The 91,964-nt window shown below is 70.4% G+C and carries 73 protein-coding genes and 5 pseudogenes; 28 read left to right on the forward strand and 50 right to left on the reverse strand.

The genetic code is table 11. The annotated features are described in order from the left end of the window. Positions 1-200 precede the first annotated feature (200 nt). A pseudogene (locus tag ACFYR3_RS36100) lies at positions 201-1,076 on the reverse strand (IS701 family transposase); the annotation flags it as partial. A gap of 93 nt (positions 1,077-1,169) precedes the next feature. Then, on the reverse strand, positions 1,170-2,933 hold the full coding sequence (gene ltrA, locus ACFYR3_RS36105) for a group II intron reverse transcriptase/maturase (protein WP_389286186.1): 1,764 nt from the start codon (positions 2,931-2,933) through the stop codon (positions 1,170-1,172). Between ltrA and ACFYR3_RS36110 the strand changes: the two genes are divergently transcribed. After that, complete coding sequence (locus tag ACFYR3_RS36110; RefSeq protein ID WP_355851408.1) at positions 2,926-3,135, forward strand: hypothetical protein; 210 nt, start codon at positions 2,926-2,928, stop codon at positions 3,133-3,135. The two genes, ltrA and ACFYR3_RS36110, sit on opposite strands and share 8 nt — an antisense overlap. Before the next feature lie 156 nt (positions 3,136-3,291). On the opposite strand, the gene ACFYR3_RS36115 is transcribed toward ACFYR3_RS36110, so the two are convergent. Then, complete coding sequence (locus ACFYR3_RS36115; RefSeq protein WP_389286188.1) at positions 3,292-3,741, reverse strand: DUF6299 family protein; 450 nt, start codon at positions 3,739-3,741, stop codon at positions 3,292-3,294. 252 nt (positions 3,742-3,993) lie between these two features. On the opposite strand from ACFYR3_RS36115, the gene ACFYR3_RS36120 reads away from it, so the two are divergent. Next, positions 3,994-4,188, forward strand: a complete 195-nt coding sequence (locus ACFYR3_RS36120) for a DUF5999 family protein (protein WP_355851414.1) — start codon at positions 3,994-3,996, stop codon at positions 4,186-4,188. A gap of 21 nt (positions 4,189-4,209) precedes the next feature. On the opposite strand, the gene ACFYR3_RS36125 is transcribed toward ACFYR3_RS36120, so the two are convergent. Both ACFYR3_RS36125 and ACFYR3_RS36130 read right to left on the reverse strand, forming a co-directional pair. Beyond that, a complete protein-coding gene (locus ACFYR3_RS36125) occupies positions 4,210-4,608 on the reverse strand; it encodes a RidA family protein (protein ID WP_389286190.1) in 399 nt (132 codons plus the stop codon). A gap of 31 nt (positions 4,609-4,639) precedes the next feature. Further along, complete coding sequence (locus tag ACFYR3_RS36130) at positions 4,640-5,842, reverse strand: acyl-CoA dehydrogenase family protein (protein WP_389286192.1); 1,203 nt, start codon at positions 5,840-5,842, stop codon at positions 4,640-4,642. A gap of 127 nt (positions 5,843-5,969) precedes the next feature. On the opposite strand from ACFYR3_RS36130, the gene ACFYR3_RS36135 reads away from it, so the two are divergent. Continuing rightward, positions 5,970-7,700, forward strand: a complete 1,731-nt coding sequence (locus tag ACFYR3_RS36135) for an AMP-binding protein (RefSeq protein WP_389286194.1) — start codon at positions 5,970-5,972, stop codon at positions 7,698-7,700. A 15-nt stretch (positions 7,701-7,715) separates the two neighbouring features. After that, positions 7,716-8,558 (forward strand): PaaX family transcriptional regulator C-terminal domain-containing protein, encoded by an 843-nt coding sequence (locus ACFYR3_RS36140; RefSeq protein WP_355851426.1) that lies wholly within the window; start codon positions 7,716-7,718, stop codon positions 8,556-8,558. 119 nt (positions 8,559-8,677) lie between these two features. Here ACFYR3_RS36140 and ACFYR3_RS36145 read toward each other — a convergent pair whose 3' ends face one another. Together ACFYR3_RS36145 and ACFYR3_RS36150 are read right to left on the reverse strand one after the other, a co-directional pair. After that, the gene (locus ACFYR3_RS36145; RefSeq protein WP_356782677.1) at positions 8,678-10,945 is read right to left on the reverse strand and encodes a bifunctional salicylyl-CoA 5-hydroxylase/oxidoreductase; all 2,268 of its coding nucleotides are present in this window, start codon (positions 10,943-10,945) and stop codon (positions 8,678-8,680) included. Positions 10,946-11,087: 142 nt separating this feature from the next. Continuing rightward, complete coding sequence (locus ACFYR3_RS36150) at positions 11,088-11,915, reverse strand: enoyl-CoA hydratase family protein (protein ID WP_261707765.1); 828 nt, start codon at positions 11,913-11,915, stop codon at positions 11,088-11,090. 514 nt (positions 11,916-12,429) lie between these two features. On the opposite strand from ACFYR3_RS36150, the gene ACFYR3_RS36155 reads away from it, so the two are divergent. Beyond that, the gene (locus tag ACFYR3_RS36155; protein ID WP_355851433.1) at positions 12,430-12,885 is read left to right on the forward strand and encodes an ATP-binding protein; all 456 of its coding nucleotides are present in this window, start codon (positions 12,430-12,432) and stop codon (positions 12,883-12,885) included. A 40-nt stretch (positions 12,886-12,925) separates the two neighbouring features. Here ACFYR3_RS36155 and argF read toward each other — a convergent pair whose 3' ends face one another. Together argF and ACFYR3_RS36165 are read right to left on the reverse strand one after the other, a co-directional pair. Then, complete coding sequence (gene argF, locus ACFYR3_RS36160) at positions 12,926-13,933, reverse strand: ornithine carbamoyltransferase (protein ID WP_355851436.1); 1,008 nt, start codon at positions 13,931-13,933, stop codon at positions 12,926-12,928. A gap of 154 nt (positions 13,934-14,087) precedes the next feature. After that, positions 14,088-15,311: an arginine deiminase gene (locus ACFYR3_RS36165; RefSeq protein ID WP_389286197.1), complete on the reverse strand. Its 1,224-nt coding sequence runs from the start codon at positions 15,309-15,311 to the stop codon at positions 14,088-14,090. Between the two features lie 175 nt (positions 15,312-15,486). Between ACFYR3_RS36165 and ACFYR3_RS36170 the strand changes: the two genes are divergently transcribed. Both ACFYR3_RS36170 and ACFYR3_RS36175 read left to right on the forward strand, forming a co-directional pair. Next, positions 15,487-16,566 carry an SPFH domain-containing protein gene (locus tag ACFYR3_RS36170; protein ID WP_355851442.1) on the forward strand — a complete coding sequence of 360 codons (1,080 nt, stop codon included), beginning with the start codon at positions 15,487-15,489 and terminating at the stop codon, positions 16,564-16,566. Further along, entirely contained in the window at positions 16,563-17,456 is an 894-nt protein-coding gene (locus ACFYR3_RS36175; RefSeq protein ID WP_355851444.1) for a hypothetical protein, read from the forward strand. Before ACFYR3_RS36170 ends, ACFYR3_RS36175 begins: the two co-directional genes overlap by 4 nt. Before the next feature lie 790 nt (positions 17,457-18,246). Here the strand turns inward: ACFYR3_RS36175 and ACFYR3_RS36180 are convergent. The 3 genes from ACFYR3_RS36180 to ACFYR3_RS36190 all read right to left on the reverse strand — a co-directional run bounded on the left by ACFYR3_RS36180 (position 18,247) and on the right by ACFYR3_RS36190 (position 23,228). Next, positions 18,247-20,790 (reverse strand): polynucleotide kinase-phosphatase, encoded by a 2,544-nt coding sequence (locus tag ACFYR3_RS36180; protein ID WP_389286200.1) that lies wholly within the window; start codon positions 20,788-20,790, stop codon positions 18,247-18,249. Further along, entirely contained in the window at positions 20,787-22,268 is a 1,482-nt protein-coding gene (locus tag ACFYR3_RS36185; protein WP_389286202.1) for a 3' terminal RNA ribose 2'-O-methyltransferase Hen1, read from the reverse strand. Before ACFYR3_RS36185 ends, ACFYR3_RS36180 begins: the two co-directional genes overlap by 4 nt. A gap of 336 nt (positions 22,269-22,604) precedes the next feature. Next, positions 22,605-23,228, reverse strand: coding sequence for a TetR/AcrR family transcriptional regulator (locus tag ACFYR3_RS36190; RefSeq protein WP_355851452.1), 624 nt, complete (start codon positions 23,226-23,228; stop codon positions 22,605-22,607). Between the two features lie 108 nt (positions 23,229-23,336). Between ACFYR3_RS36190 and ACFYR3_RS36195 the strand changes: the two genes are divergently transcribed. Both ACFYR3_RS36195 and ACFYR3_RS36200 read left to right on the forward strand, forming a co-directional pair. Further along, entirely contained in the window at positions 23,337-24,050 is a 714-nt protein-coding gene (locus ACFYR3_RS36195; protein WP_355851455.1) for an SDR family oxidoreductase, read from the forward strand. Positions 24,051-24,271: 221 nt separating this feature from the next. Further along, on the forward strand, positions 24,272-25,195 hold the full coding sequence (locus tag ACFYR3_RS36200; protein WP_356782683.1) for an LLM class F420-dependent oxidoreductase: 924 nt from the start codon (positions 24,272-24,274) through the stop codon (positions 25,193-25,195). A gap of 421 nt (positions 25,196-25,616) precedes the next feature. On the opposite strand, the gene ACFYR3_RS36205 is transcribed toward ACFYR3_RS36200, so the two are convergent. From ACFYR3_RS36205 to ACFYR3_RS36220, 4 genes are all read right to left on the reverse strand, one after another. Further along, entirely contained in the window at positions 25,617-26,096 is a 480-nt protein-coding gene (locus tag ACFYR3_RS36205) for a DUF6099 family protein (protein ID WP_355851461.1), read from the reverse strand. A gap of 415 nt (positions 26,097-26,511) precedes the next feature. Then, on the reverse strand, positions 26,512-26,844 hold the full coding sequence (locus tag ACFYR3_RS36210; RefSeq protein WP_355851464.1) for a nucleotide pyrophosphohydrolase: 333 nt from the start codon (positions 26,842-26,844) through the stop codon (positions 26,512-26,514). Further along, positions 26,841-27,998, reverse strand: coding sequence for an ATP-binding protein (locus ACFYR3_RS36215; protein WP_355851467.1), 1,158 nt, complete (start codon positions 27,996-27,998; stop codon positions 26,841-26,843). Before ACFYR3_RS36215 ends, ACFYR3_RS36210 begins: the two co-directional genes overlap by 4 nt. 228 nt (positions 27,999-28,226) lie before the next feature. Further along, entirely contained in the window at positions 28,227-28,616 is a 390-nt protein-coding gene (locus ACFYR3_RS36220) for a cell division protein SepF (protein ID WP_355851470.1), read from the reverse strand. 175 nt (positions 28,617-28,791) lie between these two features. Between ACFYR3_RS36220 and ACFYR3_RS36225 the strand changes: the two genes are divergently transcribed. The 4 genes and pseudogenes from ACFYR3_RS36225 to ACFYR3_RS36240 all read left to right on the forward strand — a co-directional run bounded on the left by ACFYR3_RS36225 (position 28,792) and on the right by ACFYR3_RS36240 (position 32,066). Further along, entirely contained in the window at positions 28,792-29,211 is a 420-nt protein-coding gene (locus tag ACFYR3_RS36225; RefSeq protein WP_355851473.1) for a TOBE domain-containing protein, read from the forward strand. Positions 29,212-29,308: 97 nt separating this feature from the next. Beyond that, entirely contained in the window at positions 29,309-31,051 is a 1,743-nt protein-coding gene (locus tag ACFYR3_RS36230; RefSeq protein WP_389286206.1) for a hypothetical protein, read from the forward strand. A 95-nt stretch (positions 31,052-31,146) separates the two neighbouring features. Then, positions 31,147-31,269 (forward strand): annotated as a pseudogene (locus ACFYR3_RS36235) (acyl-CoA dehydrogenase family protein); the annotation flags it as partial. 5 nt (positions 31,270-31,274) lie between these two features. Continuing rightward, entirely contained in the window at positions 31,275-32,066 is a 792-nt protein-coding gene (locus ACFYR3_RS36240) for an SDR family NAD(P)-dependent oxidoreductase (protein WP_389286208.1), read from the forward strand. 279 nt (positions 32,067-32,345) lie between these two features. Here ACFYR3_RS36240 and ACFYR3_RS36245 read toward each other — a convergent pair. Then, positions 32,346-32,543: pseudogene (locus ACFYR3_RS36245) on the reverse strand (hypothetical protein); the annotation flags it as partial. A gap of 75 nt (positions 32,544-32,618) precedes the next feature. After that, the gene (locus tag ACFYR3_RS36250) at positions 32,619-33,956 is read right to left on the reverse strand and encodes a hypothetical protein (RefSeq protein WP_389286210.1); all 1,338 of its coding nucleotides are present in this window, start codon (positions 33,954-33,956) and stop codon (positions 32,619-32,621) included. Between the two features lie 109 nt (positions 33,957-34,065). Here ACFYR3_RS36250 and ACFYR3_RS36255 point away from each other — a divergent pair, with 109 nt between their 5' ends. Next, on the forward strand, positions 34,066-34,239 hold the full coding sequence (locus ACFYR3_RS36255) for a hypothetical protein (protein ID WP_389286212.1): 174 nt from the start codon (positions 34,066-34,068) through the stop codon (positions 34,237-34,239). Here ACFYR3_RS36255 and ACFYR3_RS36260 read toward each other — a convergent pair. The 8 genes from ACFYR3_RS36260 to ACFYR3_RS36295 form a co-directional block, all read right to left on the reverse strand. Next, a complete protein-coding gene (locus ACFYR3_RS36260; RefSeq protein WP_389286214.1) occupies positions 34,227-34,760 on the reverse strand; it encodes a hypothetical protein in 534 nt (177 codons plus the stop codon). The genes ACFYR3_RS36255 and ACFYR3_RS36260 overlap by 13 nt on opposite strands. Positions 34,761-35,120: 360 nt before the next feature. Continuing rightward, positions 35,121-36,227 carry an LLM class flavin-dependent oxidoreductase gene (locus tag ACFYR3_RS36265; protein ID WP_389286216.1) on the reverse strand — a complete coding sequence of 369 codons (1,107 nt, stop codon included), beginning with the start codon at positions 36,225-36,227 and terminating at the stop codon, positions 35,121-35,123. Next, entirely contained in the window at positions 36,227-36,751 is a 525-nt protein-coding gene (locus ACFYR3_RS36270) for an SRPBCC family protein (protein ID WP_355852618.1), read from the reverse strand. The genes ACFYR3_RS36265 and ACFYR3_RS36270 overlap by 1 nt, the downstream gene beginning before the upstream one ends. Positions 36,752-36,956: 205 nt before the next feature. Next, positions 36,957-37,454: a helix-turn-helix domain-containing protein gene (locus ACFYR3_RS36275; RefSeq protein WP_351121400.1), complete on the reverse strand. Its 498-nt coding sequence runs from the start codon at positions 37,452-37,454 to the stop codon at positions 36,957-36,959. A gap of 159 nt (positions 37,455-37,613) precedes the next feature. Continuing rightward, the gene (locus ACFYR3_RS36280; protein ID WP_389286218.1) at positions 37,614-38,885 is read right to left on the reverse strand and encodes a TIGR02679 family protein; all 1,272 of its coding nucleotides are present in this window, start codon (positions 38,883-38,885) and stop codon (positions 37,614-37,616) included. Between the two features lie 479 nt (positions 38,886-39,364). Next, positions 39,365-43,705, reverse strand: coding sequence for a TIGR02680 family protein (locus tag ACFYR3_RS36285; protein WP_389286220.1), 4,341 nt, complete (start codon positions 43,703-43,705; stop codon positions 39,365-39,367). Further along, entirely contained in the window at positions 43,702-44,949 is a 1,248-nt protein-coding gene (locus ACFYR3_RS36290; RefSeq protein ID WP_389286222.1) for a TIGR02678 family protein, read from the reverse strand. The genes ACFYR3_RS36285 and ACFYR3_RS36290 overlap by 4 nt, the downstream gene beginning before the upstream one ends. After that, entirely contained in the window at positions 44,946-46,694 is a 1,749-nt protein-coding gene (locus ACFYR3_RS36295) for a TIGR02677 family protein (protein ID WP_389286224.1), read from the reverse strand. Before ACFYR3_RS36295 ends, ACFYR3_RS36290 begins: the two co-directional genes overlap by 4 nt. 158 nt (positions 46,695-46,852) lie before the next feature. On the opposite strand from ACFYR3_RS36295, the gene ACFYR3_RS36300 reads away from it, so the two are divergent. Next, entirely contained in the window at positions 46,853-47,428 is a 576-nt protein-coding gene (locus ACFYR3_RS36300; RefSeq protein WP_389286226.1) for a hypothetical protein, read from the forward strand. Positions 47,429-47,468: 40 nt separating this feature from the next. Here the strand turns inward: ACFYR3_RS36300 and ACFYR3_RS36305 are convergent, their stop codons facing one another. From ACFYR3_RS36305 to ACFYR3_RS36350, 10 genes are all read right to left on the reverse strand, one after another. Then, positions 47,469-50,129 carry a glycosyl hydrolase gene (locus ACFYR3_RS36305; protein WP_389286229.1) on the reverse strand — a complete coding sequence of 887 codons (2,661 nt, stop codon included), beginning with the start codon at positions 50,127-50,129 and terminating at the stop codon, positions 47,469-47,471. Positions 50,130-50,372: 243 nt separating this feature from the next. Continuing rightward, positions 50,373-51,323: an LLM class flavin-dependent oxidoreductase gene (locus ACFYR3_RS36310; protein WP_389286231.1), complete on the reverse strand. Its 951-nt coding sequence runs from the start codon at positions 51,321-51,323 to the stop codon at positions 50,373-50,375. Positions 51,324-51,325: 2 nt separating this feature from the next. Next, positions 51,326-52,198, reverse strand: a complete 873-nt coding sequence (locus ACFYR3_RS36315; protein ID WP_389286232.1) for an LLM class F420-dependent oxidoreductase — start codon at positions 52,196-52,198, stop codon at positions 51,326-51,328. Between the two features lie 24 nt (positions 52,199-52,222). After that, positions 52,223-53,206 (reverse strand): aldose epimerase family protein, encoded by a 984-nt coding sequence (locus ACFYR3_RS36320; RefSeq protein ID WP_389286234.1) that lies wholly within the window; start codon positions 53,204-53,206, stop codon positions 52,223-52,225. Position 53,207: 1 nt separating this feature from the next. Continuing rightward, entirely contained in the window at positions 53,208-53,999 is a 792-nt protein-coding gene (locus ACFYR3_RS36325) for a phytanoyl-CoA dioxygenase family protein (RefSeq protein WP_389286236.1), read from the reverse strand. Positions 54,000-54,016: 17 nt separating this feature from the next. Next, positions 54,017-55,441, reverse strand: coding sequence for a hypothetical protein (locus ACFYR3_RS36330; RefSeq protein ID WP_389286238.1), 1,425 nt, complete (start codon positions 55,439-55,441; stop codon positions 54,017-54,019). After that, a complete protein-coding gene (locus ACFYR3_RS36335; protein WP_389286240.1) occupies positions 55,438-57,372 on the reverse strand; it encodes a hypothetical protein in 1,935 nt (644 codons plus the stop codon). Before ACFYR3_RS36335 ends, ACFYR3_RS36330 begins: the two co-directional genes overlap by 4 nt. Positions 57,373-57,528: 156 nt before the next feature. Beyond that, entirely contained in the window at positions 57,529-57,708 is a 180-nt protein-coding gene (locus ACFYR3_RS36340; RefSeq protein ID WP_355852583.1) for a hypothetical protein, read from the reverse strand. Positions 57,709-57,956: 248 nt separating this feature from the next. Next, on the reverse strand, positions 57,957-59,228 hold the full coding sequence (locus ACFYR3_RS36345; protein WP_389286242.1) for a hypothetical protein: 1,272 nt from the start codon (positions 59,226-59,228) through the stop codon (positions 57,957-57,959). A gap of 26 nt (positions 59,229-59,254) precedes the next feature. Then, positions 59,255-60,067 carry a TauD/TfdA family dioxygenase gene (locus ACFYR3_RS36350; RefSeq protein WP_389286244.1) on the reverse strand — a complete coding sequence of 271 codons (813 nt, stop codon included), beginning with the start codon at positions 60,065-60,067 and terminating at the stop codon, positions 59,255-59,257. Positions 60,068-60,207: 140 nt separating this feature from the next. Between ACFYR3_RS36350 and ACFYR3_RS36355 the strand changes: the two genes are divergently transcribed. Then, a complete protein-coding gene (locus ACFYR3_RS36355) occupies positions 60,208-60,843 on the forward strand; it encodes an HAD hydrolase-like protein (RefSeq protein ID WP_355852574.1) in 636 nt (211 codons plus the stop codon). Positions 60,844-60,888: 45 nt separating this feature from the next. Beyond that, positions 60,889-61,509, forward strand: a complete 621-nt coding sequence (locus tag ACFYR3_RS36360; protein WP_389286246.1) for a Type 1 glutamine amidotransferase-like domain-containing protein — start codon at positions 60,889-60,891, stop codon at positions 61,507-61,509. Positions 61,510-61,601: 92 nt separating this feature from the next. On the opposite strand, the gene ACFYR3_RS36365 is transcribed toward ACFYR3_RS36360, so the two are convergent. The 5 genes from ACFYR3_RS36365 to ACFYR3_RS36385 form a co-directional block, all read right to left on the reverse strand. Next, positions 61,602-63,182 carry a class I adenylate-forming enzyme family protein gene (locus tag ACFYR3_RS36365; protein WP_389286248.1) on the reverse strand — a complete coding sequence of 527 codons (1,581 nt, stop codon included), beginning with the start codon at positions 63,180-63,182 and terminating at the stop codon, positions 61,602-61,604. Beyond that, positions 63,179-63,439: a phosphopantetheine-binding protein gene (locus tag ACFYR3_RS36370; protein WP_355852565.1), complete on the reverse strand. Its 261-nt coding sequence runs from the start codon at positions 63,437-63,439 to the stop codon at positions 63,179-63,181. Before ACFYR3_RS36370 ends, ACFYR3_RS36365 begins: the two co-directional genes overlap by 4 nt. Before the next feature lie 164 nt (positions 63,440-63,603). Further along, entirely contained in the window at positions 63,604-64,113 is a 510-nt protein-coding gene (locus tag ACFYR3_RS36375) for a hypothetical protein (RefSeq protein ID WP_355852562.1), read from the reverse strand. After that, complete coding sequence (locus ACFYR3_RS36380) at positions 64,110-65,579, reverse strand: pyridoxal phosphate-dependent aminotransferase (RefSeq protein ID WP_355852559.1); 1,470 nt, start codon at positions 65,577-65,579, stop codon at positions 64,110-64,112. Before ACFYR3_RS36380 ends, ACFYR3_RS36375 begins: the two co-directional genes overlap by 4 nt. A gap of 202 nt (positions 65,580-65,781) precedes the next feature. Further along, positions 65,782-66,642: a ParB/RepB/Spo0J family partition protein gene (locus ACFYR3_RS36385; RefSeq protein ID WP_355852557.1), complete on the reverse strand. Its 861-nt coding sequence runs from the start codon at positions 66,640-66,642 to the stop codon at positions 65,782-65,784. A 564-nt stretch (positions 66,643-67,206) separates the two neighbouring features. Here ACFYR3_RS36385 and ACFYR3_RS36390 point away from each other — a divergent pair. Both ACFYR3_RS36390 and ACFYR3_RS36395 read left to right on the forward strand, forming a co-directional pair. Beyond that, entirely contained in the window at positions 67,207-68,241 is a 1,035-nt protein-coding gene (locus ACFYR3_RS36390) for a LuxR C-terminal-related transcriptional regulator (protein WP_355852554.1), read from the forward strand. A 371-nt stretch (positions 68,242-68,612) separates the two neighbouring features. Next, positions 68,613-69,110, forward strand: coding sequence for a hypothetical protein (locus tag ACFYR3_RS36395; RefSeq protein ID WP_389286251.1), 498 nt, complete (start codon positions 68,613-68,615; stop codon positions 69,108-69,110). Between the two features lie 163 nt (positions 69,111-69,273). On the opposite strand, the gene ACFYR3_RS36400 is transcribed toward ACFYR3_RS36395, so the two are convergent. From ACFYR3_RS36400 to tyrS, 4 genes are all read right to left on the reverse strand, one after another. Beyond that, positions 69,274-69,456 (reverse strand): hypothetical protein, encoded by a 183-nt coding sequence (locus tag ACFYR3_RS36400; protein ID WP_389286253.1) that lies wholly within the window; start codon positions 69,454-69,456, stop codon positions 69,274-69,276. 451 nt (positions 69,457-69,907) lie between these two features. After that, entirely contained in the window at positions 69,908-70,417 is a 510-nt protein-coding gene (locus ACFYR3_RS36405; RefSeq protein ID WP_389286255.1) for a MaoC family dehydratase, read from the reverse strand. A 348-nt stretch (positions 70,418-70,765) separates the two neighbouring features. Continuing rightward, positions 70,766-72,007, reverse strand: coding sequence for an ATP-grasp domain-containing protein (locus ACFYR3_RS36410; RefSeq protein ID WP_355852542.1), 1,242 nt, complete (start codon positions 72,005-72,007; stop codon positions 70,766-70,768). Between the two features lie 19 nt (positions 72,008-72,026). Beyond that, on the reverse strand, positions 72,027-73,058 hold the full coding sequence (tyrS, locus tag ACFYR3_RS36415; protein WP_355852539.1) for a tyrosine--tRNA ligase: 1,032 nt from the start codon (positions 73,056-73,058) through the stop codon (positions 72,027-72,029). A 216-nt stretch (positions 73,059-73,274) separates the two neighbouring features. On the opposite strand from tyrS, the gene ACFYR3_RS36420 reads away from it, so the two are divergent. From ACFYR3_RS36420 to ACFYR3_RS36430, 3 genes are all read left to right on the forward strand, one after another. Next, positions 73,275-75,419, forward strand: coding sequence for an AMP-binding protein (locus ACFYR3_RS36420; protein ID WP_389286257.1), 2,145 nt, complete (start codon positions 73,275-73,277; stop codon positions 75,417-75,419). After that, complete coding sequence (locus ACFYR3_RS36425; RefSeq protein WP_355852533.1) at positions 75,416-76,195, forward strand: hypothetical protein; 780 nt, start codon at positions 75,416-75,418, stop codon at positions 76,193-76,195. The genes ACFYR3_RS36420 and ACFYR3_RS36425 overlap by 4 nt, the downstream gene beginning before the upstream one ends. Positions 76,196-76,381: 186 nt before the next feature. After that, complete coding sequence (locus ACFYR3_RS36430) at positions 76,382-79,081, forward strand: S8 family serine peptidase (protein WP_389286259.1); 2,700 nt, start codon at positions 76,382-76,384, stop codon at positions 79,079-79,081. 83 nt (positions 79,082-79,164) lie between these two features. Here ACFYR3_RS36430 and ACFYR3_RS36435 read toward each other — a convergent pair whose 3' ends face one another. Further along, positions 79,165-79,437, reverse strand: coding sequence for a helix-turn-helix transcriptional regulator (locus ACFYR3_RS36435; RefSeq protein WP_355852527.1), 273 nt, complete (start codon positions 79,435-79,437; stop codon positions 79,165-79,167). 1,650 nt (positions 79,438-81,087) lie between these two features. Here ACFYR3_RS36435 and ACFYR3_RS36440 point away from each other — a divergent pair. After that, positions 81,088-81,408, forward strand: a complete 321-nt coding sequence (locus ACFYR3_RS36440; protein ID WP_389286274.1) for a transcriptional regulator — start codon at positions 81,088-81,090, stop codon at positions 81,406-81,408. Positions 81,409-81,435: 27 nt separating this feature from the next. On the opposite strand, the gene ACFYR3_RS36445 is transcribed toward ACFYR3_RS36440, so the two are convergent. Together ACFYR3_RS36445 and ACFYR3_RS36450 are read right to left on the reverse strand one after the other, a co-directional pair. Further along, positions 81,436-82,461, reverse strand: coding sequence for a hypothetical protein (locus ACFYR3_RS36445; protein WP_389286262.1), 1,026 nt, complete (start codon positions 82,459-82,461; stop codon positions 81,436-81,438). Positions 82,462-82,472: 11 nt separating this feature from the next. Further along, positions 82,473-83,135 carry a hypothetical protein gene (locus tag ACFYR3_RS36450; protein WP_389286264.1) on the reverse strand — a complete coding sequence of 221 codons (663 nt, stop codon included), beginning with the start codon at positions 83,133-83,135 and terminating at the stop codon, positions 82,473-82,475. Between the two features lie 246 nt (positions 83,136-83,381). Between ACFYR3_RS36450 and ACFYR3_RS36455 the strand changes: the two are divergent. The 4 genes and pseudogenes from ACFYR3_RS36455 to ACFYR3_RS36470 form a co-directional block, all read left to right on the forward strand. Beyond that, positions 83,382-83,597, forward strand: a pseudogene (locus ACFYR3_RS36455) (ATP-binding protein); the annotation flags it as partial. A 225-nt stretch (positions 83,598-83,822) separates the two neighbouring features. Continuing rightward, positions 83,823-84,137, forward strand: a complete 315-nt coding sequence (locus ACFYR3_RS36460) for a hypothetical protein (RefSeq protein ID WP_389286266.1) — start codon at positions 83,823-83,825, stop codon at positions 84,135-84,137. A 5-nt stretch (positions 84,138-84,142) separates the two neighbouring features. Next, positions 84,143-88,531 (forward strand): polymorphic toxin type 28 domain-containing protein, encoded by a 4,389-nt coding sequence (locus tag ACFYR3_RS36465; RefSeq protein WP_389286268.1) that lies wholly within the window; start codon positions 84,143-84,145, stop codon positions 88,529-88,531. Between the two features lie 117 nt (positions 88,532-88,648). Further along, on the forward strand, positions 88,649-89,068 hold the full coding sequence (locus tag ACFYR3_RS36470) for a contact-dependent growth inhibition system immunity protein (protein ID WP_389286270.1): 420 nt from the start codon (positions 88,649-88,651) through the stop codon (positions 89,066-89,068). A gap of 106 nt (positions 89,069-89,174) precedes the next feature. Here ACFYR3_RS36470 and ACFYR3_RS36475 read toward each other — a convergent pair whose 3' ends face one another. Both ACFYR3_RS36475 and ACFYR3_RS36480 read right to left on the reverse strand, forming a co-directional pair. Further along, positions 89,175-90,167 (reverse strand): tyrosine-type recombinase/integrase, encoded by a 993-nt coding sequence (locus tag ACFYR3_RS36475; protein WP_389286272.1) that lies wholly within the window; start codon positions 90,165-90,167, stop codon positions 89,175-89,177. A gap of 161 nt (positions 90,168-90,328) precedes the next feature. Continuing rightward, positions 90,329-90,538, reverse strand: coding sequence for a helix-turn-helix domain-containing protein (locus ACFYR3_RS36480; RefSeq protein ID WP_355852492.1), 210 nt, complete (start codon positions 90,536-90,538; stop codon positions 90,329-90,331). An 878-nt stretch (positions 90,539-91,416) separates the two neighbouring features. Between ACFYR3_RS36480 and ACFYR3_RS36485 the strand changes: the two are divergent. Next, a pseudogene (locus tag ACFYR3_RS36485) lies at positions 91,417-91,964 on the forward strand (hypothetical protein); the annotation flags it as partial.

Here is a 91,964-nt window from a genome sequence, read left to right on the forward strand (position 1 = left end):
TGCCCATAAAACCATCGCCCAGCACCCGCCCCCGAGCACCCTCAACTACCCCGCCACCAGGACATATACCCAGCTAAAGAGGAATCCAGCACTAGTAGTGCCTGGTCAGGTCGGTATGGGTATGGCGTGGTGGCAGGTGGGGCAGGCGCCGGTCCAGAGGGCGAGGAGTGTCTGCAGCTCGCGGACGACTTGGTAGAGGCTCAGACCGGCGCCAGATCTTTTGGGGTGCGGGCCAGTCGTTGCAGGGTGCAGAAGGCGTGCGCGACGGAGACGAGGGTGACGTGGTGGTGCCATCCGTTCCAGGTCCGGCCCTCGAAGTGGGCAAGTCCCAGGGCCTGTTTCATCTCCCGGTAGTCGTGCTCGATGCGCCAGCGGAGCTTGGCGAGGCGGACCAGCGTGGCCAACGGCATGCCGGCGGGCAGGTCGGACAGCCAGAACTGCACCGGCTCGCTCTCACCGGCGGGCCATTCGGCCAGCAGCCAGCAGACGGGCAGTTCCGGGCCGTCGACGTGCTGGCGGACCTCGCGTCCGGCAGGCCGGATCCGCAGGGTCACGAACCGGGAGTACATCCGCTTCACGCCCGAGCGGCCGGTGCCGGGCCGGGAACCCTGGCGCCACTGCACCGGCATGGCCGCCTTTTGCCCCGCCGCGATGACCAGCTCCTTCACCGACCGCGGCTTGCCGGGATACTTCGCCACCGGCGGGCGTCCGGTCCCCGAGTACGGCTCGGCCACCGGGACCGCGTCAGCGCTCTGGGCCGACAGCGTGCTGGAGATCCCCACCACGTAGTTCAGGCCGCGGGTCTGCAGTCCGTGCCGGAACGCGGCGGCGTCGCCGTAGCCGGCGTCCGCGACGGCCAGCGGCACCTCCAGTCCCCAGGAACGGGTCTCATCCAGCATGTCCAGGGCCAGCTGCCACTTCTCCACATGCCCGACGTCCTCGGGGATGCCGCAGGCTGTGCGTCGGGCGACCTTGTCCGCATCGGCTTTCGCCGAGGCGGGATCCCAGGTCTGCGGCAGAAACAGTCGCCAGTTGACGGCCGTGGAAGCGTGGTCGGACGCGAGGTGCAGCGAGAGTCGGGTAGGACCGCCGCATTGCTGCGGCGGTCCCCCCTCAGAACCGGCCGTGCGGGCTTTCCCCGCAGCTCGGCTCAAGCAAGCCCGGAAGGCTCACAGGCGTGCAGTGCAGGACGAGTGAATGAGACGGAGCTGCACCCCGTCCGACGTGTCGATCCCGCGATAGGTGATCTTCCTGGTGGTGATCGCCTGGCGGGTGCCCCGCACCCATTGCTCCCACTCGGTGGGGCTGGACGGCGTGGCGTCGGCGTGCAGCAGCGGGCCCCGGCAGATCAGACATTGCCCGTTCTGCGCCTGGAGCAGGCGCAGGGTGGCGCGGTTGATCGGCGGTGGTGGACTGGTGCGTCGCCGTTCGGCCCAGTAGGTAGCCAGGGCGGGGTCGTCCGGGGACGCTGAGCCGTGGACCATCTGGTGTCGGACGATCTTCGTCCAGGCGAATTTCAGCAGGTAGGCGCCGCTGTCGCGGTCACCGAACACCCACTGGTCCTGCCGGGACTTGTTGAACGTGCCGTAGTACCGGGCGGTGACCCAGTGCCGGGGCTTGTTCGGGTGAGCGCGGGTCGCCCACTTGTAGGTGAGCTTCCACATGTAGTCGTCCAGCGCGGTGAAGACCTCGCTGGCGACCACGCTCCGGTAGTAGGCCGACCAGCCCCGGATGATCGGGTTGAGTCGTTGCAGCACCGCGGCGGCGTTGGCCCCGTGCAGGGACCGTATCTCGGTGCGCAGCCTGTTCCGGATCCGTCTGACGGCCTCGCGGCTGGGCTTGATCAGCAGCTTGCCGTGATAGCGGCGGATGGTGAAGCCGAGGAAGTCACAGCCCTCTTCGAGGTGGACGACGCGCGTCTTGTCCTCGTTGAAGACCAGTCCTCTCGGCCTCAGCCACTCGGCAAGCCGGGCCTTGACCTGTTCGGCCTGTTCCCGTGAATGACACAGGGCGACAAGATCGTCGGCGTATCTCACCAGCAGCGGGGAGCCCGGCATGGTGTCACCGGCACGGCGGCCGGTCTGCCGGTACTGGACTCCCGCAGCCATCTCCATCCCGTGCAGAGCGATGTTCAAGAGCACGGGGCTGATCACGCCGCCTTGGGGAGTTCCCTCCTCGGTTGGCGTGAACCGGCCTTCCTCGACCACACCTGCTCGCAGCCACTGCCCGATCTGTTCCCGCGCGGGGAACGTACCGAGCTGCTGGAGAAGGTAGTCGTGGTCGATTCGGTCGAACGCCGCTGCCAGATCCGCGTCCAGTACCCACCGGCGGCGGGCCTTGCTGCCCTTGGCCGTCCAGTAGATCGCTGCGATCGCGTCCTGACAGCCGCGGCCGGGCCGGAAGCCGTACGACTTCGGCTCGAACCGCGCTTCCCACTCCGGTTCCAGTGCCTGGGAGACCCGGGCTTGCTCAACCCGGTCCAGGATCACGGGAATGCCGAGCGGGCGTCTCTTGCCGCCTGGCTTGGGGATATACACCCGCTTGACGGGTCGGGCTCTGTCCGGGCTGATCCGGTGCTGAACCCGGTGGGCCAGTTCCGCTTTGCCCGAGGCGGTCAGGACCACCTGACCATCGATCCCGGCCGTCTTGCGTCCTGTATTGATCTCCGTCACCCGTCGCACGCTGACCAGCGTGCTGGACAGGGAACGGAGCATCAGTTTCTGCAAGTTGCGGACCCTTTTGAGGTCCCCTGCCTGCGATGCCGTGAAGATTCTCTGCCGCAGTCGCCGTACTGACTCCTCCTGGGCCTGCCAGTCGATGGCATCCCAGTCGAGCGGAGTGTCCTCCGGTCCGTTCACCGCAGCGGTGCTGGTCGCGGCCGGGGCGGCAGAGCACAGGCACCCGCGTACGACAGGAGCGATGACGATGGGCATGTATCCCATGCGGACCCCGGACCGCTGCCCCCACTGCGGCAGAACTCTCGTCGGCCCACCCGCCGAACGGGTCGCGGCCGACGGCTTCCCGGCGGAGGTGACCTACGAGACCGACCCCCTGTGCGGTGCGCGCTGGCATGTGTGGGACAAGACGTCTCCGCTGCGCAGCCGTGCCGGCCCCTACGTGGACGGCACGGATTGACGTCGCGGCGCTCGTGCATCCGAGGGACCGCGTCAGGCACCGGTCGGTGCCGGTCTCCGCCCGGCGCAGAGGGGCCGCCGACCCGCACGATCGGCGGCCCCTCTCGTACGCGCTCGCCCTGGCCACGTACACGCCCGGCCCTGGCGTCGTACGTGCTCAGCCCTGCGAAATGGTGATGTCCTGCTCCCGGGTCGCGTGGACCGAGGGCAGGGGGAGGCCGGTGGCGCTGATGTCGAACACCGTGGCCTCGACGTGCGCCGGTCCCGGGACGAGGGTTTTGGGCGCGCCCTTCTCCGAGTTGCTCCAGCGGTGCTCCGCGCCGTCGCAGACCGCCGAGGAGCCGCCGATGGGGTGGCTGGCCCAGGGATCGCCCTGGGACACCGTGGAGGACACGAACACGGGCCCGGCGGCGCCCGTGCAGCGGTAGGTGCCGGAGAGGGTGATGGTGCCGTCGGCGGCGACCGTGCCGGTGGGGTCGATGGTCACCTCGTCGGACGGGGCGGTCCGGGCGGTGTCGTACGGGGCGGACACGGCGACGGCGGACGGGGCGAGGAGCAGGAGCAGCGCGGCACCGGCGGCCGTGCCGATGGCGTGGCGAAATGACATGGAGTACCTCCTGGAGCGGGGGCCTGGAAAGGGCGCTCAAGAGGTACCTGTCCGGGGCCCCGAGGACGGTGATCATCACCCCTTTGGTGGCGAGTTGGCACCGTCCGTCTTGGGGACGTCCGAGAGTTGTCCTCGTGTTGTCACGCTTCACGACCGGCTGTTCCGATCAGTTCGCCGCGCGCGCATGGTCTATGGATGCGAGGGCGACGACAACGCCGCCGACACTCTTCGCATCCCACGTGGAGGTGCACCATGTGTTCACACCAGTCTTCGTGCCCGTCCGCGGACGTCACCGCCCCGCACGTCGTTTCGGCCCACCCCGAGCAGGGCTGGAACCTCCTGTGCAACGGCGCGATCGTCTTCGACGACAGCGGCGAACTGCTCCCCGACGGCAGCGTGATCGCTCCGCACCGGGTGTTCGCCGACCAGCTGGCCGTCGCGGCCTGATCTCCGCTTCCCCCGCGCGCCCTACGCCAGTACGGCGAAGCCGTCGAGTTCGACCAGCGCCTGTTCGTCCCACAGGCGCGTGGCGCCGATGACGGCCATCGCGGGGTAGTCGCGGCCCGCCAACCGGCGCCAGATGCGGCCCAGTTCGGGAGCGTGGATCCGGTAGTCGGCGACGTCCGTGGTGTAGACCGTGACCCGGGCGAGGTCGGCGGGACCGCCGCCCGCCGCGCGCAGCGCGGTCAGCAGATTGGTCAGCGCCCGCTCGAACTGCAGGGGCAGGGTCCCCCCCACCACCTTCCCGTCGACGTCGAGCGCGGTCTGTCCGGCCAGGAAGACGACACGGGAGCCGGTGGCGACGACGGCGTGGGAGAACCCGGCCGGCGGGGAGAGCTCGGGCGGATTGACACGCTCGGCGGTCATGCGGACCCCGTTCCCTGTGCCCGGTGGACGGTCATGCGGACCCCGTTTCCCGTGTCTGCCCGGCGGTCATGCCGACCCCGTCTTCCCGTGCATGCCCGGCCGCTTCCGGGCTCTGTGCGGCCGCCCGGTACAACTCCTTGGCGATGACCGTCCGTTGGACCTCGCTGGCCCCCTCGTAGATGCGCGGCGCGCGCACCTCGCGGTAGAGGTGTTCGAGGAGATGGCCGCGGCGCAGGGCGCGGGCGCCGTGCAGTTGGACGGCCGCGTCGACGACGTACTGGGCCGTCTCGGTCGCGAGCAGCTTCGCCATCGCCGCCCGACGGGGAACGTCCGACGCCCCCTCGTCGTACGCCGCCGCGGCCGCGTACACCATCAGGCGGGCCGCCTCGGTGCGCAGCGCCATCTCGGCGACCCGGTGGGCCACGGTCTGCAGGTCCTTCAGCGGGCCGCCGAACGCCTCGCGTCGTGACGTGTGCGTGAGGGTCGCGTCCAGCGCGGCCTGCGCCATACCGACGGCGAAGGCGCCCACGCTCGGCCGGAACAGGTTGAGGGTGTTCATGGCGACCCGGAACCCGTGGTCGCGTTCGCCGAGGACGTCGTCCGCCGTGACGGGTACGGCGTCGAAGGCGAGGGCACCGATGGGGTGCGGGGAGAGCATGTCGAGCGGGGTGCCGGTGAGGCCGGGGCGGTCGGCGGGGACCAGGAATGCGGTGACGCCGCGGGCTCCGGCGTCGGGCGCGGTCCGCGCGAAGACGGTGTAGAAGTCGGCCTCGGGGACGTTGGAGATCCAGCATTTCTCGCCGGTGAGCCGCCAGCCGCCGGTGCCGTCCTCGTCCGCCCGCAGCGCCAGCGCGGCGGCGTCCGAGCCCGCGCCGGGCTCGCTCAGCGCGAAGGCCGCCACGGCGCCGCCGTCCGCGACCCGGGGCAGCCAGTGCTCGCGCTGGGGCGCCGTGCCGTACGCGTGGACCGGATGGGCGCCGAGCCCCTGGAGGGCCAGTGCCGTCTCGGCCTCCGTGCACACCTGGGCCAGGGACTCGCGCATCAGGCAGAGGTCGAGGGCACCTGAGGTGAACAGGCGGGCAAGCAGCCCGAGTCGGCCGAGTTCGGCGACGAGCGGTCGGTTGACGTGGCCCGGCTCGCCCTTGTCGGCCAGTGGGCGCAGGTGTTCCGCGGCCAGTGTGCGCAACTCGGCGCACCAGGCGGTCTGCCCCGGATCAAGCGAGAATGCGGTCATTGCCCGTCCCCTCTCCCCGTCGGACGCCACCCACGTTATCGCGAACCGTTGACTGTCGTCACCAACACGATACGCTCCTTGTGCGAGCCCACCACCACGCCCACCAAGGCAAGGGGGCGAACCCTCCATGGACCCTGTGGATCCCGTGGATCAAGCGGATCCCGCGGACACCTTGGGGCCGGCACACTCGGCCCACGTCGACACCTTCGCGCGCGACCATCTCCCGCCCCCCGAGCAGTGGCCCGAACTCCGCTTCGACCTGCCCGGACTCCGCTACCCCGTTCGGCTCAACTGCGCCGCCGAACTCCTCGCGGACACCGACCCCGAACGCCCGGTGTTCCGTACGCCGTCAGGCACCCCGTGGACGTACGGACAGCTGCGCGCCCGCGTCGACCGGATCGCCCATGTGCTGAGCGGCGAGCTGGGCGTCGTCCCGGGCAACCGGGTGCTGCTGCGCGGCCCGACCACCCCGTGGCTGGCGGCCTGCTGGCTGGCGGTGCTGAAGGCGGGCGCGGTCGCCGTCACGGTCCTCGCGCAGCAACGGCCGCACGAACTGAGCACCATGTGCGGGATCGCGCGGGTGACGCACGCCCTGTGCGACATCCGCTCGGTCGACGATCTGGTCAAGGCCGAGATCCCCGGACTGCGGGTCACGACGTACGGCGGTGACGCGCCCGACGATCTGCTGCTGCGGATCACCGGTGCCCCGGACGAGCCCTTCGACGCGGTGGACACGGCCGCCGACGACGTGGCGCTGATCGCGTTCACCTCGGGCACCACCGGACGGCCCAAGGGCTGTATGCACTTCCACCGCGATGTGTTGGCGATAGCGGACACCTTCTCGAAGCATGTGTTGCAGCCACACGAGGACGATGTCTTCGCCGGCAGTCCTCCCTTGGGGTTCACCTTCGGGCTCGGCGGTCTCGTCGTCTTCCCCCTGCGCGCCGGCGCCTGCTCCCTGCTGCTCGAACAGGCGGGCCCCAAGCAGTTGCTGCCCGCGATCGCCGAGCACCGGGTCTCCGTACTGTTCACCGCGCCGACCGCCTACCGCGCGATGCTGGCGGAACTGGCGGAACGGACGGAGCGGACGGAGCCGGCCGAGCACGACATCGGTTCACTGCGGCGCTGTGTGTCCGCGGGCGAGAACCTGCCCGCGGCGACCTGGCGGGACTGGCACGGGCGCACCGGGCTCGGCATCATCAACGGCATCGGCGCCACCGAGCTGCTGCACATCTTCATCTCCGCCGCCGACGGGCGGATCCGCCCCGGCACGACGGGCCTGCCTGTGCCGGGGTGGCACGCGCGCGTGGTCGACGCCGACGGGGCGCCGGTGCCGGACGGCGAACCCGGCCTGCTCGCCGTACGCGGCCCGGTCGGCTGCCGGTATCTCGCCGACCCCCGGCAGCGGGAGTACGTACGCGGTGGCTGGAACATCACCGGCGACACCTACGTCCGCGATCCCGACGGCTACTTCCACTATGTGGCCCGCGCCGACGACATGATCATCTCGGCGGGGTACAACATCGCGGGCCCCGAGGTCGAGGACGCCCTGATGCGGCACCCGGACGTTCTCGAGACGGCGGTCGTCGGGCGGCCCGACGAAGCACGCGGGCAGATCGCGGTGGCCTACACCGTGCTCAAGGAGGGCGCGCGCCGGGACGCCGAGGCGCTGCGCGCCTTCCTCAAGTCCGAGCTGGCGCCGTACAAATGCCCCCGCGAGATCGCCTTCCTGGACGCGTTGCCACGCACCGCCACGGGGAAACTCCAGCGGTTCCGGCTGCGCGAGGAGACAGGTGCTGACGCACTGTCACCTCCCGCACCCGAGGGTGACTTGTCCACGGGCGGCGGTCCCAAGTGATCTTCGCGCACTAGAGTGATCAACGTGTCAGAGCAACACGCCCCCCGGTCCCTCATCGTCACCTTCTACGGCGCGTACGGCCGGTTCACGCCCGGCCCGGTGCCGGTGGCCGAGTTGATCCGGCTCCTCGCCGCGGTCGGCGTCGACGCGCCCTCGGTGCGGTCGTCGGTGTCCCGGCTCAAGCGCCGCGGGCTGCTGGAGCCGGCGCGCACCGAGGCGGGCGCGGCCGGGTACGCGCTGTCGCCGGACGCGCGCCAGTTGCTCGACGACGGCGACCGCAGGGTGTACGCGTCGGCGCCGCCCGAGGACGGCGGCTGGGTGCTCGCCGTCTTCTCCGTGCCCGAGTCGGAGCGGCAGAAGCGGCACGTCCTGCGTTCGCGGCTCGCCGGTCTCGGCTTCGGCACGGCCGCCCCCGGGGTGTGGCTCGCCCCGGCGCGGCTGTACGAGGAGACCCGGCACACCCTGGAGCGGCTGCGGCTCGATCCGTACGTGGAGCTGTTCCGCGGCGAGCATCTGGGGTTCGCCGCGACGGCCGATGCGGTGGCGCGCTGGTGGGACCTGGCGGCGATCGCCAAGGAGCACGAGGCGTTCCTCGGGCGGCACGCGCGCGTGCTGCACAGGTGGGAGGGGCGCGCGGACACCCCGCCCGAAGAGGCCTACCGCGACTATCTGCTCGCCCTCGACTCCTGGCGCCATCTCCCGTACACCGACCCGGGGCTGCCCGCCGCGCTGCTCCCCGAGGACTGGCCCGGGGCCCGCTCGGCCACCGTCTTCCGGGCGCTGCACGAGCGACTGCGGGACGCGGGAGCGGAGTTCGCCGGGGTGCCCCCGTGGTCCGGGCGCGCCGACGCCAGGTGACCTCCGCCGCGGGATGTCCCGCGCCGACGGCGTGGGCACCGCGGGGCCGGACGTGCCCGCGCTCACGCGGGACGTCCGGGGGTGCCGTACGCACGTCTCCCGACCCGCCGGTCCGGCCCTCAAGTCCCCAAGGTGAGACGGGGCTTGGGGGCGTCCGTGCGGCCGGTCCGCGGGGGGCGGCTGCCCGCGCGGTAGGGCTTCGGCCAGCCGGTGCCCGGTCCCTCGTAGCCCTGTTCCGCAGCCGCGTGCAGCGTCCAGTTGGGGTCGTACAGGTGCGGCCTGGCGAGTGCGCACAGGTCGGTCCGCCCGGCCAGGATCAGGGAGTTGACGTCGTCCCAGGAGGAGATCGCGCCGACGGCGATCACCGGGAGGCCGGTCTCGTGGCGGATCCGGTCGGCGTACGGCGTCTGGTAGGAGCGGCCGTAGTCGGGGTGCTCGTCCGCCACCACCTGGCCGGTGGACACGTCGACCGCGTCGGCGCCGTGCGCGGCGAAGGCCCGTGCGATCGCCACCGCGTCGTCCCCGGTGGTGCCGCCCTCCGCCCAGTCGGTGGCGGAGACGCGTACCGTCATCGGCCGCTCCTCCGGCCACACGGCCCGTACCGCGTCGAACACTTCGAGGGGGAAGCGCAGCCGCTTCTCCAGCGATCCGCCGTAGGCGTCGGTGCGCAGGTTGGTCAGCGGCGAGAGGAAGCCGGAGAGCAAGTAGCCGTGGGCGCAGTGCAGTTCGAGGAGGTCGAAGCCGCAGCGGGCGGCGCGGCAGGCGGCCGCGGTGAACTGCTCGCGCAGATCGGTGAGCTGGGCGCGGGACAGCTCGCGGGGGGTCTGGCTGTCCGGCTTGTACGGGAGGGGGGAGGCGGCCACGAGCGGCCAGTTGCCGTCCGGCAGGGGTTCGTCGATGCCCTCCCACATCAGCCGTGTGGAGCCCTTGCGGCCGGCATGGCCGAGCTGGAGGCCGATCGCGGTGCCCGGCGCCTGCTGATGCGTGAAATCGACGATCCGCCGCCAGGAGTCGGCCTGTCGGGCGGTGTAGATGCCCGCGCAGCCGGGCGTGATGCGCCCCTCCGCGCTGACGCACACCATCTCGGTCATCACGAGTCCGGCTCCACCTAGAGCCCGCGCGCCCAGGTGGACGAGATGGAAGTCGCCGGGGACGCCGTCCACGGCCGAGTACATGTCCATCGGTGAGACGACGACACGGTTGCGCAGGGTCAGGCCGCGCATCCGGAACGGGGTGAACATCGGCGGGGTGCCGGGCGGGCAGCGGAACTCCCGCTCGACCGCGGCCACGAAGTGCGGATCGCGCAGCCGCAGGTTGTCGTGGGTGACCCGGCGGCTGCGGGTGAGGAGGTTGAACGCGAACTGCCGGGTGGGCTGGCCGAGATGGCGGCCGATGTCCTCGAACCATTCGAGGCTCGCGCGGGCGGCCCGCTGGGTGGAGGCGACGACGGGGCGCCGCTCCTCCTCGTACGCCGCCAACGCCGCCTCCAGCGAGGGCCGTTCCTCCAGGCAGGCGGCCAGCGCCAGCGCGTCCTCGACGGCGAGCTTGGTGCCGGAGCCGATGGAGAAGTGGGCGGTGTGGGCGGCGTCGCCGAGCAGGACCAGATTTCCGTGCGACCAGCGGTCGTTGACGATCGTCCGGAAGGTCGTCCACGTCGACTTGTTGGCACGCAGCGGGCGTCCGCCGAGCGCGTCCGCGAAGATCTTGCCGCACCGCTCGACGGACTCCTCCTCGTCGAGGTCCGCGAACCCCGAGGCCCGCCACACCTCTTCGCGCATCTCGACGATGACGGTGGAGGCGTCGGACGAGTACGGGTAGCCGTGCAGTTGCATCACGCCGTGTTCGGTCTCGGCGATCTCGAAGCGGAAGGCGTCGAAGGCGAAGTCGGCGGCGAGCCAGATGTAGCGGCAGCGATGCTCCTCGACGGACGGCCGGAACACCTCCGCGTAGGCCGCGCGCGTGAGGCTGTGCACTCCGTCGGCGGCGACGACGAGGTCGTACGCCGTCCTCAGTTCGTCCACGGGCGGGGCCTCGGCCGTGAAGCGCAGCTCGACGCCCAGCGAGCGGCAGCGTTCGTGCAGGATCTCCAGGAGCCGGCGCCGCCCGAGCGCGGCGAACCCGTGGCCGCCGGAAGTGTGACGCACTCCGCGGTGCACGATGTCGATGTCGTCCCAGCGGACGAACTCGGCCTGGAGCGCCGCGTACACGACCGGGTCGGCGTGCTCGATGCCGCCGAGGGTCTCGTCGGACAGGACGACGCCGAAACCGAAGGTGTCGTCGGGCGCGTTGCGTTCCCAGACGGTGATCTCGCGGGCCGGGTCCAGGCGTTTGAGGAGAGCCGCGGCATAGAGTCCACCGGGTCCGCCGCCGATCACCGCGACGCGCATCGCACCACCGCCCGCTCGCCTCCCGCGCCCTGTACCTGCCCGTCCTTCGGCCCCGGCCCCGGCAGGGCCCTCGCGGTCGGCCTCGATCCGTTCCTCGCGGTCATCGTGGCTATCTCGACCCGCGTCCGCACGCATCCCGGGTTCACCTCCCCCGCCACTTCGGGGCCCGCTTCTCCGTGAAGGCCGCGTGGAACTCCGCGTAGTCCTCGCCGTTCATCAGCAGGGCCTGGGTCGCCGCGTCCAGTTCGACGGAGGCGGCGAGCGGCATGTCCAGTTCCGCGGTGAGCAGCGCCTTGGTCTGGGCGTACGCCAGGGCCGGACCGTCGGCGAGGCGGCGGGCCAGCGCCTGCGCGCCCTCGTCGGCGTGCCCCTCGTCGGTGAGTTCGCTGATCAGGCCGATGCGCTCGGCCTCCGGCGCCCGCACCGGTTCGCCGAGCATCAGCAGCCGGGTCGCGTGGCCGAGCCCGACCACCCGAGGCAGCAGATAGGCCGCGCCCATGTCGCCGCCGGACAGCCCGACCCGGGTGAAGAGGAAGGCGAAGCGGGCGCTCGGGTCGGCCACCCGGAAGTCGGCGGCCAGCGCCAGCACGGCTCCGGCGCCCGCCGCCACCCCGTGCACCGCCGCGATCACCGGGAACGGACATTCCCGTACGGCCCGGACGACCTGACCGGTCATCCGGTTGAAGTCGAGGAGCTGGGCGGTGTCCATCGAGAGGGTCGCGCCGATGATCTCGTCGACGTCACCGCCGGAGCAGAATCCGCGGCCCTCGCCGGCGAGCACCAGGGCGCGTACGGACCGCTCCCGGGACAGTTCGGCGAGCAGGTCGCGCAGGTCGGCGTACGCGCCGAAGGTGAGCGCGTTGAGTTTCTCGGGGCGGGCCAGGGTGACCGTGGCGACGCCGTCGGTGAGCTCGTACCGCAGATGCTCCCAGTCGGGGGTGCGGGTGGCGGAGCCGGTGAAGGGACTCATGACGGGCGGCCTCCTCGGGCGGGGGCGACGCGATGCGACTGTTCAACCAAGTTATCACTCATCTGTGACTGTCGTCATGAGTGCGCGATAGAGCGGTTGTTGTGTCCGGCAATCGACGGTCACGTCGCTTTCCGGACAGCGACGGTCACGTCGCTTTCCGGACACGGTTCGACGTGACGCGGCGTGATGTGACATGGCGCGATGTAGCGACTGCGAGTCGTGAAGTGACCGCCGTGCGTCGTGAGGGGGCGGCGACAGGTAGTGAAGCGGCGGCCGCGAGGTGACCCTGGTCCGTCACTGCGTCACGGATCGTCGATAGCCGTGTAACGGCGGGAGCGGAGGTGGGAGGGGGACCGTTCGTCCGGGTAGACAGCCCCGTATCGGACCGAACGTCCCGAAAGGAGACCGTGACACCCCACGGACACACCGGCCGATGTCCCGAGAAAGCCCACCGCGCGCGTTCGCCCGGTGGAGTCGTACCATTCCTTAGGTTGTCAGCAGGACTGCCTGCTCCATGAACGGACCCGCCTTGCACGACACCCCGTCACCCGCCTCCTGGCGCATCGCGCTGCCGCACACCGTCGCGGCCGTGCCCGTCGCCCGCGCCCTGGTCCGCACGGCACTCGCCGAGCGGGAGCACGCGGCCGACAGCGACACCGCCGAGCTGCTCACCGCGGAGCTGGTCGCCAACGCCGTCGAGCACACCGCGGGCGACGGGCCGATAGAGCTGGTCGTGGAGCTGATGCCGACCGGCTGCCGGGTCGAGGTGCACGATCCGGACCCGGTGCCGCCGCTCGACCTCACACTCCCGCACCCGCCGGGAGAGCCCGACCCCTGGCAGGAGCACGGGCGCGGCCTGCTGCTGCTGCGCGCCCTCAGCTCGGCCTGCGGGCACCGCCCCACCGACTCCGGCAAGGCCGTCTGGTTCAGACTGCCCGTGGTTCCCGCTCAGCGGCGTCCCGTGATGTAGCGGCCTCGGCTCCGGGACCGCCGGACATCGTACGGAGAAGTCAGGCCAGCGTGGCAACCATGATCGCCTTGATCGTGTGCAGCCGGTTCTCGGCCTGGTCGAAGACGACGGAGTGCGCCGACTCGAAGACCTCGTCGGTGACCTCCAGCGAGTCCAGGCCGTACACCTCGTAGAGCCCACGGCCGACCTCGGTGCCGAGGTCATGGAAGGCCGGCAGGCAGTGCAGGAACTTGACGTCCGGGTTGCCCGTGGCGCGCAGCACGTCCATGGTCACGGCGTACGGGACGAGGGCGCCGATACGCTCGGCCCACACCTCCTTGGGCTCCCCCATGGAGACCCAGACGTCGGTGGCCACGAAGTCGGCACCCCGGACGCCCTCGCCGACGTGCTCGGTGAGGGTGATGCGGCCGCCGTTCTTCTCGGCGAGTTCGCGGGCCTGCGCGACGATCTCCTCGGCCGGCCAGTAGGCCTGCGGAGCGACTATCCGGACGTCCATGCCGAGCAGCGCGCCGGTGACGAGGTACGAGTTGCCCATGTTGAAACGGGCGTCACCCAGATAGGCGAAGGTGATCTCGCCGATCGGCTTGGGGCAGTGCTCGGTCATCGTGAGGACGTCGGCCAGCATCTGCGTGGGGTGCCATTCGTCGGTGAGGCCGTTGTAGACCGGCACTCCGGCGTAGGCGGCCAGCTCCTCCACCGCGGCCTGGCTGTCGCCGCGGTACTCGATGGCATCGAACATGCGGCCGAGCACGCGGGCGGTGTCCTTCACCGACTCCTTGTGACCGATCTGGGAGCCGGTCGGGTCCAGATAGGTCGTCGAGGCGCCCTGGTCCGCGGCCGCGACCTCGAAGGCGCAGCGCGTGCGCGTCGAGGTCTTCTCGAAGATCAGCGCGATGTTCACGCCCGTGAGGTACCGGGTCTCCGCCCCGAGCTTCTTGTCCGCCTTGAGTCCGGCGGCCAGCTCGACCAGGCCGAGGAACTCCTCCTCCGTGAAGTCCAGCTCCTTGAGGAAGTGACGGCCGGCGAGGGCGGTCGGGACTGTCGCCATGGGGGCGCTCCAGGGATGACGGGGGGCGAGGGCAGGGACGGATGCTTGGAATTCTATACGACGCTCAGCATTTATATGCGGCCTTGCGTTCGACTCCATGCCCCACCCGGGAGTACGGCCCCCCACAGCGGCCCCCACGACGCTCCGGCGGGGCCTATACGGGGTCCCGTTCGACGGGGCAGCTCATGCAGCGCGGGCCGCCCCTTCCCCGGCCCAGCTCGCTGCCCGGGATCTCGATCACCTCGATGCCCTGCTTGCGCAGATGTGTGTTGGTGGTGGAGTTCCGCTCGTAGGCGATGACGACGCCCGGCTCGACGGCGAGGACGTTGCAGCCGTCGTCCCACTGCTCCCGCTCGGCCGCGTGCACGTCCTGCGTGGCGGTCAGGACACGGATCTCGTTGAGGCCGAGCGCCGCGGCGATCGCGCGGTGCATGTGCTCCGGCGGATGGTCGGTGACCTTCAGCTCCTTGTCCCCCGCGCCCGGCTCGATGGTGTACGAGCGGAGCATGCCGAGCCCGGCGTACTGGGTGAAGATGTCGCCGTCGACCATCGTCATCACGGTGTCGAGATGCATGAGCGCCCGCCGCTTGGGCATGTCGAGCGCCACGATGGTGCTCGCAGAGCCCGCCGCGAACAGCTTGTGCGCGAGCATCTCGACGGCCTGGGGCGTCGTCCGCTCGCTCATGCCGATGAGCACCGCGCCGTTGCCGATGACGAGCACGTCGCCGCCCTCGATGGTGGACGGGTAGTCCGCCTGCCCCTCCGACCAGACATTGAAGCCCTCCTCGCGGAAGAGGGGGTGATGCCGGTAGATCGCCTCGAAGTGCACCGTCTCGCGCTGCCGGGCCGGCCAGCGCATGGCGTTGATGGAGACCCCGTCGTAGATCCAGGCGGAGGTGTCACGGGTGAAGAGGTGGTTGGGCAACGGCCGCAGGAGGAAGTCGTCGAGGTCCATGACATGGAAGCGCACGGAGGTGGGCTCCGCGTGCGAGTCCAGGAACTCGCGCTTGGTCATGCCGCCGACGAGCACGGACGCCAGCTCCGGGGCGGGCAGGGTCTCGAAGGCGGCCCTGAGATGGGCGGTGGCGAGCGGCCCGTACTCCTTCTCGTCGAAGACCCGGTCCAGGACGAGCGACCTGGCCGCCGGGATCGCCACGGTCTCGGCGAGCAGGTCGCCGAAGAGGTGGACGGTGACCCCGCGGTCACGCAGCACGTCGGCGAACCCGTCGTGTTCCGCGCGCGCCCGGCGGACCCACAGCACGTCGTCGAAGAGAAGCGCGTCCTTGTTGCTGGGGGTGAGCCTTTTGAGCTCGAGATCAGGCCGGTGCAGGATGACGCGGCGCAGCCGCCCGGCCTCGGAGTCGACGTGGAATCCCATGTCTCCATCCTGACCATCCGGACGCCCGTTCACCCGTGGATCGCCCGAGCCGCACCGCATTCATTTCGTCCCCTTGACGATAAGCAGGCTCCCCCGTTATCGTCCTACTGACGACAACAAGCGACAGCATGTGACGAGGAACCGCCGGGACCGCCCGGCGAACGAGGGGGTACTCATGGCCGACATCACGCGACGCCTCGGCTGGCGCCATCTGCGCGGGGCGCCCACCGCCCATGTCCGGCACCACATGTCGGGACGCCTGGTCCACGACGGCCCCGGACTCAGCTTCTGGTACCGCTCGCTGACCGCGGCGCTCTCCGAAGTCCCGGTCGACGACCGCGAGTTGGCGATGACCTTCCACGCCCGTACGTCCGACTTCCAGGACGTCGCGGTGCAGGCGACCGTCACCTACCGGATCAGCGACCCCGCGGTCGCGGCCTCCCGCATCGACTTCTCGATAGACCCCGACTCCGGCGCCTGGCGCGGCACCCCGCTGGAGCAACTGGGCTCGCTGCTGACCGAGACGGCCCAGCAGCACGCGCTCGACGTACTGGCCCGTACGTCGCTGGCGTCCGCCCTGGTGGACGGCGTCGCGGCGGTACGGGAGCGGATCGCGGACGGCCTCGCCGCCGAACCCCGGCTGCCCGCGACCGGTATCGAGGTGGTCGCGGTACGGGTCGTCGCGCTGCGCCCGGAGCCCGAGGTGGAACGGGCCCTGCGCACCCCCGCCCGCGAGCAGATCCAGCAGGACGCGGACAAGGCGACGTACGAACGCCGGGCGGTCGCCGTCGAGCGGGAGCGTGCCATCGCCGAGAACGAACTCGCCAGTCAGATCGAACTCGCCCGGCGCGAGGAGCAGTTGGTCGACCAGCGCGGTACGAACGCGCGCCGCGAGGCCGAGGAGCTCGCGGCGGCGGACGCGGTGCGCGCCGGGGCGGAGGCGGACCGCACGGTCCGGCTGGCCGAGGCGGAGGCCACGCGGTCGCTGCGGCTCGCCGAGGCGGAGGCCACCCGGAAGGTGCGGCTCGCCGGGGCCGAGGCGCAGGCGGCGCGCGAGGTCGGCGCGGCGCGGGCCGAGGCGCAGGCGGCCTGGCTGCGGGTCCACGGCGACGTCGACGTCGTCACGCTGCACGCGCTGACCGGCACCCGGCTCGCGGAGAACCTGCCGCGGATCGAGAACCTCACCGTCTCGCCCGACGTCCTCACCGGGCTGCTCGCCAAGCTGGGCAACGGGGCCGCCGGGGACCCGGCGTGAGTCTCGCGCCCCGGGTCGTCCTCGTCCATCGGACCACCGAGTACGAGGAGTTGGTGGCCCGGCACGGCACGCACGGGCAGGCGGCGTTCTTCCTGTCCTCGCGCGGCCGGGACATCGCCGAGGTGGCCGAACGGCACCGGCGGTCCCGCGAGGCGCTCGCCGCGGTCGTGTCGGCCATTCCGCTGACCTGGCGTCAGGCACGGCTGGAACGCGCCGACTTGGATCGCTTCCTGTTCGCGCCGGAGGACGTGGTGGTCGTGGTCGGACAGGACGGACTGGTCGCGAACGTCGCCAAGTACCTGGCGGGTCAGCCGGTGGTGGGGATCGACGCCGACCCCGGACGCAATCCGGGCGTGCTGGTGCGGCACCGGCCCGGGGACGCGGGCGCGCTGCTCGCCTCGGCGCAGGGGGGCAGCGCCGACGAGCTGACCATGGTCGAGGCGGTCGCGGACGACACCCAGCGGCTGGTCGCCCTCAACGAGATCTATCTGGGGGCCGCGGGCCATCAGACGGCCCGGTACCGGCTGGGGCTCGACGAGTACGGGGGTGCCGTCGAGCCCCAAGCCTCCTCCGGGGTGCTGGTGGGGACCGGGACCGGGGCCACCGGGTGGCTCCGCTCGGTCTGGCAGGAGCGGGGCGGGGGGCTGCCGCTGCCGGGGCCCACGGACGAACGCCTGCTCTGGTTCGTCCGCGAGGCCTGGCCGTCGCCGGCCACGGGCACCTCGCTCGTGGCCGGCGAGCTCACCGGGTCCGGTCGGCTGTCCCTCACCGTGGAGTCGGACCGGCTCATCGTGTTCGGGGACGGGATGGAGGGGGATGCTGTGGAGCTGATGTGGGGGCAGACCGTGCGGGTGGGGGTGGCTGGGGTTCGGCTCCGGCTGGTGGGCTGAGGGGCCTGGCGGCCCCCAGCCCCAGCCGTCGCCGGACCCGGCCGAGCCCCGCGGCCCTGGACAGGGGCCTGCCCCGCCGGGGGTCGGCCGCTGCCCCTGGCGGGCGGTCGGCATATCCCCGCCGGGGCGCGGCCCCGGTGGGGGCTGGGCCCCGCCGGGGGGCGGGTGGCCGCGGACCCGGACCGGGCGTCCCCGTGCCCGGCCGGGGTGTCGCTGGCCCGGGCGGGCAGTCGGCGCATCCCCACCGCGGTGTCGCTGCCCGGGCGGGCAGTCGGCGCATCCCCACCGCGGTGTCGCTGCCCGGGCGGGCAGTCGGCGCATCCCCACCGCGATGTCACGCCCCGGTCGAGCGGTGCCCCCTGCCGGGGCACCGGCCATAGGTGCTCCCTCGGCCGCGCCCCGGCGGGGGCTCGGCGCGCCGTTCCCCGCACCCCTATCGGGGCGCCCTGGTCGGCCCCGGCCAAAGGTGCACGCCCGGACGCCCGCAGCCCGGAATCGCTCGGCTGCAGCCCCGGCGGGGGCCGGGCGCGCCGTTCCCCGCGCCCCTTACAGGGCTCACGGCACGCCCCGGTCGAGCCGTGCCTCCTGCCCGGGCACCGGCCATAGGTGCTCCCTCGGCCGCGCCCCGGCGGGGGCTCGGCGCGCCGTTCCCCGCGCCCCTTATGGGGCTCACCGGGACCCTCTGGTCGAGCGGTGTCCCCTTCCGGGGCACAGACCAGGGGTATCCCCTCGGCCGCACCCCGGCGGGGGCCGGGCGCGGCGTTCCCCGCGCCCGGGTGGGGGCTCCCCGCTACAAGCGGGGGTCGACCGGTTCGGATTCCAGGGAGAGGGTGCCGAATACCGCCTCGTGGACGCGCCACAGGGGCTCGCCCTCGGCCAGGCGGTCCAGGGCTTCGAGGCCAAGTGCGTACTCGCGGAGGGCGAGCGACCTCTTGTGGTTGAGGAAGCGGCCGCGCAGCCGGGTGAGGTTCTCCGGGCGGGTGTACTCCGGACCGTAGATGATCCGCAGGTACTCGCGCCCCCGGCACTTGATGCCGGGCTGCACCAGGCGCCCGTGACCGCCGCGCACCACCGCGCCGACCGGCTTCACGACCATGCCCTCGCCGCCGCGGCCGGTCATCTCCAGCCACCAGTCGACGCCGGCCCGCACCGACTCCGGGTCGCCGGTGTCGACGTAGAGCCGCCGGGTGGTGTGCAGCAGTCCGCTCCCGTCGTGCTCCACGAGCCGGTCGATCAGGGCGAGTTGCTCGTCGTGCGGCAGCGCGGCGAGGCTCCGGCCCTGGACGGCCAGGATCTGGAACGGTGCGAGGCGGACACCTTCGAGGCCGTCCGTCGTCCAGCAGTAGCGGCGGTACGCCTCCGTGAACGCATGTGCGTCCGCGGCCCGTTCACGCTGGCGCGTCAGCAGGTCACCGACGTCGACGCCCCGCGCCGCCGCCCCTTCGAGCGCGGTCAGCACTCCGGGGAACACCGCGCCGGACGCGGCGCCGACAGCGGCGTACTGACTGCGCAGCAGCCCGGACGCCTTCAGCGACCACGGCATCAACTCGGCGTCGAGCAGCAGCCAGTCGGTGTCCAGCTCCTCCCACAGTCCGGCCTCGGTGGCGGCGGCGCGCACCCGGCCGAGGATCTCCTCGGTGACGGCGGCGTCGCCGAAGAAGGGCCGGCCGGTACGCGTGTACAGCGACCCGGTCGGACCGTCGACGCCGAACCGCTCGCGCGCCGCGTCCGCGTCCCGGCAGACCAGGGCCACCGCGCGCGACCCCATGTGCTTCTCCTCGCACACGACCCGCGCGACCCCGTCCTCGTGGTACTGGGCGAAGGCCTCGGCCGGGTGCTCCAAATAGCCGTCGACGTGCGAGGTCGCGGTCGGAGCCATGGTCGGCGGGAGGTACGGGAGCAGCCGGGGGTCCACCGCGAAGCGGCTCATGACCTCCAGGGCAGCCGCCGCGTTCTCCTCGCGGACGGCCACCCGGCCGGCGTGCCGGGTCTCGACGGCCCGGCGGCCGTGCACATCCGCGAGGTCCAGCGGACGGCCCTCGTGACCGCCCGGCGCCTCGGTGGCCAGCGGCTTGGCCGGCTCGTACCAGACCCGCTCGGCCGGTACGTCGACGAGCTCGCGCTCCGGCCAGCGCAGCGCGCTGAGCTTGCCGCCGAACACGGCGCCGGTGTCCAGGCAGATGGTGTTGTTGAGCCAGGTGGCCGTGGGAACCGGGGTGTGCCCGTACACGACCGCCGCCCGGCCCCGGTAGTCCTCCGCCCACGGGTAGCGCACGGGCAGCCCGAACTCGTCGGTCTCCCCGGTCGTGTCACCGTACAGCGCGTGCGAGCGCACCCGGCCCGAGGTACGGCCGTGGTACTTCTCGGGCAGGCCGGCGTGGCAGACGACGAGCCGCCCGCCGTCGAGGACGTAGTGGCTGACCAGCCCGTCGATGAACTCCCGTACCGTGGAGCGGAATTCGTCGCTCTCCTGGTCCAACTGCTCGATGGTCTCGGCGAGTCCGTGGCTGTGCTGGACGTTGCGGCCCTTGAGCCAGCGGCCGAGCTTGTTCTCGTGGTTGCCGGGCACGCACAGGGCGTTGCCCGAACCGACCATGGACATCACACGGCGCAGCACACCGGGCGAGTCCGGGCCGCGGTCGACCAGGTCACCGACGAAGACGGCGGTACGGCCCTCGGGGTGCGCGCCGTCGACGTAGCCGAGCTTGCCGAGCAGGGTCTCCAGCTCGGAGGCGCAGCCGTGGATGTCGCCGACGATGTCGAACGGGCCGGTGAGGTGGGTCAGGTCGTTGAACCGCTTCTCGGTCACCACCGAAGCGTTCTCGATGTCCGCGACCCCGCGCAGGACATGCACCTTGCGGAACCCTTCGCGTTCCAACCGGCGCAGCGAGCGGCGCAGTTCGCGGATGTGGCGCTGGATGACGCGGCGCGGCATCTCGGCGCGGTCGGTGCGCGCCGCGTTGCGCTCGGCGCAGATCTCCTCGGGCACGTCGAGCACGATGGCGATGGGCAGCACGTCGTACTTCTTGGCGAGTTCGATCAGCTGCCGGCGGCTCTCCTCCTGGACGCTGGTCGCGTCGACGACGGTCCGGCGGCCGGCCGCGAGCCGCTTGCCCGCGATGTAGTGCAGCACGTCGAAGGCGTCGCCGCTGGCGCTCTGGTCGTTCTCGTCGTCGGCGACCAGGCCCCGGCAGAAGTCGCTGGAGATGATCTCCGTCGGCTTGAAGTGCCGTCGCGCGAAGGTCGATTTGCCGGAACCCGACGCGCCGATCAGCACCACGAGGGAGAGGTCGGTGACGGGCAGGACGCGCCCCGGGGTGGTCTGCTCGCTCATGCGGCCTTCTCCTCCTTCGCGGTCGGGGTCGGGGTGGCGGTGGCCAGGGTGAAGACGGCCATCTGGGTGGGCGGGCCGACCTCGGGGTCGTCGAGGCCGACAGGGGTGAACTCCACGTCGTAGCCGTGCCGTTCGGCGACCCTGCGGGCCCAGGCGCGGAACTCCTCACGGGTCCACTCGAAGCGGTGGTCGCTGTGCCGGGAGTGACCGGCCGGCAGGGTCTCCCAGCGGACGTTGTACTCGACGTTCGGGGTCGTCACGAGGACGGTCCGCGGGCGCGCGGAGCCGAACACCGCGTACTCCAGGGCGGGCAGCCGGGGCAGGTCGAGGTGTTCGATGACCTCGCTGAGCACGGCGGCGTCGTACCCCTTGAGCCGGCGGTCGGTGTAGGCGAGCGAGCCCTGGACGAGCTGGACACGGGCGGCCTGCCGCTCGCCCATGCGGTCCAGCTTGAGCCGGCGCGAGGCGATGGTGAGCGCGCGCATCGACACGTCGACCCCGACGATCTCGGTGAACCGGGTGTCCTTGAGCAGCGCCTGCACCAACTGGCCCTGTCCGCAGCCGAGATCGAGGACGCGACTCGCGCCGGACGCGTGCAGCGCGGCAAGGATCGCGTCCCGGCGCAGCACGGCCAGCGGCACCGGCTTCTCCTCGGTGTCGGTCTCCTCGTCGACAGCGTTGTCGATCGCCTCGACCTCGGTGTCGTCGGTCTCGGCGAGCCTGACGAGTTCGAGGCGTTCCATGGCCTCCCGGGTCAGCGACCAACGCCGCGAGAGATAGCGGCTGGTGATCAGCTTGTGCTCCGGGTGGTCCGGCAGCCAGCCCTCGCCCGCCCGCAGCAGCTTGTCGACCTCGTCGGACGACACCCAGTAGTGCTTGGCGTCGTCGAGGACCGGAAGCAGTACGTAGAGGTGGCGCAGGGCCTCGGCGAGCGTCAGCTTCTCCGCCGCCAGTTCCAGGCGTACGTAGCGGGAGTCGCCCCACTCCGGGAAGCGGACGTCGAGCGGCACTGGCTCGGCCGTCACCGTCCAGCCCAGCGGCTCGAAGAGCCCGCGGACGAGGTCGACGCCGCCTCGTGCGGGCAGCGCGGGCACCTCGATGCGCAGCGGCCTGGGATCGGCCGGCAGCTCGGGCCGGGCGGCGCACTGGCCCTTCATCGCGCTGGAGAAGACGGCGCTGAGCGCCACGGCGAGCAGCGAGGACGCGGCGTACGGGCGGTCGTTGACGTACTGCGCGAGCGCCGCGTCGGGGGCGCCACCGCGCCCCTTGCCCTTGCCCCGCCGGACCAGCGCCACCGCGTCGACCTCGAGCAGCAGCGCGGCCGTGCACCGCTCGACGGTCGCCTCGGGGTACAGCACATGCGCCGTGCCGTACGACGTCGAGAATATCTGCGCGTTGTCGGGATGCTTGTGCAGCAGAAAGCCGAGATCGGTCGCCGGGCGCTCTGGGGTACCGGTGGTACTGATCGTCAGGAACACAGTGGGTCTGCCTCGAAACGTCTTCTGAGCTGCGGAACCCAGCGAGTCGCCCGAACGGTGCGCAGGGGCGCGCACTGGCCGGACGCCGATGGGCCACAGCGTGGGCGAGCGTGCCTCGGCCGTCGCCGCTCCCGGCTCTCCCCCGGCCCCCGCAGCCGTGGCCACGCCGCGCCGCGGCCGACCGCAGGGGCGACGCCTGTCCTCGGCGCGCCCCCACAACGTACAGCGAACACCCCAGGTGGACCCGGGGTTTTTCGCCGCCCGCAGGGGCCCGCGGGGGCCCTCCGGGGGTGTGGCCCGGGGTCAGTCGGAGCCCGCCGGGGGTGTGGCCCGGGGTCAGTCGGAGGTATCCGACCCGCGCTGCGGGGCATCTCCGCGCCCGTTCAGGCCGGCACTGTCGAGCAGGGTGGCGGCGGTCTCGAGGGCTAGGCCGTCGAGGCCGCGGCCCTGCATGACGGCCCGGACGCCCGATCCGTCGAAGGCGACGGTCAGTTGGCGTGCGAGGATCTCAGGATCCGCGGCTCCACCGCGCTCCGCCTCCCGCCTGAAGAACGCGGTCAACTCGTCCTTGCAGCGGCGGGCGACCAGGCTCGCGGGGTGATCCGGCGCCTTCAGCTCCGCGGTCACGGCCACGAAGGGGCAGCCACGGAAGTCCGGACGGTCGGCGAGCTCTTCGAGGCGCTCGAAGACGTGCAGAATGCGCTCACGCGGCGGCCGGTCGTCGTCGGGGGGCAGCAGGAACGCCTGGTAGGCGGGCGCGCTGCGTTCCAGGCTCGCCGCCAGCACGTCGTCCTTGCTGTCGAACAACTGGTACATCGAGCGCTTGGACACCCCGGCCACCCGGCACAGCGCCTCGACGCCGACGCCGACGCCCTCGCGGTAGAAGAGCTCGGCCGCGGCGTCGAGCAGCCGGTCGCGGGTCGAGGAGCCGGCGGTCGCGGTCGATGTCGCCTGTGTCATACGCCCAGCCTACGGTCTCCGTTTGCATTGCGGAAACCGATCGGTTTACAGTGCGGACAGATAGAGGAAACCGATCGGTTTCCTGGCGGTCCTCAAGAGGAGAAGCTCATGACCAGCATCGAAGGTTCGGTGGCGCTCGTGACGGGCGGCAGCCGTGGCATCGGCAAGACCCTCGTGGAGGCCCTCTACGAGCGCGGCGCCAAGAAGGTCTACGCGACCGCCCGCGACCCGCGGGCGGTCTCCCACCCCGACGCGGTGCCGCTGGCGCTGGAGGTCACCGACCCGGCGTCGGTCGCGGCGGCCGCCGCACAGGCCCAGGACGTCACTCTGCTGATCAACAACGCGGGCGCGACGGCCTCCACGTCCTTCCTCGACTCCCCGATCGAGGACGTACGGCGCGAATTCGACATCAATTTCTTCGGGCCGCTGCTCACCACCCGGGCGTTCGTCCCGGTCCTGGAGCGCAACGGCGGCGGGCACATCCTGACCGTCCACTCGGTGCTGTCGTGGGTCACGGTGCCCGGGGCCGACGGCTACAGCGCCGCGAAGGCGGCCCTGTGGTCCCAGAGCAACGCCCTGCGGCTGGAGCTCCAGCCGCGCGGCATCAAGGTCACCGGGCTGCACGTCGGCTACGTCGACACCGATCTGACCGCGGGCCTCGACGTGCCCAAGGTCTCCGCTCAGAGCGTCGCCGAGCAGGCCCTCGACGGGATCGAGACGGACGCCCACGAAGTCCTCGCGGACGCGCTCACCCGCCAGGTCAAAGCCGGCCTCTCCGGCGAGCTGAGCGCTCTGTACCCCCAGCTCGCCGGACAGGAGTAGCCCGCCGCGGGCCGCACCGACCTACTCGCCGTGGGCCGCACCGACCGAGCCGACCTACTCGCCGTGGGCCGCACCGACGGAGCCGCCCCACCCACTACGGGCCACGCCGACGGAGCCGCCCCACTCACTGCGGGCCCGCCGGCAGAGCCACTCCCCGATCGGGAAAGGCGTGACAGCGGTTCGGCACGGGGCGCCTGTTGTGACCGGTGCATGATGGATACATGGATCTTCGAGTCTTCACAGAACCGCAGCAGGGCGCGACCTACGAGATGCTGCTCCGCGTCGCCAAGGCCGCTGAAGACCTCCATTACGGAGCCTTCTTCCGTTCTGATCACTATGTGCACATGGGGTCCGTCGACGGGCTCCCCGGTCCCACCGACGCCTGGATCACCCTGGCCGGCCTCGCCCGCGAGACGAGCCGCATCCGCCTGGGCACCCTGATGACTGCGGGAACCTTTCGCCTCCCCGGCGTCCTCGCCATCCAGGTCGCTCAGGTCGACCAGATGTCGGGCGGACGTGTGGAACTCGGCCTGGGTGCCGGCTGGTACGAGGCCGAGCACACGGCGTACGGAATTCCGTTCCCGAAGGAGAAGTTCGGCCGGCTGGAGGAGCAACTCGCCGTCGTCACCGGGCTGTGGGGCACCCCGGTCGGCGAGCGGTTCAGCTTCGACGGGACCTACTACCAGCTCAAGGACTCGCCCGCGCTGCCCAAACCCGCGCAGGCGAAGGTGCCCGTCCTCATCGGCGGCCACGGGGCCAGGCGGACGCCGGCGCTCGCGGCGCGGTTCGGTGACGAGTTCAACATCCCCTTCGCCTCGGTCGCCGACACGGAGGCACAGTTCGGCCGGGTGCGCGCGGCTTTGCAACAGGCCGGGCGCAAGACCGACGAACTCATCTACTCCAACGCCCTGGTGGTGTGTGTCGGGCGGACCGACAGCGAGGTGAGGCGACGGGCGGACGCCATCGGCCGCGATGTCGACGAACTGAAGGCCAACGGACTCGCGGGCTCTCCCGCGGAGGTCGTCGAACGGATCGCCCAGTATCAGGCGGTCGGTTCGCAACGGATGTACCTCCAGATGCTCGACCTCGACGACCTGGACCAACTGGACTTGATCGCTTCCCGGGTGACGCCGCAGCTGGGCTGAACGGTCACGCGAGGCGTCGCGGGCGGTCGGTCCGCTTCACCGGCGTCGGCCGCGGCCGACGCCGACCGGACGGCCTTGGCTGCGGCCGCAGGCCGGGGGCCGCGGGTCGGTGGTCGGTGGTCGGGAGTCGGGGGTCGAAGGCCGGGGGCCGCGGTCGGTGGTCGGGAGTCGACGGTCGGGAGTCGACGGTCGGGAGTCGACGGTCGGGAGTCGGGGGTCGCGGTCGGGGGTCGCGGTCGGGGGTCGCGGTCGGGGGTCGGTATCCGGCCGGGGGTGCGGGCGGAAGGTGGGCCGGTCGGCCTGGCGTCGGACGTCGAGCGCCCGGTGCGCCCGCGCCTGCCACCGCCGGAGTGGTGCGTCACGAACTCACGCGTCCGCCGTCACCCGGCAAGGTGGTCGAAGACCGGAGACGGCGGGGCTCCTACCCCGCAGCCGAATCCCGTTCCACCACACGTTTCTCGTCCCGCACCGCGAGTCGTCTCAGCATCTCCAGGACGCGGTCCCGGGACTCGTCAGCCGCGTCGATCGCCTCCATGCACTGCCAGTAGGTCCCCTCGTCGTCCGCCGCGCAGGCGATGCCGACCAGGGCTATGCCGACCTCGGCCAGAAGGCCGCCGAGGCAGAGCAGGGCCTCGCGCGCGTCGCCCAACTCCGTGAGCTGGGCGGCCCGTAAGGCGCCGACTCCGAGGGCGTGGTTGCCGAGCACTCCGCAGCCGCGGCCCGCCAGCTCAGTCAACCCGAGGGCCTCGCCCCGGAGTTCAGGGGGTCCGGACACGGCGAGGCGGCTGCCGATCGCCTGTGCCAGGGAATGCGCCTGCCACGCTTCCGCCATCACCTCCGGGGTGTCGCCGCTCTCTGCCAGGGCACGTCTGCTTGCCACGATGAGCCGCACCGCTTCCATGCGCTGCCCCCGTCTGTCCGACGCGCTCTCGCACGTCCGCCCGAACTCCCTTGTTCACTACCCAGAGTGAAGTCCCTTGAGACGAAAAGCCAGAGGAAGCCCGAAATCTGTGGACACGGAATCGCATCGGACCACCTCGACGACTACGGAGAGTGGCAGATTCCTCTTTTCGCGCCGCGCGACGGTCGCCCCGTCAGGGGGTTCTCCGGTGCCGGGAAGGCGTATCAGCGGGCCCTCCGGTGCGGGGAAGGACCGCCCGTCGGGGACCACCGGTGCGCGGAAGCCCGCCCATCAGGAACCCACCGGCGCGGGGACGGCCACCCATCAGAAACCCACCGGTGCGCGGAAGCCCGCCCATCAGAAACCCTCCGGTGCGCGGAGGCCCGTCAAGAGGCACGTAGTTCAGGGAAGCCCGTCAGGGACTCCCCGGTGCCGGGAACCTCCGCTCGTTCCGGTCGATCTTCGCGTCCAGGGCCGCGAGCGGGTCGATGCCCAGCACCTCGCAGAACTGCAGCAGGTACGCGAGGACGTCCGCGACCTCGTCGGTGACACGGTGCGCGATGTCCTCGTCGTCCATGACGCGGGCCGACTCCTCCGGCGTCAACCACTGGAAGATCTCGACGAGTTCGGACGCCTCCACGCTCAGGGCGGCGACCAGGTTCTTGGGGGTGTGGTACGGCTGCCAGTTCCGCGCGGCCGCGAACTCGGCCAGTCTGCGCTGCAGCGTCGCTACGTCCAGTTCACTCACGGCGTCAGGTCTACCACCGTGACCCCGGCCACCCCGAACGCGTGCGCCCCGTCGCTCACCGCGCCCATCAGCCGGATGTGCCCCCGCTCACACATCCGCGCCGCCAGCCGCACCAGCTCCCCGGTCTGCCGGGCGTCCAGTCCGCGGTCGAAACCGTCGGCCAGGACCGTCAGCGACTGGAACGCGGCCGGGACCTCGCCCGCCGGGTCGACCTCCAGGACGCCGGGCCCGGTGAGCAGCACCAGAGCCAGCGCGAGATACCTCAACTCGCCGTCCCCGAGCAGCCCGAGCGGCGTACGGACGCCGTCCCCTCGGTCGAGGAGCGCACGGACCGTCCCGCCGCCGAGCACCTCGGCCAGGACGTCCGTGACCGTGCCCGCGCAGCCGGCGCGGACCGCGGTGACCAGGTGGGCATAGCGGTGGCCGCACTCCGACCTTGTGCGCCACAGCACTTCGGCGAGGTTGTCGCAGCCGCGCAGGAGCCGCCCGGAACCGAGCGGAACGGGAGCCCGCATGGAATTCGGGCTCGGATCACAGACATAGACGGAACGCAGCGCGAGCACCATCTGCTCGGCGGCGGCCAGGACTTGGCACTCGCCGGCGGTGCGGCCCGCGACACGCAGGGGCAGCAGCGCGGTACCGAGGCGGTCGTCGGGGAGCGGAACCCGGGTCACCGCGGAGGAACCCCCGGTGTGCCAGGCCGCCTGGACGGACGGGCGGCCGGGGTCGCGCAGCGCCGTCTCCAGCAGGGTCTGCCCGCCCGCCGACAACCGCTCGCCCACGATGCGCAGTTCGGGTTCGGCCTGGACCGCGACATCGAGCCGGACCGGGCCTTCGGGTCCGTCCACCGTGCAGCCGATACGGAAGCCGCGGCGGTGCTGGGCGTCGGGCCGGGACCGCTCGGGCACACAGGTGACCGGGTCCGGGAACACCTCCCGGAGCCCGGCACCGGCACCGAGCCGCGCCAGCGCCTCGTACGCCCGCAGGGCGGCCGTCTTGCCGCTGCCGCTGGGGCCGGTGACGAGGGTGAGCGGTCCGAGCGGGAACCGGACGCGGCGATGGGTGGCGAAGGCGGCGAGCCGCAGCTCGGTGACGCCCGGACGGACGGGGCGCGCCTCCGCCGCCGTGGGAGCTTCCGGCGAGGACAGGGTCATATGCGGACGGTAGGCCTCCACTGCGAGGCGAACCGTTACACCCGGGGGACCTTCCTACGATCGGGGGACGGGACGGCCCGATCCCGGGCCCAGGAACCCGTCGGACCCGTGACGGGAAGCCCATTCACATCCCTGGCCGGGAACGCTCCCGAACCCCCAACCGGGAACTCCGTCGGACGGCCGACGCGCGACCCCGAGTCGCGGGAACCCCGGACCCGCCCCGAGAGGTCAGAGTCCGGGAACTCCCACGCCCTCCATGAGCCCCCGCACCTCGGTCCCCGGGGGCGTCAGCAGGAACACGTTCCGGTCGACCCGGTGCATTCCGCTGGCGAGGCCGAAGACCACGCCCGTACTGAAGTCCAGTACCCGCTTGGCGACCTCGGTCTCCGCGCTGGTCAGGTCGAGGAGGACGGGGATGCCGGACATCAGCGTCTCGGCCACGTCGCGGGCGTCCGCGAAGACATTGACCCGCAGGACCACGAAGCGGCGCCGCGTCTCGGTCTCGGCCTCGGGTATCGACCGGTGGCGGACCGCGGAGGGCCAGGCGTCCCGGCCTCGCAGCGGCACGACCTGGGCGAGCCCTTCCCACTGTTCATCGGTGACGTCGTGGCCGGTCATCGATCCACCCCGTCCTGGCTCGCACTCGTTGTCTGCACCGGGCAATTCTTACGCATGGTCACCCGTTCGGCCCAACAGCGACACGGTCCGCGACCCGGACGGGGAGACGACGCGTGCGGCAAGCTACGCATATACGTCCATATCCATCACGCCGCACTGCAATCGAGGTCTCCTCATGAGCCTGAGCATCCGCAATCAACTCCCCGGCACCGTCACATCCGTCACCCCGGGTGAAGTGATGGCGACGGTGAAGGTCCGGCTCGACGCCGGACAGGAGATCACCGCGGCCGTCACCCTGGAGGCCGTACAGGAGCTCGGCCTGGCCTCCGGCTCCACGGTGCGGGCCCTGCTCAAGTCGACGGAGGTGTCCCTCGCGACCGGTCCGGTGGACGGGCTGAGCATCCGCAACCAGCTGCCGGGCACGGTCACCGACGTCGCCTCCGGCGGCGCCATGGCCCGCGTCAAGGTCCACGTCGCGGGCGGCGAGCTGACCTCCGTGATCACCAAGGACGCGGTCACCGAACTGGGTCTTTCGGCGGGTTCCGAAGTCGTCGCGCTCATCAAGTCCACCGAGGTGTCACTGTCCAACGCCTGACGCACGGACCGCCGAACGGGTGCTCTTACTCGCCTCATACCGGACTCTTCACGTCCCGTCGAGCGCGGCTCACCTGCGAGAATTAGCGTCTTACGGCGTGTACTCGGCAGAAATCAAGCCGGCGCCCACCCGCCGGCAGGCCCCTTCGAAGGCCTCGCCCGGCGAGCTGCTCACGCGGTGGAACCCGGGCGACGCGCCCGCACAGTGGCACCGCGTCCTGACCCTCCTGGCCGACATCAGCCTCTTCATCGGTACGCGTCCACTGTGGGCGCAGGCCGCTAGCCACCGGCTCCTCGTGGCCGCGATCGTCTCGCTCTGCTACGCCTCGATCCTGGTGACGGGTGTGCTGACTCTCGTGGTGCGCCGGGGCCGCTCGCTGGCGCGACTCGACCTCTGCGTCCTCCTGACCGCGCTGACGCTCGTCGTGTGCGGGCTCGTCATGAGCCACCAGGGCAGCGACGAGTCGATCCTCACCACCCAGGCCGCCCACGAGTTCCTCGCCGGTCACCAGGTCTACGACCGTCCGTGGCCCTGGCTCTTCGGCCACGGCGTCGCCCTCACCGCGACGATGAACGGCGGTTACGACTTCACGTACGGCTATCCGCCGCTCGCGCTGATGCTCACCACGCCGCTGCTGTGGGTCGGACACGGCTCGGCCGCCGCGACGATGGTCAGCACCGGGGCCCTGATCGCGGGCGCGGTCTTCATGTGGCGGAAGCTGCCGGTGCCGTGGCGTTCCGCCGCGACGCTCACCTGGCTCGGCCTCGGTCTGCTGCCGACGTACGCGCGACTCGGTTATCCGGCGATCCTCGCCTGCGCCCTGCTCATCCCGGTGGTCATGGGCTGGCCACGGATGGGCGGCGGCGGACGCGGCGACATCGCGCGGGCGGCCTGCCTCGGCGCGGCCTGCGCGGCACAGCAACTCCCCTGGTTCCTGGCACCGTTCCTGCTGGCAGGGGTGTACGCGCTGCGCCGCGGGGACCTCGGCGCGCGGGCGGCCGCGATCGCGGTGGGACGGATCGTCGGCATCGCCGCCACCACATGGCTGCTGATCAACGCGTACTTCATCGTGAGCGAACCGCGCGCCTGGCTCTCCGGGATCGCGCTGCCCCTCACGCAGGACGCGGACATCCACGGGCAGGGCCTGGTCGGCATCTCGCTGTACTTCACCGACGGCAGCGACCGCCTCAACTGGTACGCGCACGCGAGTCTGCTGCTGGCGGCGGGTCTGCTGGCGCTGTTCGTACTGTTCGTACGACGGCTGGGACCGGCGGCGACCGTGCTGCCCTGGTGCGCGTTCTACGTGGCGACCCGATCGCAGGACGGCTACTACCTGCTGATGACGCCGCTGTGGGTGGCCGCGGCGATCACCGCGCCCTGGCAGTCCTTCAGGACCGCGTGGCAGCCCCGCCCCGCCTTCCTGCGCGGCCCGCACCGGCGTGGCGCCCGTATGGCGGCGGTCGCCCTGCTGCTGGCTCCGACCGCGGCGGCGGTGAGCCTGGCGGCCACCGGATCACCGCCGCTGCGCATGCAGGTCGTCGACGCGCGCCGCACCGCAGAGACTGTGACCGGCCTCAGCATCGGCGTCACCAACCTCGGCGCCGCGGCCCTGAGCCCGCACTTCACGGTGACCACGGGCCAGGGCCTGAGCCGCTACTGGTCGGTGGCGTCCGGCCCGGCCACACTGGCCGGCCATGCCTTCGGCCGTTACGAACTCCGGCCTCCCGAAGGGAAGTTCCAGCTCCCACGGGCCGGCGTGCGCATGCGTCTGCGCGCCGTCTCGGCGTCGCCGATGACCCTGTCGAGCACGGACCTCCACTTCACGCCGTCGCAGCCCTGAGCACTCCGCCCCGCTCCCAGGCCGTCAACTGGTCACGACGGCGGAGCGGGAGAACGAGCCGGGGCCGACGCCGATCGTGCGCCACCGGTGTTCATGGGTACGGATACATGCTGGAATACCCCGTCGCCCGGCTGTACGCGGACGCGCGCGTCACCCGGATCCATGCCGGGACCAGCGAGGTCATGAAGGTCATCATCGCCAAATCCCTGGGACTGTGATGTCGATGTCGAAGACGTCGGATTTCTCGCACCGCAAGGGTGTCGCGTTCGTCGCGGGCGGCACCGGCGGTATCGGCTCGGCGATCGTACGGATGCTCGCCGAGCGGGGCAGCGACGTGGTGTTCACCTATCGCACCAGCAAGGCATCCGCCGACGCGTTCGCCGCGGAGCTCACGGAGCAGTTCGCCGAGCAGGGCCGCCATGTGATGCCTCTGCGGCTCGACTTGACGGAGGAAGAGTCCGTCGCCGCCGCCGTGTCCGAGGCGGCCGCGGCGCTCGGCGGACTGCACACCCTCGTCCACGCGGCGGGCCCGCATGTGCCGATGGTGCACCTGAGCAGGGTCACGCCGAGCCGGTTCCGTTCCCAACTGGACGCGGACGCAGGCGCGTTCTTCAACCTGGTGCACCCGGCGCTGCCGCTGCTGCGGGAGAGCCGGGGCAGTGTCGTCGCCGTCACCACCGTGGCCACCCGCCGGTTCCCCGTCCGCGACGGCCTCTCCTCGGGCCCCAAGGGGGCGGTCGAGGCCGTCGCCCGCGCCCTGGCCGCCGAGGAGGGGCGCTACGGCGTCCGGGTGAACTGCGTCGGACCCGGCATGCTGACCGACGGCATCGCCGCCCGCCTGATCGACTCCGGCGAACTCGACGACGCGGCACTGGAGATCACCCGCCTCAACACCCCGCTGCGCCGCTTCGGGACCGCGACGGACATCGCCGAGGCTGTGGCGTTCCTGGCCTCGGACCGCGCGGGCTTCATCACCGGGCAGGCGCTGGGGGTTGACGGGGGTTACAGCGTGTAGGGCATCCCCGACCGGCCGTACGACCCGAGTCCGGCCGGGGCCCCGAACCTACGACCCTGGCTCGGCCGGGGCTCCAAACCTACGACCCTGGCTCGGCCGAAGGCCCGCGCGTATGACACGAGTTCGGCCGAAGGCCCGCGCGTATGGCACGAGTTCGGCCGAAGGCCTGCGCTTACGACCGGGGTTGCCCGACCCGCCTTAGCGGTCAGGCCTGTCCGGCCCCTCGTACGGCCTGACTCGCCCCGCTCAGCGTCCTGGGTCCGGGCCGCCCGGAGAGGTTCAGCGGGTCGCCGGAGCCGAACCGATCTCGACCACGCGTGCCCGGGCGGGCGGCTGGTCGGGCACGTAGTCGGGATCGTCCTCGTCCCATGAGTCGTCGGACCCCCCGCGGGGGAAGAGTCCCACGACCGTCCGGCACGGGGGTCGCGTTTCCGGCCAGGGGGTCTGCCCGTCGGTGAGGACCACGACGACATCGGGGCCCTGTTCCGGGCGGGACCGCCGGGACCGCCCGGAACAGAGCCCCGGTCGGACCCGGTCACGGCCGTCGACCGGTCAGGCCGGACTCTTGGCAGTAGGTCCCGCCGCCGGTCCGTCGATGGAGCCGGTCAGGTGCGGAGTGCCGTCGTCGTCGAGGAACTCGACCACCGCCAGGGCCAGCAGGGCCAGCACGGCGATCCAGATGGTGACGGCGGCCGTGGGGTAGCTCCAGACCAGCAGGATGACGGCGGCGACCACGACCACGGTCCAGTTCAGCCACTTCTTGACCCGGTGCACCCATGCTCCGACCGCTCCGAGGTCGAACCCCGTCGCGGTGCGCACGGCACCGATGCCGCCGGTCCAGGCGGCCAGGACCCGCTTGGCCGCACGACCTCTGCCGGTCAGCCAGGCCGCCAGCGCCACGACGATGCCAAGGGTGATCACCATGCGTACCGAAGTCCGCAGATAGCGCACCAGGGTGTCGAAGACCGACCCGGCGGCGGCCTGGGAGGCGTCCGCCGGCAAGCCGTCGAGATAGAGCGCCCTGAAGATCCAGAGCGCGATGCCGAGGACGGCGGCCCCGGCTGCCACGAGGAGCGCCGCCGTGACGAGGGCACGGCGCCTGCGTACGGCGAGCAGCACACCACCGGCCGCCAGCAGAAGGGTCAGTACCGGCAGCCAGAATCCGACGAGTTCGAGCAGCCGGTAGAGCTTCTTGGCCTTGCCGATGGACTTGGAGGTCATCACCGTGAAGTTGGTGTGCACCTCCGGGATCTTCGCGGCGACGCCGAGTCCCTGATCGACGAGCGCCTGCTTGACCTTGTCGATGACAGGGGCGAGGTCGATGACGACGGCGTCGTTGGTGAGCTTCACCGCTCCGCCGCCGCTTCCGGTCAACGCCTTGTCGACGGCGGCATGGGCCTTCCTGTTCAGCTCGACCCACAGGGTGGCGAACGCGTCGCTGCTGACGAACTTCAGCGCCACGGTGTGCACGAAGTCGGTGAGGCCACTGGTGATCGGGCCACTCAGTGGCCCCAGGGCCTTGGTCAGCCGGGGCCGGTCCGCGGGAGCGACCGACTCGAGCAGCGTCTGGACGTCGACATGCTGCATCACCGCTTTGGTCACCCGGTTCGCGACGGCGTTCTGGATGTCCGGGTCGGAGGCGAGCGGCTTCATGGTGGCCACGTACCGATCGGTGTTCCCGATCAGATCGCTCGTCCAGGCCGACACGGCGCTCAGCGGGGTGAGCAGGGCCGCGAGGAGGATCAGCACGACCGCGAAGAACGACCGGACGCGGTGATGCTCGATCCTCGGCCGGCGTTGCTCCAGTTCGGCGACCCGGGCCCGCAGCTCGGCGATCTCGTGTGCGTCGCCGCCGCTCGCGCCGCCACCGCTCACGGCGCCGGCGCTCACGTCGTCTCCGCATCGCTGATCGTGCCCGCGGTGCCGCGGGCGGAAAGGACCGCCCGCGTCCGGTCGATCACGTCATCCATGGCGCGTCTCGTTCCGCTCGGTCCAGTTCGTGGGGTTCGAGTTCGTGAGCTTCGAGTTCATGGCGTTCGACTTCATGGCGTTCGACTTCGTGGTGTTCGAGTTCGTGAGGTTCGAGTTCGTGAGGTTCGACGGCATACGACAGCCCCCTTCTCGGCGGCGCTCGTTCGGCGACGGGATGAAAGGGGTGCGTCAGCGCGGCTGACGGGCGTCGGGCCGGTACGAGGCCAGTGCCCAGATGATGAAGACATCGATGGCGAGCAGGACGACCGACCAGATCGGCGCGTACGGCAGGAACATGAACTGGAAGAGCATGCTCAGCGAGGCCAGCGCGATGCCGGTGATCCGGGCCCACCCAGCCTCCTTGAGGATCCCCCAGCCGGCGACGACGGCGATCGCGCCGAGGATCAGCAGGATCCAGCCCCAGCCGGTGAGGTTGATGCGGTAGACGTAGTCGTGCACGCGCGCGTACACGTCGTCCTTGGCGATCGCGGAGATGCCCTGGAGGATGTTGAGGGCACCGTTCACCAGGAGGAGGACACCCGCGAAGGTGACGCCACCGGCCGTCCAGTCGCTGTTGCCCGAGGGCGGAGGCCCCATGCCTCCCGCGGCGGGCGCGGCTCCGGACCACTGGTCTCCCCACAGCGGCATGTCGCCGCCGCTCGGCTGCGCCCCCGTGCCACCACCGGGCGGGGGGCCCGGAGGCTGTGAAGAGTCCTGGCTCATGCTCGACCACCTCGATGCGCTGTCGGCCGCTGGCCGTCCCCGTGCCGGAAGCATCGGGGAGTTCGAGCGTCCGTCCACCGCCCCTCCCCCGCCACGGGAGTTCCGCTGATCAGGTGATGGCCGACTACCGCCCGGCCGGCTTCCCTGAGCTGCCGGCCGGCTTCCCCGGGGCTGCCGGCCGGGTGCACGGGGTTGCCCACCTCGACTCCGGCCGACAGCCGACAGCAGACAGCCGGACAGCCGGACAGCCGCGGAGCACGGATGACCGAGCGACGGCCCCGGTCATCCCTACCGGGCAGGCCGTCGGTCCCGAAGCACGTCGCCCGCCAGAGCACGTTGCCCGTCAGAGCGCGTCGTCCGTCAGACGGACTCCGGGAAGGTGGCAGGCTTCTCGGCAGTATCCGGATTCCCGGCGGTGACCAGATTCTCAGCGGATACGAGGTCCAGCGCACGCCCCAGTGTTGTGAGCCTCTCGTCGAGGGTCTCGCCCGCGGGGTAGAGGCGGACCGTGTCGACTCCGGCGGCGCGCCAGACCCGGAGCCGTTCGCGGACCATGTCCTCGGTGCCGATCAGGGTGGTGCCGAGGACCATCTCGTCCGTCACGAGCCCCGCGGCGCCGTCCCGGTCCCCGGCCTGCCAGCGCTCATGGATCTCGGCGGCGATCTCCGCCCAACCCTGCCTGCTGTAGGCGGCGTTGTAGAAGTTGGTGGTGGCGGAGCCCATCCCACCCAGGCTGAAGGCGAGTTCCTTCTTCCGGCCCGCGACCATGGCGCGCAGCGCGTCCTCGTCCTCGGCGAACGCCACTTCGGCGCCCTGGCAGACATCGAGGTCGGAGCGGCTTCGGCCCGCCGCCGCGAGGCCCGCGTCCAGGTGGTCGAAGTACGCCTCCTTGGCACCTTCCGGCACGAAGCTGGTACCCAGCCAGCCGTCCGCGACCTCCCCCGTCAGCCGCAGCATCTTCGGCGACAGCGTGGCGAGATAGACGGGCAGGTCGTGCTCGGCCCGCATGGACATCCGCATGGGCCGCGCCTCACCGCCCGGCAGCGGGATCGTGAACTCCCCTCCCTCGTACGAGAGTTTCTCCCCGGCGACCGCCTGTCGGACGATCTCCACGGTCTCCCTCATCCGGGACAGCGGGCGCGCGAACGGCACGCCGTGCAGTCCTTCGATCACCTGGGGGCCGGACGGGCCGAGGCCGAGGAGGAAGCGCCCGCCGGAGATGTTGGAGAGTGTGATCGCGGCACGGGCGATGGCCGCCGGGGTGCGGGTCCCGAGCTGGATGATCCCGGAGCCGAGCAGCAACCGGTCGGTCCGCGCCGCCAAGTAGCCCAGCGGAGAAGGGGCTTCGGAACCCCAGGCCTCCGCCACCCAGCAGATGTCCATCCCGAGCTTCTCTGCCTCGACCACGAAGTCGACGGTCTCCCGCCAGTCGCCCGATGACGCCTCGATCGTCGTGGAGGTACGCATCACGCACCCGCCCCTTCCACGTTCTCGGCCAGCTTCCTGATCGCGGCGACGGTGTCCGTCATGCTCCGCTCGAACTCCCGCAGCCGTACGAACACGATCTTCTGCTCCTTCTCCGGCATCCGGTCGATCGCGAAGGAGAGCCCCGAACGGCCCGGCCCCATCCGCATCCACTGGGTCAGCTCGGTGCCGCCGTCCGTCTCCTCCAGGCCGAACCGCCAGACGGCGCTGGGGTGTTCGGGGTCCGCCACCGCCCAGGCGAACGCCCGGTACGGCTCGCACTCCACCACGTACGAGGTGGTCTCCCACTCCCCCAGCGACTCGTGCCTGCTGCGCCCCACGAAGCGGGCGCCGACCGCCGGTCCCGTCGCGCCGTCGAGCCATTCGACCGACTGGAGCTCCGCGCTCAGCTCCGGCATCAGATGAATGTCGGATACGAGCTCCCACACCCGACGAGGTGGAGCGTCGATCCGTATCCGTACATCGACCGTCGGCTGGTCCGCGTAGCGCGCACCCGTCCACTCCATGAGTCTCCGGCCTTCCTCTCGTCTCCCAGGGAACACATCCCCCTAGGGCTCTGACCTTGAGAGTTGCGTAGATAGACTGACCTGTCAAGGAAAACCGCCCCCAGCACACGGGCCGGGAGCGGAAGCGGAGGCCTAGGCGGAAGCGGAAGCGGGACCCGCGGTCGAGCCGGCGCTCGGGCGGTCGGGCGGTCGGGCGGTCGGGCGGTCAGGCGGTGAAGCGCTTCCGGATGTCCGGGCGCTCGGCGAGGTGGGGCGGGTAGCCGGGGCCGAGCCGCGGATGGGTGTCCTCGGCCGTCATCGGCTCACCGCAGTCGGCGCACACGACCGCGGCGTCGCTCTCGTGCCCGCAGCGGTCATGATGGAAGACGACCGGCGGCCCCTGCTCGCCGCTGAGCCAGCGGTTGCCCCAGCTGTTCATGGCGGCCAGCACCCCGAAGAAGTCCCGGCCCATCTCGGTGAGCACGTAGTCGTACCGCACCGGATCCGTCTGATAGGCCCGCTTCTCCATGAGCCCCTCGTCGACCAGCCGCCGGAGCCGGTCGGTCAGCGTGTTGCGCGCGATGCCGAGCTCCTGCTGGAACGCGTCGAACCGCTTGATCCCGTAGAACGCCTCCCGAAGCACCAGCGGCGTCCACCAGTCGCCGAGCAGATCCATCGTGCGCGCGATGGAACAGGGCCAGTTCGCAAAAGAAGTCCGCCTCACGCGCCCAGCATACGAGAGTCTCGGAAATGAACCCAGCAGCTCGCGGCGGGTCGGGCGCCTTGACCGCCGGATCCAAGAGTGCCCGCGCCCACGCCCCGCCGGTTCCCGTGCCCCAATGGCCCGTGCCTCAACGCTTCTCTCTCCCGGCACCCCCTTCCCTCAACGCCCCCTCCGTTCCAGGTCGGAGAGCAACGCGTCGAGTACCACCTCTTCCTCGACCCGGACCCCGCGTTCGGCGAGGGCGACGGCCAGGGCGGGATCCCATGGAGTGGCGGCGGGCGAGCCCGTCAGCGCCTGGGCGGCCTCGCCCAACCTGGCCGCCGCCGCCCGGTAATGGGAGGCCGTGTAGCGCCACGGCTGCCAGGGGACACCGCGCCGCAGTGCCGTGGCGATACGCACACCGCCCCAGTCGAAGTCTCCGTGATAGCGAAGGCGCGTTCCCTGGGAGGACAGGCCGCGCAGCAGGGTGAGCGCGGCCGCCGAGGGCTGACCCTGGAGGCACACCATGGGCGGGCAGGCCGGGCCGAAGGTGTCGGCGGCGGCGGACAGCACGGCCGGGTTCTCGCAGACGTGGACGGTTCCCGTCGCCGGGACCGCGGGAGCCTGCGGGTCCCGGGTGAGTGAGCGCAAGGTGAGGACCACGGGCTCACCGGCATCGGCCATCCAGTCCAGGGACGGGTTGCCCCGCAGGTTGAGGGAGAGGACGGTCGATGACAGATCGTCCTTGAGCAGACCGGCCGACGCCCACGCGTCCCGTCGCCACTCGGCACCGGCGCCGTCGGGGAAACCCGTGAGAGATCGGAGGCCCGACAGAACGAGAGCGGCGAGCGGCGTCCCCTCGTCCAGAGCGTGCGCGCCCGAGAGGTTCTGCGCCGCGAACGTCGTACGGGATGTCGGGGGTACGACGGGCAGCGGGCGCAGCGCCCGCACCGCGGCCGCCACCAGGGGGCCGGCGGCTTCCGGTGTGCGCGCGAGCCGCCGTACGAGACCGTCCTTGCGTATTCGTTCCGCCCAGTCGGCGAGTTCGGCTCCGAGGGTGCCCAGCGGGGCGTACACCTCTTCCCACGCCCGCGCCTCTTCGTCCCGGGCCTCGGCGCGCAACGTGACAGGGCCGGTCAGGGTCACGACAGCGGCCGCCAGTCCGTCACGGCCGGCACCGGAGCGGCGCAGGATCAGGTCCACCGTGTCGAGGCGAACGGTCAGGGAGCGGGCGGCCTGCGGCGCCCGCCCCAACAGGCCTTCGACAGCTCGGCGTTGGGATTCATCGGGGTGGGACAGGGTGACCGGGCCGGTGAGCGCACGGCCGCGTGCCATCCGTTGCCGGGCCCGTTCCAGAAGCCAGGCGAGGCCGGGATCACCGAGCAGCCGTCGGAGGCGTTCGACGTCGGCCTGCTCGACGGCCTGCGGCGCGGCGGACAACACGGCTTCCACGACACCCGTCTCGCTCTCCGGCCCCACCGGGTCCTGGGACCCGACCGGATCCCGGGGTCCCACCGCATCGCGGGGCCCGCCCAGATCCCGAAACCCCACCGAGTCCAGACGCCCCACCGGATCCCGAGACCCCGCAGGATCCAGACGCCCCACCGAAACCGGATGCCCCACCAGATCCCCATGCCCCACCGGGTCCTGGGTCCCGGCCAGATCCTGAGACCCCACGGAATCCCGAGGCCGCGCAGGATCCCGAGGCCCGACCGAATCCCGAGACCCCACCGAATCCAGACGCCCCGCAGGATCCCGAGGCCCGACCGAGTCCCGAGACCCCACCGAATCCAGACGCCCCGCAGGATCCCGAGGCCCGACCGAATCCCGAGGCCCCGCAGGATCCAGACGCCCCACCGGATCCCGAGGCCCGACCGGGCTCGACGGCCGGGCCGGGCTCCCGGTCGTCGAGGATGGCGGCACGGGAGAATTCACGTCCACCGGGACTCCTGTTCTCCGGCGCCGTCCACGACGGCAGCCCACCCCTGCCCCGCGGACGGTGCCGTCGCCCCACCCGGGACCCCGACCGGGGCACCAACCGGGGCGGCACCCGTGGCCCCGACCGGGGCCTCGCCCTCGACCCACCCCGGCACCGGCACCGGCACCCCAACTCCGGATCCGGATCCGGATCCGCTTGAGGCCTCCGGTGGGTCGGCGGCAGCCGAGAACTCCTTCGGAGTGGTCACCTGTCCGGCGGGCTCCGTGCCGCGCCGCCGGTCGCGGCCGTCCCACTCCCACCGGGTCACCAGGACGGCGGCGATGTCGTCGACGCGGGAGAGCTGTGCGATGGCGATCCCAGGTACTTGCGGATAGCAGGCCCATTCCCGTTCGCTGGTCATGACGACGTCCAGGTCGAACGCGCGCAGCAGGCCGAGGCACTTGGCGCGCGAGTCGTCGTCGACTCCGGCGAACGCCTCGTCCAGGGTGACCAGGCGCGGCGCGTGGGCGCCGCCCGCGCTCGCGTAGTGGGAGGACGCCGCGGCGAAGAGGGGCACGGACGCCGCGAGGACCCGTTCGCCGCCGGAGGCGGGCCCGGTGGCAGGTACCCACTTGCCGTGCTGGTGGCGTTCGACGCCGAACTCGTGCCAGGCGCGGTAGTCGAGGGCCGCGGTGAGATCCTCCAGCCAGCTGCCCGTGCTGTCGTCGGCCTGGCGGCGCGCGATCTGCTCCTGGAGGAACGCGCCGACCGCGTCTCTGTCCCGCGGTGACCAGGCGTCGGCGGACTGACGCAGCCGGTCACGGGCCGCGGCCAGTCCCTGCGGGGCCCGGCGGGACGACCGCCAGACCAGCCGCAGCTTCATTCCCGTCGACGTCGGGCGCTCCTCCAGCTCCTTGTTCATGGCGCGCACCTGCCGTTCGGCACCGCCGATCAGCTCCTGGAGCGTGCCGGCGACCTCGGTGATCAGATGGGTCTGAAGGATCTCGCGCTCGTGCGCGGACAGGATGCGGGTCAGTTCGGCGACCTCGGCGGAAAGGGCTTCGGCGAGTTCGGGGACGGCGCGTTCGCGGCCCTGGTAGACGATGTCGACCCGCATGCCGTCCTCGCCCGTCCGGGCCGTCGCTGTATGACCGTGCCGGGAAAGCGCGTCCTGGAGTCTGCTGAACTCCTCGCTCAGCCGCCTCTGTACGCGTTCCCAGGCCGCGTCCGAGTCGTCGGTGGCGGACAGTTGGGACTCGATGGCGCGGGCGAGGTTGACGGCCGGGGTCGCCGCCCAGGCCCCGCCGTCGCCGTCGGGTACGACGGTGTCGGGAAGGGCGACGACGAGCAGTCCCGTCGAGGCGAACCGCCGCAGCGCCGCGACGGCGCGTTCGCGGGCGGCGGTCGCTTCCGTGACGCCCTCGCCGAGTTGCTCGATGCGTCCTTCGGCGTGGCTGGCGCGTCGGTCCGCCTCGCCGATGTCCTCCTGGGCCCGCCTTCGCTCGCTCTCGCAGACGCGTGCGGCCGCGGTCGTCGCCTCCAGTCGTCTTTGGAGGTCGGCGACGGCCGCTCCGACCGTGGAGCGGAGGGTGGTGAGGTGTTCGTCCGCGGCGGCGGCGAGCCGGGTCGCCTCCGCCGTGCGCTCTGCGAGTTCCTGGACCCGGAGTTCGGCCCGTTCGGTCTCCGCCCGCTCGACGGTGACCGCGTGCTCGGATTCCGCGCGTTCTCTCAACGTCGGCCAGAGCGCCGCGAGGAGAGCCGTGTGGTCGGCGAGCGCCTGGAGCACGGCGCCCAGTCCGGCCCGGTCGGCAGGGAGATTCATGTCGGCTGCGGTCTCGGTGAGTTCGGCTGTGGCCCGGTGTGCGGCAGCGTCCGCGCGGGCCAGGTCCGCCATCCGCTCACGGTGCCGGGTACGGGCCCGGTGGACCGCGTCGGCCGCGGCGGTGACGCGCGCGTGGGCCTGCCTCAGAAGGTCGTCGCCGGGTAGCGCGGCGAGTTCGGCGTCGAGGACACGGCGACGCTCGGCGACAACGCGCTGTTCCTCGGCCAGTTGCTCCCGCTCGACCTCCAAAATCCCGATTTCGATGCGCAGTTGACCGATCCGGGCCCGGCGCGCCTGCTCCCGTGCTCCCTCGCCCACGTACTGGGCGCTGTCCTTGGCCCAGCTGCCGGTCAGCGCGCCGACCCTGAATCCGCCGTGCGCGGAGACCCAGGTGTCGTTGCCCTCGACGCCCCAAGGGGTCGCCCCGGGCCCGCCGCCGTCCTGTCCGGCCAGTCCGATCGCGGCGAGCAGGCGTCCGACCGTCCGCTCCCCCACGGCGGCGGCCCCCGCGTCCGCGTGGTCGACGGCAGGGCACAGCGCGCGGTCGAGGCCGGCTCCGCCGAACGGGTCGGCCGGATCGAGCAGCACGTCGTGGCCGTCCGCCGCCACCGCGGAACCGTCCGGCCGCACCCAGGCGTCGAGAAGTCCCGATGCCTCCAACGCGGCTTCCAGTCCCGCGCGTTCGGCCTCGGTGACATGGGGCCGGAAGTCGACGAGCCGCCACAGCGGGGCGCCGGGACCCCGTTCCCGGACGTGCGGCGTGCGGGTGTACGGTGCCGACGGGCCGCGCTGCCCGCCCCTTTCGAGATCGGCCAGTTCCTCGACCGCGAGGCGCTGCCGGTCCGCCCGTCCCGCCTCCCGGTGGGCCAGAGCGGCCGCTCGGTCGGCCAGTTCGGAGGCGAAGGCGCGATGGGCCCCGGCCGCCGCCGCGAGCGCCGGGTGCGGGCCGTCCAGACCGCTCACCCAGTTCTGGACCGCGTCGAGGACCCCGGGCAGGCCCGGCAGACGCAACTCCACGCAGCGGGACAGGTATTCCCGCACGTCCGCGATCAGTGCCCGCCCCGCCCCGGCGGCCTTCTCCTCGGCCTCGGCCAGCCGTTCGCCGCTGTGCACGACCTCTTCGTCGGCCTCGTCCGCACGCAGTCCGGCCGCTCTGCGGGCCTCCCCGGCGTGTTCGGCCCGGGTGGCGAGTTCCTCCACGTGTGCGACGGCGCGCCGTCTGCGCGCCGTCGCCTCGTCCGCCACCCGGCGCAGGGCCGCCTCGGGTGCTCCCTGGGTCCGGGGGATGTCGAGGCGGGCTGTCGCGGCGGTCTCGTCGACCCGGCCCTGAAGGTCGTCCAGCGCCTTGAGCGCGGCGGTGCGCCGCCGGCCGGCGGTGGCGAGCCGGCCGAGGGCGCGGGTGTGGGCCTCGGCCGCCGTCCGGCGATCCTCCTCGGCACGCGTCCGTTCTCCTGCCGTTCGGGTGGCGTCGGCCGCCGCCTGTTCGAGCTCGCGGGCGTCGCGCATCTCGGGTCCGGTCCGCAGCGCGGAGTCCTGGGCGCTCAGCCGCGCGGCCCGCTCGTCGAGTGCGGCTGCCGTTTCCCTGGCCGCCTTCCGGTCCGTCACGGCCTGTTCGCGGTCGGCCTGTGCCTTGAGGAGTTCACGCTGGAGGTGCTCGTAGCGGGCGTGTTCGCTGCGGGGCAGGCGGGCCCGGCGCCGGGAGGCGATGCGGGCGTAGCGCCGGTAGTGGTCGAGGAACGCCGACGACGCCTGTTCCGCCTCGCGGGCCGCCCGCAGTTCCTCCTTCTCCTCGTCCAGCGATCTGAAGGCCTCGGCCGCGTCGGCGATGACCGCCTGGTCCATCGGCGGCAGCGCCTCGGTCAGCGCCCGGGACAGGGCCGCTTCGTTGGGCCGCTTGGACAGTTGCGGCTGGCGCAGTTGGATCAGCAGGTCGACGAGTGCTCCGTAGCGCCGCTCTCCGAGCCCGAAGAGAGCTTCGTCGACCGCTCGGCGGTACGTCTTCGCGGTGTCGTAGACCATGCCGCGCCCTGCGACGGCCTCCGCGAGGCGGTCCCGGGAAAGGGCCGTGCCGGTGGCGTCGAGCAGGTCGAGGCCGGCGCCGATCCGCTGGTCCGTCACCCCGAACCAGTGCCGGGCGATACCGCGTCCGGCGACCGCCTTCAGTCCGCAGAGCAGCGTACGGAAATGCGGCTCGCCCGTGGTCTCGTCGAGCCGCCCGAACTCGATCCAGGTGTAGCCGAGCCGTTCCGGATGCGGGTGTTCGCCGCCCAGGAGCAGATTCCACTCCATGCGCTTGCCCGGGTCGCCGTCGGGCTCGACACGGCGGGCGGAGAGGTCTCCGTCCAGCAGGAACGGCAGGGTGAGGGCGAGGACCTTCGACTTGCCGGTGCCGTTGTTGCCGCGCAGCAGCAGTCGGCCGTCGCGGAACCAGAACTCCTCGACGTCGTAGTGGAACAGGTCGACGAGCCCGATGCGCAGGGGTCGCCAACGGCCGGGCGCGGGGCTGGGGAGCGCGGTCACGGCGTGGTTCACTTTTCGTCCTTCACGATCAAGTCCGTTGCCACAGCGGGGTGATGGGCTCTTCCCGGTTCGCCGACCACGACTTCGCCGACCGCGTACCTCGCGAGGGCGGGGCGGGGCACGACGCCGTGTTCCGTGCGTTCGGCGAGCCCCAGCGCCACGATCTTCTCCAGGGCCTGTTCCACCAACTCGGGCTCTGTTCCCGGCTCTCGGGCCGACTTGGACCAGAAACCGCCGTGTTCCGCGGCCAGTTCACGCACCCGGGACGCGAGTTCGGCGGCAGTGACCGGACCGTCGGCCCGCGCCAGATGCCCGGCGAGCAGCAGGGTGATGTGCCCGTGCGTGCCCTGTTCCGGCATGCGTACGTCGGTGAGTTCGTCGTGCGGGTCGACCATGGCGATGCCTTCGGCGCGGACCTCCGCGACCAGTCCGGTCAGTTCGCCGATGCGCGCGGTGATGAAGCCGCGCTGCCGGGTGAGATAGGCCAGCTCCTCGTCGGTCAGGTCGTCGTAGTGGAGCACCGGGTCGTCGAGGAGGCGACGGGTCAGTTTCCAGCGGATCGCGCGGAACCTCAGCTCGTCGCTGTCCAGCGAGGTCTGCGCCGTCATCTCCACCAGGCGTTCTTCGAACCCCTGGGATTCGATCAGGGAGGGGCCGCGCCGGGCCGCGGGCATCCCCGCGAGTACGCGCCGCCGCACGTCGTACAGCACGTCTCCCGATCCGCTGACGTACGCGTCCTCGTCGCCGGCCACCCGTCGCAGCACTCCGAGCCGCAGCAGCAGTCGTACGACGGCCGCGAGGTCGATGCGCTCGTCGCGCCGTTCCAGGGTGAACGTGATTCCGGCGGCGACGAGTTCGGGGTCCGCGGCGGCCAGGACGACCTGTTCGGCGAGGCGTCCGAGCGCCACCTGCGACTCGCCCCGCTCCAGCGCGGCCAGGGTCAGGCACAGCAGGACGTAGCGGCGCCGCGTGAAGGGCAGCGCCGCGCGGCCGACCTCGCGGGCCGGGTGCGTGGCATCGGTGAGGGTGCCCGGCGTCTTGCGCAGCCGTGCGGCGTCGGCGTCCGTGCGCAGGGTCCAGCCGACGTTGCGCTCGAACCACTCCCGCAGTTCGGCGGAGTGCCGGCGCACCAGCCGGAACGCGTCGGCGTGCGGCCCGTCGGCGGTGAGCAGGGGCTCCTTCAAGAGGGCCCGCGCGGCCCGTTGCAGGTCGGCCTCGTGCTGGCCGTCGAGGACCTCGGCCAGGGGGCCGGTCATCGGTCCTCCCCCACGGGTGCGGCGGTCCGGGAGGACTGGTGGGGAATAGCCGCCCGGGGGACGGCCCCGGTGGTCGTCGGGCTCGGTTCGGCCGGGGCAATGAACGGTGGTTCGGCGGACCCGTCGGCCGGGCCCGTCTCCCCCGCCGGGAGGTCGGCCTCCCGCGCCGTGAGGCCCCTCTCCCCCGCCATGAGGTCGGCCTCCCGCGCCGTGAGGTCGACGATCTCGATCAGATGGTCCGGTCCGCTGAACACCCCCTCCGGCGTGCGCACTTCGGCCGTCGAGCCGTCACCGGGCGCGGTCAGCCGGATCTCCATCGAGCCGTCCCCGCTGGTCGCCGCGGTGCTCGTCATGCCCGGCCGCCAGGTGGCGAGGGCGTCACCGAGCAGACCCAGGAACAACTGGAAGGACAGCGGGTCGAGTTCTCCCAGACGGGACAGCCGGATCGGGCCGCCCGTCGCGAGTCGGGCGCGGGCGGCGCCCGTCTGCTCCGCCTGCCGGGCGGCGATCTCGGCGAGCCTGCGCTTCGCCTCACCCCGGTCCGCCACCCTGCGTGGCTTGCCGCGCCGCTCGTAGCTGCCGGTGCGGCGCAGTTGGGGGCTGATCCGCAGCGGTCGCGCCTCGCGCCACGGGGTCGAGGCCGGCTCCGGCGAGGCCGTACGTTCGGCGAGGGTGTCGGCGTCCACCGTCAGATGCCGGGAGGAGTGCAGCCCGAACGCCACCCGCCACAGCCGGTGTCGCGTCTCGTCGTCCGGCGCCTGGGCGAACCAGCGTGCCAGCGCGCGGAAGTCGGCCGAGCGGTCGGAACGGCCGGCCCGCCGTTCATTCAACTGCCTTACAACCGACAGCAATTGAGGGATGGATCCGAGGGCCCGCCCACGCAGCAGCCTGGCCTGCGACGCCCGCCCTTCCGACGAGACGAACCACTCCGCGAGCCCGGACCACCGGGCCGCCCACTTCTCCCGCGCCGCCGCTTCGGCGTGTTCGGCGTCCTCGGGAGCGGCGTCGGCGGCCTCGCGGACGGCGGCGAGCCGCAGCAGCGGTTCTACCCGGCCCTGCTCCTCCAACTCCCCTATCAGCAGGGCGATCCGCCCGCCGAGCGTGATCAGGTCCTGGATGAACCGCTCCAGGTACTGGATCAGCCGGTCCTTGTACGCGAGGAACGCCTCGACCTCGATGTCGTGCAGGTCGATGGTGCGCTGGAGGGACCCCATGAAGGCACGGGCGTTGTCCGCGAGGTCGGTGAAGCGTGCCGTCAGCACGGACAGGGCGACGTACGCCTTGGCCGGGTCGGGCTCCTCCTCCGCCGTGATCACCAGCAACGCCCGCAACTGCGTGACGATGTCGTGCAGCGCGACCGCCTGGAGTTCACCGCGCCGCCCCAGCACCTCGTCGTACGTCCCCAACGCCGCCTCGGCCGCCTCGCCGGCCCGCGTGAGCTGGTAGATGTACCGCTTCCGGTAGAAGTCCTCGACCGCCGTCACCCGTCCGGTGTCCGGATCCGCCCGCAGATTGCCCCAGCCGACGAGACTGTCCAGCGCCTTCACCACGGGCTCCACGTCTGCCGGCCTGCTCCCCGCCTCCATGGCGGCGTGCACATCCTCCGGCCGCAGATGCACCGCGAACCGTTCCTTGGCGGCGAGGAAGGCCCGCATCACCTGCCGATACAGGGCGGCGTTGGGGACGGTGAGGTGGACGAAGGGGGTGTAGTCGGGGGAATCATGGCCGGGAGTCTGGACTGTCATCGTTGGTCCATCCTCCCGGACCGACATCCCCCACCCTGCACGATGTCCGAATTTCGCCCGTCTTTTCGCCCAGCCGAGTACGCGGCGGGGATCGGGTCACCGCGATGTCGTGGGCGGGGCATGCTGGTAGTCGTACGAGCGGACCCGGAGGTGCGGACATGCGGTGGTGGGCCGGAGGGTGGATCGTCGCCGGGGTGTTCGTCCTGGCGGCTTGCGGCGCGTCGGCGGGTGGCGGATCGGCGGTCGGGCCGTCCGGGAGCCGCTCGGCGGGATCGCCGGGACCGTCGACAGGTGCGCCGACGCGCACCCCCGCGGCCCCGTCCTCGACGGCGCGGCCGAGTCCGACCGGGCGCAGCCCGTCCACGCCCGCCATCACGCCCTCCGCTTCAACGGGCCACTGTGCCGCCGGGCATGCGAAGGTCGGCGTCTCCCCCGGTGACACGCCCGAACGACACCTGTGCGTACGGCCCGGCACCACGGTGTCCCTGGTCCTGCGGCCTCGGAACGACGACAAGCGGTGGACGGGCGTGCTGAGTTCCGCGCCGGCCTTCGCCCTGGTCTCCGGATGGGAGATGTCGGCGGACGGCACCGCCCGGGTCTCGGTGCGCTGTGCCGGGACAAGGGGCGGCACAGCGGACGTCACCGTGTCGGCGAAGGCGCCGGATGTGGCCGGCGCGCCGCGCGTCGCCTTCACCCTGCACGTGAGGGTGGTGCCGTACACGACGCAGGGGTGACCCCGGAGAACCCCGGAATCACCCCTGCGGCTTCACCGCGTCAGCCGCAGTCGCGCACCTTGATCGTGTAGATGCCGCGGCCGTGCGTGGCCGCGTACAGGGTGGCGCCGTCCGGGCTCAGCTTCAACTGGAGCACGGCGACCGCCGGGAGCTGTGCGACGCGCTGCCACGTCGCACGGCCCGGCGCACGGTAGACCACGCCCAGGTCGGTGGCGACGGCGAGACCGCCGTTCGCCGTGACGACCGCGGAGTTGGTCGGCACGTCGGGAAGGTTGGCGGAGATGTCCTTCCAGGTGGTGCCGCCGTCGGTCGACTCGAAGACATGGCCGACCCCCGCGCCGGGTCCCTCGGTCCAGTGCCGGGAGAAGCCGTTGACCTCAAGGAACACATGGCTGGCGTTCTTCGGGTCGATGGCGAAGCCGCTGAGATAGCGGTTGGGCACCGCGCCGTCCGTGCCGGTGGCCGGCAGGTTGATGTCGTGCCAGCCGGTGCCGTCCGCGTTGCCGACGGAGATGCCGCGCGCGAAGCCCTGGTTGTTGCAGGGGCCGCACCACGCGGCGTACACCTTGCCGCCGGACGCGGCGACGGCGGTCGCGGTGCGCCCGGCACCGAGGTCGCGGACGCTCGTCCACTCGTCACCGCTGCGGATGGCGTAGCCATGTGTCTGCACCCAGACATGACGGCCGCCGGCGATCCATGTCGAGCTGTTCTTCATGTCCGTCGCGAGCGGGGCGATGAAGCGGGCCTCACTCGTGGCGTTGTCGGCCGGGGCGACGTTGTACGACGTGACCTTGCTCGGGTCGGTTACCCAACTGCCTTCGTTCACCGCACAGTTCTGGGTGACCTGAACGGAGAGATAGACGTATTCCTCGGCGATGTTGCAGCCGTTGGCCGGGTCCGTGAGCGTGTCACCGCCGTCACCGCCGAAGTTGGAGCCCATCACCTTGTCGTTGCTGCGCAGAATCGACTGGCCGTTGTCCTGCAGGCCGCCGGTGACGGAGACTCCGCCGTACGTACGGTCCTTGCCGATGCCCACCGAGTAGTACTGGAGGGTGTCGATGGTGCCGTCGTTGAGTGAGGTCCAGTCGGTGGCGTGCCCCGAGGAGTCCTGGGCACCGCTGACGGGGCGCTTGTAGGCACCGCCGTCGTTGCCGACGTACACGTAACTCTTGCCGTGGTAGCTGCCGATGGCGACGCCGTGCTGGTCGGAGTGGGTGGTCTGGTTGCAGTCGCCGGTCTGCTTGGCCGGGTCGATGCTCCAGCAGGAGAAGCCGAAGTTCCAGTACGGGCCGACGGTCGACCAGGTGCTGCCGCCGTCCTTGGTCTCGTAGACCTCTTCGAGCCCCGCGTACACATGCTCCGCGTTCGCCGGGTCGACGGTCAGGAACTGGTTGTACCAGGCCTGCACACCCGGCATGTAACCGCTGGAGGTCAGCGCCGACCCGTCGGCCGCCAGCTGCTGGTAGTCGGCGACCTTCGTCCAGGGACCGGTGGGAGAACCGGACTTGGAGACGTAGATGCCCTCCAGGCCGCTGTCCGGGTTGGTGTTCAGCTGCTCCGGCGACTGGTCGATGGCGTAGTAGCGGGAGCCGTCGGCGGACCGGGCGAAGGTGACGTCGCCGACGTTGTCCGGGTCGGACGGCAGGTCGCCCAGGCCACTGGTGATCCGCGTCCAAGTGCCGTCCGAGGCCTTGGCGTAGAAGCCGTTGTAGTCGTCACCGCTGCGCCAGCCGACCGCGAGGACCACCTTGGCGGGGTTCTTCGGGTCGATCGCGATGTCGTTGGTGATGTTCTTGTACGGGGCCGAGGCGTCGCCGGCCAGTGAACCGCCCGGCAGATAGTCGGGGTTGGGCGCGAACTCCAGCTTCCAGGCGCCACCGAGGGTCTTCGTGGAGTGGCTCCAGACACCCTCGCTGGTAGCAGCCCACACCTTGCCGCCACCGAACCGCAGTTGGTGGATGGTGGTGCTCTCCAGCTCGTCACCGCCGACCCTGCTACGGGAGGAGAACGTGCCGTGGCGCGGGTCGCTCAGCACGTACACCCCGCTGCCGAGGTACGCGTCCGCGTTGGTGTTCGCCTCGCCGGTGCCCAGCCACAGCCGCCCGGACCCGTCCAACGCCAGCGCGCCGGTCGACTGGGAGGACAGCTTGTCGCTGATGGGCTGCCAGTGCCCGCCGCCGGACCGGGACCGCCATACGCCGCCGCCCGCGCTGCCGGCGTAGACATACCCCCCGCTGTCGGCTGCCATCGCGGCCAGCCGCCCGGTGACATTGCCCGAACCACCACTGGAGTTGGAGTCGTAGTCGCGGTAGCGCGCGTCGTCGGAGTTGTACGGCAGATCAGTGATGTTCCGCCAACTGCCCCCGGTGGAGGGCAGGTTGGCGAGACTGTTCCAGGCGGCACCGTACGCGCCGGGTGCTACGACGCCGGGCGAGGTGCGGGCCTCGGCGTACTGGTCGGCGCCCTCGGCTATCTCATCGGCTTCATTGCCGTCGTCGCCGCCGTCGTCCTCCGCCGTCACCTTGGGGGTGACAGCGCCCACCGACTGCGCGCGTTCGGCGGCGAGTTGCTGAAGGGCACGGGCCCCGAAGGGGCTGCTGCCCCGGCCGGGCGCCGCACCCGCGGGTATCGCGACGAGGGCGGCGGACGCGGTGATGGCACAGATCGTCAGCCATCGTCTCTTGCGGGTTGTTGCTGACACCAGATCCTCCCGAACGAGCTTCGACAGAGCCGTCGCAGGAGACCCGACCACGCGGACGGGAGGACGTCCGCCGCTTGGACAAGGTTTTGAGCAGAACCTGTCATTCATTGCTTCCGTGCGGGAAACCGGCCGTACGCCGGCCCAGGGGTGACGGGCGGTCAGGCAGAGCTCCACGGCGATGGACGCGTTACGGAAATCACCATCACCGGGTGCTGGATGACGTCCGGATGATGCTCCGTCATCTCACGGGCCGGCAGGCAGGAGCGAGCGAACGGCCGGCGCCACTTGCGTCGCGACGAGTTCGAGCGTCGACCAGTCCACCGGTGATTTGACGGCGAGGAGGAAGTCACGGACCCCCATCCGCACGTACGGCAGCAAGGCTTCGACGCAGTCCTGTACCGTGCCGAAGCTGATGTACTGGGTCCGCAGCGCTTCAGGTGTGTCCATCAGCTCCGCCGCCGCCCGGCGGGACTTCTCGGCCTCGGTCGGGGTGACGACCGCACGGAACGTGATGGACTTGCGGACGTCACGGGAATCTCGGCCGATGGCGGCGCACGCCGCGTCGAAGGCGTCCGACTTGCGCTGGTACAGCTCGGGCGAGACGGGCAGTGCATTCCAGATGTCGGCGTGACGGGCCGCGACGGCGACGGTACGGCGTATGCCGTCACCGCCGACGATCAACGGCAGGTGCGGCTGGAGCGGTTTGGGCGCCAGGCGTGCCCGGTCCAGCCGGAAGTGCGCGCCGGTGAACGTCGTCTCGTCGTCCGTCCACAGCCGACGCAGGATCGTACAGGCTTCGTCCAGCATGTCCAGCCGTACGCCCGGCTGCGGAAACGGGATGCCGTACTGCTCGTAGCCGCGGTCGGTGCCGCCCGCACCGACCCCGAACTCCAGCCGGCCGCCGCTGACGTGGTCGAGGGTGGCGGCGATGTTCGCAGTGAGCGCCGGATGCCGCCACGTGACGGGCGAAACCAGCATGGCGCACCGGATACGGCGGGTACGTGCGGCCAGCGCGGCAAGCAGGGTGTTGCCCTCGAAGCACGGCCAGTCCGGCGGGAACGCCCAGGGCCGCAGGAAGTCGAACACCGATATCCAGTCGTAGCCGAGTTCCTCGGACCGTTCCCACAGCTTCAGGCAGGCCTCGAAGCTACCGTGCAACTGGCCGGAGTGGACACCGAAACGGATGCCGTCCATGGTCAGATCTCCTTGACGGCCGGCAGCACGTGCTCGCCGAGCAGGGCCAGTGGCTCAAGGTCCTCGACGCGTGGGACACCGCCGATCACCGTTTCGATGCCGAGCTCCGCCAGCGCGCCCAGTTCGTCCAGGATCCGGGGGACGTCACGGCCCTTGGGGCCCGGGTCGAGCACGTAGTAGGCGCTCTTCTCGATGGTGTCGTAGTCCCGTCCCTCGCGTGCGCAGTGCTCCCGGAGCGCCTCCAGTCTGCGCGGCAGGTCGGGGCCGGGAAAGAGGTTGCACGCCTGGGCGTACTTCGCGACCATCCGTAGGGTCTTGTGCTCGCCCATACCGCCGACCATGATCGGCGGATGTGGCCGGGACAGCGGCTGTGGCGAGTTGAGGGTGCGGGCCGCGTGCACATGTGTGCCGTCGAACGGTCCGTCACCCCGCGACCACATGCTCAGGCACAGGCGCAACGTGTCTTCCAGCCACTCGAACCGCTCCGCGACCGGCGGGAACGGCAGCCCGAGGCCGTGGTTCTCCTCCGCGTTCCAGCCGGCGCCGATACCGAGCAAGGCGCGACCGCCGGAGAGAACGTCAAGCGTACTGACGGTCTTCGCGAGGAGACCGGGGTGCCGATGGCTGACCGCGGTGACCAGCGTCATCAGCTTCGCCCTGGAGGTGTGGGCGGCGAGAAAGCCCAGGGTGGTGTACGCCTCCAGCATCTCCTGCTCGGGCGGACCGACGGAACTGACCTGGAAGAGGTGGTCGGCCACCGCGATGTGGGAGAACCCCGCGGCGTCCGCCTCCGCCGCGATCCTGCCGAGTCGCGGGCCCAGCCGAGCAGGCCCGCCGGACCAGGTGAAGTCTCTGATCTGAACGCCGACTCTCATCGTTCCTCCTGATGCTCCCGGCGGTCACTCCGCCGTGAATTCATGCACGGTGCGGTTGCGGTAGACCTGTCCGGGATCCAGCCGTACGGACGGGAAGTCGGGCCGGTTCGGTGCGTCGGGCAGTGCGCTGCTCTGCAGACAGATCCCGCCGCGGGGGCGGGCGAAACGGTCCGCGGTGTAGACGCCGGTGCCCGGCGCGTCCGTGCGCACCCGCATCACCAACCCACCTGCGGGGTGCGCGAGTTCGACCGTCTCGCGTGGACCGTCCAGTACGAAGAAGCGGTCGATCGCGATGCCCCGCAGGGGCCGGGCGTGGGTGAAGTCGTGCGCGGTGCCGTGCACCGGTTCGGGCGGTCCCGGCACCGGCACCATCCGCTCGCCGAACCGGATCGCCCGCGAACCGCCGATGCGCAGTGTGTGCTCGTCGACGGTGCCCTCTCCCGCGAGGTTCCAATAGGTGTGGTTGGTGAGGTCGACCACGGTGGGCCGGGTAGTGGTGGCGCGGTGCTCGAACTCGATGCCGTGCTCGACGAGCCGGTACACGGTCTGCGCGGTCAGCTCGCCCGGGTAGCCCTGGTCACCGTCCGGACTGACCAGTCGCAGGGTCAGTGACATCGCCGTCGGGTCGGGCTCGGCCTGCCACACCATCCGGGAGAATCCCTCGCGCCCTCCGTGCATGTGGTGCCCGTGGTCGTTGAGGTCGAGCTGGTACTCGGCCCCGTCGAGACGAAACCGGCCGCGTCCGACGTTGCGGGAGAAGCGGCCGACCGTCGCACCGAGGTAGGGGTTCTTCGGGTCCTCGTAGCCGGCCAGGTCGGGGAAGCCGAGGGCTACGTTGACACTGCGGCCGGTCCTGTCCGGTATCCACAGTTCGGCCAGGGTGGCACCGTACGTCCAGATCACGGCCCGCACACCGTGGCCGCCGTCGAGTTCATAGGCGTCGACCCGGCGTGGGCCCTGCCTCGTGGACCCGTTGGTGACACCGACCGGCCGGCAGGAGATCGGCATGTCAGGCGTCCAGGACGAACCGGGCCGCCGGACCGAGCCGGGCGAGAGTCTCCGGGCGTGCGTAACGCGCCTGGTCGAGCTGTTGCGGGTTCTCGCGGCGAGTGAAATAGGCGTGCAGGGCGCGGCGCGGGGAGCTTGTGCGGTTCAGTGTGCCGCCGTGCCACAGGTGCCCGTTGAAGAGCAGCAGCGAGCCGGCCGGAGCCAGCACCAACCGCTCGTCCGGATGAGGCGCGAAGGGATCGTCGAGCGCTTCCTCGGGCGCCCGGCCCCAGCGGTGCGAGCCGGGGACGACGCGGGTAGCGCCGTTCTCCTCGGTGAAGTCGTCCAGGATCCACATGGAGTTGCACGCCTGGTACTCGCCCGGGGCGGGGCTCCGGCCGGACCAGTCCGCGTGCAGCGCCTGGTGTCCCTCGCCGGGCAGCGCGGCCCGGCTGCTCACCGACGAGAGTTTGAACGCGCCGAGGATGTGAGCCACCCCGGCGAGCAACTCGGGGCTGGTGAAACACACGTCGAACTCCGGGCCCTTGTTCACCAGGTCGGACAGCCGCATGGTGCCGGCCTCCTGGCCGACCTCGCTGCCCCCGAGGGTTCCTTCCGCCGCGGTCTGCCGGGCCAGGCGGGATCGGAAGGCCTCCAGCATCGGCCGCGTGAACACGCCGGGAAGCAGCGCGTAGCCGTACTCGTCGAGGCGCTCGGTGATCTCCTGTCCCGGCATCCCGGACCGGACTCCCAGTTCCGCCAGCGCGCGGCCGGTGCCGACGTCGGTGCGTGAACCAGTGCGCAGGGTGGACACAGGTCTCTCCTTCGTTGTCAGAAGCGGGTGAGTGAGTCGTCGTTGACCTCTACTCCGAGCCGATGCAGGTCGGCGCGGATCCTGTCGGCGAGGAGCCAGTCGCGGGCGCGGCGCGCCTCGGCCCGGGCCGCGACCAGGCGGTGGATGACATCCTGATCGGTCCGCCGGGCGGGACCGGCTTCCAGTTCGCCGCAGGTGAGGGTACCCAGGCCGAGACCGAGCAGTGCGTCGGCGGCGCCCACCAGGACGCGGCGCCCCTGCTCCGTGAGGGTGGTCGCGTGCGCGATCTCGTGGACGACGGCGAGTGCCTGCGGCGAGTTCAGGTCCGCGCACACGGCCGCGTCGAGACGGTTGAGCAGCGCGTGTGCCGCGGTGTCCTCGGCGGGGATGCGGGAGACGGCTTCCTCGTACGTCGGCACTTCACACACGGGCCCGGCCGACTCCAGCCGCGCGGCCAGCCGGCGCAGCGTTTTCGCCGCGATGCTCAGGGAGTCGGGTGCCACCGTCTGCTCACCGCGGTAGTGCCCGCTGAGCAGGAACAGCCGGATCGCCATGGGGTGGGTGCCCGCGTCCACGAGGTCGGTCAGCCTCATCGACGTGCCGCCACGCACCATCGGCCGGTCGCCGAAGGTGAGCATGTCGTGGTGCAGCCAGTGCCCCACCCAGGGCCGCCCGTCTCCGAGATAGGCCTCGCTCTGGGCGATTTCGTTGACATGGTGCAGTCTGCGGTGGTGTTTGCCGCCGGTGTGGATCTCGAAGTGCTCGCCCAGCAGCATGGTGGCGATCGTGGAGCAGCCGATGTGAGCGCCGGGCAGACCCCAGCCCCACGGCGACTCCCAGCCCCGCCGGACGGCGGACGGCGACGCACACCGCCACAGCGCGAAATCCGCGGTGCTGCGCAGGCCCGCCGGACGGACTCCTTCGCGCTGCGCGCTCAGGTCCAGGCCGGCCAGTTCGCCGTAGCGGGGAAACCTTGCGGTGTCGAAATACAGTCCGGTGTCCGTCGGGTAGGCGAAACCCTTGCGCTGGAGGGTTTCCGCATAGCGGATCATCTCCGGTACGAAACGGGAGGGCCGTGCGAACTCGTCGGGCCGCAGGAAGTTCAGCCTGGCGAGATCCTGTTGGAAAACACGTGTGTAGTGGGTGGCGATCGCTTCCACCGGATCGGCCGGGGAACCCAGACCGGGTGGTATCGGAAGCGGCGCCCCGTCCCGGCCACGGTCGATGTCGGTCACCATGAACACGTGCCGCGTCCGGTACCCCTTCCATCGCAGGGTACGGCGCAGGACGTCGAACCCGGCCGCACCGCGCAGCACACCGAGGTGCGGAGGGGTGAATACGAGAGGCCCGCAGCTGAAGATCCTCACCAGCTCGCCCGCCCGGAAGTTCGTCAGTCGTCGGCCGAGGGAGTTGTACAACCGCAACGGGCGCCGGTTGTTCATGCTTGTGCTCCTCGCACGGTCAGGGGCCGCCGCAGGGTGCACAGCGTCCCGTCCAGGACGACGGGCGCTCCGAGGTTGTAGAACCCCGGAGCAAGTGTCCGCGGCGGCGTCCAGTGCAGCACCAGGTCGCGCCGGACGTCGGCGTCCACCATGAGTGCACGCGGTCCGACGTCGTAGACCGTGGGTGCAAGCTGGCGCAAGGTGATCCGGCCGGTCATGGCGCCGACCCCGTTGTCCGGCCACCGGTCGAGTCTGACGCGGTATTCGACAGGCTCTCCCGGTGTCACCGTGCCGGGGCCGTCCAGCCAGGCCAGTTCCAGGGCCGCATCCGTGTCGCTGATGGCGGCGCAGCGGTCGCAGTGTGCCACGGTCCGCCGTGCTCCGGTGGCCAGGACATGGCGTTGTGTCAGTGACGCACGGGATGCGCAGTAGGGGCAGCGGATCTCGGTCGGAGGCGCGGGCACCGCGCTCGCGCCGTAGAAACGCTCCAGGTCCGGAGTGGCGTCGAGAGAGAGCCGCAGGAACGCCTCCTCCAGCGTCTCGTGCAGGGCGGCCCAGCCGGAGGACTCGGCGGCGGCGAGCGCGACGAGGTCGTCGGACCATCCGGACAGCGTGGTTCTGACCGCCACCATCGGTTCCGACGCGCGCAGGCGCTCCACCGTCGCCCCCACGTGTTCGGCGAGGGCGACCGGATACTCGAACCGGCCGGACATCGAAGCGGCGGCGTCGCGGAACACCCGGTCGGTGAAGGCCAGCCGCGTCCCGGATGTCCAGACCCGGCGGATGGCGCGGTGGTCCTCGTTGGTGTGCAGAGTCTCTACCCGCACGGGGTGTTCGTGCCGCTCCGCGGTGGCGTGCAGCCATACGCCGAACGCGCTGCCGCGTACGGGGGCCGCCCAGAGCGGGGCATCGTCCCGGTCGTCGACGAGGACGACCCGGTCCGCGAGGGCGTCCGGTGTTCGCAGTACTCCCGACGGGCCGGCCAGGATCTCGTCCAGCTCCGTGTCCCCGAGGGCGAGGACGGTGGTGGGATCGCCCACCAGGACCCAGGGCGGATCGTCGTTGGTGGCAGGGTCGGCCAGGTAGGCGGCGTTGAGCATGTCGACCACCTCGCCCAGCGGAGTACCGCGGTCGGCGAGCAGGCAGGCGGCGAGGAAGGCCGCCTCGTCGAGCGGCCAGTGCTTGTAGGTCGTGATCACCTGCCGGACGGTGCCCGGGCGCAGCAGGCCCCGCAGGATGCTGCCCCGCTGGTCGAAGCGTGCGTGCGCCGGCAGGACGCCGTCGCAGATGCCCAGTACCAGTACGTCGCCGGGCAGTTCCCGCGGGGCGATCAGCCGAGGTCGGCCGAGCGTGCCGTCCGGGCCGGGTTTCGCGCCCCGGCAGGGCCCACCCGCTGCGCACGGCAGGTAGGGAGTGAGGGCTTCGCCCTCGGCCTCCCGCAGTCCGCACAGCAGAGCGTGGCCGAGGGGGGAGTCGATGCCGTTGCTGTGGCTGGTGATACCCGTGATCCGACGCTCGGAGCGCAGCAGCGGACCGGGGTCCGCGGCGGCGACGTCGAGCAGGTCGAGGGACCCGTAGCCGCCGTGCATCGCCACCAGCGGCGACTCCTCCAGCCAGGCCGTGACGCCGGGCCGGAGGGCGGCGGTCCAGTGGGCCAGTTCCCGGGCGTGGTCCTCGGCGGCGGCGGTGCCGCGCCAGCCGTCGATCAGGCCGATCGGGACGCCGGCCCGGTGGGCATGGCGCACGATCTCGGCCAGCGCGCGGAAGTCGATGTCGGCCCCCAGGGCCAGCACCACGGCGCCGGGCGCACGGTCCAGCTCGGCCAGCAGCTCCGGGACATCGGTGACGATCTTTGCTTCCCGTCCCCGGGCCGCGGCGAACACCTTCGCAGCGGCGGCCCCGCCGGGCAGTCCGGCGACGGTGAGATTCATGCCTGCTCCAAAGTGTCGGTATCCGTTCGCGATCCTGTGGCGTGTCCCCGGCCAGGCGTCGCGTGCCCGCACGGGGACATGGCACAGGCTCTGAGGGCTCAGGACTGGGCCGGGCGGTCCACCCAAGGGGTGGACCGCCCGGTGTGTGCACTGGGGCTACCAGCACATCTGGACCTGCGTGACGGAGCTCGTGCAGGACGCGAGTTCCTGGCCGCCGGAGGACTTCTCCGGGGTAGCCGTGGCGTTGAGGGCCATGCCGGTCATACCCGCACCGACGACCGCGGTAGCACCGACGGCCAGAGCCATGCGCTTCATCTGCTCGGACGTGTGGATCATGTGTTTCACCTCCCTTTTTCTATGGTGGATCGTGGTCACGAGGAAGAACTTAGGCAGCGCCCGGCGGTTCAACAACAGCCATTGGTCCGGCCCGTGTTCGATTGCGCATCGTCCGCGCTTGAAGCCGCGGGACCCACCCCGTCATCCGCTTTCGAACCCGTAGAAGCCACGGAGCACCGCGCCCTTTTCGGGCACGGTGCTCCGTGGCTTCTACCGCTTTCGCGCGGGCGGTGGCGGAACCGCCCCGATCACCCCGGGACCGACACGCCGGTCTCCACTGTGGTCAGACGCAGGCCGAGCACGTGGTCGGAGGCCGAGGCGACGAGGCCTCCGGGATCGCGGTCGGGCTCGCACAGTGCTTCCTCCAGCACGCTGAGGGCCGTCGCGGTGTCCAGGTCGTCGGCCAGCGCCTCGGTGAATCGTCCAAGGAGGCGGGCCGCCGGTCCCTCGCCGGTCCGCCTCCGAGCCTCGGCCCAGCTGGGTGGGTCCGGAAGCCGGGCGGACCGGGCGAGCGCGGCCAGTCGGGTCAGGGTGCCCTGGGCTCGGGACAGGGCCTCGGTCGTGAAGGGGGGGTGTGCGCGGTAGTGACCGCGCAGCAGCAGAAGACGGAAGGCCAACGGGTGGAAACCCGACCGTCGCAGCTCCCCGAGCGACGGGGCGCTGCGGTCGCGGCTGAGCGTGCCGGATTCCGTACGCAGCGGGGCGTGGTGCATCCACCGCCCCACCCATCGTGAGCCCGACGGCAGCAGCGCCTCACTCTGTGCGATCTCGGCAAGATGGTGATGGTGCCGCTGGGCTTCGCCGCCCACGTGCACACCGAGGTGCGGGCCGAGCGTCGCCGCGATGGCCGAGCAGCTGATGTGCCAGCCCGGCCGGCCGGGCCCCCACGGTGACGACCACCGCTTGGCGTGCAGGTCACGCCAGTCCTCCCGGCGCCACACGGCGAAGTCGTCGGGGTGGCGGCGCCGGGGGTCCGTCTCGGCCTGCGACCGCATGGCGCGCAACTCGGGCCCGGGGTCGCCGAAAACGTCGAACTCGGGCAGGCGTCCGGTGTCGAAGTAGACGCCGGTGTCCAGCTGGTAGGTGAAACCCGCACGTTCCAGCGACCGTACGAATTCGATGACGAGGGCGACCGCCGTGCTCGTCGGCCGCAGTTCCGGAGCAAGCACGCCCATGGCCAGCAGGTCGGCCTGGAGCGCGGCGGAACTGCGCTCGGCCTGCGATGGGCCTTCGGCCGGTGCGGCCGGGGCCCACGGAACGGAACCTGTCCGCGCCTGCGGTGCGGGCGCGACGGCGAGGTCGGGAACGGCCAGCAGGAACCGGGTGGGTGTGCCCAGCCAGTGCAGGGCACGGCGTAGTACGTCGGTCCCCATGAACTGGGCCAGGTGACCGATGTGAGGCGCGGTACTCGGCAGCGGCCCGCACCCGAACACCTTCAGCTCGTTGTCGCCCGGCACCACCTCGGCGGCCGTGGCGTCGGCGGTGTCGTGCAGTCGCAGTCGTGGTATTTCGAGAGGCAAGGCGGTGTCTCCAGGGTCGGTACGGTTCATCGCGCCGTGACACGTATGCGCTGGAGGTGTCGGCGAGCCCCGGCGCTGAAGCGGCCCGCCGTCCTGCCGTGGAAGAACCAGGTGTTGTCGATGACCGCGAGGGTGCCCCGCTGCCAGCGAATGCCGAGCGCCGTCTCCGGCCGGTACATGGCGGCCAGCAGAGCGGTGATCGCGTCGTCGGCTTCCGCCGCGGCGTCAGCGGACGGCCCGGTGTCCTTTCCGGCCAGCCAGCGCAGGGGCCGGTCACCGAAGTCACGAAAGGAAAAGACCGTCCGATCGCCGACCGTGCGCGCCATCGGGGGCACCCCGGGGGCATCTTGGTAGTAAAGGCCGCCCAGGGTGCGCAGGGTGCGGGGCTGAAGCCGTTCGGCGACGGCCCGCATCGGAACGAGGACCGTCTGGGCCGCCGCCTCGTCGCCGGGGTCCTGGCACATCAGGACGATGTACCGCGGCTGGGTGGCCGCCGGCCGCCCACTGCCCTCGCTGTGCAGGGTCAGCGTTCCGGCGGAGAAGGGCTGGAGCGCGACATCCTCGGTGGCCGCCCGCCCGCTGATCAGGTTGAGGATGCGGCCCTGCTCCACGTAGGGGAGCACCGCCGGGTCGGTCTCCTCGCTCACCCGACCCAGATCGGCGCCGAGCGCGAGCAGGCTGGCCGCGTCGAGCGGTCGGTCCAGCCGGGCGAGAGCCAGGCCGCTGTCTTCCAGTCGTCCGCGTACCCATGACGAAAGCCGGCCGCGCTCGGCAGGAACAGGGTGCGCCTCGGGCGCCAACAGGGCCGGACCTTCCAACAGACGTGTCCGCAACGGCACATACGGACGATCCGGTCGAGGTATAAACACACCCGACGCAACCATGACATCTCCATTCGACGACGACGTCGAGTATCCGGACCGCCGTACGGGCCGGCAATCAGCGCTCTGAACACCGGCAACCGCGCTACCGTCAGCCGGTGTCCCCTCCCCTCGTCTGTTTCGACCTCGACCTCACGCTGGTGGACAGCACCCCGGCGGTCGCCGCGGTCCTCGCATCGGTGTCCCGGAGCCTGCTCCTGCCGGTCGACGTGGGGGCGGTCGTCGCGGGCCTCGGCCCGGCGCTGGAGGTGCTGCTCGGCGCGCAGCTCCCGCCGGCGGACGCACGCCGGCTCGCCCACGCCTACCGCGACCGCTACGTCCAGGAAGGACCCAGGCACGCGCAAACGCTGCCCGGAGCGCACGCGGCGATCCGGGCAGTACGCCGTCGGCACGGCGCGGTCATGGTGGTCACCGGACAGAGCGAGCGTACGGCGAGGGCGCATCTCGCCCATGCGCGGCTCGGTGTCGACACTGTCGTCGGCTCGGTGTGGGGACCGGCGAAGGCCGAAGTCCTGCGGGAACACGGCGCGTTCGTCTATGTCGGGGACCACCCTGCCGATATGAACGCGGCGCACGCTGCCGGCGTTCTGGCAGTTGGCGTGACGACCGGCCGTCACAGCGCTGCGGATCTGGCCACCGGAGACGCCGTGTTGCCGTCCCTGACCGCGTTCCCGCGCTGGCTGGACAGCGTTCGACCGCGATCGCTCCGCGATCGAACCGACAACTCGCCCTGACCGGAGGCGACATGAACTCCCGAACCCCCTGCTAGCGTCACGACCATGCGGTTGTATCTGTCGTCCGCCGGTCTCGGGCCGCGCCGGACCGAATTGTCGCGTCTGCTCCAGCGGGGCGGGCGGGCCGGTGTCATTCTCAACGCCTACGATTTCCGCACTCCCGAACGACGTGCCACATCACTGGAGTTCGAGATGCGGGAGCTCGCGGATCTCGGTCTTGAGCCGGAAGAGGTCGACCTGCGGGACTACTTCATGGACTCCGCGGGACTGGAAGCGACCCTCCGCGGTTTGGACCTGCTGTATGTCCGTGGTGGCAGCGTGTTCGTGCTGCGCCGTGCTCTCGCCGCCAGCGGGGCGGACCGCCTGCTGCCCGCGCTGCTCGCCGAGGACGCCTTCGTGTACGCCGGTTACAGCGCGGGGATCTGCCTGCTCGGGATCGATGACCCGTCGTTCATCCCGGACGGGTACCCCGACACTCCGACGCTGTGGGACGGGCTGGGCGTGCTGCCCTACGCCATGGCCCCGCACTACCGGTCGGACCACCCCGAGTCGGAGGAGATCGACCGCACCGTCACGTATTTCATCGACCACCACATCCCGTTTGTCGCCCTGCGTGACGGCGAGGCCATCGTGATGGACGACGAGGGAACACGTGTCGTCTCCTGACGCCGGTGCCCCGGGCGCGGGCCTCTGACATGCTCCGCTGCTGACATGCTCCGTGCGCACCCGCCGTACGCACCTGCTGGGCGCACGGAGCTTCACAGTCCGAGCTGGTGCCGCAGGCGCGGACGGAGGATCTTGCCCGTCGCGGTGCGCGGCACCGCCGGCACCCGCACGATGTGGTGAGGCAAGGCCAGCGGCGGGAATTTGGTCCGCAAGTGCTCCATGATCTCGCCGATACGTCCTGGTCCGGTCACCACGGCCACCGTGATCCGCTCCCCGTCGAAGCGGTGCGGTACGGGCACGCACCCGGCGTCGCGGACGTAATCCAGTGCACACAGCACACGTTCCATCTCCTCCAGGGGGACGGCCTCGCCCCGCACCTTGGCGATGTTCTTGAGCCGACCGGTGATGACCAGCAGCGGGCCGGTTCCGCTGCCGGGATCGAATCGGTGTCCCAGGTCGCCGGAGCGGAACCAGCCGCCACGGAATGCCTCGGCCGTGGCCTCGGGACTGCCGCCGTAGCCCTCCATCACACTGTGGCCACGCATACGTATCTCCCCGGTCTCACCCGCCCGGCACGGTGTCCCCTCCTCGTCGAAGACAGCGACTTCGGTGCCGAACACCGCGGTACCGACCGGCGGGGTGTCCGTCTCCAGCATGATGCTTCGGTACTCGTCCCCGGACAGGTCCACGGGGAGGGTGGTGGAGAAGTTCGTCGTCTCCGTCAGCCCGTAACCTTGGACGATCCGCGCGCCGAGCCCGTCGGCGACGCGGCGCGCGGTGGACACGCCGAGCGGTGCCGCGGCCGTGAGGAAGTAGCCGAAATCCGGATGCAGTGCCGGCCTGCGCCAGGTTTCCAGCAGCGCCTCCAGCACACTCGGAACGGCGCTGGCGATCCGCGGGCGGTACCGACGGAACAGATCGGGATACTCGAACGGGTCGAAATGCGCGGCCAGAACAGCCTGGGCGCCCGCGTTGAGTGGCGCGAAGAGCGTGGTGTTGACGCCATTGGCATGGTGAATCGGCAGAAAGCCGAGCACACGCTCCTGCGGGCCGAGACGGTGGTGGCGGCGGAAGGCCTCCGCGTTGACGGCCAAATTGCGATGGGACTGCACAACGATCTTCGATGCCGCGGTGGAGCCCGAGGTCGCGAACAGCACCGCCGCGGACGCGGGATCGATGGACGCATGAGGTTCGGCAGGGGTGGCGTCGGCGGGACTCCGCGTGAAGTCCGGGACGGTGAAGGCCTCTTGGAGCGGGCAGTCGACGCCAGGAGTGCACAACACCACGCTGCCCCCCTGCGACCCCAGCTGGCTGCGCATCCGCTCGGCCGGGTCCGTGGGCCCCAGCATCTGGCAGGAGGCGCCGGCCCGCAGCACTCCGAACAGCGCGATGACGGAGTGCAGGTCGTTCAGGGGCACCATCCCGACGACGTCTCCGGGACTCACCGCGAGCTCGGTCCGCAGCCAGCGTGCGCAGGCCTCGCTCGCGGCGTCGAGTTCGCCGTAGCTCAGTGTCGACTCCGTCCCGTCGGCGGACACGACGGTCAGGTAGGGAGCGCCGGGGCGGATACGCGCCTGGTCGGCCAGCGCGGCCGGCATCGTCGGGTACCGGCCCAGATCCCGCTCGTAGGGGATGCCCCGGTAGCGGTGGACGGCGTCCACGTCCGCGGTCATTGTCCGCCTGCCGGGTCGAGCAGGCTGCGGACGGCCGCCGCGACGGTCGCCACGGTCACGAAGGTCCGCCGGTTCAACATCTCGGCGGGGAAGAGGACTCCGAACTCCCTTTCCACCGCGGCGATCAACGCCACCACCCCCATCGAATCGACTCCCCGGTCGGAGAGGGCCAGGTCCACGGTGTCGATGCCCGGCGTGCGCCGGTCGCCGGCAATACCGGTGACCAGACTGTCGACGGCGGCGGTGAGTGCGTCCATGGCGATCGGCTTCTCCTTTTGGTGATGGGGTGTGCTGCCCGGCAGGCCCGAGGCAGCGGGTCCGCCCCGCTCTCCGAGGTGGACGCCGGACGTGGCGCCCGGCACCGCGGCACCTGCTCGCGCCGGATGCGGTGACGGCTCTCCGACGGGGATCGGCGGAGCCGTCACCGGGCGAACGAGCGGAGATCGCAGGCAAGGCAGATCCGGCGCATCCACCCCTCGGTACGCACGGGGCCGTACTGCTCGAACCCGAAGGCCTCCAGGAGGCGGACGATTCCGGCGAGGTCCGGGTTGGTCTCGGCGCGCAGGGCATCCGCACCGTGCGCGGCGGCCACTTCCATGGCCCGGCGCACACACGCGGGCCCGTACAGTTCGCCGTCGTCGAGCCGTTCGGGCCGAACGGCCAGGCGCCGCAGATAGGCGGGGCGGGCGGCGGGCGGGAAGATCGCGAGATCGACGTCGAAGGCCGGCGTCGGGGTGAGCGCGAAGACGGCTACCGCGGCGCCGTCGACCCGCAGCAGGTGTGTACGGCGCTCGCTGACGAGTTGCCGCGTGCTGCGCCGATCGCGCTGTGGCACGGGCAGCCCGTACCGGGCCGCTACGTGCCGGTCGGACGCGAGGAGCAGGTCGTGGACCTCATCGGGCTCGGTGGCCTCCACCCATTGGGCCGTCACAGTACGGCCTCCTGGTACTCGCGTCCGGTGAGCCGGCTCAGCGCCGTAGTGAGCTGGTCCCACGGCTGGGCCGTGGTGAAACGGACGACGGGACCGGCGAGGCAGAAGGTGAGGGCTCCGGGGAAGACGGACACACCCGTCTCACGCAGCAACGTCCGGAAACACGTGTAGGAGTCGGCGAAGCCATCGAAGCGGGCGGCGAGATTGATGGAGGCACGGGGAGGCAGCACCGGGATGCCGGAGTGTGCGAGGCTCGCCGTGAAAGCGTCGCGCTGCCTCAGCAGCGAACGCTCGCGAGCACGTCGCTCGGCGCGGTAGCTGTGGAAGGCCCTCTGGAGGGCGTCGATCCCGATGCCGTAGTGCGGTTCGAACTCCGCCAGCTCGGCGGGGCCGAGTTCCTCCACGCCGCAATGCGACCAGCGTTCCATGCGGGCGAGGACCTCGATCAGGGTGTAGAACACCGAGGGAGGGCTGCCCGAGGTGGTGGAGGCGTATTCGTAGTACTCGTCGATGAAGGCGTCGTCCGCGAGCAGCCATCCGACCTTGAGGCCGGGCGCGGACCAGTTCTTCGACAGGCTGCTGACTCTCACCACATTGCGGGCGGCCCGCGCCGAGGAGTACGGGTAGGTTTCGCCGAGCCACTCATGACATTCGTCGAGCAGGATGATGGTGGAGGGGGACGCCGCTTCGACCAGACGCGTGATTTCGGACTCGGGCAGCAGGGCGCCGGTCGGATTGGCCGCGGACTGCAGGAGTACGAGAGGCGTATCGGCACGCAGGGCGTCGATCAACGGCTGTGCGGACGCGAAGCCATCGGTCGAGGGCAACGGCACGAGACGGATCTCGCCACGGCGGGCCACGGACTCGACCAGGGGCGGGTAGTTGGGTATCGCGCAGATGGCGGGGGCCGTGGCACCGCGCAGCACGAGATCTGCCAGGCCGCTGATCGCGGAAGTCGCGCCCATGGTCAGAGCCACGTTCCGCGGCCCGTAGGAGACGCCGGGCGGCAGCCGCGCAGTCTCGTATCCCGCGACGGCCTCGCGGGCGCTGGTGCGACCGCACGAGTCGGAGTAGCCGTACCAATCGCGCAGCAGGGCGTACGACAGACAGTCCTTGAGTACTCGGGGCAGGCCCCAGCTCTCCTCGTCCACCGCGCCTCCGGACAGGATGATGTCGGCGCTCGGACGCAGGTCGCCGTAGAGGTCGTCGCGGAAGTAGTGGTTGAAGAGTTCCTTCACCAAGGTCGAGGTGGCCCGGGAGGAGAGCACCTCCTCCACGGTGATGTCCCGTCGGGGTGCCGATGCGCGCCAGCGGGCGACCGCCTCCTCGCGATGCCCCGGCCTGCCGACCTCGGCCTCGACCCGGCCGAGGAACAGGTCCCGCAGCTGCCGGGGATCGCCGGGATCGGCTGCCCGCCGGTACACCTCCAGCCACCGTTCGTCGGGCCCGGGGTCGAGACCGGGCAAAGCACCGTTGACCGCCCCCCGGACCGGGGGCGGGACCGGTGACGGAGGGCGAGGCGGAAACGACGCGGACAGCGGCGAGAACAGTGCCGGAGGGGCTGGAACGGCCGGGGACAAAACGGTATAGGTCGGGGTGATCACAGAAGGCTCCACACCTGACGCCGATGCTCAGGTCGTTGTAGGTAGGCGGTTGTCGGTGTCACGGTCATGGTTCGAGTAGCTGCCGCTGTTCGAGCAACGCGGCAAACTCCTGCCACTGCAGGGCCCATTGGCCGGCCAGATGCACGACGACGTCCCGGCGGTACGACGGCACGGAGTCGGCGAAGGTCTCCCACTGCGAAGGTGCCACCGCGTTCATGTTGAGCAGGCGCAGCAGCAGTCGGCCGATCTCACTCAGCCGCAGCGACGGGTCCCGGCGCAGCTGTTCCAGGATCACATCCGGTTCGAGGCCCCGCTTCGGTGCTGTCGGCCTCGGGGGCGAAGCAGCCACGGTGGCATCGGGACGGCGGGACGGCGGGACGGGATCCTCTCCGCGGCCGATGCGCTGCCGCACGTCACTGGCCGTACCCAGTGAGATTCCCGCCAGCCTGCACACCTCCCGCAGCGGCATCGCCGGGCTTTCCCGCATCAGCTCCGCGGCGCGACGCCGCCCCGGTGTCACATCCACCGGCCGCACCCGTCCGTCCCGGCCCACCCGCGCCGACGGCGACCCGGCCGCCCCCGCGCGGAGCCGTACGGAGACCACCAGCTTCGGCGATATCGCGGCCACGGAAGCGATCGTCCGATCGGACCACTCCGGATGCGTCTGAACGATCCGCGCCGCCGCCGCTGTCCGTTCCGCGAGAGTCAGGGGCAAGCCGTGGCTGACGTTGCGCCGCACCGCGAGCACGAAAGCCGCGCCGGCGTCTCCTTCGAAGAAACGCACCGCGATGTCGGACTCCCCGCGCAGTTTCGCCGCCAGCACCCGGTGCGCTCCGTCGATCACCCTCATCGTCGACCGGTGCACCGTGATCGGAGGCAACTCCCCCTCCTGGTCCGCCAGCATCCGGACATGCTCTGCGCTCACTCCCGCCACCCGTGGGGAGTCTCCCTCCCGGAGCGACTGCAGAGGCACCCGCACCACCGGAGTGTGCTCCGGCTCCGTCGGTGCCGACCCGGCCGTGTTCACGGCACACTCCGCTTGAGCGACCGCCGCACTTTCGGCAGGGGTAACCAGCATTTCCTTCACGCACCGTCTCCTCTCACGATCCGTCACCATGCCGGCCGAGCAGTCGTCACCGACCGGCCCGGCGCCGACCGCGGGGGACCGCGGCCGGGGAGTGGGAAGCAGTCGAGGTCCCCCTGCGGACAAGCCGGAACCGGTTCTTCCACGCCTTGAAAGCCTTCCGGTGTTCCGCGGTTTCGGGAAGTCACGAGGAATCGCTACCAGGTCGTGCGCGAGGGGCACAGGGCCGACCGGCGCGGGCCTGTCGGCGGCGACGGTTGCGGCGGAGCCGACACGACCACAGCCTTGCGCTCCGCGAGCGCGGGAGCCCCACGTACCCGCGTGCGTAAGCAACGTCACGCGGTGTCGGGGCGCCCCTGCACGGGGGCCAGTTGATCTCCGTGGGACCGCACGCATACTGGACGAATGAGCGAAATGAAAGGACCGCCGCCGAGTGCTTCCCCCATCGAGGAAGACGACATCTTCCTGTACGGATGGATTGTTGACAGCGGCGGTCGTGCTGACCAGGCGGCTTCCGAACTCGGCCTTTCGCCCGAGCGGGTCGCTGCGGCACTGGAGCGGTTGGCCGATCTCGGTTTGATCCGAGCCGTCCACTCGGCCCCCGGTGAGGTCAGAGCGGTGGACCCCGATGCGGTGGCCGGCGTCTTGACAGCACTCTTACGTGATTCGATCAGTCGTCAGACGGAGGAACTGAACCGGATACAAGGCAGCATCGACCGGCTGCGTGCCCGCTTCCTCAGCCGCAGGCCCGGCAACAAGGACTCCGGGGCCGAGGTGATTCCCACGCTGCAGGAGGTACGGGCGGCCTTGAACCGGGCGTCAGCCGAGTGCCAGGAGGAGGTCGTCAGCAGCCAACCCGGCGGCAGCGGCCGAAGCCCCGAGGCGATGGAAGAAGCCCTTGGCCGCGATCAAGCGCTTCTCTCGCGCGGAGTGAGGATGCGCACCCTCTATCACCACACCGCTCGATTCAACGGCCCGAGCCAGGCGTACGTCGCTGCCGCGGCATCCCTCGGCGCGGAGTACCGTACCTCGCACGAACTGTTCGGCCGCTTGATCATCTACGACCGGAGCCTCGCCTTCCTGCCCGAGCAGAACGGGAGTTGGGGAGCGGTCGCCATCAGGGAGCCCACCACCGTGAGCTACCTCTACGAGCTGTTCGAGCAGTCCTGGGTTCGGTCCACCCCCTTTTCGGACGCCGCTCAGGACGGCCTGGAGCGCGTCGCGAAGGAGATCCACCAGACCATCGTGGACCTGCTGGCCGCCGGTCTCAAGGACGAGTCGATCGCCCGTCGTCTGGGAATGTCGCTTCGGACGGCCCGTCGGCACATCGCCGACATCATGGAAACCCTGGGCGCCGAAAGCCGCTTTCAAGCCGGGGTGCTCGCGGCGAAGGCGCAGCTGACCCATCGGTCACCCGAATCCGGTAGCGAAAACACGTGACTTGCGCACCCCTCCGCTCTGCAGGAGAGTCGCCGTGGTGGCGACTGAAGGTGTCCAGCCACCACGGCACCTGACGGTTCGGACGAAACCGTCTCCCGTGTCGCGCGACACCGACCCCGAACGCGATCCGGTGTCTCTGTCGGGGAAAGGTGCCGGTGCGTGCGCACGAGCGGTCCGCGCTCTCGTGTTTCCCGCGGACACGAGAGACGCCGTGCGGCGGAACAACCGCTGCGGCGACGACTTCGATCAGGTACCACCAACGGGAGAGCGACCCGTCAGCCGGACCCACTCCCCCACCACCTCACGGAGTACTGCCCTTGAGCAGGCCGACGCAGTGCCTCCGCGCATCCGGGACCGCCTAAGGACAGTGCATGGACGCAGGAGCAGACTTTCGCCCCGACCTGGCAGGCTTCCTCGAAGATATTGAGTGGTCCTTCCGCACCCACGGCGGTCGCAGCGCCGCGGTCGTGTGGCCCCAGGGTGAGGCCTCGGTGGTGCAGGCCCTCGTAGCCGCACACGAGGGGACCGAGTCCTCCGCGGGAGAGACCGTCCATCTACTCGCGCGCGACTTCGGGGAACTGGTGAACCGGCATGTCGATGTCGGGTACCGCACGGTCCCGGCCAGGCACGTCGACGAGGAACGACACATCACGACGGACACCTTCGCCGTGCTGCTGAAGGGTGTCGTCGAGGTGCAGCTCTCGCCGCGCAGCATCGACCGGCCCGAAGAGATGGGCCAAATCAGACACCGCTTACTGGTGGGCGAAGTGCTGTACATTCCGGCCGGCTTCAACTGTGTGGTGTCCGGTCAGCACCGCTTCGCGCTGATCATGGAGCTGACGCTCGGCAATCGCGGCACCTGGTCATGAAGGTGTGACATGCACGGCTGATACGGGACCCAACGACGGGCATGGCGCCGGCTCGCATCGGCACGGCCGACCTGGTGTCGATGCGAGCCCGGCCCGAACCGGCCGAGGACGAGCGGCCCACGCCGAGTTGAGACGTGTGATCGGCCGACGGCCTCGGTGCGGGTCAGCCGCCCCAGGACGTGTCGTCGCAGTGCAGTTCCGTCGCACATACCGCCTCGGTCCTGACGTGCTCCGAGCGTGTGGAGCTGTAGCTGTCGCATTGGACGCCGGCCAGAAGGCTCACGGCGAACAAAGCGGTGACCACCGCGCAGTACCGGACGCGCTGGGTACGGAATAGACGCTTCATGATGGTTTCTCCTGCGCTTCGTACGTGCCACCGGACGGCACGGTGGCGGCTTCGGACGAAGTACAGACTGATCGCTCGGAGGTCTCATGGCGACGGGATGAGTGCTTCACCAAGGTGTTTGGCAGCAAAGCGACAAGCGGAAAACCATCAGCAAACACCAAGTTGCGGCACATTTTAAGCCTCAATGAAAACGTGTTCGCAATGCGATCCGGCCGGAAGATCCGTGGGGGTCAAGAACGGAGAGACACTCGTGTCATTCGGCGGTGGATTCGTCGGCGCCGGTGACCCAATCAGTACCGGGCGCCCGTCGGCCGAGTTGCCCGCGACTCGACGTGCATGCCGGCTCCGGCTGTACACCCGTGCCGAAAGCGTCCCGCACGCCGGACACACAGTCGGTGAGGCCTGGGCACGCGGGACAGGAAGGACACCGCCGGGTCGAGCTCGGAACCGTCTATCTCCGGCTCTGGCGCGCGCGACGCAGCAAGATATTGATCATCGTCAGGGTCAGGACGGGCTCGTCGTGCTGGTTGAGCACCTCCACGGCGGTGTGCACGATTCCGCGGTCCGGTCTGGAGCAAGAGACGCGGGCCTTCTCGATCGTTGTACGGATCGAGAGGCTGTCCCGGGGGCGCACCGGACGGATCCAGCGCAGCCGATCGGCGCCGGGGGAGGCGAGACTCGCCACCTTGCTGAGGTAGTGGTCGACGTACAGGCGCATCATGACACCGGCGGTGTGCAGCCCGCTGGCTATCAGCCCTTCGAAGGGGCCGTTCCCGGCGGCCTCCGGTTCTGTGTGGATGCTCTGTGGGTCGAACTCCCCGGCGAAGCACAGGATTTGCCGCTGGGTGATCGTCAGCGTGCCGAAGGCGTACACCGAGCCCGGGACGTAGTCCTCGAAGTAACGGTCCTGTATGGGGGCGTCGAAATCCGTGTCGCTCAGCGTTGTGGTGATGGTCGTCATTGGGGGCAGGATAGCCGCGACCGGCACCACCAGTGGCTCTGTTGCCGAGTGGTGGTACCTGCCGGTCGGGCAGGAACCGCGACGCGCAGACGGTGGCCGGTCGGGCAGGCGAGAGACTCGGGCGATCGTCACGCCGCAGACCGTTCAGCCGGTCCCTCACCCGCATCGCCGCCGTACCGCCCGGATTACTCGCCCGCGCAACCTGCGCGCTCGAGGACGGAACGTTCCCGCCGGCGCGGAGTGGACGGACAACGAGCACCTCGACTTCTTGAGCGGTCTTCGAAACCGCCCCGAGTGGGCCCGTCGTTCATGCCGCCGCACCCGAACACACCAGGATCACCGGCGGAGTCAGGCCTGGACCATCTCTATCCGATAGGCCGACGTCAAATCCTCGACGACCGCGAGGAGTTCGTCCTCCGAATCGGCCCCGATCACCAGCAAACCGCACCAGGCGGACGGATGGGACACCTCCACGGCGTCGCCCGCCTTCCGGTACACGGCGGCGTCGACGACGTTCGGATGGAGGAGCAGCGCCTCGCGGCTCGGTAGCGCGGCAATGGTGCCGGAGCGTTCCGGTACCAGGCACAAACAGCCGACCGACGCGAAAGCGCCGTCGGTGAACGCCAGCGCGGCCAGGTCGCCGTCCAGCAGTTCGTGCAGCGCCACCACGCCGCCGTGCACCCCCTGACGTGCCGCCACGACGTCGGACACGTTCGCTCCACCCACTCGTGAGGCGATCTCCGAGACGAGCAGTCGGCCTGAACCGTGCTCCTGGAAGACCTCCAGGTGAGTCGCGCCCCGCTCCAGGCCGAGCGCCTTGTTCAGCTGGACGTGCAACTGCCTCACCTGGTCGTACAGCACCGGGTGGTCCTGCTCGGCGAGCAGCACCGAACCGTGCGGTGTGTGTCGTGCCCAGGCGCGCAGCCGCGGTGAGAAGTACCGGCTGATGTGGAACATCCAGGGTTCGCCGTCACGCCACACGGCGTCGACGTGGAACTCCTCGCCATCGATGAACTCCTCGACGATCGCCTGTCGGGAGACGAGTTCGGTCTCGGTCGCGTAGTCGGCCAGGACATCGGCCAGCTCCGACCGTCCTTCCACCTTGACGGTGGAGAGAGTTCCCCAGCCGCCGGCGGGCTTGAGGACGAGCGGGAAGCCCACGGCCTCTTCGATCTCGGCCGGATCGGGAGCGTCGGTGAGGTCGGGGATCGAGTACCAGCGTGCGACCGGCAGTCCGGCCAGTGCGGCCAAGGTCTTCGTCACGCGCTTGTCGCGGGTGGCGAGTGCGAGTGCCGGGGAGAAGTGTTTCAGTCCGAGGAGGTGTGCCAGGTAGCCGGCGGCGTACTGAGTGAACTCTGCGAAACTGACCACCCGGTCGATACCGGTGTCGCGGGTGAGCAGATCGCCCGCCACCGCGCTCAGTTCTTCGAGCGAGTCGTAGGAGGAGATCCAGTACACGCGCGCGAACCGGCTCAGCGTCTCCGGCGGAAGCGCGCGGCAGCCCGCGGACCGGTCCAGAACCGCGTAGACCTCGTCTGCCTGCTCCAAGACCAGCTGGTGCAGGTTGTGACGCAGCATGAGAACCTTCATCGGGCTATTCCTTCCATGGTCATACGGCGGTGAACTCCCACTCTTCGAGCGCCGCCTCGTATCCGTGCAGCGCGGCAGTGATATCGGCTGCCGCCAGAGACCGCAGCGCCTCCGGAGTGAGTTCGCGCCGGGCGGCGTCGATCTCGGCATCCCGCCACTCCGTCAAGCCACGCAGATAGGGCAGGACGAGGTGGTGGGGGGCGGTGGAGAGCCGCGTGAACATGTCGTGAGCGGAGGCCGACAACGGAACGTGGTTGCCGCGGGCCGCGCTCATCAGCGTGCCGTTGCCGTCGAGACCTTCGATGAGCGGGGTGGACAGGGTGATCTCCGGTTCGGTGTCCTCGGCCGCCATGACGTGGCGGCAGACGGCCATGGCGTCGGTCAGGTACCTGCCGCCGACCTCCACGTCGGCCCTGATCTCCAGCGAGTCCAGCGCCTTCGTCACCGCGTACAGCATCTGTGCGACGGTCGTCGGGGTTTCGTGGCGCCACAGTGACGTCGGCACTCGCGCGGTCAGGGCCAGCAGGCGCGGCAGGCTCACACGTGTGAGCCAGTCCTCGTTGCGCAGCACTCGCACAGTGTCGAAGTCGACGAACGCGGCTGTCTGTTCACGATAGGCGGCGAAGTTGGCGCGGATTTCCTCGTCTGTCGCGGGGAGCGTGTACGCGGTCCCGCCCGACGCGTCGCCCGCCTTCGCCGTCACGGTGCCGAGGACGATGACCACTTGGTGTCCCATACGGCGCAGACGGTCCAGCACCAGCAGTGGCACCACGTTGCCGAGGTGGAACTCCGCACCGAACGGTTCCACGGTGAACTTGACCACGAGCGGCCTCCGGTCGGCCGCAGCGGCGGCGATCCGCTCGGCCAGTGCGGCCGTCGACGGCCGCACCGCGTCCGTACGCTCGGCCAGGAGCGCCGCCTGCGCTTCGGGCGCCAGGTCGGAAAGGTTCAGCCTCCGGCGCTCCGTGGTCAACGCCAACAGCTCCCGCACGTTCCCGCCGCTCCGCAGTATCGCGAGCACACGCGCCGTGGAACGGTTCAGCTCGGACATCGTCCCCTCCCAAATGTCGTCGGCATTCAAGCAGCTGCGGCGCGACGCCGACCATCCGTTCGACTGTGTACCGGAATCCACTCGAACACCGTGTTCACCGGGGTCTTTTGCCGTCATGGACAGTGCCGGAACCGACTACGCATAGTGGGCCGCGAACGGCGGGGAGCCACCCCGGCCGGCAAGGGAGTGAGGGAGGTGGAAAGGGTGCAGCGGACCATGACTGCTGAGCCCGGTTCGCCCGAAGAACTGACCGGGCTGCCACCCTGGTCGCGCGTCGTCGTACGGATGCCCAGCGGGCCGCGACTTGCGGCGATCCTCAAAAAATGCTTCGACCGCTCCCTGGTGACGGTCCCTCTGCACCCGCGGACGCAGGACACGGACGTTGCCGAGGCCGCCCGCCGCACGTCGGCGTCGCTCGTGATCGAGGACGACGGGAGCCTGCTGAAGGTACGAGAGCTCGACGGCGACCCCGGTCACCCCGAGGCCGACGGTCTCGCGTTCGTGATCTTCACATCGGGCTCCACCGGCCGCCCCAAAGGTGTACGGCTCTCCCGCCGGGCGGTGCTGGGAAACGCCCGCCGGGTCGCCGCCCTGCACGGCTTCGGTCCGGAGCGGCCCCACGGCACGTGCCTGCCGCTCTTCCACGTCAACGCCCTGATGATGTCGCTGATGGGCACGCTCGTCACCGACGCTCCGCTGATCCTCTGCCCACGTTTCCAGCCGTACGAGTATTTCGCCGGCCTCGCCGAAGGCGGCGCGCGGACGGCGTCCATCGTCCCCGCGATGCTCCACGAACTGCTTGAGGATCCGCCGCCGTGGCCCGAATCCCTCGACTACCTGATCACCGCCGCCGCACCGCTCACCAGTGAGCTCGCGGCACGTTTCGCCGGCGTCTACGGGCCTCGGCTGCGCCAGGGGTACGGTCTGAGCGAGGCGGTGAACTTCAGCTTCGTCACGCCCGGTCTCGACGCGGCGGGCTTCGCCCGCGAGTACATCGACGCCACCCCGCCGGTCGGTGTGCCGCTTCCGGGAACCGAACTCTCCCTCGTGGACGGCGAGGTGTGGATCCGCACGGCCGACCGCATGTCCGGCTACTGGGAGGACCCCGCCGGGACGGCCGAAACGATCACGCCGGAGGGCTGGCTGCGCACGGGCGATCTGGGCGAACTGCGCGACGGTCTGCTCGTACTGCGCGGTCGGCGTAAGGAGGTCGTCAACCGCGGTGGCGAGAAACACTTCCCGACGGACATCGAACGCCAATGGCGAGAAGCGGGTGTGCCCGGCGTGTACGCCGCCGTCCCGGTCCGGCAGGACACGCTGGGGCAGGAGATCGGCGCGGTGCTCGACGGCGGCACACTTGACCAGCTGTTCCGTCTGGACGCCCTCCCGGTCCTGCGCCCCACTGTGGTCGCGACGCGGGGCTTTCGCACGACGTCCACCGGTAAGCCGCAGCGACTCGCCATGGGACGGACCCTGGCGGCGGGTCACGAGAGCGCGCACCGCTACAGAGCTCTGCTCGGCTACGCCCGCGAAGCCGCGCTCCGGCTCCTGGACAGTCCTCATCCTCCGGCGTGTGATCGCGCCGACCGCATACTCAAGCAGGCACAAGCCACCGCCGCATTGCCGCCGGAGAAGGCGGACGGACCACGCGTTGCCGCTCACGACGCCCTCGACGCACTGGTCGACGCCTGGCCCGCGCTTGCCGACGGAAGCATGGACGGCGCCGCCCTGATGCGTTCTCGCCCCGGTCTGTGGAGACGGCTCATGTGCGAGTGGCCCATGGGCTCCTACGCCGAGTTGACAGCCTGGACTCTGCGCGCGGGCGGCCTGCTCGACGGACGGGTGCTGGAGGTCGGCACCGGCGTGGGCAACACCACCCGGCTGGTAGCGCGCGAGGTGGACGGAGAGTTCCACTGGTCCGACCGCGAACCCGATCTCGTGGGGCGCGGCCAGTGGCCCGGAACCGGCCATGTCTTCGACTTCGACCGTGAGCCACCCGCGTCCCTGACCGCCCGCTTCGACACCGTGTTCGCCACCAATGCCGTGCACTGCGCAGCCGACAAGCCCGCTGCACTGCGGCGCTTGCACTCACTGCTTGCCCCCGGCGGGCGGCTGGTGCTGGGCGAGGGCTCCGGCCCCGTGGCCGGTGGCCCCTGGGCACTGGACTTCCTGTTCTGCGCCTTCGACGGCTGGTGGGACAACGGCGGGTTCCTCACCAGGGCCGCCTGGCTGCGGCTCTTCGACGAGGCCGGCTTCACCGCACTGGGCTTCTCCGCCCTGCGCGCGGGCCGATACGACCTTGGCGGAGTGGTGTGGGGCCACAGCGAAGATCTTCGAACTATGAGGAAGACTCAACAGTGAACACCGCGATGGACGACAACGCCACCATGAAATACCAGCCCGACGACGAGAACGAGGTGCATGACGTCGTCGGATTCCGCGACCCGGACCAAAACCGGGTGACACCGGTCGCAACGTTCCCGCCGGCCGTGGCGTTCGCCGTGGTGGACGAACTGGCCAGGATCGTGCGGCAGGCGCACAAGACTCCGGAGGCGACGACACCCGACGAGGACGGCATAGTCCGCGCCCAGACCTTCGAGGAAGGCGACGTGTACATGCTCGCCTCCCCATTCGACGGTTATGTGGCGGATCGCTACCTGATGGACTTCTACGACGTCGAGGAACGGGACATCTGTTCCCGGATGCACTTGCACACCGGCCTTCGGTTCGTGCGCATGATGACCGGACCCGGCACCCGGATCCGGGTGTCCAGTCTCTCCCCGTTCATCGTCGGCGGCGTCCCCGGCATCACCCTCTTCACTCCCCCGACGTTCGAGGACGACATGCCCGGCACGCCGCCGGGGGTCACCCGGCGGCGCTACAACCTCGTCGTGCCGGAGAACTCGTGGGTGGACATGCAGATTCCGCGCGGCACCTCCCACCAGTTCAACGCCATCGGTCCGCACGCGGTCATCGACTCGGTGCATCCGGAGGAGTCGATCGAGACGTTCAGGGAGAGCATGAGCCGCTACCGCATGATGGCGCAGACCATCTTCCTGGCCGAGGACAAATCGGATGCGGCCAGCTGCGCGGAGCTGCCCGACGAGCCAGTCGACCGCGTCCGCACCACGACCTGATCGCCGAGCCGGCGACCTGCCGCTACGGCCGTCACGGCGCCGGGCCCCGGAATGACGGGGCCGAGCGCATGAATCCTCCGGCCGGCGTGGCCCCGACCCTGACGGCAGACCGCTGGCTGCCCGGTCGTACGCGAAGCCCCGCGCCGCTCGGACAGGATGCCCGAGCGGCGCCAGACGAGGAGTGCGATGATCCGCCGACAGGTACCGCGGTCGACAGCAGCCGTCGCCGCCGCCGCCGCTCTCATCATGCTGACTCCCCTGGTGCGGCTCTTCGCGGCTGCCGGCGGTGACGCACCCGCCCCGGTCGTCGTGGTCCTCAGGGATCAACTACCGGACGTACCGGCCGACTCGGAACACCTGGCCGAGCGCAAGCGGCAGGTCGCCTCCGCCCAGGCCCCCCTGATGGCCGAGGTCAAGGACGCAGGCGGGGCAGACATCAGGGGCTTCGTGGTCGGCAACGCCTTTTCGGCGACCGTGAGTCCGGCGGTCCGGGACGCGCTGGCCGCGAACCCGGCCGTCGCTTCGGTGGTACCTGACCGGACGGTCGCGGAGTCCTCGACGTGGTCGGGCGATCCGGTCCGAGCCGGGAACCGGTTGCTGACGGCCGCCCCGACCGACGCCGACGGCAGGGCCGCACACGGCGGTCCGGGCAATGGGTCCGTCTGCCCGAGCGATCCATCACGGCCGCTGCTGGAGCCCGAGGCGCTTGCTCTGACGCACTCCGTGAGCACCCCCGACACTCCCGGTGCGGACAGGATCGCGACAGGCAAGGGCGTCAGGATCGCGTACATCGCGGACGGCCTCGACCCCGTCCATCCGGACTTCGTCCGGTCGGACGGGTCACACGCGATCGTCGACCACAAGGACTTCTCCGGTGACGGCTGGGACGCGCCGAGCGGTGCGGTCGAGGCTTTCGGCGACGCCTCCGCCATGGTCGCGCAGGGACGGCAGAGCTACGACCTGTCACAGTTCGTCAATCCCGGCCATGCGCTTCCTGCCGGCTGCACCATCCGTGTTCAGGGCATTGCTCCTGGGGCTTCGCTGGTGGCGCTGAAGGCCGCCGGGGTCCGGTCCTTCACCAATACGGCGATCCTGCGGTCGATCGACTACGCGGTCACGGTGGCGCACGTCGACGTGCTCAACGAGTCCTTCGGCATCGACACGACGGCCGACAACGGCGCGTCCGAGGCCGTATCCCTCTTCAACGATCAGGCCGCCGCGGCCGGCGTGACCATCACGGTCTCCAGCGGTGACGCAGGCGGGAACGGCACCATCAGCACGCTGGCCGACGATTCCGGTGTCATCTCCGTCGGAGCCTCGTCCGGCAACCGGGCCCACCTGCAGACCGGTTACGCCGCCTCGCAGCTCTCCAACGGCGGTTGGTCCGACAACCGGATCTCCGCGATCTCCTCCGGCGGCATCACCCGCGGCGGGCGGACCGTCGATCTGGTGGCCCCCGGGGAGGCGGGCTGGGCGCTGTGCGGTCTCGACGCGCACCTGTACACCGGATGTCTCGACTACAAAGGGAAGAGCAGCCCGATCCAGGTCTTCGGCGGCACCAGTCAGGCGGCGCCGTTGGTGGCCGGCGCTGCCGCCGATGTGGTCGAGGCGTACCGGGACAGCCACAGGGGAGCCTCGCCGACGCCGTCCCTGGTGAAGGCGTTCCTCACCGGTACCGCCGCCGACCTCGGCCTGCCCGCGCAGGAGCAAGGCGCCGGTCTGCTCGACGTCCGCGCCGCCGTCGAGGCGGCCCGCGGCTATCGGGCCCCGGCCCACGACAGCTCCCCCGTCGCCGTCATGAGCGGGCAGGTAAAGATCACCGGCGCCCCGGGCTCGTCCCGCACCACGGACATCGACGTGACCAACACCAGCAGCCGATCACAGACCGTCGAGGTGGGCACCCGCGCCTTCGCTCCCCTGGGCTCGTCCCGTCGGAACGTACCGCTGAACTCCGAGACGGACCCTGCCTTCACCTACGGCACCACCGGCGCCACCTGGGTACACCACGACGTGACGTTCAGCGTCCCGGCCGGAACGGACCGGTTGACGGCGTCCCTTGCCTGGACCGGAGGCGTGCGCACGCTCGGCAGTGTGACGACCGTGCGGATCGTCCGCATGACGTTGCTGGACCCGGCGGGAACGCTGGAGGCCGTTACCCGACCGCAGGGCGGGCAGACCTCGCCCAACTTCGGCACCTTGGACATCCCGCACCCGGCCGCCGGCACGTGGAAGGCGATTCTCTACACTCCCGCTGGCGACAGCGGTTTCACCGGGCCGGTCCGGCTGGAGACCTCGTTCCAGAAGGCGGTGTCCGCCACGACGGCGACCCCGCGGGCCGTCACACTCGCGCCGGGGCAGCACAAGACCCTGCCGGTACGGATGACCATGTCGACCTCCAGCGGTGACAGCACCCGGTCGGTCATCCTCACGTCCTCCGATGGCCGTACCACCAGCGTGCCGGTCGTCATGCGCACCCTGGTCCACATAGATGGCGGCACCGGCATGTTCTCCGGAAGCATCTCCGGCGGCAACGCTCGGCCGGGCTCGCCCGAGCAGACTCTCACCTACTCTTTCCGTGTACCGAAGGGCTGCCGAGAACTGAGCGTCGACGTGCTGTTCGACGACAATCCCCACGTAGTCGTGCGGGCCGTCCTGACCGCACCGAGCGGCACCACGGCCGGCACCGGACGTAACGCGATCTCCCCTACGGGCGACGATCCGCCCCTTACCGCGGCCGGTGTATCGGTGTCCACGACCACTTCGGCCCCTGGCACCTGGCTGATCACCCTGGTAGTCGTCAACCCGGTTGACGGCACCGAACTCAGCCGGCCGTTCACCGGCACCGTCGACCTCCATGCGAAGGCGGGAAACCAGCGCGGCTGCTAGCGGTGGTTTGTTGACGGCTTCCGCGACGCGCGGGTGAACAGGCGCCCGGGCTGTGCCCGTTCGCGCGGTGCGCATCGCGGTTGTCAGGACGTCTGCGGGCTCACCTCATCACCCGCCGCGCGCAATCCCATCGGCTTTGGCTGGAAGAGGCCCAACTCGACGGAGAGGCTTACCAGTTGCGAACGGTTGGTGACGCCCGCCTTGCTCCTGACCCGCCTGATATGCGTGTCCACGGTGTGCGTACTGATGCCCAGACTCCGCGCGATGGCCCGGTAGGTCTCCCCCAGGCACAGCCGGGCGAGGACTTCGCGTTCCCTGGGGGTGAAGGACGGTTGGACGAGTATCTGCAAAGACATGACAGCCCCTGGTGAGTAGGCGTACGGGCCCGGCCGCGGGGGGCCACTGCGCCGGCGCGGCCGGCCGTCCCAGGAGTTGTCCAAGACGCGCGGTGGCGCCCCGACGGGTGACAAGTTCTCCTGGTGGCGGGGAACGCGTGGTCCGTACGTGGCCCACGTCCGGTACCAGCGTGCGGGAAAAACGGTGCCGCTCACCAGGGTGAAGCCACGTCAGCTAAGTGCCTGACACCAGGAGGACCCGGCAACATACCGGGCAAAACGGTTCTGTTCGCGGCACAGTGCCGAAGTGACCGCGGCGAGTGCCGCCAGGGCTCTCGGTTCGGGTGCCCAGGAGCAGACGGTCGACCTCGGCCACCTCGGACCTGACGCGCAGGCGTCACGCGCCTGCGGCGGTGGTCGGGCCGTCCGGCGCGGAGGGCGTGGCGGCCGCCCGGCGGACGCCGCGAAGGTGAGACCGTCCACAGCGAACTACCGCTTCGGGCCGGCCGCGAAAGGAGCGCTGCCCGACGGCGGACCGAAGCGGCCCAAGGGCCCCGCCGACAAGCCGGCCGAACCCATCACCTGGGACCGCGTCCCGCGGCTGGCCGACGACGATGTCGGTCCAAAATGGGATCGTCTCTCGCATGGCCGACGCAGACGAGGTGGAACCCGACGTCGGGCATGCTGTCGTCGGCCGCTGTGGATCGACCGATGACGGCCTCGGCGAACCTGGCCAACGGAAGGTCGTCCGCCAGGCCCAGGCCTGGCTGGAGTGCCAGTCGCACTCGCCTCCGCTTCGGCGCCCTCGCTCCAACTCCGACCCGCAAGTTCTCCATACGGCTGGCCGGGGCACCGGCTCGAACGGCCGGTGCCCGAGTGCGAGTCCTGCACGTCATCATCACCGTGCACGCCGATGACACCGCGTGCGGTACGGGTGGAGGCCGACGACGCCGCACAGGGCAACCCAATCGTCCGGCCGGTCCAACGGGTTGTTGACCCGGTGCCGGACCATGTCGCCACGCGCCGTCGTGAACCGGAGTCCGTCGACGCCGGCCCGTCCAGGTCGTACAGACCCTCCAAGAAGTCGATCTCGTCAAGCCGTCCGCAGGGGGGGGCCGCCCTCGCCGCGCAAGTAGTCAAAAATGTCGCGTCACGTCACCGCCGTGATCCTCGGCAGGCTTTGCGGTGCCACCAAGGGCTCGGCCTGAGTCATGCCCCCAGGATGGACGTACGTCGAATGAGCGTCACGATATAACCCGTAACGCCCACACCACACAGTTCACGCACGCACAAAACCGCAGGTCAGGCGTCCTTCTTCACCGGCTCCAGAATCGCCACGCACTCCACGTGATGCGTCATCGGAAAGGTGTCGGCCTGAGACTGTCTCGGAAAAGGCCAGGTGAGGGCCTTCTTCTCGGCCCGCTGTCCTGCCTGCGGATGCCCAGAGCGTCAAACGAGCGTCAGGGCCGACAGTCCGTCCCGCTCGGGGCGGGAAAGGCGGCGGCAACCAGATCACCCCGAGGGATCCGCCCCGCTCGCTCCTGACGCCAGCCCCCACATCCCGCCCCGCACCCCCACTCCCGCCGCCATAATGGACTCACGTCCTCCAGCCCACAGCAGCCCGCATCCGCGCCGAAGGACCTCTCGCCCGGCGTCGCCGAGGATCTCGCGCTGTACCAGGAGAAATTCCGGCGACGGCTGCCGGAGTCACTGGACGAATTGCACGGCCCGACCCAGGGGATCGTGGAGCTACCACTGCACATGGCATGGTCCGGGATGACGTCGTACGACATGGACAAGCCCCGACAGCGCATGGGCGTGTACCGCACCGTCCTGCACGAGGGCCTGCGCGACGACCTGCCCCGCTACCTGAGCCAGGACCTGCTCCTCCAGCTGTGGCCGGTGCTGCGCACGCCCGTCGGCCGTACCGTGCGCACCGTGTGGGAGGACGCCTTCCCCCAGCTCGCCACCCGGCACCGGGCAGCCGTGTGACGGACATGCCGGAGCTGCACACGCGGCTCAGCGATTGACCGCCTGGATCTCCTGGACGATCACATCCTGTTCGGCACCGAACGTGCCGTCCGGCAGTCCCTGTTCGCCGTTCACGCCCGTACCGGTCCAGTGGATCTTCCAGGTGACGGTGGCCCTGAGTTTGTACGAGCCGTCTCCCGATGACCGCAGGTACCGCACGCCGCACGGCGGAGTCTCGTCCGCCCTGCCCTTCGCGTACGCCTCACCGATCCTGCCGTCGTTGATCTCGCACACCCCGGATGGCGGGTATGTCGTGGCGTCGTCGGTGCCCGGCTCGATCTTCAGCGACACCGGCTCGGCGGTTGTCGTCGCCTCGATGCCGAGCAGCGGGACGGACGCCGTGACCGACACCGGCTTGAACTCTGCCGTGTCCAGCCACGCCCACGTCGGCAGGTTCACCTTGGTGGTGTCCTCCGGAGCGAGCTCGATCTTGGTGGACGGGACTCGGATCTCGGCGTACGCGAGTTGGGCGAGCACCTCGGGAGTGATCGCCTCGGGGATGTCCGCCGGCGGATCGTCGTTCGTGTCGACCCAGAAGATGTCCTTGTCGCAGGAGTCCCAGCCCACGGGGTAGTCCCCGTTCACGTACGAGTCCCACCAGTAGCCCTTGCCGGTCATGGCCTTGTTGAAGTCCTTGTACGTGCCGTCCTTCGTGCCGCCGTCCTCGTACTTGTTCCGCTGCCCGAGGTCCCACTCGGGGCCGGTCGACCCTGCCTCCCAGATCGGCTCCAGGTATGCCTTGAGCTGGGCCGGGGTGTACTTGGGCGCGTAGTAACAGGGAGGCGGAGTCCAGGAAGTGGTCGACGTCACCGCGCCGGCGGACGGTCCGGACCCGTTCTTCGACCGGTCGTAGACGACGGCACCGGCGGTGGCGGAGAGCGTTCCGTCGTCGGCGTCGCCCTTCGCCTGTGTTCCGGGCGGGTTCTGGGTGTGATCGTCGAACGTGTCGTCGGCGAGTGCCTGACCTGGCACAAGTATGAGCAGTCCGAGTGCGAGAGCGACGGTGGATTTCACGGACCGAGGCTTCAGGGCTGGCACTTGGCGCTCCCGCTCTGAGAGATGATCTTCTGGATCACCCAGACGCCATGCTTGTTCTTCTTGAGGGACGTGTTGTAGACGACGTAACTCTTCTTGGTGACCGGGGTCTTCTTGACCTCACCGCTCTTGATGTACTTGATGAACGCCCTGCCCTGGTCCTCGCAGTAGCTGAGGGCTGCGGTGCCGTCCTTCCCGACCGTCACCACGGGGTCGTAGAAGCGGTAGGCGCCGGTGGTACGGGCCTTGTGGTCCACGTAGTTCTGAATGAACTCCTGTGTCCCGGCGGCCGCCTCCCCCTCGTAGTAGAAGAGGTATCCCTTGTCGAGCGCGTCCTGGTCGGCGACGGCCATGTCCACCGCCTTGATGGACTGCTCACTGTCGGACATGACCGCGTCCTTGTCCGCGTCGCCCGTCTTGGGCCAGTCGAAGGTGTAGGTGATGTCCGAGGGCAGCTCGATCTTCGGTCGCCCGACCGAGTCCGGCGCGCTCGCGGTCGGTGAGGTCGAGGCCGATGAAGCGTCGCCGGTGTCCGCTCCCGCGATCTTGTCGTTGGCCTTGGGGTTGTCGTCGCCGCTCCCGCAGGCGGACAGCGACAGGGCCGCGACAGCGGTCAGCGCGACGGCTGTGAGCACGGTGGGGCGGCGATGCACTGATGACTCCTGGTGGGGCGAGGATCCTCACGAATGCACCAACGCTATCGGCGGGACCTGGGTGACACCAGCGGTGATTACGTCACCCCGAGCAGTCAACCGGGCATATCCCGACAGAGACCACTGCCAACCCGGTTATGGCTACGGTCAGTTGTCAGCCCCGTCTGCCCTCCGTGCCCATACTCCCACGCCGAATACGAGTCGCTGACCTGGCGGACAAAGCTCGTGAGCCAACATCTTGGGGTCATGACGTCCAGTCCAGCCCACCAAGTGTCGATTACTGTAAGTGCGTTCGTGCAGCGCTTCAGCTCCACTCCGCGTGGCGTTCGTCTCGCCCGTCATCTCGCCGTGCACCGACTGGACGCCTGGGGCATCCCGTACGACTTCGAAGCCTTGGACGTCGCCGCGCTGCTCGTCACTGAGCCGGCGGCGAGCGCCGTCACCCACGGCCGACCCTCCGGCGGCATCCGCCGGAGCGCCGTCGCGCGGTCGGCCTAGCTTCACGCCCTGCGAGAACTGCAGGGCGGAGGACAGGACTTGATCCCCTGCGGGATCAGCCGACCGACCCGGACAAGGCCAACCCCCTTGCCGTCCATGACCAAATGCAGGTAATACGCTTACCCGGCCCGGCTGCTGTCCGCAGTCGGCTTGTGCACACGTAACGCGTGGTATCGGGGGACAGGCGTCATGGGGGACCTGGGTAAGGACTCTGAGTCGATAGCGAAGGCGGCGCCACGGCTGCGCAACGCACCTCAGCACATCGCCAAACCACTGCACGCCTTCAAGACCGCCTCGCACGACCTCTCGGCGCTGGGCGCGCTGGGCTCGCTGATGGGTGCGACCGACGACGTGCGTGAGGGAATGGAGATGCTCGCCGAGGTCGCGGCGGACCTCGTGGACGAGTGGCACGGCGAGGCGAAGCTGATGACCGACCTCTCCGAGGCGTTCGACATCCTCGACGCCCTGCTCGAGGCCGCGGCGCGCGGCAAGAATCAGGGCTGAGCATCGTGGTCGACCTCAATCCCTTGCACTACATCAACAAGTTCAACCACATGGCCGGCGACAACATGGCCAGCATGATGGAGTTCCTGGGGATCTCCGACCCGGCCGTGGACCCGGACGGCGTACGGGAGATCGCCAAGAAGTGGCGCACCCTGGCCGAGGCTGTGGATGCCTCTGTCAAAGACGCGGAAGCCGCCCTGCGGATCGTGACCTGGGAGGGCAAAGCCGCTACCGCCTTCAGCAAGCGGGCGAAGAAGACTCGTTCGCAGGCCGCGAAGATGGCCGATTCGCTGCGCGACGGCGCCGACGCGCTGGACACGTACGCCGACGAGGCACACGAGCTGCTCACCGAACTCAACGTGATCATCGTCGAGATCATCGAGGTGGAGATGGCGAGTCTGGCCCTCTCCGTCCTCACCGGCGGCGCCTCCGCCGTGGTCGGCAGCCTGGCCGCAGGCGCGCGTTTCGCGAAGGCCATGGCCCTGATCGGCCGGATCGAGCACGCCGGCACGGCGATGGCCCGCGCCGTCCGAGCGGTCCTGGAAGTCATCCGCGGCCTGAGCCGGGCGCTGAAGGCCCTCAAGGAGATCAAGACGGTCGCGCGGGTCGGCAAGATGGCGGGTGAAGGCACCAAGTTCGCCGCGCTGGACACTCTGTTGAAGGACCCCTCCACCTTCAAGGACCCCGGCAAGCTGGCCGAGACCCTGGCGCTGGGCGCGGCCTTCGGGGTCGGTCTGGGCAGCCTGTCCACGTTGTTGGGCAAGGGACTCGGCAAACTCAAGCCCCGGGATCTCGCCAGACTGCGCAGCGCCTTGAAGCTCAACTGCGCCTCCTTCGAACGGCTTTCGTTGCGACCGGGCTTCGACAAACTGCCCGCATCGGTGCGCAACGCGCTCAAGAAGTTCGTCCGGGACCCCATCGATGTGGCCACCGGCGATGTGGCGCTGACGCGGACGGATGTCCGGCTGCCCGGCGTACTGCCGCTCCTCCTGGAGCGCACGCACGTCTCCTCGTACCGATTCGGCGGTTGGTTCGGCCCGTCCTGGGCCTCCACTCTGGACCAGCGGGTCCAAGCCGACGAGGACGGCTTCGTCTACGCGGGCTCCGACGGGGCCCGGCTCTGTTTCCCGGTACCGGACCCGGAGACCGGCGCCCCTGTCCACCCGGAGACCCCGGGCTCGCGCCTGACCCTGGCCTGGGCCGATGGTTTCGACGGCGCGATATGCGTCACGGATCCCGACAGCGGCCTCGTCCAGGTCTTCCACAGCCCGGTCCCGTCCGCCGCCGGTGAGGCCGTCGATCTGCCGCTGCAATACCTCGAAGACCGCCACGGCAATCGCATCACCATCGAGTACGAAGAGGGCGACATCCCCGCGGCGGTGATCCACTCTGGCGACTACCACATCGCTCTGGACCGCGACGACGCTCTCTCGCGCATCACCGGCCTGCGCCTGCTGGATCCCACAGAACCTTCCTCCCCCGGCACCACCCTGCTCACCTTCGGCTACGACCAGGCCGGCCGTCTCAGTGAGGAGGTCAACTCCTCCGGTCTACCGATGCGTTACACCTACGACGCGGCGGGACGACTCGCCTCCTGGACCGACCGCAACAGCACCACGTACTGGTACACCTACGATGATTCGGGCCGGGTCGTGGCCACCGGCGGCACGGGCGAAGCCCTGGCCTCGGCCCTCGCCTACGACGACACGACGCGCATCACCCGGGTGACGGACTCGCTCGGCCACGTCCGCGTCTACGAGCACAACGAGTCCTTCCGCCTGATCCGCGAGACGGACCCGCTCGGCCATGTCACCAGCCAGGAGTGGGACGATGAGCTGCGCCTGACCGCGCTCGTCGATCCTCTCGGGCACACCACCCGCTATCGGTACGACGAGCGGGGACGGGTGGTGTCGGTGACCCGCCCCGACGGACTGGGCACGACCGCCACGTACAACGAGCTCGGACTGCCGACGACGGTCACGGGCGAGGACGGCGCCCAGTGGCGCAGAGAGTACGACGAGCTCGGCAACCTCACCCGTGTCACGGCTCCCGACGGGGTCGTGACCCGCTACGACCACAACGCGTCCGGCCATCTGACCAAGGTCACGGACGCCCTGGACCACACCACCCACGTGCACTGCGGCCCGGCCGGCCTCCCCGACCGCGTCACCGATCCGCTGGGTGCGTCGACGCACTTCGAGCGCGACGCGTTCGGGCGCCCGGTCCGGCTCACCGACCCGCTCGGCTTCGTGACGCGCATGGAGTGGTCCGTCGAAGGCAAACCGGTGCTCCGTGTCGATCCCGACGGCAGCACCGAGTCCTGGACCTACGACAGCGAGGGCAACCGCACTGCCCACGCCGACGCACTGGGCGCGGTCACCCGCTACGAGTACACGCAGTTCGACCTGCTCTCCGCGCGCACCGGCTCCGACGGCACGCGCCACACCTTCACCTACGACACCGAACTGCGCCTCACCCAGGTCACCAACGCCCAGGGCCTGAACTGGAACTACGCCTACGACCCGGCCGGACGCCCGTCCTCGGAGACCGACTTCGACGATCGCACAGTCGGCTACCGGCACGACGCGGCGGGACGACTCGTCTCCCGCACCGACTCCCTCGGCCTGACGACCCACTTCGTCCTCGACGAACTCGGGCAGATCGTGCGCCAGACGGCCGGGGACGTCAGCAACGGTTACACCTACGATCCGTCCGGGCAGCTCACGCGGGCCACCGCGCCCGAGGTCCAGGTCGACTTCCGCTACGACGGTCAGGGACGACTCCTCACGGAGACGGTCAACGGCCGGACCGTTACGTATCGCTACGACGTCCTCGGCCGCCGCATCAGCCGAACCACGCCCAGCGGTGCCACCAGCCGCTACGACTACGACGCCGCGGGCAACCGCACCGCGTTGCACTCCGGCGGGCGAACGATCGCCTTCGAGTACGACCTGGCGGGGCAGGAGGCGCTCCGGCGCATCGGCGATGTCATCGGCGTGGCCCACACCTTCGACGCCCTCGGCCGGCTGACCGTCCAGTCGGTCACGGACATCGACGGGCGCTCGATACGCCGCCGCGCGTACGACTACCGTGCGGACGGCAACCTCATCGGCCTCGACGACGACATCGAAGGCGTGTGCCGCTTCGACCTCGACCCGGCCGGGCGCGTCACCGGGGTACGGGCGGGGAACTGGTCCGAGCGCTACGTCTACGACACGGCGGGCAACCAGACGGACGCCTCATGGCCCCACTCGCACCCGGGATCGGAGGCCACCGGCACGCGCACGTACGAGGGCACTCGCATCACCCGCGCCGGAGCCGTCCGCTACGAGCACGACGCCCTGGGCCGCATCCTGCTCAGGCAGAAGACCCGGCTGTCGCGCAAGCCCGACACCTGGCGCTACACCTGGGACGCGGAGGACCGGCTCACCGCGGTCAGCACGCCCGACGGCACCGTGTGGCGCTACCTCTACGATCCGCTGGGCCGCCGCATCGCCAAGCAACGCATGGCCACGGACGGTCTCTCGGTGGCGGAACAGGTCGACTTCACCTGGGACGGCACGACGCTCTGCGAGCAGCGCACCACCGGCGACGGACTGCCGGACCCGGTCACGTTGACCTGGGACCACCAGGATCTGCGCCCCGTCGCGCAGACCGAGCGCACCGGCGCCGACGAAGCCCGCCAGGACGAGATCAACGCCCGGTTCTTCGCGATCATCACGGACCTCGTCGGTTCCCCGACGGAACTCCTCGACGAGGAGGGTGGCATCGCGTGGCGCGCCCGCTCCACGCTTTGGGGCGGTACCGCATGGGCGGAGAACAACACCGCCTACACGCCCCTGAGGTTCCCCGGGCAGTATCACGACCCCGAAACCGCCCTGAACTACAACCACTTCCGCTACTACGACCCCGAGACCGCCCGCTATCTCAGCCCGGACCCTCTCGGCCTGGTCCCGGCACCGAACCCCAACACGTACGTACACAACCCTCACAGATGGACGGACCCCCTGGGGCTCGCACCCGAGGAATGCCGCGAACTGGGACTGCGCGACGACGCGCTGAACGCCATCACCAAGCTCGAGAACATCAAGAAGGACCCGATCGGGTCCATCAACTCCCAGCCGAATCACAACCATTACAGCGCCGCTCGCCGCGAGGCCAGAGGCGAAGTCGTGGCCAGAAAGCCCGACGGCACGCCCTTCGACCACATCAGCGACCTGACGCAGGCCAGGAACGGCCTGGAGGGCATCCGCAGGATCCTGACCAAGGAACTGCAGAAGCCACCGGAGACGATCACCCCGCGCGGCATGGAAGTGCTGAGCAGGAAGCGAAAGGACGCCATCGTCGAGCTCGAACGGCTGAACCGCTTCCTGAAGTCCATCGGCCACGGGTGACGGCGGCTGCGGATGGCACAGGTCCGTACCCTGAACGGTGCGGACACACAGAAGCCTGGAAACACCCCAGAAGTACCGCCTCCGCGCCGCAGCGGCGGAGCACGAGAGGACCCGACGATGCCCGAAGACTTCGACCGCAGTAACTCCCTCGAGGAGCTTGAGGGCCTGCGCTGGCCGGCTCCTCCTGCGGACACGACCCCCATGGTCCGGAACGTGTACGAGCTGCGACGTCGACCGGTCACAACCCTGGAGCCGCACGAGCTCGCCCGGCTGATCGGACAGGACGTGGGACTGCCCTGGCTGCTGCCCGTGGCCGTGGACATTCTGCGGGACACCGCGCCGAAGCAGGCCGAGGGCGGCTGGTTCGACGACGACCTGCTGTACGCGGTCATCACCAGAAAGCCCGAGGTCTGGGCCACCGCCCCGGAGCTGGCTCACGAACTCAAGGAAGCCGTCACCGTCCTGACCGACGTCTCGCGCTACGTCCGCCAAGACATCGACGCGTTCCTCTCGGTGATCCCCGGGGACGACGCCTGACGACGCGGCAATCCCACGCTGGTGAGTAACGCGTAGCGGACTTCGAGTTCCACCGTCCGTCGTCGGGAATCCCTCACCAAGGTCGAGACCATAGGGTCACCCACCTTCACGCCGTGATCATCAGCGGAGCGTCCAGGCGCCCCCATGCGCCAAGCACGGCCTTGTGTGCGTCCGGTTGCAGGTGGGCGTAGCGCTGGGTGGTCTGGAAGCTCTCGTGGCCGAGGAGGTGCTGGACCTCGTAGAGGGAGACGCCGTTCTGGACGAGCCAGGAGGCGCAGGTGTGGCGCATGGAGTGGGGCGGGTAGTGCGGGACGAGGCGTAGCTCGCCGTCGGTGTCGAAGTGGTAGGCATTGCCCAGGGCTGGCCACCAGGTCTGGCGTCGCCAGTTGCCGTCGTCGAGGCGGCGGCCGGCCCGGCCCTTGGTGAGGGTGGTGAAGACGAGTGCGTCTCGCTCCAGCCGATGGATATGGCGCTCCAGCGCCTCCAACACGTGCGGGGGCAGAGGAACTTCGCGGCGGCTCTTCGAGCTCTTGGGGTATTCCTTGATGCCGCTCTTGGTGTTGACCTCCACCACGAACACCCGTGAGCGGCGGCGGTCGATGCGGTGGTGGTGGAGGCCGGAGAGTTCGCCCCAGCGCAGGCCGGTGTAGAAGCCGAGCAGGCACATGGTCTTCCAGGCCGGCGGCAAGGCGTCGAGGATGCTTTGCGCCTGGTCGAGCGTGAACCACTGGGGCGGCTTCACCGCGAGGGTGGGCAGGTCGATGCTGCGGCAGGGGCTCACGGCGATGATGTCGTCGTCCACGGCCGCGCGCATGATGGAGGACGTCAGGTTGTACGCCCTCTTGATCGCCGCGGCGCCTGTGCCCTTTTCCGCCAGGGAGCGGATCCAGCTCTGGATGTCCATACGGGTGATGGCCCGCATCTCCCGGTCGGCCAGGTGGGGCAGGACGTGGTTCCTGATGCTGGATCCGTCGCCGCGCAGGGTGTGCGGTTCGACGATGCGGGCGCTCCACCAGCGGTCGTGCCACTCGCGGAAGGTGATTTCGCCTGCCCGCGGGTCGCGCAGGGTCCTGCGGGCGAACTGGGTCTCCAGGTCCATGCCCCAGGAGCGGGCCTGTGCCTTGAGGGGGAACGATTCGCTGAATCGGTCGCCTGATCGGTTGCGTACGGTCGCCTGCCACTTGCCGGACGTCAGCTTGCGCAGGTACGTGGGAGTCCTCCTTGGTCAACAGTGACAGGTGACGGGTGACAGGTGCGCTGTCAGCGGCGGCGCGCTGCCAGCGGGACAACGGCACGGCGGCTGACGAACTCCTCCAGGCCGTCTGCGGGGATGCGCACACGGGACCGCTCGGATCCGGTCCGCAGGTCCACGACGGGAAGGTCGCCTGTCGAAATGAGGCGGTAGACGGTGCGCCGGTCGACGTCGAGGAGGGCGGCGACGGTGGGCACGGACAGCAGGCGGGAAGGCACAGGCGGATCCTTCGGACGGTGGGACGAAGCGGGGATGCAGCCGAGGAGCACGGCGTGCGTGTGGGTATGGAAATTTCGACCATTACTCACCGAGGTATCAAAGGATTCAGCGAGGGTCACCCCTGCTCACCTTCGAACCGGGCGGCCACACCAATTCGCATGAATCGGACTCCACAGCGCCATGGATGGCCATGGATGGCATCAGATCTCGGTCGCCGGATTTCGGGTAGAAGTTCCTTTCAGGAAAATGGGCACAGGTCGGACCGGCCCGGGGCGGGGGTTGTTTCGGCGAGTTCAATGGTCCGGAGGATCGCCGGTTTGGCCAACCGGCGATCGTCGGCTATGTTGCGGCCGCTTCGCTCGATTCCTGACACGGGAACGCGTCTCCGAGGAGGGGGTGCAGGAGTGCACCCGCGGCATCGGGCACGGCCATGAGGTCGCCAGATCACAGCGCCTGACCTGGTGTTCGGTGCGGGAGAGCTGGGTGAGTGGCGTGGGCCGGCGGGGGCTGCGACACGGGCGGCGAGCCGGTATCGCGAGTGACCGCGCGCTGCACGTAGGCGCTCCATGGCGTGTGCGGTGGTCTGTCCTGCTGGACCGTTTTCGAGGGGGTGCGGTGGCATTGGTGTGTTGTAGCTTGCTTTCCCGAGCGGGGGAAGCGGTTTGGTGTCTGCCGTGAGCGATGCGCACGGAGGTACCGGATTCCGGTACCTATTTCTCCGGCTGGCGATTCTGGTCTACGGTTTCCGAACCCGGGCGAGCAGTACAGAGTTTTTGAACTAACTCTGGACTTCAGAGCCGTGGGTGTGGCTGTGTTGTCCACGCCCGGGCATTCGAGCGGGCGCGCCGTTTATCCGCGACGAAGGTGGTCGATCGACATCGCCCGTATCCGCACCATCAAGCCCGAAGCGTTCTTCTCCGAGTCCCTGGCGATGGTGTCCCTCTCCGCCGAGCGGACGTTCTTCGGGCTCCTCACCCAGGCCGACGATCACGGCCGGTTCCGCGACCAGGCCGCGGTGATCGCCGGCCTGCTGTGGTCTCTGCGCCCCGGCCATGGCCCGATGGGCGTCGAGGACGACCTCGTCCAGCTCCAGGGCGCCGAACTGATCTGCCGCTACGAGGCCGGCGACGGGAAGCGGTACCTGCACATCGTCACGTTCGACCGCCACCAGAAGATCAACCGCCCCAGCGGGATACGCCACCCGGACTGCCCTCACCACGACCTGGGCCTTCCACATGAGCCCTCACCGTCGGCTCACGGAGCCGTCACGGAGCCCTCCGTGAATCCTCACAGACGAGGACTCGGGAACGGAACCTGTCAAGGCGATCAAGCAGAGCTTGGTCATGGTCCTCGACCGTGGTCGAGGAGGTCGTACGGATCTCTGTGGCAGGCCGGACAGCGCCATAGCACCGCGATCAAGGATGT

This window comes from Streptomyces sp. NPDC005784, from assembly GCF_042871525.1.
Lineage (GTDB): Bacteria > Actinomycetota > Actinomycetes > Streptomycetales > Streptomycetaceae > Streptomyces.

Bases quoted from the DNA above. Each gene is read 5' to 3' on its own strand.
- ACFYR3_RS36295 (WP_389286224.1), bottom strand. From the start codon at position 46,694: ATGACAGTCCAGACTCCCGGCCATGATTCCCCCGACTACACCCCCTTC.
- ACFYR3_RS36145 (WP_356782677.1), bottom strand. From the start codon at position 10,945: ATGCGCGTCGCGGTGATCGGCGGCGGACCCGGTGGACTCTATGCCGCG.
- ACFYR3_RS36365 (WP_389286248.1), bottom strand. From the start codon at position 63,182: ATGACCGCGGACGTGGACGCCGTCCACCGCTACCGGGGCATCCCCTAC.
- argF (WP_355851436.1), bottom strand. From the start codon at position 13,933: ATGGCGACAGTCCCGACCGCCCTCGCCGGCCGTCACTTCCTCAAGGAG.
- ACFYR3_RS36460 (WP_389286266.1), top strand. From the start codon at position 83,823: ATGGGGGACCTGGGTAAGGACTCTGAGTCGATAGCGAAGGCGGCGCCA.
- ACFYR3_RS36405 (WP_389286255.1), bottom strand. From the start codon at position 70,417: ATGACGACCATCACCACAACGCTGAGCGACACGGATTTCGACGCCCCC.
- ACFYR3_RS36370 (WP_355852565.1), bottom strand. From the start codon at position 63,439: ATGGACGCACTCACCGCCGCCGTCGACAGTCTGGTCACCGGTATTGCC.
- ACFYR3_RS36165 (WP_389286197.1), bottom strand. From the start codon at position 15,311: ATGGGATTCCACGTCGACTCCGAGGCCGGGCGGCTGCGCCGCGTCATC.
- tyrS (WP_355852539.1), bottom strand. From the start codon at position 73,058: ATGTCCGAGCTGAACCGTTCCACGGCGCGTGTGCTCGCGATACTGCGG.
- ACFYR3_RS36170 (WP_355851442.1), top strand. From the start codon at position 15,487: ATGGCCGACATCACGCGACGCCTCGGCTGGCGCCATCTGCGCGGGGCG.
- ACFYR3_RS36420 (WP_389286257.1), top strand. From the start codon at position 73,275: ATGACTGCTGAGCCCGGTTCGCCCGAAGAACTGACCGGGCTGCCACCC.
- ACFYR3_RS36430 (WP_389286259.1), top strand. From the start codon at position 76,382: ATGATCCGCCGACAGGTACCGCGGTCGACAGCAGCCGTCGCCGCCGCC.
- ACFYR3_RS36215 (WP_355851467.1), bottom strand. From the start codon at position 27,998: ATGACCCTGTCCTCGCCGGAAGCTCCCACGGCGGCGGAGGCGCGCCCC.
- ACFYR3_RS36240 (WP_389286208.1), top strand. From the start codon at position 31,275: ATGTCGAAGACGTCGGATTTCTCGCACCGCAAGGGTGTCGCGTTCGTC.
- ACFYR3_RS36180 (WP_389286200.1), bottom strand. From the start codon at position 20,790: ATGAGCGAGCAGACCACCCCGGGGCGCGTCCTGCCCGTCACCGACCTC.
- ACFYR3_RS36470 (WP_389286270.1), top strand. From the start codon at position 88,649: ATGCCCGAAGACTTCGACCGCAGTAACTCCCTCGAGGAGCTTGAGGGC.
- ACFYR3_RS36400 (WP_389286253.1), bottom strand. From the start codon at position 69,456: ATGAAGCGTCTATTCCGTACCCAGCGCGTCCGGTACTGCGCGGTGGTC.
- ACFYR3_RS36310 (WP_389286231.1), bottom strand. From the start codon at position 51,323: ATGGACGGCATCCGTTTCGGTGTCCACTCCGGCCAGTTGCACGGTAGC.
- ACFYR3_RS36120 (WP_355851414.1), top strand. From the start codon at position 3,994: ATGTGTTCACACCAGTCTTCGTGCCCGTCCGCGGACGTCACCGCCCCG.
- ACFYR3_RS36360 (WP_389286246.1), top strand. From the start codon at position 60,889: ATGCGGTTGTATCTGTCGTCCGCCGGTCTCGGGCCGCGCCGGACCGAA.
- ACFYR3_RS36260 (WP_389286214.1), bottom strand. From the start codon at position 34,760: ATGAGCCAGGACTCTTCACAGCCTCCGGGCCCCCCGCCCGGTGGTGGC.
- ACFYR3_RS36130 (WP_389286192.1), bottom strand. From the start codon at position 5,842: ATGACCGCATTCTCGCTTGATCCGGGGCAGACCGCCTGGTGCGCCGAG.
- ACFYR3_RS36150 (WP_261707765.1), bottom strand. From the start codon at position 11,915: ATGAGTCCCTTCACCGGCTCCGCCACCCGCACCCCCGACTGGGAGCAT.
- ACFYR3_RS36315 (WP_389286232.1), bottom strand. From the start codon at position 52,198: ATGAGAGTCGGCGTTCAGATCAGAGACTTCACCTGGTCCGGCGGGCCT.
- ACFYR3_RS36335 (WP_389286240.1), bottom strand. From the start codon at position 57,372: ATGAATCTCACCGTCGCCGGACTGCCCGGCGGGGCCGCCGCTGCGAAG.
- ACFYR3_RS36195 (WP_355851455.1), top strand. From the start codon at position 23,337: ATGACCAGCATCGAAGGTTCGGTGGCGCTCGTGACGGGCGGCAGCCGT.
- ACFYR3_RS36475 (WP_389286272.1), bottom strand. From the start codon at position 90,167: ATGGACCTGGAGACCCAGTTCGCCCGCAGGACCCTGCGCGACCCGCGG.
- ACFYR3_RS36410 (WP_355852542.1), bottom strand. From the start codon at position 72,007: ATGAAGGTTCTCATGCTGCGTCACAACCTGCACCAGCTGGTCTTGGAG.
- ACFYR3_RS36190 (WP_355851452.1), bottom strand. From the start codon at position 23,228: ATGACACAGGCGACATCGACCGCGACCGCCGGCTCCTCGACCCGCGAC.
- ACFYR3_RS36395 (WP_389286251.1), top strand. From the start codon at position 68,613: ATGGACGCAGGAGCAGACTTTCGCCCCGACCTGGCAGGCTTCCTCGAA.
- ACFYR3_RS36125 (WP_389286190.1), bottom strand. From the start codon at position 4,608: ATGACCGCCGAGCGTGTCAATCCGCCCGAGCTCTCCCCGCCGGCCGGG.
- ACFYR3_RS36435 (WP_355852527.1), bottom strand. From the start codon at position 79,437: ATGTCTTTGCAGATACTCGTCCAACCGTCCTTCACCCCCAGGGAACGC.
- ACFYR3_RS36390 (WP_355852554.1), top strand. From the start codon at position 67,207: ATGAGCGAAATGAAAGGACCGCCGCCGAGTGCTTCCCCCATCGAGGAA.
- ACFYR3_RS36340 (WP_355852583.1), bottom strand. From the start codon at position 57,708: ATGATCCACACGTCCGAGCAGATGAAGCGCATGGCTCTGGCCGTCGGT.
- ACFYR3_RS36300 (WP_389286226.1), top strand. From the start codon at position 46,853: ATGCGGTGGTGGGCCGGAGGGTGGATCGTCGCCGGGGTGTTCGTCCTG.
- ACFYR3_RS36135 (WP_389286194.1), top strand. From the start codon at position 5,970: ATGGACCCTGTGGATCCCGTGGATCAAGCGGATCCCGCGGACACCTTG.
- ACFYR3_RS36110 (WP_355851408.1), top strand. From the start codon at position 2,926: ATGGGCATGTATCCCATGCGGACCCCGGACCGCTGCCCCCACTGCGGC.
- ACFYR3_RS36320 (WP_389286234.1), bottom strand. From the start codon at position 53,206: ATGCCGATCTCCTGCCGGCCGGTCGGTGTCACCAACGGGTCCACGAGG.
- ACFYR3_RS36225 (WP_355851473.1), top strand. From the start codon at position 28,792: ATGAGCCTGAGCATCCGCAATCAACTCCCCGGCACCGTCACATCCGTC.
- ACFYR3_RS36205 (WP_355851461.1), bottom strand. From the start codon at position 26,096: ATGGAAGCGGTGCGGCTCATCGTGGCAAGCAGACGTGCCCTGGCAGAG.
- ACFYR3_RS36265 (WP_389286216.1), bottom strand. From the start codon at position 36,227: ATGCGTACCTCCACGACGATCGAGGCGTCATCGGGCGACTGGCGGGAG.
- ltrA (WP_389286186.1), bottom strand. From the start codon at position 2,933: ATGCCCATCGTCATCGCTCCTGTCGTACGCGGGTGCCTGTGCTCTGCC.
- ACFYR3_RS36220 (WP_355851470.1), bottom strand. From the start codon at position 28,616: ATGACCGGCCACGACGTCACCGATGAACAGTGGGAAGGGCTCGCCCAG.
- ACFYR3_RS36155 (WP_355851433.1), top strand. From the start codon at position 12,430: ATGAACGGACCCGCCTTGCACGACACCCCGTCACCCGCCTCCTGGCGC.
- ACFYR3_RS36115 (WP_389286188.1), bottom strand. From the start codon at position 3,741: ATGTCATTTCGCCACGCCATCGGCACGGCCGCCGGTGCCGCGCTGCTC.
- ACFYR3_RS36270 (WP_355852618.1), bottom strand. From the start codon at position 36,751: ATGGAGTGGACGGGTGCGCGCTACGCGGACCAGCCGACGGTCGATGTA.
- ACFYR3_RS36200 (WP_356782683.1), top strand. From the start codon at position 24,272: ATGGATCTTCGAGTCTTCACAGAACCGCAGCAGGGCGCGACCTACGAG.
- ACFYR3_RS36290 (WP_389286222.1), bottom strand. From the start codon at position 44,949: ATGACCGGCCCCCTGGCCGAGGTCCTCGACGGCCAGCACGAGGCCGAC.
- ACFYR3_RS36330 (WP_389286238.1), bottom strand. From the start codon at position 55,441: ATGAACAACCGGCGCCCGTTGCGGTTGTACAACTCCCTCGGCCGACGA.